Raw genomic sequence first — 82,806 nt, 5'->3', positions numbered from 1 at the left:
GTCGACGGAGCGCTAGGGGCGGAACTGCTGGTCGTCTTCAAGAAGCTGATCGAAAACCCGATGGGCATGCTGGTCTAGCCTCGATCTCCGCGCCGCTTTACCTGCTGCCCGCCCACCCGCATTTCATCCCGACTGAGCCTTACCCAAGGCCACCGCGAATGAGGATCGTGGAACGGTGGTTCCACGGTTTCCTGCTCGCGACTGTTGGCGTTGCCGCGCTTCTCGTCCGAGAAGGCGGCCCTGATTTGATCTTGATCCAAGCGTCGGCGCGCGGTGTCATCCACCAGTCATATGCGCCGTGCAGGAGGAGGCGACGGGGAACCGGCCAGGGCCGGACCGGTCGAATAAGACAGGACAGGAGGTCTCATGAAGACGCTATTCATCAAGCTGCTGGCCAGCCAGCTGACGCTCGCGGCAACTTTGTTTGCCGGCGCGGCAAGTGCCGAAACACTGACGCTCTACACATCCCAGCCGGAAGCCGACGCGGCCAAGACCGTGGACGCCTTCAAGAAGGCGCAGCCCGGCATCGACGTCACCATCTATCGCTCCGGAACCAGCGACATCCTGACCAAGATGGCGGCCGAGTTCGCCGCAGGCAGCCCGCAGCCCGACGTACTGCTGATCGCCGACGCGGTCTCAATGGAATTGTTGAAGAAGGACGACCGGCTGATGGCCTATCCCGAGGCCAAGCTCGACGGCATTGACGCGGATGCCTATGACGCCGGCAAGACCTATTTCGGCAGCAAGCTGATCACCACCGGCATCGTCTACAACACCGCCGCCGCCGAAAAGCCGCAGCATTGGGCGGACCTCGCCAAGCCTGCCTATGCCGATGGCGTGGTCATGCCGAGCCCGCTCTATTCAGGTGCCGCCGCCTACCTGCTTTCGGGCTTCGCCGGCGATACCAACTATGGCTGGGATTTCTTCCAGAAGCTGAAGACCAACAACACCGTCAGCGTGCGCGGCAATGGCGCGGTGCTGAAGTCGGTGGCATCGGGCGAGAAGCCGTATGGCATCCTGGTCGATTTCATGGCGATGAACGCCAAGAAGAAGGGCTCGCCGGTTGAGTTCGTGTTCCCCAGCGAAGGCGTGCCTGCGGTGACCGAGCCGGTCGCCATCATGAAAACTGCCAAGAACGTCGATGGCGCCAAGAAGTTCGTCGATTTCATTCTGTCCGATCAAGGCCAGAAGCTGGCGCTGTCCATGGGCTACCTGCCGGCACGCGCCTCGGTCGGCCGTCCCGACTGGCTGCCGGAAGGCGTGAAGGTCAAGGTGATGCCGTTCGATACCAAGGCGATCGTCGCCAAGACCGACGCCGACAAAGCAAAGTTCTCGGAACTGTTCGGCGGCTGAGCCGACAGTCAGGGCGAGATGCCGTCTCGACGGCATCTCGCCAGTTCCGGCGAAACGTGATCGTATCGATCGACCGATCCCAGGAAATCAATCATGTCGGCACGAATCAGGGAAAGCCGGGGCCAGGAAATGGTCCTGACGGCGGTGGTGGCCGTCGTCATCGTCCTGCTTTCGCTGCTGCCCATGCTGTGCCTCATCAAGGAGATCGTGGCACCCGGCGGCGTCTTGTCGACCGTGGCCGTGGAGGCCGGGCTGAGAAGTCCGGCCACCTGGATCGCTACCTGGCACACGCTGGTCGTCGGCATTGGCGGCACTCTACTGGCGGTGCTGTCGGGAACGCTGGTGGCCGTGCTCGTCTCGCTGACCGATATGCGTGGCCGAAGCGCCCTGGTGCTCTGCTACGTCATGCCGCTGATGATCGCGCCGCAGGTGACGGCGCTGGCCTGGCTGCAATTGTTCGGCCCGGCGAGTCCGTTCCTGAAGCTGTTCGGCGCTGCGCCGCCGCTCGGCACGAAGAACCCGCTCTATTCGACCTCGGGCATCATCCTGCTGCTTGGCGTCCAATACGGCCCGCTGGTCTTCCTGCTGGTGCGTGCGGGCCTGCGCAAGCTGCCGCGCGAACTGGTCGAGGCCGCACGTGCCGGCGGTGCGAACTGGTTCACCGTACTGGTAACCATCGTGCTGCCCTTGATGACGCCCTCGATCATGACGGCGGCCGCACTTGCCTTCGTTTCCTGCGTCGGCAATTTCGGCATTCCGGCCTTTCTCGGCATTCCCGCCAACTACCTGGTGCTGCCGACGCTCATCTATCAGAAGCTGGCCGGCGGCGGTCCGGCGGTGCTCGGCGAGACCGCGTTCCTGTCCGTGCTGATCGGCATCATCGCCATGGCCGGCATCCTCGCCCAGGAGGTGACAAGCCGCCGCCGCGACTACCGCATCTCTTCGACATCGCTGCCGGCCGAACCCTACGAACTCGGCCGTTGGCGGCAAATCGTCCAGGCCGGCATGTGGCTGCTCATCATGCTGGTGCTGGTCCTGCCGCTGTTCGGGCTGGTTCTGACCTCGCTGGTGCCGGGCTACGGCATCGCACTCACCGCCAAGACGGCGACGCTCGACAATTACCGTTTCGTGCTGTTCGAGCATGATGCCGCCAATCGCGCCTTCTTCAACAGTTTCTGGCTGTCGATCGCTGCCGCTTTCTTCGCTGTTATCGTTGCCGTGCCGGTTGGCTATCTCATCGCCTGGGGCAAGCAGCGTTGGGTGCGGCTGCTCAATTTGTCGGTCGAACTGCCCTATGCCTTGCCCGGCGTGGTGCTGGCGATCGCTTCGCTGCTGTTGTTCCTGCGGCCGATCCCGCTGACCGGCATCCAGCTCTACAACACCGTCTGGATCATCCTCTATGCCTATCTCGCCCGCTTCCTTGTGCTGGCGCTGCGGCCGACCATCAGCGGCTATCACCAGATCGACCGGGCGCTGGAAGAGGCCGCACAGGTGGCGGGCGCCGGCCTGTTCACGCGCATGCGCACCATCGTCTTTCCACTGGTCGCACCGGCGGCGATTGCAGGCGGCCTCTTGATCTTCATGACGGCGCTCAGCGAACTCACCGTCTCGGCGCTGCTGTGGTCGTCGGGCTCGGAGACCATCGGCGTTGTCATGTTCTCCTTCGAGCAGGGCGGCGATTCCAACTACGCGGCGGCGATGTCCGTCATCACCGTCGCGGTCACCTTCATGCTGATGCTGGTGACAAACCTGCTTGCCCCTCATCTTCCGAGCGGAGTTCTGCCATGGCGCGACTGACCTTGGACCATGTGACCAAGAGCTTCGCCGATTTCGACGCGGTCAAGGACGTCTCGATCGATGTCGGCGACGGCGAGTTTCTGGCGGTGCTCGGGCCTTCCGGCTGCGGCAAGACGACGTTGCTACGGCTCGTGGCGGGATTCGAGAAAGTGACCTCTGGCGAAATCCGCATCGGCGGCGATGTCGTTTCGAACAGCGGCGGCAGCGTCGCGCCGGAAAAGCGGCGCGTCGGCATCGTCTTCCAGAACTACGCGCTGTGGCCGCACATGAGCGTCGCCGAGAATATCGGCTATTCGCTGAAGGTGGCCAGGCTCGACAAGGCGGTTGCGCGTCAAAAGGTGGAAGACGCGCTTGCCCTGGTCAATTTGCAGGGCCTGGGTGAGCGCCGGCCCGCGAATCTTTCCGGCGGCCAGCGCCAGCGCGTGGCCCTGGCGCGTTGCCTTGTCGCCGCGCCGTCGCTGGTGCTGTTCGACGAGCCGCTCGCCAATCTCGACGTCCATCTGAGGGCCTCGATGGAGGACGAGTTCGCCGCCTTCCACAAGCGCACGGGCACGACGATCGTCTACATCACCCACGATCAGGCCGAGGCGATGGCGCTGGCCGACCGCATCGCTGTGATGGACCATGGGCGCCTGGCGCAGCTCGCGACGCCACGCGAGCTCTACCATGAGCCGGCAAACGAAATGGTCGCTTCCTTTATTTCGCAAGGCATCCTGCTTCCGGCGGACGTGCTGACTGGCGAGGAAGGCGGCCATTGCAAGGTCCGGGTTCTCGGGAGGGAGCTGGTGGTCCGTTGCCGGCCTGGCGAGCGGCCGCGCGCCGCCGCCAGACTCTGCTGCCGCTCCGCCGATATCGAGATTTCTGCCGATGCCTCGGGCTTCGACGGTCTCGTCAAGCGGGCGGTCTACCAGGGCGGCGCGGCGCGCATCGAATTCGTGCCGGCCGCCGGTCCCGACCTCACCTTGCATTTCGAACAGCCCGATCCAGTTGTGCTGGAGAGCGGGGCGCAGGCGCGCCTGCGCATAAAATCCGGCTGGCTGATCCCGGCGACGGGGACGGCTCGTGATGATGCTGGATAGGCTCGGCGGCTTCGGCGAGAAGGGCCGCACCAGCCGTGAGCAGCGGCAATGATCGTATCCTGCTCGATGTCGCACCAACACACCTCAGTAGCGCTGCCTCGTGCGCAATCAATGAGATCACCAAGCTGTCAGCGGCAAAATAGCCCCAATTCGGCGCCTGTGCTTGAAGCCGCCGCGATTTCATTCCACATCGGTCAGGATGAAGGACGAGACAGGAGAGCGGCGTCGGAATTTGCTGTGGGGTATCCCCGCATCGCTGATCCTGCATGCGCTTGTCGTGGCACTCCTGGTCTATGGCATACCCACGCCACCCCAACAGCCGCAGGAGGAGCAGCCGGTCAATGTCGCGCTCGTGCCGCCGCCCGAGCAGCCAAAACCGAAACCCGTGCCGCCACCAAAGGAACCCAAAGCCGAAAAGCCGCCGGAACCCAAAGCCGAAAAGCCCCCAGAACCCAAGGTTGAAAAGCCGCCGGAGGAGCCGCGTAAGCCATTGGACGCTCCGGTTCTGAAGCGCGTTTTTCAGTATGGCGACAAGGATACCGGGCCGAAGAAATCCCTCGATGGAAGCGGTGCCCAAGACAATGCGCCGTCGCCGTCCAAGGATGACACTTCGAAGCCTCCCGCCGTGCCCAAGCCCGCAGAGACCCCATCTTCGGCACCCGCGGACTCCAAGCTGGCACAGAACGAGGAAAAGCCGGCGACCCAGGACACGGACAAACAGCAGGCAGACGAACGGGAGGCGGCAGCACAAACCGCCGAAAAGCCCGCAGCCGCGGCGCCAACGCCGTTGGCGGCCGATGCCGGCGGTAAACCCGAGCCACCGACCCCGGCCGAAAAGGCAAAGCCCAAACCCGCAAAGCCGATGAAGTTCAGATCCGCCAAGACCTTGAAGCCGCGAAGCGGGAGCGGAGAGACATCAAATCCCGCGAACACTGCCGCTGGGGGATCGCCGATCTATTCCGGTCTTCCGGGTGTTCGAAAGCTCTACTCGCAGGGCGCAACCGGCGATGCGCTGGCCGCAAGCTCCATGACCGGCGTGCCTCGCGATCAGCGTGTTGCCAACCTTTGCGCCAACGTGTTGGACCAGGAATTACAGAATGCGGACTATACTCCCAAATGGTTGCCAACCATTCCGCTGAAGGTGGGCAATGTTCTTAGCCCTCCGCAGGCCGCCTTCAGCACGATGACCACATGGTACCGGCTGAGTTTCCGGTGCGAGGTCGATACCGACGCGACGAGGGTGTTGTCGTTCAACTTCCGTGTCGGAGCTCAAATCCCACGCAGCGAATGGCCGCGGCCTCTCTAGTCTCAGCCTAGGCCGGCACGCCGAGCCCCGACAATTGCCGGCTAACTTCATTCCAGTCGGCGCAGATGAAATCGGCGCCGGCCGCCGTCAACCGTGCGGCATGCTCCGCATAAGTATGTCCGCCACCGGTATAGCCGATCGCCGTCATGCCGGCGGCAACCGCGCCCTGGATGCCGAAAGGCGAATCCTCGATGACGATGCAGTTGGCCGGGTTGGCGCCCATCCTGGCGGCGGCGAGCAGGAAAATATCGGGCGCAGGCTTGCCGTTCTTGACCATCGAGGAGCTGTAGATCGCATCGCCGAAGAACCGCGCCAGCCCGGTCACCGCCAGGCTGTGGTGTATGCGCTCGACGGACGATGACGAGGCAACGCAGCGATCGCCTGCAAGCATTTCCAGAAACGAGCCTATTCCAGGCGTTGGCTTCAACTCTTCGGTAAAAAGTACTTTTGTTTCCGCCCAGATATCGCCGTCGGCCGCCGCGGGAAACTGATGGCCGGTCAATTCCTTGATCCTGACGATGATGTCGGCCTGTTTCATGCCGACGCACTGGGCGATGATGCCGCCGTGGACGCCAGGCATGCCATGCTTGTCGTAGACACGCTCATAGGCCTTCGCGGCCAAGGGCTCGCTGTCGACGAGAACGCCGTCGCAATCGAAAATAATCAGTCTTGACGGCGCCACGCGTTTCTCCCGGCCTCTGTCAGAATCCGCACATCGCTATCGATAAAAAGTCAAATGTTCAATAGCGGGGAACGCGGCATTAGTGGCCAATTCAAAGCTGGCGTAAGGCATCGCTGGCGCGGGAGGATCCGAGCGCCCGTTGCATGGCCTGCCGCGACTGTGCGCGGTCGGGCGTGATCCAATTCGGTTCCGCGCCGAGGAAGCGATCGAGGAAAGCCACGGCATAGGCCGGCATTTCGGTGACGTTCTCGCGATAGGACCACCAGGTGCGCAGGTCGTCGGCGCATTTGTCGATACTGGGCGCCGAGCCGAACTCCTGCTCGTAGATGGCCGAAATCACCGAGACGCAGTAATTGGTGTAGAGAAAGCCTTCCGGCCAGAAGCGGATGATGTCCAGCGTGCCGGCATTCTGGTCCGTTTCGATGAGCTGGGTAAGGCCGGATATCTCCCTGGCCGGTGCCTGTTTTATCAGTTCGCGCAGCACGAGACCGGCGGCAAAGACGATGAAGTCGGCGCGGTCGATCGCGGCAAAGCGCTTCTGCGCTTCCATGACCTCGACCCAGTCGAGAAAAGCCCGGGTCAGCTTCGCCTCGTCGATTTCGAAGCGTACGCCGAATGTGTCCGAAACCACCTTGGCACTGCCGCGGAAGGTGGCGCGGAACCAGCGCAACTGCCGCAGCCGGTGGCGCAGGTCGGGCATGAGGGCCAGTTCATCCCTGAAGGGCAGTTCCATTTCCTGTATCCCGTTTCCCCACAGGCTAGCACAGTCGTGCCCTCGCCGAAATCGCGCGGCGGCCCTGTGGATGACCATGGTTGAGGGCAATATCATACATATTGACATTCGCGGAAACAAATGTTCTCACTTTGCTGTTGTCGCGCGCCGGTCCAAGGTGCGCTTCAATTGAGGCTTCGGGAGGAGAAACCGAATGGCGATTTGGCAGTGGGGACTGCTTCTGCTGGTTATTGTGTGGGCGCTGCAGTCGCTCGGCGTCTGGCTGCAGATGCGGCACTATTCGGATGTCTTCCGGGGCGTCACCGATCAGTACAAGGACGGCTTCGTCGGCGCCGGCAATTTTCGCGGCCGATTTGCCAAGGGAACCATCGCGCTGGTCGTGGTGACGCCTGACCTGATCGTGCGCCGCATGATGGTGATGAGCGGCCGTTCCGTGTTCACCAAATTCAAGCGACATGAAGAATTCGAGGGTGTTCCCCTCGATCGACTCCGGTCCAACCCTGCGATCATGGGGGAGGGGGAACCCGGTGTGGCCGAGGCCGTGAAGCGGGCGATCGAACAGATCGACAAAGCACGGTCGGAGCCGGGGAAGAAGCCGGGCCTGGCCGGCTTGAACGTAGCAAGGGCATAGAGGAGGCCGTGCGCCGACCGGGATAAACCGGCGGGCCGGCATAAGGAGGAGAAATGTCTGTATTTTCGTTGTTGGCGCAGCATGCCGACATGGCCGTGCACAATTTGCATGTCGCGGGTGCCATGGTTTCGGATGCCGCATTGCATGGCAAGCTCGCCGTCGAGCATGCTTCCGATCATCTCGTGGTCCTGGCACAGGCGCAGACCGACAGCGCGCCGGTCACCGCCGATCAGCTGAAGGAACAGCTGAAAAACGTGCAGCAGGAAGAGCAGCTTGGCTGGCTCACTGCCATCGGCAAGTACTTCATCGGCATCTTCCAGAAGGGTGGCGAGGTTTTTGCCGGCTTTGTCACCGGCATCATCCCGACACTTGTCGTGCTGATGACCGCGTTCTACGCCGTCACCGAACTGGTCGGCGAAGAGCGTGTCCACGGCCTGGCGCGTGGTGCTGGCCGGATCGCGCTGACCCGCTATACGGTGCTGCCGGTGCTGGCGGTGTTCTTCCTCACCAATCCGATGGCCTACACCTTCGGCACGTTTTTGGAAGAAAAGCACAAACCCGCCTTCTACGACGCGGCCGTGTCCTACGTGCATCCGCCGCTCGGCCTCTTCCCGCACATCAACCCTGGCGAATATTTCGTCTGGGGTGGCATGCTCGTGGCCTTGCTCGATCTTGAGAAGCGGGGCGTCATCGCCCCTGGCTATCACGTCAAGGTGGCGATCTGGTACGCGATCGTCGGTCTCGTCGTCATCCTGCTCAAGGGCATGCTGACCGAGCGCATCACCGCCATCATGGCACGCCGCCAGGGCGTCGAGCTGTAAGGGCGGGGAGGACATCATGGCCAAGACATACAAAGCCGTAAAAATCTCCCGGGGCTCCGCCGGCTGGGGCGGCCCGCTCGTCATCGAGCCGACCGCGCAGCGCGACAAGGTCGTCTCCGTCACCGGTGGCGGCATCCATCCCGTGGCCCAACTCATCGCCGACATGACCGGCGCCACAGCCGTGGACGGCTTCAAGGCGCCGCCGGTGGAAGGCGAGATGGCGGTTGTCGTCGTCGATTGCGGCGGCACCGCAAGATGCGGCGTCTATCCGCGCAAGCGTATCCCGACCGTCAACCTGACGCCGGTCGGCCAGGCTGGGCCGCTCGCCCAGTTCATCACCGAGGACATCTACGTTTCGGGCGTGAAGCCGGCCAACGTCACAATGGCGGACGGATCCGAAGCGGTCACCACTGCGGGGGGAGCAGCATCGATGAGTTCAAACACCAGCACTCCAGCCGCTGCGCCAAAGCCGCTGCCGAGCGAAGGCGGGCTGATCGGCCTGATCAGCTCGATCGGCCGCGTCATGGGCCGTGTGGTCGGCATCTTCTTCAATGCCGGTCGCCGCACGATCGACCAGGTGGTGCGCAACGTGCTGCCGTTCATGGCCTTCGTGACCATGCTCATCGGCCTCATCCTGTACACCGGCATCGGCGACGTGCTGGCGCAGCCGATGGGTCCGCTGGCCAACAACATCGTCGGCCTGCTGGTCATCTCGGCGATCTGCGGCCTGCCGTTCCTGTCGCCGATCCTGGGGCCAGGCGCTGTCATCGCGCAGGTCATCGGCGTTGCCATCATCGGCCCGCAGATCGCCAACGGCACGATCTCGCCGGCAATGGCGCTGCCGGCGCTGTTTGCCTACAACACCCAGGTCGGCTGCGACTTCGTTCCGGTCGGCCTGGCGCTCGGCGAGGCCAAGCCGAAAACCATCGAAATCGGCGTGCCGGCGGTTCTCATCAGCCGCCAGATCATGGGCCCGGTCTCGGTGCTGATTGCCTGGGTCTTCTCCCTGATCGTGTTCTAAACACCGGAAATAACGAGGTTCGCCATATGTCGGTTCTTCTCAAGACACGGGTCACGGCAATAGGACCCGAAGTGGCGGACCTCGCCGAAGGGGGCGTGGTCATCCTGTTCGCGGATGGCTCGCCGCCGGAGCTTGCCGAGGTGTCCGTGCTCCACAAGACGGAGATCGGACCCAGCGACGGCGCGCCTGAAAAGGGCGCGTCGATCACCCTTGGTCCGGTTATCGCCACCATAACCGCCGTCGGTGCCAGCGCCTGGAGCAAGGTCCTCGAGATGGGCCACGTCGTCATCTCGTTCAACGGCGCCATCGAGGCCGAAAGGCCGGGCGAGATCTGCGCATCGCAGGTCGATACGCAAGCCCTCGTGGCCGCGCTGAAGACAGACGCGATCATCACCATCGCCGCCTGAAAGCATTCGCGCCCCGGCCAGTCTGGCTTTGGTGCCCAAAAAAGCAGAGTATTTGCCATGGAACGCTCGACCATCGTCAGAGTGCATGAAGGTTTGCACGCCCGTCCCGCCACGCGCTTCGTCAAGCTCGCCAAGGGTTTCGAATCCGACGTCGAACTGGTCAAGGACGGCAAGGCGGTCAGCGCCAAGAGCTCCGTCAAGCTTATGCTGCTGGCGGTCAAGGAAAACCAGGAAGTCACCGTGCGGGCGAACGGCGCCGATGCCATCGAGGCGATCGAGGCACTGATCGGCTATCTCGAGAACCCCAAGGCGGGTCTCGACGACGAAGAAGCGCACGCCCCGGCGAATGACGCAGGCAAGGAAGCGGCGCCCGCGCCCCAATCCGCGCCGGCTGCATCAGGCGACGCAAGCAGTGGTTTGCGTGGTGTCGCCGCAAGCGAGGGCGTCGCCATCGGACCCGCCTTCGCGCATTTCCCGCCTGACCTCGCCGGACAGGGCCGCATGTTGCAGCCAGAAGAAATCGCCGGCGAGATCGACAGATTCCGCGCCGCCGTCGGCGCTGTCCAGGCGCGCATGGATCGGGCGCTGGCGCAGGATAGTCTGTCGGCGGGAGACCGCGGCATCGTCGCGGCACTTCGCGATATCGCAGCCGACGACAGCCTGACCGGCGAGGCCGAGAAGGCGATCAAGGGCGGCAATGACGCGGTCTCGGCCACGATCACCGCCGCTTCCACCATCGCCGCCGATTTCAGCGCCGTCGACGATCATTATCTCAACGCACGGGCGGACGATGTCCACGCGGTCGGACGGCAGATTTGCCTGGTGCTGCTGGGCCAAGACGACGTCAGCCTCGAAAATATCCCGCAGGGTGCGATCCTGATCGCCGATGACATCGGTGCCTGGGATCTGGCGCGTGCGCCCCTGAAACGCATCGGCGGCGTGGTGTGCGGCCACGGCGGCGCCACTTCGCACATCGCCATCATCGCCCGCTCGCATGGCATTCCGGCGGTGCTGGGCCTTGGCGACCGGATCGATGCCTTGCGCACGGCGAACGAGGTGGCGCTCGACGGCAACAGCGGACAGGTGATCATCGACCCCGATGCAGCGACGCGCGCCGATTTCGCCGGCCGTGTCGAAGCGGCGGCGAAGGAGCGTGCCGGCCTGACCGCCTTCAAGACAGTGACGCCGAAGCTGGCGGACGGGAGGGTCATCGAGGTCGCTGCCAATATCGGGTCGCTGGAGGAGATCGAGGCGGCGCAGGAAGCCGGGGCCATGGGTGTCGGCCTGTTCCGCACCGAGCTCCTGTTCATGCGCCACATGCACCTTCCTTCGGAAGACATGCAGGCCGAAACCTATGCGGCGCTGGCCAAGGCGTTTGCGCCCTATCCGGTCATCGTGCGCACGCTCGACATCGGCGGCGACAAGCCGATTGCCGGCATCGAGTTTCCCGACGAGGAAAATCCATTCCTCGGCTGGCGCGGCATCCGCATGTGCCTCGACCGGCCCGATATCTTCAAGCGTCAACTCAGGGCGCTGCTGCGGGCCGCCGTGCACGGCAACATCAAGGTGATGCTGCCGATGGTCTCCGATCTTGGCGAGGTGCGGCAGACGCGCGTTCTTGTCGATGAATGCGCCGCCGAACTCAAGGCCGAGGGCGTGCCGCACGCGACGTTCGATCTCGGCGTGATGATCGAGACCCCGGCCGCCGTGCTGATCGCGCCGGCACTGGCCAAGGAGGTGGCCTTCTTCTCGATCGGCACCAACGACCTGACCCAGTACATCATGGCCGCCGACAGGCTCAACCCGACCGTTGCGAAGCTCAACGACGTCACCAATCCGGCCGTCATGTCGGCGATCGAGCTGACGGCCAGGGCCGGCGTCGCCGCCGGCATCATGGTGGGCATGTGCGGCGAGGCGGCGGGCCGGCCGGATCTCATTCCGGCCTTCCTGGAGATGGGTCTCACCGAGCTGTCGATGAGCCCGGCCTCGATCCAGCGCGCCAAGAAGACGATCACGGCGATGGCGGCCGGGAAGTAGCCCTGCGCAGCCGCACTGTCTTATGGAACGCGCTGGAGCCCTTAAGGCAAATGCGCAAGCAAGGTGGCGAAGACAGGTGTCAATTCATCGACCGGGTTCGCCTTGGCACAGGCCTGGACGATGCGCTCGCGGCGGATATCGGCGGCCAGGATCGCGATTTCCAGCATGTCGGGCTCCGGCGCGCCGTCGCGGCCGGTTGTCGCCAGGCCGCAAGCCAGGACGACCGGCGCAAGGCAGCTTACGTCGAGCACCCGGCCGCCAGGGGCAGTCGTTTCCGGCGTTGCTTCGCCAAAGCGGACCGGACGCTGGTCGAGGCACTCGACCAGCAACGCCGAACACGTCGCCGCGATCGCCTGCAGTCCAGCACCAGGCGCGGCCAGCGCGGCCAACAGTTCGCCATGGCGCTTGCGCATGGCCGCGTGGGCCGCGGCGAACCCAGCTTCATGGATGCGGGCATGGTCGATCTTCAGCCCGGCAAGCACCGCCTTGGTCAGATAGTACATGTCGCGGCGGAACAGGCGCTCGGCGCTCAATTGCCGTTCTTCGTCTCCGGCCGGAAAATAGGTGCCGAGACCTTTGACGGTCGTTCCATCGACCCTTATCGGGCGTTCATGCGGAACGAAGGATTCGGCGATCGATAGCGCTTCGTCGACGGCACTCGCGGCATGGCTGAGCAGGCCTTCGATGCCTTTGCCCGGAAACGGCGGCAGATGGCTGGTCGCTTCGTGCAGCAGGCTGGCCTCGCTGGCGCCGTCATGACGGCTCTGGCGGATGATGTCGCGGAGTTCCCGCAGCCGGTCCTTGAGGTTGACGCGGACGTCCTCGGATATTTGTCGCAGCATCGCGGTTTGCCTCGAAAGTGCCGTGCGGGGCCAGCTGCATGGGCCGGCCACCGACTCTACATTGTTCCTATCGATTGGTAGATCAATAGGCGATACTAGACCAGCATGCAGAATCGGCGACGGCGCGCGTCCGCCGCCGCGGGGGAGGGATGATTTGGCCAGGGGACGACAAACCGACGAAAGGCGGGCCGACGAAAGGAGGACAGGGGCGGAAGCGACAGAGCAGGTCGTCAGCGAGAGCCGGACAGACCGCCTCAGGATCCGCGCCGCCTGGATGTATTTCGTCGAGCAGATGACGCAGAACGAGATCGCCGATGTGCTCGGTGTCGGCCGCGTCACCATCGTGCGCATGCTGGCGGAGGCGCGGTCGCGCAACGAGGTCAAAATCACCATCGAGAGCGAGCTTTTGGAGATCGTGCGGCTGGAACGCGCGCTCGAAAAGACCTTCGGCCTGCAGCAGGCGCTGGTGGCGCCATTGACCGCGGCCAATGCCGACCCGATCCCGGCGATCGCCGCCAAGACCGGCATGTTCCTGTCCGACGCGATGAAGTCCGGCATGCAGGTCGGCGTCGGCTGGGGCAATACGCTGTTCCACACCTTGCCGTTCATCAGCGCCAAATCGCTGACCGATTTCAAGGTGATTTCGCTGCTTGGCGGCGTCGGCGTCGCGCGCCGGGTCAACCCGGCCGAGTTCGCCTGGCGCTTTGCCCAGATATTCCAGGGCGATGGTTATCTGATGCCGACGCCGGCCGTCGTCGACAGCGTCGAGACCAAGATCGCGCTGATCGAACGCTGCGGCCTGCAGGAGGTTTTTGAAATGGCCGACGCGCTCGATGCCGTTCTGTTGAGCGTCGGCGGCATCGCTTCGGCCACCACTTTCTCGCGCGGCGGCTTCCTCAGGGAAGCGGACCGGGAGGCGCTGCTGGCGCGCGGCGCCGTCGGCGACCTCCTGTTCCATTTCTACGACCGCAATGGCGATCTGGTCGACCATCCCGTCAACAACCATGTGATGTCGGTGGACGTCGACCGGCTGCGCAAGGCGCCGATCCGCATTCTGACCTCCGGCGGCGAAGAGAAGACGGAAGCGCTGCTCGGCGCCATGACGCTCGTCGCGCCGACGATCCTGATCACCGACGAGGAAAGCGCCAGGCGCATGCTCGAGGCGGTCAGCGAAAGCTGAAAGAGCCCATGGTGTAGTCCGGCCAGGCCTTGTGTTCGTCGAAAACAGCGGCAAGGTCAGGCGTGTCGGCCAATATCCCACCCAGCACCAGTGCCGTTGCGATGCCGACACCATTGCCGCCAGCAATATCGTGTTCGACACTGTCGCCGACGCAGACCACATTGCCGCGCTCCGGTTCGCCGGTCAGCGCCAAAGCCGCGTCGAAAATCGCCGGATAGGGTTTGCCGATGCGGGTGACGTTGCCGCCCAGGCTTTCATAGAGATCGGCGATCTCGCCGGCGCCGAAGCGGGGTCCGACCGCCGTCAGCATGATCTTGTCCGGATTGGTGCAAAAGCACGGTACTTGCCGCGCTGCTGCCGGGGCGAGCAGCCGGCGATAATGATCGAGGTCGTGGCGGTCGCCTTCGCTGGCCGAGATCAGCACCAGTTCGGCGTCTTCGCCGGTCTTTGTCAGCGCGAAGGGCAGGCCTTCGATTGCGCTGCGATCGCCGTCGCGGCTGATCAGCAGGCATTTCGTGCCGGACCGCAACATTCCCGCCGCCGCCATCTCGTGGAAACGTCGCCACGCCACCTCGCCGGAGGACACAAAATGGTCCCAGCTACCGGCTAAAAAGCCGAGCTTCAGCAGGCGTTCTTCGTTGGGCCTGGCACGCTTGCCGGAATTGGAAATCAGCACCACCGTCTTGCCGACGTGCTTTAGTGCGGACAAAGCCTCTACCGCCCCGGGATACGGGGCTTGGCCGTCATGCAGCACGCCGAACTGGTCGAGCAGGAAGACTTTGTAGCGTTCCGCCAGCGGTGCGATACCGTCGAGGCGTTCGATCTTTTTCGTATTCATTGAAGCCCTGCCTCGCTTGCGCCCTTCAGCGCCAGCCGTGCCGTACCTGTAGCGGCCTCGTCCGACAATGCCGGTAGGAAAGCGACGTCGAGTTTGCACTGCCGGATCGCGCTCCACGCCGGGTTGGCGGCGCCGCCGCCGACACTTCGGATGGAGGTCAGGGCCGGCGCGCCGAGTTCGGCCAGCCTGCCGTAGCCAAGCGCTTCGATCGCCGCCATGCCCTCGAACATCGCCTTGAGGTAATCGGCATCGTCGGCAGGCCGCGGGGTGAGACGCGGCGGTAGCGCCGGATCGGCGATGGGAAACCGCTCGCCGACGGTGCTGAGCGGATAGTAGTCGAGGCCGGTCTCGGTCGTAGGGTCGATCATGGCGCTGAGTTCGATGATCCGCGCCAGCGGAAAATTCTGGGCCAGCACCTTGCCGCCGGAATTCGATGCGCCGCCCGCCAGCCATACATCGCCGAGCCGATGGCTGTAGATGCCGAAGCGCGGCGCCGAGATCGGCCGGTCGGACAGGATCTTGATGGTCAGCGAGGAACCCAGCGCCGTGACACCGTCGCCGGCCGCTGTGGCGCCCGTCGCCAGGAACGAGGCGCAGCCGTCCGTGGTGCCGGCGACCACGGCCACGCCGCGCGGCAGGCCGAAAAGTTCCGCAGCGGTTGCAGTGAGTGTGCCGATGACATCGCCCGGCTCGACGATATCAGGCAGCAGGTCCATGCGCATGCCGGTGGCCGCGATCCAGTCCGGCCAGCGGCGCGCCTCGACGTCATAGCCGGTCTTGAGCGCATTGTTCTCGTCGCTGACGTCGAAGCGTCCGGACAGGTTGCCGGCGATCCAGTCGGCCTGATGCAGCACGGCTGCTATGCCTGGTAGATGCTGGTACCGGAGCGCCTTGGCGAGGCCGGAAGTCGCCCCGTGGGCGGCGCTTGCTTCCGGCGCCTCGCGGGCGACGATGGCCAGGATGTCGCCATCGTCGACCTTGTCGTTGTACATCAGCGGTTCGGCCAGAGGCCGCCCCTCGATGTCGACTGGCAGCAGCGTGCCCGACGTGCCGTCGACGGCGATGGCGCGGACCGCGGCGCGGTCGATGCCCGAAAGCAGCTCCGCCAGCGCCGCCTGGACCGCTTGCCACCATGCCGAGGGGTCGCGAGGGTTTTGACCGAACTTGTCGAGCCGGACGGCGGACTGGCCGGCAATGGAAAAATCCGGACGCATGGCGACGGCGCGGGCGCCGGAGGTGCCGATGTCGATGCCGACGACAAGTGGCGTCATGCCGTCCGTCCCCTGTCAGGCCGTGCTGGCGGCGTTGAGCTTCTGGCGATACTGCTCGGCGTCCCAGTTGACCAGCTCGTCATTCTCGGCGGCGGTGAGATAGTTCAGCCGTGCCGCAACATCGACGCGCGCGGTCACGTCGGCGAGGCAGCGCTGCATGGCATCGGAGCCGGCGCTGGCGTCGCCGCGCATCAGCACGCCTGCGCCGGGAAACAGGATCGCCACGGGTGCCGCGCCGAGCCGCGCGGTGACGCCGGCCACGTCCTCGCCCGGCCTCGCAACGATCGAGCCCTGGCCAAGGAAGATGACATGGTCCGGATAGAGGCTGCCTGCCTCGGCCATATCTAGGCTTTCCGCGTCGAGCGCGACGGCATGCGCTTCGACATCCGCCGGCAATCGGTAGTCGCCGGCCAGCACCGTCAAGGCGGCGATATCAGGTGCGGCGGTCGCGCGCGGCGGCCGCGCCAACAGCGACCGGACGCGGTGCAGCAAAGCCTCCGCCTCGGCGACGGTTTCGGCGGCGACCACCAGCCCGTGATTGCCGAGGATGAGCACGTCGACCCCAGGCCGCAATTTCTCGGCAATGCCGCGGGCAAGTGGCAGGCCCGGCCGGAAATAGGGCACCCAGGCCCATTCGATGCCGCCCAGCCGCCCGGCGACCTCGGCCTCGCCATCGGCTTGCACGGCAAGCGAAATCGTGTCGACGCAGTGGACATGCAGAACCACGCGTTGCGGCATCAAGGCATGCACCGTGGTCTCGATCGACGGGCGCAGGCCGCGCGGATTGAGCTCTTCGATGGCGAAGGCCTGTGGTTTGTCGGCGGCTGGATCGCGCCGGTCGACGGCTTGGAGCAGCGGCGCCATCGCCACTGGCACCATGATGTCGTCGCTGAGCGCATCCTTCAGCCAAGTGCCCGAGGCCTTGATCCACAGCGTATCGCCGGCCTTGAGCGAGGTGTTGCCGCCCGCCGCCTGCGTCATATGCGGGTTCAGCCCGATGCTGGCCGAAAGCGCCCGCAAGGCGGCCAGTTCCTGTGCATCAGCCTGGGTTGCCACGGCGCCCTCCTCCAACATTTGCACGAAATCCCGTCGCCGGGGCCGGTGTTTGGCGTTGATATCGCAGATATGAGCGATCTACGTCAACAGTGATCTACTACCGTCAAATCAGCTTGCAATCTGACTAATGTTGAGTAAGTTGCACCAATTGCCATGGAAAATGGCCTCAGGAAGGAAAGAGTTGAGCGACCTCGGCCGCCAGCGTCAGATCGTCGAACTGCTGCGGGACCGCCCGTTCGCTTCCGTGCGCGAGCTGCAGGAGCGGCTCGGTGTGTCGGCGGCCACGGTGCGGCGCGACATCGACCGCATCGACGAGGCCGGTGAAGCCCGCAAGGTCTATGGCGGCATCTCGGCACTCGACGGCGCTTCGCATGCGGGCGTCGCCTATGCCCGGCCCTATGACGAGAACCGTGATCTTGCCGTCGAGGCCAAACGGCAGATTGCCGCCATCGCTGCGACCATGGTGCGCGATGGCGACGCGGTCATCGTTCATGGCGGCTCGACCTGCTTCCATCTGGGCGTCAAGCTCGCCGAGCGCAACATTCGGCTCTACACCAATTCGATGCCGCTTGCGGCCTATCTGAGCGACCATGGCCATTGCAGCCTGACGGTTGCCGGCGGCGACCTGCACCGCGAGCCCGGCATCATCTATTCACCGACTCAGGCAACGCCCTTCTATGCCTCGAAATTCTTTCTCGGCACGCAAGGCCTCAATCAGGAAGGGCTGCTGGAATCGCATCCGCTGCTGGTACGCTCCATTGTCGACCTCAGTCTCTGCGCCGATCAGATCGTGGTGCTGGCCGACAGCCGCAAACTGTCGATCCACGCGCGCAATGTCGCGCTGCCGCTGTCGCGCATCGGCACGCTGGTGACCGATGACGGGCTCTCCGATGCCGATGCGCGCATGCTGGAGGATGCCGGCGTGATGGTGCGAATCGCTTCAACCTTTGGAGCCGTCCCGTGAAAATGGCGGTGCTCGACTTCGGCAAGACCAATTCGAAGCTGTTCGTCTTCGGCCAGGACGGACGCATCCTCGACGGGCGCCGCACGCAGCCGAAATGGACGGGTCAGCACGGCTTCAGCGTGCTTGACGAGGCCGAGCTCCACAATTGGGCGGTCGGCGCCTTGGCGATGCGGTCGAAAACCATGACGTCGAAGGGGTGATGATCTCGGGGCATGGTTGCACCTTCGCTCTTGTCGACGACAAGGCGCTGACCCATCCGATCCTCGACTACGAACAGGAGCCGCCGGCCGAAATCGCGGCGCGGATCGACCGCCGCATCCCGGATTTCGCCGAGACCTTCTCGCCGCGTCTGCCGCTCGGCTTCAATTATGGCCGTCACATGCTCTGGCTGCAGGAGGTCGATCCCGACGCGTTCGCGGCGGCGAAATGGATCCTCGGCTATCCCCAATACTGGAGCTGACGCCTTGGCGGCAGGCCAGTCTCGGAGGTCTCTTATCTCGGTTGCCATTCGCATTTGTGGGCGCCGCGCGAACGTGATTTCTCCTCCTTGGTCGACGCCGAAGGCTGGCGCGGCCAGATGCCGGGTTTCGAACGCGCCGGCGCCATCATCGGCGAGCAGCGCTTCGGCAATGCCGAGCGGCCGATCGCCATCCACAACGGCGTCCACGATTCCAATGCGGCGCTGCATGCCTATCGTCGGCAAGGGCGAAAACCTGTCGAAGAAGACCGCCATCTGGCGCAATCTGTGGACCGATACATGGCGCTGGCCAAGCATGCACGCGCCTTCATCGGCCTCGGGCTGGAGACGGCGCACCGCAAGGCTGAACTCGTCTCGGCGCCGCACAAGCCGTAGCACTCCAAGTCGGCGCAGGCAGCGGGCGGGTCCTTCCCTCATGCGCGGCCGCGCCAGTTTCGCATTGCACGGCATTGCTCCCGTCATGTGCATCGGTTATCCGACCTCGAACATATCAAGCAACGGAGCCCGGCATGACGAACAAGTGCATCTTCAAATTCGGCGCAGTCGAGCACGCGGAGGCCGGCGATCTGCCCGGCTGGGTCGTGGTCGAGGGCCATCCGACCATGCAGACCGCCGTCCAGCACACGACGGAAGACGGCAAGGTGATGTCGGGAACCTGGCGGGCGTCGCCCGGCACCTATCATGCCACCTACACCGACTATGAGTTCGTGCACATGATCGCCGGCCGCATCATCATCACGCCCGACGGTGGCACGCCGGTCGAGGTTGGCCCCGGCGACGCCTTCGTGGTGGAAGCCGATTTCAAGGGCACCTGGAAGATCATCGAGCCGGTGACCAAGCATTTTGTCGTCAGGGTCGGCTGAGCCGGCCTGACGGCCGTGGTTATCTCAGTCAGAAGGACCACGGCCGATCGCGCGCTGGCTTTCACCAGGTAATCAACGGGGAACGATGCACCCATGTGTCGTCGCGCAGCTGGTCCAAGACAAAGCTGGCAACGTTTGCGCGCGATATGGTTCCGCCATGGAAGCCCGAGAGATCAGTGAGCGCGCGGATCGTCTCGCGGCTGGGCTTGTCGTTGAGCACGGAGGGGCGGACGAGAACCCAGTCGAGACCGCTGTCCCTGATAATGGCTTCCTGACGGTTCTTGTCGGCGTAGACCTTGCGCAAAAGGAGCGGGAAAACCACGTTGTCGAACAGAAAGCCGCCATGGCCCGCGCTGTCCCCGGCACCGAGGCCCGTGATGGCGACAAGGCGAGAGACTTGTTCGGCCTTCATTGCATTCACGAGCGTCCGCGTTGCGGATGAGAGAAGGGCCACCTCGCGGACTGGGCTAGCGGGAGTACCAAGTGCGCTGATGACGGCGCTCCGGCCTTTGAGCGCTTGCCGTAGGACCTCCTGGTCGCGGGCGTCTCCCACGACGAGCTTTGCCCCCTTAAGGTCGCTCGCCTTTTCGGGAGAGCGCACGAGCACGGTGACATCGTACCCTCGTTCCACCGCCTGGCTAACGATCAGGCGCCCGGTGCCGCCGGTCGCTCCAAGGACCAATATCTTGGGCGGGACATTTCGGATGTTATCGGTTTCGGAATTTTGCATGATAGCTACCTCGGAAGGGGACGCCTCCCAAGAGGCAATCCCAGGTTGATGTTCATGGTAGTGGTCAGAGCCTGCCTTGCGCGAACAACTCGCTGATGTCGCGGGCCGTGAATCCCAGGCCGGACCAGGCTTGCGCATGGGTCAGCTTGCTTTCGCCTTCCGGATTCACCGGTACGGTGGCTGCGATGCGGCAAGCTCAACCGCGAAGGTGCGATAGGAGTGCAGCGGGCGGCCCAGAATCTCTGTCAGGCGCTCGACGTCGCCGGCCTCCGGAAGCATGCCGTCGGTGACATAGCGCTCGGCCATCAGGCGCATCTCGTAGGCCATCCACTTGGGCATGATGTTGGCCAGATTCTGCTCGAATCCGGCAGGATCATCGCCGCCATAGGCAACCGGGCGACCCAGGACGTCTGACCAGATCGCGGCTACATCCGAACCGGTCAGCGTATCGGGGCCGACCAGATTAATGGTTTCGATCGGCAGCTTGCCGGGGGCCTGGTCACGACGGACCAGCTCGACGGCTGCGACCTCGGCTATGTCGCGGGCGTCGACCATGGCGATGCCCTTGGCTCCGATCGGCATCGGATAGACCCCATAGTTGAAGATGACATCCTTGATCATGAGTTCATTGTCGATGAAGTAGGCCGGACGCAGGATGGTGGCGCTGAACCCCATCTGTTCGATCATCCGCTCGGCGCCGGACTTCACCGCGAAATGCGGCACGTTGACGAAGTGGTCGCTATGGATCGCCGACAGATAGACGACCCGCTCGACGCCTGACTCGCGGGCAATGTTCAGGGTGATGAGCGCCTGGGTGAATTCGTCCCCTGAGACCGCGTTGAGCAGGAACAGCGTGCCGACGCCGGCAAACGCTTTGCGCAGGGAGTCGATATCGAGCAGTTCGCCTTCCACGACCTCTACGACGGCCGGAAAGTCGGCCTTCGAGGCGTCGCGAACGAGGGCGCGCACATCGGCGCCGCGCTTGACGAGTTGCTGGACGACTTGGCGGCCGACCCTGCCAGTGGCGCCGGTAACGAGGATAGTCATGATCGTTTTCTCCGAATTGGGTTGCTTGACAACCCGAATATGAGTGGTTCACACATGGACCAATAGATGCGATATTTGGACACAACGTATCGCTGGTGGAACACTTGGATTTGCTTGCCCTGGCCGATTTCGTCGTCGTGGCGCGCCACGGTGGCTTCGGGCGTGCCGCACGCGCTGCTGCGCGCCCGAAGGCGACGCTGTCGCGTCGGGTCGCGGAGCTTGAGGCCAGCCTCGGCCTGCGCCTGTTCGAACGCGGGGCGCGAATGCTCAAGCTGACTGAGGAAGGGCGCGCACTCTACGAGCGTGCGGGCCGGTTACTTACCGAGCTCGACGAGACAGCCGCGGCGATCGCTTCGGGAGGTGAAAGGCCGAGAGGCAGGTTGCGGATCAGTGCACCGCTGGTTTTTTCGCAGACCGCGATGGGAAAGATCGCCGCCGGGTTCGCCCTGAAATATCCGGAAGTGAGGCTCGAGGTCTCGACGGAAGACCGTTCCGTCGACATGATCGAGGAGGGATTTGATCTGGTGATCAGGGTCAACCCGGATCCAGATGATAGCCTGGTCGGACGAGTCTTCCTGCGCGATCGGCTGGTGGTCGTGGCAAGCCCTGACCTTGCCCGGCCGCCCGGACACCGCCCCGCTCCCGCGGTCGTGCGCTCGGCCGGCGATCGACTGACCTGGGCCGTGAAGACGCCCTCCGGTCAGGCAACAATAACGATCGAGCCGGTCCTCGCCCTGTCCTCGCTGATCATGGCGCGGGACGCTGTGCGGGCGGGCGTCGGCGCAGGCCTCCTCCCGGTGTCGCTCGTCAGCCATGATTTAGCCGACGGCTCGCTGGCACATTGGGGTGATGCCGAGGGAGGCGACATTGCCTTATGGACGCTCTACCCGTCCAGGCGGCTGCTAAGCGCTCGGGTGTCCGCGTTTCTCGACTATCTCAAGCAGGCATTCCCTACGGGGACGCCTGACGAATTGGCCGCCTATATCGGCAAATGACGTGTCGGAAGTGGCCGCACCAACCGACGGACGACAGGAAGGATGTCCCGAAAACCCCATGCGTATCCCTCCTGGCGCCGATGGATAGATCGAGCAGGGGCCTTAACCACGCACGCATCACCAGCAAGCGATACAGCGCTCCCTGCCGTCAATCCTAGTCTATCCTCTCCGCCAGCGGCTTCATCAGCACGTCACGTGCCGGTGCCTATTCTTTTCGATCGTGGGGCTGCGAGATGAGGGATATGCGATGAGAAGGTTTAGGTCTGCATTGGCTGCCGGCGCGATTGGCGCGGCCTCGTTAGGCGCATTGTTTACGTCCAGTGCGGTCGCAGCGCCTTACAAGCATGTGCTGCTAGTGAGCGTCGACGGGCTTCATGCCTTGGACCTGGCGAACTACATGGCCGCAAATCCGGCCAGCTCGCTCGCAGCGCTTGCCCATTCCGGGATATTCTATCCCAACGCCCTGACCAGCGCTCCGTCGGATTCCTTTCCTGGCCTCGTGGCGCAAGTGACAGGCGGTACGCCGAAATCGACCGGTGTGTTCTACGACGACAGCTACGACCGCACTTATTTCGCGCCGGGTTCGGACTGCAAGGGAGCGCCGGGCGCCGAGGTGGCATTCGCCGAAAACATCGATGTGGATTCCACGCGTCTCGACGCAGGCGGCAAGCCGGGCGATTTCCGCAGCCAAATCGATCCGGCCAAACTGCCGATGACACTGATTGGAGGCAAATGTTCAGTCGTCTACCCGCACGATTTCGTGCGCGTGAACAACGTCTTCGAGATCGTCAAGGCTCACGGTGGCCGCACCGCCTGGTCCGACAAGCATCCTGCCTATGAATGGCTCAATGGACCTTCGGGCAAAGGCGTCGATGACCTCTATGCTCTCGAGCAGGACAGCCTGATACCCGGCACCAAAGTAAAGACGACCGGCAGTTTCAAGGCGGAGCGCGACTTCGACGAAGCCCGTCTCAAGGCCGTGATCAACGAAATCAAAGGCCTGGACAGCACGGGTTCGCAGCCGGCGCCCGTGCCCGCACTCTTTGGTATGAATTTCCAGGCCGTCAGCGTCGGCCAAAAATTGCCCAAGGCCGGTCCTGGCGACGAGGCCGGCCTTGTCGGCGGCTACAAGGATGCGAGCGGCATGCCCAACAGCGGCCTCGCCAAACAACTCGCTTATGTCGACGGCGCTCTCGGTGAATTGGTTACCGCGCTTAAGGACAACCACCTCGCCGATTCGACCCTGATCATTCTCGCCTCGAAGCATGGCCAGTCTCCGATCGATCCGGCGACCTTCCAGGCGCTCGATGACGATCCGTACACGAAGACGCCTGGCTACGCCTTCCACATCGCCGACGATGCCGCGCTGATCTGGCTGAAGCCCGAGGATCGGGCCAAGAACCTCGGCGCTGCGCAGGACTATCTTGAGAAGTCGAGCAAGGCGGAAGGCATCGCACAGTTACAGCCGCCGAACGTGCTGGCGCTGGCTTACCAGGATCCAGCCACTGACAGCCGTACGCCCGATTTCATCGCCACGGTCAATCCGGGTGTCGTCTACACATCCGGATCCAAGATCGCCGAGCATGGCGGCGCCAACGTGAACGATCGCAACGTCGCTCTAGTGATCAGCAGCCCTTCTATGGCGCAGAAATCTGTCCCGGCGCTGGTTGAGACATCGCAAGTTGCGCCGACCATCCTGCGTGCTCTTGGCTATGATCCGAACGAGCTCCAGGCTGTGAAGATCGAAGGCACGCAGTCGCTGCCCGCCACCCCGTTCTGAAACCTGGGTCTTCTCTTGTCGTCGGCAGCCGCCACTGGGCGGCTGCAATAGGCCAGCCAAGCCGGCTGCGATTGAGTTGGTGCGCGCCAATTGCAGGGCAATCCTGAGAGCGCCAGTCTCCGCTTCGCGGAGAGCCTTACAGCACGTCGCGGCGAATAGGATTCGCCCGACCTGCCGTAAGCTTCTGATTTTATGCATGTCGTTGTCCCGGAACCGAGGACACTTCCGGGCGACATGCTTTTAGGCCCTCTTCGCCAGCAGACATGCATGATCAGTCGCCATTGTGGGTCCCGACGATGCCGGACTGGCCAAGTTTGGTGAATGGCACGAAGGACAAGGTCCCGCCTTGATAGATGTCCGAGCGGGCGACGGTAAAGCTGCCATCGGCGGCTGGTTTCTTGGTGACCTTCAGCACATGCTGGACGCCAGGCGGCCCGACAGGGATGACCATGATGCCGTTCGGCCGCAACTGTTGCAGCAAGGGCGGCGGGATGTGGTCGATGCCGCAGGTGACAATGATCCTGTCGAACGGCGCCTCTTCCTTAAGACCGTAATAGCCGTCACCGGTGTGGGTTGAGATATGCTGGTATTCGGCGTAGCCGTCGGCGATGAGCCCGTCATAGATGCCGCGCGTGCGAGCGGCCAGTGGCTTGATGATCTCGATCGAATACACCTTGTCGGTGAGGTAGGAGAGACAAGCGGACTGGTATCCGGAGCCGGTGCCGATCTCCAGCACCTTGTCACCTGGGCGCACATCAATGGAGTTGGTCATGCGGGCAACGGTGTGCGGTCCGGTGATGGTCACACCATAGCCGATGTCGAGATAGTGCCATTCATACGCGCGCGCGATGTTCGCCTTGGTGACGAAGCGCTCGCGCGGGGTCAGCAGATAGGCGCGCTTGTTGCGGTCGTCCCAGACGTCCTTGTGGACAATCAATTGTTCGAAACGGTCCCAGCGCTGCCCCAGGAAATTGGCAGCCTCACCGCGATTCTTCTGCATCCACTGGATGTAGTCGGCCTTGCTCGTCAGCGGAGGGCCGCCGTCCAGTGCCGGCTGGATCTTGGCGACGCCGCCGGTCGGGAAGACAGCGGAGACCAGCCCTGTGGCGCCATAAAACATCAATTCGCGTCGGCTGAGTGCCATGGCGTTTGACCTTTCCGGAGCGCCGGTCCGTCGGACAATGCCGCACCCCATTCTCCAGTTGCTGCCGCAGGACTCCACCTTTGGATCCGATGCCGTGTCTAGGCCGGCGTGGACATCTCGCGACAGCTCCGACGATACAAACATACATAGGATCGTATAAGGCCACATTGCTGGCCCCATACAAAAGCGTAAGGTTTGGGGCAACGCCGTCGCGGACCATGTGCATCAACACCGCCCTGCGCTCGGCCTGGGAACGTCGTTGGCGGCTCGGTTCACGATGGGCCGACCCCTCAGCCCGGTTTTGCGTTCGATAGAGACTCACCTCTTCGCTGCTTCGGATGGAGGCTTCTTACTGGAAACCCGCCGTCGGGTTGCGGAACACCCCACGTCGGCGCCTGGACTGGTGCCACGATTTCCTGATCGGCCTTGCGGCGCCAGAACCATCTGAGATGGCTGAACCGGCTGAGATAGATATAGATCACGGGCGTCGTGTAGAGCGTCAGGAACTGCGACAGCAGCAAGCCACCGACAATGGCGATGCCGAGTGGCCGGCGAAGTTCGGAGCCGGCACCACTGCCAAGCGCCAGCGGCAGGCCGCCGAGCAGCGCCGCCATCGTCGTCATCATGATCGGGCGGAAGCGCATCATGCAGGCCTGGTATATGGCATCTTCCGCGGACAGGTTTCGTCGTCGCTCTCCTTCGAGCGCGAAGTCGATCATCATGATCGCGTTCTTCTTGACGATGCCGACGAGCAGGATGACGCCAATGAGCGCGATGAGCGAAAAATCATAGCCTAGCGCCATCAGTGCCAGGAAGGCGCCGACGCCCGCCGACGGCAGCGTCGACAGGATCGTGATCGGGTGCACGAAGCTCTCATAAAGGATACCGAGCACGATATAGACGGCGATGATCGCGGCCAGGATCAGGTACGGCTGGTTGGCCAGCGACGACTGGAAGACCTTTGCCGAGCCCTGGTAGCGCGTCGTCAGTGTCGGCGGCAGGATCATCGATTGTTCGAGCTTCTGGATCGCGGTGATCGCGTCGCCGAGCGAATGCCCGGCCGCCAGATTGAACGACAGCGTCACCGCCGGAAACTGGTCCTGGTGGTTGATCGTCAGCGGCGACACCGAAGTTTCGTAATGCGCCAGAGCCGACAGCGGCACCATCTGCCCGCTGGTGCCGGAGCGCACGAACAGACGCGCCAGCGCCGATGCATCCTCTTGGAAGCGTGGCTGCAGCTCCAGCACCACATGATGCTGGTCGAGTTGGGTGAAGATCGTCGCCACCTGACGCTGGCCGAAGGCATCATACAGCGTATCGTCGACGGCTTGCGGCGTGATGCCGAGCTGGCCGATCAGGTCGCGGTCGATCTTCAGCGTCATCCGCGGCGCGCTTGCCTGAAGGTCCCCTGTCACGTCCTGCAGCTCCGGCAAGGTCTGGAGCTTGGCCAGCATGATTGGCGCCCATTTGAACAGCTCGTTCACGTCAGGGTCCTGCAGCGTGTACTGGTACTGGGTCTTGCTGACCCGCGCGCCGATCTGCACGTCCTGCCGAGCCTGGCCGAACAGCGCGATGCCCTCGACTTTCGCCGCCGCCTTGCGCAGGCGATTGATTACCTGCGTCGCCGTCGCATGGCGCTCGCTCAGCGGCTTCAGGTCGATCATCAGCCGGCCGCTGTTGACGGTCGGATTGGCGCCAACCCAGTAATAGACCGTCTGCACGTCCGGGTCGGCGGTGACCACCTTGGCCAGTTCGTGCTGGCGCTGAACCATGGCGTCGTAGGAGATATCCTGCGCGGCTTCGGAAGATCCCGAAATGGTGCCGTTGTCCTGCTGCGGGAAAAATCCCTTGGGGATGACCTGGTAGAGGTAGCCGGTAGCGCCAAGCATGGCCGCCATGAACAGCAGCATCACCGGCTTGTGCTGCAACACCCAGCGCAGGCCGACCTCGTAGACATGGAGCATGCCGGTGAAGACGGCTTCGAGCGCCCGCGACGCGATGTTCTCGCGCGCATCGCGGTTGATCGGTTTCAGCAGCCAGCCGCACATCATCGGCGTCAGCGTCAGCGATATCAGCCCGGACATGATGATGGCGATGCTGACCGCGACCGCGAATTCCCGGAACAGCCGGCCAATCAGTCCGCCCATCAAGAGCAGCGGGATGAACACGGCGACCAGCGACAACGTCATCGAGATGATGGTGAAGCCGATCTCGCGCGCGCCCGTAAGCGCTGCTTCGAGCGGCGTGTCACCATTCTCGATATGGCGGATGATATTTTCCACCATGACGATAGCGTCGTCGATGATGAAGCCGACGGCAATCGTCAGCGCCATCAACGACACGTTGTCGATCGTGTAGCCGAGCAGATACATCGCCGCGCAGGTGCACAGTAGCGACACCGGGATGGTGATGCTTGGAATGAGCGTGGCGCGCACATGGCGCAGGAACAGGAAGATGACCAGAACGACCAGGCCGATGCTGATCGCCATGGTGAACTGCACTTCGGAAACGGAAGCTCGGATCGTCTGGGTGCGGTCGCCCAGGATCTGCATCTTGACCGAGGGCGGCAGCGTGCGCTGAAGCTCCGGCAGCACGTCCTTGATGAGCTGCACCGTCTGGTTGATGTTGAAGCCCGGCTGCTTGTGGACGTCGATGATGACGGCGCGCTGACTGCCGAGCCACGCCGCCTGCCTGATATCCTCGACGCCGTCTATCGCCGTGCCGATGTCGCTGACGCGAACCGGCGCGCCATTGCGATAGGCGATGATCACCGAGTTGAAGGCCGCGGCGTTGGACAGCTGGTCGGTGGCGGCCAGCGTCAGCGATTGCTTCGGACCGTTCAGCGTGCCCTTCGGCGCGTTGACGCTGGCGCTCGATATCGCGGCGCGGATGTCTTCGAGGCTGAGGCCGAGCGCGGCGGCCGCCGATGGGTTGATCTGAATACGGACCGCCGATTTCTGCTCCCCGTGGAAATCGACCAGTCCGACCCCGGTGACCCGTGATAGCTGCAGCGCCAGGTAGTTCTCGACATAGTCGTCGACCTTGTCGATCGGCAGATCGGTAGAGGTGACGGCGATCGACATCAGCTGCGCGTCGGCCGGGTTGGCCTTCTCGTAGGTCGGCGGGCTGGGTAGGTCCTTCGGCAGGTCGCCGCTGGCGGCGCTGATCGCGGTCTGCACGTCCTGGGCGGCGCCGTCGAGAGTGCGGTCGAGCCCGAATTCGACCTGGATCGAGGTGCGCCCGAGCGAGCTGCTCGAACTGATGGATGTCACGCCGGAAATCAGCGCGAGCTGCCTTTCCAGCGGCGCCGCGACCGTCGTCGCCATCGTCTCGGCGTTCGAACCCGGCAGACTGGCCGATATCTGCAGCGTCGGGATTTCGACCTGCGGCACGCCGGCGATCGGCAACAGGAAATAAGCGACAAGACCCACCAGTGTCACACCGATAGCCAGCAGCGTGGTGGCGATCGGACGGACGATGAAGGGCGCGGAAATGTTCATGCGCTAGTTCGCCGCTTGAGCCGGGCCGGTGACATCGACCAGATCTCCCTCCTGGATGCGATATTGGCCATCGGTGACGATGGTGTCGCCGGGCTCGATGCCTGTCCCGACAACGGCGAGTTCGGCATTTGAATACGCCACCGTCACCGGCCGTTTGACGATGTGCCGGTCCTTGCCGACGATGAAGGCATAGGTTCCGTCAGGGCCGCGCACGATGGCGGTCACCGGGACGGTGACAACGCCTCGCTGCAATTCGACCTGGACGCGGACATTGACGAACTGCCCCGGCCACAGGCGGTCGTCGGCATTGTCGAAGACGGCGCGTATCCTGATTGTCGCGGTGGCATTGTTGATCTGGTTGTCGACGACGCTCAGGCGGCCGGTGGCCAGTTGCTGGCCGCCATCGTCCTGCGCAACAACAGGCGCGTTGCCGGCCTTCATCATCTGCTGGATGCGGGGGAGATCGTCCGACGGCAGCGAGAAGTCGGCGGCGATGGGGTGGATCTGGTTGATCCTGACGATGCCAGCCGTATCGCTGGCGCGGACGATGGTACCGGCATCGACCGTGTGGATGCCGACGCGACCATCCAGCGGCGAACGTATCTGCGTAAAGCGAAGCTGGATCTGCTGTATGTCGATGGCGGCCTGGTCGACCTTGTCGGTCGCCTCTAGCTGCGCCACGGTCGCCTTCGCCGTATCCAGCACCTGGGTCGAGCCAACGCCCTTGGTGGTTAGGGTCTGGGCCCGGGCGAGGTCCAGCCTGGCATTCGCCAACGACACGTCGTCTCGCGCCTTGGTGGCCTCGGCCTGTGCCAGCGCCGCCTGCAAGGGTTGCGGATCGATTTCGGCGAGCAGATCGCCGGCATGCACGTCTTGTCCGTCAGCGAAGTCGAGCTTGATCAGTTCGCCGTCTATCCGGCTGGTCACGTTGACCGTGCGGAGCGGGGCGACGGAGCCGAGGCCAATGAGAAAAATCGGGACATCGGACCGACGCGCCACATCCGCAACCACCGGAATAGCGGCGTCGGCTGCAAAAGCCTCGACGCCAGCCGAGGTGAGGCTCAGCACGCCCAGAGCAAGAGCCTGAAGGATTAGCATTGATCCACACCGGTCGGCGATCATTCACGCAGTCTCTCGTCCGTCCCATTCTTGCGTCCACAATAGACGTGCGGCGAGTTCCTGGCGACCCACGGGTCCGTGGCGGGTATGATGCGTGGCCAACCTTACAGGCGCATCGCGGCCGGCTTACCGATCCGTAAGGTTTGCGATCGCCAGATGACGAAAAGCGTCTGGCGAGTAATTTCCTGGCCTTCGAATGTTCTTACGAAATTGTAAGCCGCAGGACAGGCTGGCGTGAGGTCACATCCCTAAGGTCAGGTTGCCGGCGCCATATCGCCGGATTTTTGAGCCAGGCCAACCGGCTCCAGCCAGGGAAACATCTCATGAAGAAATTTGCGCTCGCCATGGCAGTCGGACTTTTCGCTGTCGCCAATCCAGTTTCCTCCGTTTTCGCTGCTGCCACGCCCTGCGAGGACGCACTGAAGGCCTTGCGCGCGGCTGAAGCCACCGCCAAGCCCAGCGCGACCGACAAGGCGAAGGTCTCGGAGTTGGAGGCCAAGGGCGTCGAACGCTGCAATGCCGACGATGACAAGCGCGCCGACGACTTCTTCGCCCAGGGGATGAAGATCCTGGGCAAGTAATGCATGTCGCCTGATGCATGTCGCCCAAAAGCGCCCAGCGGTTTGGACGCCATGCATTGACAAGAACTATTCCTCTAACCGCAACGACAGGACGCCATCATGCTCGCGCCGAAAACCAACCGCATCGAGCCGGCTCTCAACAGGGTTCCCGACGTCACCCTCGATTTCTGGCTGATCAAACTGATGGCGGTGACGATGGGCGAAACGGCTGCCGACTATCTTGCCGTCAACCTCGGTCTCGGGCTGACGGTGACGTCGCTGATCATGACCGGTGTCCTGGTCGTCGCGCTTGTCCTACAGTTCGCGCAGAAGCGTTACGTGCCCTGGGCCTATTGGCTGGCGGTGGTGCTGATAAGCGTTGTCGGCACCCTGGTTACCGACAACCTCGTCGACAATTTCGGCGTCCGTCTCGAGACGACGACGATTGCTTTCAGTGTCGTGCTGGCTGCGACCTTCGCGGTCTGGTACGCCAGCGAAAGAACCTTGTCGATCCACACCATCTTCACCACCAGGCGCGAGATCTTCTATTGGCTGGCGATCCTCTTCACCTTTTCGCTTGGTACCGCCGCCGGAGATCTGGTCGCCGAACGCTTTGACCTGGGCTACCTCACCACCGGCCTGCTGTTCGGCGGTGTGATCGGGCTCATCGCGCTGGCCTACTACCTCATCAATCTTGACGGCATCCTGGCCTTCTGGCTCGCCTACATCCTGACGCGGCCGCTCGGCGCCTCATTCGGCGACCTGCTGTCGCAGCCGGTCGAATATGGCGGCCTGGGCTTCGGCACCACCTTCACCAGCCTCGCCTTCCTCGGCTGCATCGTTGCCCTAGTCCTCTACATGACGCTTAGAAAGAACGCCGATGAGTTGGACGAGATGCTGCTTGATTCGGACTAGGGCCAGGGCCGGGTTGCCCGCCCGGCGAAGAGACCGCAGATGAGAAGCTTCCGGTGCGTTTCGATCAGGGCGTGGGCGGCATCGCTGGTCGGCGTTGTCGCCTTTGCCGGCTGCGCGCTGGCGGCGACCCATCTGAACAACAATTTCCACGTGATCGTCGCGGGTGAAGCCTATCGGTCCGCACAGCCTTCGGCGGACGAGATCAGGGCTTACCGGGACGAATACCACATCGCTACGATTATCAATCTACGCGGCGAATCCCCCGGTCGCGCCTGGTACGATGCGGAAATCAAGACCGCGAAAGATCTCGGAATCCGTCATGTCGACTTCGGCCTGTCGGCTCGTATGAAACTGCTCCCGCGGCAGTCTCTGGCGCTGATCGCCTTGATGAGGCGGGTCCCCAAACCCGTCCTCATCCATTGCCAGGCCGGCTCCGACAGGACCGGCCTGGCATCCGCTCTTTATCTTGCGGCGCTGGCAAAGGCGGGCGAGGAGCGATCCGAAGCCCAGCTGTCGATCCGCTTCGGCCATATCGCGATCCCGATCCTCGGCACCTATGAAATGGATCAGTCTTTCGAGGCCATGGAACCGTTATTGGGATTCCCGGGCTCGTGATATCCCAGGAATGGGTTCGTGCTAGCCTATCGCTGTCGGCAAATGGACCAGGACAACCATGCGACTTCTCGTTGTCGAGGATGACCAAAGGACGGCCGATTACATCGTCAGAGGGCTGACCGAGGCCGGCCACGTCTGCGATCTCATAAGAGACGGCCACGACGCGCTTTTCGCGGCGACCAGCGGCAGCTATGACGTGATCGTGGCGGATCGCATGATCCCGGGCCTCGACGGCCTGTCGATGATCAAGGCGGTTCGCGCTGCCGGCGTGCTGACGCCCGCTATCTTCCTCACCTCCATCGGCGGCATCGACGATCGGGTCGAAGGGCTCGAGGCGGGTGGCGACGATTATCTGGTCAAGCCCTTCGCTTTTTCCGAGCTGCTGGCCCGGGTCAATGCCCTGGGGCGAAGGCCGGCGGCGCAGGAGCAGAAAACCACATTGCGGGTCGCCGATCTCGAAATGGACCTGATCATGCGGCGCGTTACGCGGCGGGGCCAGCCGATCGATCTGCAGCCGCGGGAGTTCAGCCTGCTGGAAGTGCTGATGCGCGGCGAAGGGCGGGTAATTACCCGGACTATGCTGCTCGAGCGTGTCTGGGATTTTCATTTCGATCCCAGGACCAGCGTGGTCGAGACCCATATCAGCCGGCTGCGGACCAAGATCGACAAGCCGTTCGAAATCCAGCTAATCCACACGATCCGCAATACTGGCTACAGCCTGCATGCGCCGCTTTCAACATGACAGAAATACGGTCTAGCCTGCTGCGCAGCACACCTTTCCGGCTGGCGCTGACCTTCGCATTCCTGTTCGTGCTGGCCTTCGTCCTGTCGGGCGCCATCGTCTACCAGCTGATGAGTGCTGACCTGGCGGAGCGGCTCGACGAGTCCATCAAGGAAACCTATTCGGTCGTGGCTGCCACCTACACCGACAGCGATCTGGAGGATCTGATTTCGACGGTCGACAGCCATTCCAGGCTCAGCCCGAAGAAGGAACAGCTTTTTTCGTTGACCGGCCCGGACGGCAACCGTCTGGCAGGGACCCTTATCGCGGCACATCTTCCGGACGGGTTCTCAATATTTGAAGCTGCGCTGCCAGACGTGCCACCGGACACCGCATACCGGGTCTATTCCGGTTCGGTTGGTGCAAACAGCCTGGCGGTCGCCTTCACGCTCTCCGAAACCGAGGAACTGGAAACGATCGTGCTGATGAGTTTCGGCTGGGCTACGCTGATCATTACCGGGCTGGCCGTGGCCGGCGGCGCGTTGCTGGCCGCGCGTGTCCAGCGCCGACTCGACGGCATCGCTGCCACGATGGTCGACGTGTCGCACGGGCGTCTTGGTGCTCGCATCCCCTTGATTGGCAACGGCGACGACATCGACGGCGTTTCAGCGCAGGTCAACGCTGCTCTCGACCGTCTTTCGGCGCTTGTCGAAGGAGTGAAGCAGGTCAGCACCAACATTGCGCATGATCTGAAGACGCCGTTGAACCGCCTGCAGATCAGCCTCGAGGCTGCATCGGAGAAAGCCGTATCCGGGCAAGGTGATGCCGAGGACCTGGCGGACGCCCTCGCCGCGGGCCACCAGATAAACGAAACCTTCGAGGCTTTGCTGCGCATCGCCCAGATCGAGGCTGGCGCGCGCAAGGCGCGATTCATCGATCTGGATATCAATGGCGTCGTCGAAACCATCGCTGAAATCTACGCGGACGTCGCCGAAGACGACGGAAAAATACTGTCGGCAAAGGTTTTCACGGGCCAGCAATGCCCAATCCACGGGGATTGGGAACTGCTGACGCAGATGTTCGCCAATCTCGTGGAGAATGCCCTGCGGCACTCTCCGCGAGGCACAGGCATCGAATTATCGGTGGCCAGGCAGGATGATAGCATCCTGGTAGAAGTCAGCGACGATGGCCCTGGAATTCCGGCACAAGAGCGCGAGAAAGTCTTCCAGCGGCTCTACAGGCTGGACCACAGCCGCTCGACGCCCGGCAACGGACTTGGATTGAGCCTCGTGCGGGCCATAGCCGATCTGCACGGTGCGTCCATCAGCCTTAAGGATAATCATCCTGGACTGGTGGTCGGCATAAGTTTCCACGCAGCGAAATCGTAGGCCGTATGGAAGCGACGGCGAGCATCAAAGCTTACCAATCCGTATGGACGAGGCGACCTGTCTGTAAGTTTGAAGCGGCATACTGAACGCAATCGCCATTTCGTTCGAAAGGCTGCATGATATGAAGAGCATATTTGAGAAAATCTGCCGAATTCTGCCGGTCCTCGCTGTCACGGCATCTCTGAGCACAGCCGGCGCGCTTGTCCCGATCGCGGGCAGCACGCCTGCGTTCGCGGAAAAGGCCGTTCAGCCGGAGAAAAACCCACCTGGCGACATTCCAGACTCCCAGGTTTTCATCGACTACGCATCGCCGCAGGGGTTCGCGATGAAGGTTCCCGAGGGCTGGGCGCGGTCGGATCGTGCCGATGGCGCGAGTTTCGTCGACAAGCTCGACGGCGTCGTTGTTTCTGTGTCGAAAGCCGACGCCGCCCCAACAGCCGAGAGCGCCAAGGCAAACTATGTGCCCGACCTCGAGAAAACCGAGCGCGCCGTGAAGGTGAGCGCGGTCAAGCCGGTAACACTTCCGGCAGGCCCGGCGATACGCATCGTCTACACCTCCAATTCGGAGCCGAACGCGGTCACCAACAAGCAGGTCCGGCTGGAGAATGAACGCTATCTCTTCTTCAAGGATGGCAAGCTCGTCACGCTGGAACTCTATGCACCGAAAGGGGCGGACAATGTCGACCAGTGGCAGCTGATGTCGAACTCGTTCCGGTGGAAATGAAATGTATGCGCTGAGCGCGCACGAGATCTATCGGTTCTTTCATATCGGAGACGACGAGACCGCCGCGCTGCGGGGAGTGAGCCTGCATCTGTCGCCTGGTGAGATCGTCGCCGTCACCGGACCGTCCGGCAGCGGCAAATCCACCTTGCTGGCCTGTCTGACCGGCCTGGACGAGCCGGACGGCGGCCATGTCGATGTGACCGGCCGCAGGCTCTCCCGGCGATCGGAGGCCGAGCGGGCACGCCTGCGCGCGGCGAATTTCGGCATCCTGCTTCAGTGGGGCAATCTTTTTCCGCATCTGACCGTTGAGCAGAACATACGCTTCCAGATGCGTCTGGCCGGAAAGCAGGACGAACAGCGAATCGGATTTCTGCTGGAGAATGTCGGCCTTTCGCATCGTGCACCGGCATTCCCGTCGACGCTGTCCGGTGGCGAGACCGCGCGCGCCGGCCTCGCTGTGGCGCTCGCTGCGAATCCGCCCGTTCTCGTTGCCGACGAACCGACCGCCGAGGTCGACCAGGAAACCGAATCCCGACTGATCGGGCATTTCGAGACCAGGCGCGAAGCGGGGCTGGCGACATTGCTGGCAACCCACAGCACGGCGCTGGCACAACGAGCCGACCGGATCATACGGCTGCAGGACGGGAGGATCGAGAGTGACTGAGACGCTGGTCGTGGCGAAAAATCTCGGTCGCGCTTTCCACGACGGAGCCGGCCGCAGCACCGTTTTGCGCGATATCAACTGCGAGATCGTGTCGGGGGCACGCATTGCCGTGGTTGGCCCGTCGGGTAGCGGCAAGACGACGCTGTTGCATATTCTTGGCGGGCTGGACAGGCCGACAAGCGGCAATATCGAATGGCCCGGACTCGGCGCATTCGACGACCTCAGGCCGCGCCGGGTCGGAATGGTATTCCAGTCCCCCAGCCTCTTTCCGGCTCTTACCGCGTCTCAGAATGTCGACCTGCCGATGATCCTGGCAGGCGAGGACGCCGGCAAGGACGCCGGCATTTCGCTTCTGGCATCGTTCGGTCTTGCCGGTCTTGCCGACAAGCTGCCGGAGGAATTGTCCGGCGGACAGGCACAGCGGGTGGCGATGGCACGTGCCCTTGTCATCGGGCCGAAGCTGATTCTGGCCGACGAACCGACGGGGCAGCTCGATAGCGTAACCGCGCAACTGTTCTTCGACGCCGTGCTGCATCACCTGGACGGCACCGACATTGCGCTGGTCCTCGCAACGCATGACAACGCCGTGGCCGCGCGGATGGCGACACGGTGGACGATGGACCATGGCCAGCTGATCCCTGGCTGGCCGAGAAACCGGGTGGCATGATGCTGCTGTTGTGGATTCGCGGCGTTCTCGCCCACCGCCTCCCTCGCGTCGCCGGCGCCACCGCGGGCGTGGCATTGACGGTGGCACTGCTCACGGCGATGACCGTGTTTCTCGTCAATGCTGGCAATTCCATGACCAGCCGCGCCATATCGGCGGTTCCGATCGACTGGCAGGTCCAGGTGATCCCTGGGGTAGACCCGGCGCTGATCAGCAAGGCCTTGGCTGATGCCGCGCAGGTCGACGTTGCCCATCAGGTTCGATATGCCGACATTGCCGGCCTGGAGGCCAAGACCGGCGGCACGACACAGACAACCGGACCGGGGCAGGTGGTTGCCTTCGACAACGGCTACCCCAAGGATTTTCCGGCGGAGACCAGATTGCTTTCCGGCAAGGTCGACGGCGTTCTCATTGCCCAGCAGACGGCGGCCAATCTCCATGTCGGCCCGGGCGACACGGTGTCGATCACACGGATAGGTCTGCCGCCGGCGGATGTGAAAGTGGCTGGCGTGATCGATCTTCCCGATGCCGATTCGCTTTTTCAGGCGGTCGGCTTGCCGCCTCAGGTCGCGCCACAGGCGCCGCCCGACAATGTGCTGATCCTGCCTTCGCAAGACTGGCTGCAACTGTTTTCCTCACAGGAAAAGGCACGGCCCGACACCACCCGGCTGCAACTGCACGTCCGGCTCGTCCACGCCGCGCTGCCGCGCGATCCGGTCTCGGCCTATACTTTCGTCACCGGTGCGAGGCGGAACCTCGAGGCGAAGGTAGCCGGCCAGGCGCTGGTTGCCGACAATCTCGGCTCCCGTCTCGGTGCCGTCCGCGAAGACGCTCTCTACGCCTCGGTCCTGTTCCTGTTCCTGGGGGTGCCCGGCATTGCGCTCGCCGTGGCGCTCACCTTTGCAGTCACCTTGTCGGGTGCCGCGCGCCGGCGCGTCGAGCAGGCGCTGCTTCGCGTTCGCGGCGCGACGACGCGAACGGTGCTTGCCTTGTCCGCGACCGAGGCCGCGATCGCGGCAATCGGTGGTACCGCTTTGGGCCTCGCAGGAGCGCTTCTGCCCGGTCTCATGGCCACAGGCCCGCGCGCAACAACGGCAGACAGTGTCCCGACACTGCTTTTTATTGCACTCGTCGGCTTGCTCGTCGGGTTCGTCGCCTTCCTGTTTCCGGCTTGGCGCGACGCTCGCTGGACCACGGTCAACTTTGCCCGCCGCACGGTCACCAGGACCGTGTCACCGCTATGGCAGAAGCTGTGGCTCGACCTGTTGCTGCTTGCCGCCGCCGGCCTCTTCTTCTGGCTATCGGCGAGCACCGGCTACCAGATCGTGCTAGCGCCCGAAGGCGTTGCCGCAACCTCGGTGGACTACAAGGCCTTCATCGCGCCCGCGCTGTTCTGGCTGGGCATGGCGCTATTGGCGATACGGCTGTCGGGCGAGATCATCTCCCGAAACGGTGCGATGCTTCGGGCGATCATCGCGCCAGTCTGCGGGCGTCTCGCGCCGGTCGTGTCGGCCGCGCTGTCGCGGCAATCCGGCCGTCTGACCATCGCGATCGCAATGACCGCGCTGGCGATCTCGTTCGCAACCTCGACCGCCATCTTCAACGCCACCTATAATGCGCAGGCGCGCATCGACGCCGAATTGACGAATGGCTCCGATGTCACCGTTCTGGGAACATCGGACAGGCCGGCTGGAGCGCATCTGACGGCGCTGGCCTCGCTCGCCAACGCCGCGGCGGCGGAACCCATGCAGCATCGCTTCGCCTATGTCGGCGCCGACCTGCAGGACCTCTATGGCATCGACCCCAGGCGCATCGAACGGGCCACCAGCCTGTCGGACGCCTATTTCAGTGGCGGCAATGCCACCGACACACTTGGCCGGCTCGCATCCACGCCGGACGGGGTGCTTGTGTCCGAGGAAACCGTGCAGGATTTCCAGCTTCAGCAGGGCGACACCCTCAATCTGCGGCTGATCGATGCCAAGGACCATCAGTATCATCCCATCGCCTTCAAATTCGTCGGGGTGGCGCGCGAATTCCCGACCGCGCCGAAGGATTCCTTCCTTGTCGCCAATGCCGCCTACGTGGCGCGCATGACGGGTTCCGACGCATCGGAATATGTGTTGATGCGAGCCAAGGGAGATCCAACGGCACTCGCACGCCAGGTGTCGTCGATGCTGACGTTCGATCCGTCGTTGAAGGTCACCGACATCGGCCAAGCTGCCCACCTCATCGGCTCGAGCTTGACGGCGGTCGACCTCGGCGGACTGACGGCGATCGAGCTTGGGTTTTCCGTCGTCATGGCCGCCGCCGCGGCCGGGCTGATGCTGGCACTCGGTTTCATCGAGCGCCGCAGAAGCTTCGCCATCCTGAGCGCTATCGGCGCCAAGCCACGACAGTTGTCGGCCTTCCTGTGGGGCGAAGGCGCCGTCATCATCGTCGGCGGTTTCGCCTTCGGTTTGCTGTCCGGCGTTGCCACGGCTTGGATGCTGGTGAAGCTGTTGACGGGGGTGTTCGACCCGCCGCCCGAAACGCTTTCGGTGCCCTGGATCTATCTGGGCACCGTGCTGTGCCTCGTAGCCGCCTCCGTCATCGCAGCCGTCTTGTTCGCAAGGCCACCGTTGGAGAAGGATGGCGAGCACTTGCGGGATCTCTGACGGCCGGCTTCAGCTTACCTATTTGTATGGTGCCGGCCATCTCGTTGAAAACTTGGCCGCCTAGGATCGACCTCACTGTCTCTCGGAGACACGACCCGGCAGCCAGGCGCTCCGGCTCGTCACCGTGCCCTGCGGCCATCGGCCCTGCGGCACCACAATGAAACCAAAGAGGAAAACGCACATGAACAAGTCAGTTGTCGCTACTGCAATGATAATCGCGCTGGCGTCCTCGAGCGGTGCCTTTGCCAAGGCTGTTACCGGGACGATCAAGAGCGTCGACAAGAAGGGTGACTCGATCACGCTGTCGGACGGAACGACATTTAAGCTGCCTGAAGGGATCGAAGCCGAAACGCTCAAGGCCGGCGAGAAGGTCGTGGTCACATATTCCACGACAGCAGCGGGCAAGCTGAAAGTTTCCGATATCCATCAGGCAAAGTAACTGGCCGCACCGGCAGGGACTGGGCGTTCATCCGATCCCTGCCGGTCGCCATTCGACTGATGCCTCTTTACAATATCCCGGTGATCAGACGATCGGCTCGCGTGTTCTGCCTGTAGGCTGCGCGCACCAGCATAGCCGCCATGATTGCCGTGACGGCCCCGCCGAGAATGTCGCTGACATAGTGCGTCCCCAAATAAACGCGTGACAGCATGACCAGCAATGCGGCCGCCAGAAATGCGAGCCCGCGGCGATGCAAGCCGTGCAACAGAAACGCCGCCGCGATGGCAAAGCTCGCTGTGGCATGGTCGGACGGGAATGAGAAATCTACGGTCCGCCCGATAATCAGATGCGTGACATGAGCGTCGTAGGGACGCACCCGCTGTATGAACAGCAACACCAGCTGGTTGATTCCGAGACCAAGCAAGAACGACAGGCCTGTTGCCACCACCACATGGCGGGTGGTCCGGTCCGACTGGGGCAGCCACCATTGCAAGGCGACTGCCAGCACCATGAGCGGAACGCCGAGCGTCGATATCCAGATCATGATGAAATCGACTGCGGGAGCGTGTCCCGCCCAATTGTTGATCCAGGCGGTCACTGCGGCATCGATTGGGTACATTTGGGGATTTCCGTCTGTTTTCGGGCTCGTTTCGGGCGATCAACGCACGCGCCAGGTGATGGCGGAGTTGGTGATATAGTTCCAAGCGGAGCCGACGGCGGCGGCGGCAAGCCCGGCCGCCCACCAGCGCGACGGACTGGTGTAAAGAAGCGTCGACACGCCGACGCCCGCCACGACACCAAAACTGCACAACGCCGCGAACATCGCGAAGCCGGTGACGAAGCGCCAGCCGTGCCGGCGCTGGTCGCGATAGGTGAATGTGTTGTTCAGCGTATAGTTGAACGCCATGGCCGTGAACATGGCGGCGGTCTGAGCCACCGTGAAAGGCAAGCCATGCGGCAGCAGCACATGCAGGACGCTGAGGTGGACCACGACACCGGCCGAGCCGACGAGGCCGAAGGCAAGAAAGCGCGTCGAGATCAGATCGCCCGACGCCTTGGCGACCAGCAATCCCAGATATTCAAGCACAATCAGGGAATCGAGCTTGCTTTGTCCATGCAGGCGCGGACCGAACACATAGGGGATTTCCCGGATGCGAAGTGGTGTCGGCGACGATGCGACAATGTCCAGCAGGATCTTGAAGCCTTGCCGCGACAGGCGCGGCGCCACCGCATCGACTATGTCACGCCGCACCATGAAGAAGCCGCTCATTGGATCGCTGAGCGGAACCTTCAGCAATAGCCGCGCGAGATGCGTCGCCAGCCGGCTGCCACCCGAACGCAGCCGGCTCAATCCGCTGTTAGCATCGCCATCGTCTCCATAACGGCTGGCCACCACCAGATCGGCGCCGCCGCCTCGCATCGTCTCGAACATCGCGGCAAGACATGTTTCGTCGTGCTGGAGATCGCCGTCCATGACTGCAACGATGGGCGCCGAGCTGGACAGGACGCCCTCGAGGCATGCGCCGGCGAGGCCGCGGCGGGCGATGCGCCTTATGCCGCGAACCTGATAATCATGGCTGGCAATGTCGCGGACAGCCGCAATCGTCCCGTCTTTTGAATCGTCATCGACAAAGACCACTTCCCAGTTGATCCCGAGCAGCGACTTGTGCAGCCGCGCAACCAGCAGATCGATGTTCGCGCGCTCGTTCAGCGTTGGGACGACGACCGTGAGTTCCGCCCCGCGGCGTTGCAGCGATGCACCGCCGCTTGTGTCCGTCGCCAGTTCGACGTCTGGCACTGGGTATGTCACCTGGTTCAAGGACGCGGCCCGCCATCGTTTGCTTGGTCGTCGCCTGGCAAGAGCGCTTGCGATGCCACAATGCGGTTGACCGGCAGGATCAGGATTTCGAAGACTGGAAACCCGGCGATGCGCTGTATGAGGCGCCGGGGCGGGCCATCGACGACGTATCGTCCGTCAAGGCCGTCGCGATACTCCTTCTCGCGAGCCGCTTCCTTGCCGAAATCCAGGGCGCCGACGAAGAAGCCAGCGCTTCGCGTCTTCAAGCGCCCGTCGTTCATGAACTGGAAATGGCGCGGGTCGCCCGGCAGCACCTCTATCGGTACGTCCGGTCCAAGAGCGTCGGCGGCCCGCGCCGCCTGCATCCAGTTCGATGCGACCACATAGGCGTTGGCGCCGCTGAGATCGCTGCCCTGCGGCTCACTGGTCAGCGCAGACCAATCGACGAGTTGCCAATTGACGTCGAATTTCGGCGCTCGTTCATAGAACGCCCGCGTGAAGGCGCCGGCCCGGACCTGCACCGCAAACCCCATCGCCAGGAGCGGAACGACGATGGCGGCTATGATAAAGGACAGCCGCAGCAATCCAGGTCGGCGTTCGGCAAGACGGCTGCACCATTGACCGAAAAGCGGAAAGGCGAACAGGAAGCCGCTCATCGACCAGTGCGGCAGGGAATGGGCGCTGAACAGGGCGACCAAGTCGAAGAACACCACCGGCAGCGCCGCGATCGTCACGAAGAACCGATCGGCCACCGAATCGCTGCGGGCTGCGTCCCACATGCACGCCATGGCCAGAAGCCAGGTCGGCGGCCACAAATAGCCAGCCTGGCCCAGCAACGTGATGGCAAGATTTCCAGGGTGGAGGGCATGGCCATCCTCGGCAAGGCCGCGGCCGGTCTGGAAGGCAAACGAGATCCAGCCATGGTCCATATTCCAGATGATGACGGGCAGCAGGCCAAGCGTTGCGATGGCGCCGGCAATCCAGGGGCCTGGCGTTCGCAGTTCGGCCCGGCCGGACTGCGTCGACACCAAGACAAGCAGGGCCGAGATGCCAAACAGCCCGGCCTGGTACTTCGACATCAGCGCCAGGCCGAAAGCGACGCCGACGATGATCCAGCGGAGCAAAGCGAAGCGTGGCCGTTCGCCCAGAACCATGGGCACGGCGGCACAGGCGCTGGCCAGAAGAAAGAAATCGAGTGGCCCGTCGGGCACGACGAAATGCCCTGCCGAAATAAGGAAGAAGGGCGCAACGGTGAACCAGGCCGCGGTCCAGAATGCGGCAACCTTGCCGTAGGCATGGCGGGTCAGTTCGAAAAGCAGCAGCGTCGAGAGCGAGCCGAGCACCACATAAGGCAGCCGGACGGCAAGCCGGCATTCACAGCCGAAAACATCCGCCATCAGACGGGCCAGCGCGAAACCCAGTGGCGGGTGGTCGAAATATGAAAGCGAATGGCTGCGCGACACCACAACCGCATAAGCCTCGTCGATCGACAGCGGAATGACCGAGGCAAGTCCAATCCGGAGCACCAGAAATGCGACGACCACGACAATCAGTTGGAAAACAGGGGAAGCAGGAGTGCCTTTTGGCCAGGCTTGCAACGCGCGGCCTGGCAGCACCGGCATCATCCCTGAACTGATCCAGCAGCATTGGGTTACCAGACCCAAAGCACGTAAGAGCGTTCGTCCGCGAGCGGCCCAAGGCCGGGCATGACGATCAGCAGGCAGACAATGGCGAGAAGCGCCACGGTCGTGGCGATCCGGATCCACTTGCCCGATAGGGTGGAGTAACCGCGGTCCAGCATCTTTGGAAGTCACCCCTCGAACTCGCCAGCTTATGGACAGGTAGCCGCTGCGGTTCGTCGGCGACTATGTCCGATCAAGCATACGGGAGCGTTGCCGGGGTATTACAAATCCGTAAGGCCCGTTTGCCTGCATGCACAAGGCTCGCACAAGCGCTGAGAGCAACAATCGCCCATCGTGTTGGGCAACGAAGTCGAGGCCGGGACGGCCGCACCACCGCGTGACGGAAGGGCTTGAGACGTTGAAAAGCGCGGCAGCCAAGGCACACGTGTCGGAAAATTCGAACCTCATCTTGGGTAAGGCCCCCATAGTCCGCGCCGTCTTTGAAGGAAGGGATATTTCCCCAATATGGGACGAGCTGTTCGCGCGCGTTTCCGCTGATCTCGACGATGCCGCCGCGTTCCTGGATGTATCGATCCTCCTCCACGCAATCGGAGAGGAAGACAAGGCTGCCATCAGCCAGAAGGCCGCGCTCGAGATCAGTCGAAAATACCGGATACGCAACGGACAAGGCACAGGACCGAACGTTCTTGTTTTCGTGACTGCCGGCGACTTCATGGCGAACACGCCGATCGAATTTCTGCTGGAGGGCTCCGACGCGAACCTGCTGCTCCATTACGTCGACGCCGACACCGCGGACCTGAACGATGTTCCCGAGCACGATGTCGCCTTCGTGGCCGTCGGAGAGTCCGCGGTAAATCTTCCAGTACTGGAAAATCTTCACCGGCTGCTGCGCGGCTGGTCCGGCCCCATAATGAACAACGCGCCACGTCTCATCATGGCCCTGTCCAGGGACGGGGTCGCGGAGGCGTTGAAGGACGAGCCTTCGATCCTTGCCCCGCCAGCCGCGCGCGCCGATCGAGCGGTGATCAAGAGGCTGGCTTCCGGGGAAATCGAGGTCGACGCAATCCTCGCGGCGGCCGCGTTTCCTGTGATTGTCCGCCCGGTCGGCACCCATGCCGGCAAGGGAATGGAGAAGATCTCCACGCGACCGGAGCTTGCCGCTTATCTGAATTCGCAGGACGAGAGCGAATTCTACATCACGCCGTTCATCGACTACAGCGGGACTGATCGCAAATTCCGCAAGCAGCGCGTCGCGTTCATCAACGGGCGGCCCTATGCCAGCCATCTCGCGGTCTCCGAGCATTGGATGGTTCACTACCTCAACGCCGGCATGACCCAGCACGAAGACAGGCGCGCCGAGGAAGCGTTGTGGATGGCAAACTTCGAAAACGACTTCGCGGTGCGTCACGCCCCTGCATTCGATGCTCTTCATCGACGTCTCGGGCTGGACTACTTCGCCATCGATTGCGCCGAACTCGCAGATGGCCGCCTGCTGGTGTTCGAGGCGGATGTCGCGATGATCGTTCATTCCATGGATTGGGAAAGCATCTTCCCCTACAAGAAAAGCGCCATGCGCAAGCTCTTCGCGGCATTCGAAGGCGCGCTGGCACGGCGCGTGGCGCGGACGACGTCCACGCCAGCGATCGAATGCGCCCATACCGGAAAACCTGCAGTCTACCAGAGAACTGATGACGACTGCCTTGTCTGTGTCCTGGCGATGCTCACGGGCCGAACCTACGAACAAGTCGAGGAAATCGCACGAAGCTGCGATCCCGCATACCCGCTCGGCGGACCGATGAGCCATTCCATCATGCGGGGCGTGGCCAACAAGTGCGGTTTCGTTCTTCTGAGCAGTATCTACATGCTCTGGGCCAAACCCGCGATCATAGGCGTGGTTTCACCGACCGTTCCAAACACCGGTCATGCCGTTCTTTGGGACGGCGAGAAGATCATCGACCCGGGTTTCTGCGAACGCGTCGATCGATCCTATGTCGACCGATGCGGATTGGAATTCACTCAGCGGGCGAGCGATCTCGAACCGTTGATCAGTCATGACGCCGAGATCTCTTATCTGGCGGGTGCCGTGGCGGCCAGTGAACCGCTTTAACCGAAACCAATTCGCTATCGCCCCGACAACGGAGAACGTCATGCCTGCAATTCAGCTTGGTATCCCGCAGGTGCCGGCGAATCCAACCTCGGAAATGGGTGGGTGGGATCGCGAGCTCCATTCGCCGGCCTCCCTTTCATTCCTGCTCGGGACAGGTGGCGACAGGCGCATCTGGCTGGATGCAATCACGCGGCGCAATCGCTATGGAACACGCACGACTTCGGCGGACGATGAGATCTCATTCTCGTCGACAACGGCCAGCAACGCCTCTCGGGAGGGGTTGATGGCGGCCGGGGTCGAGCTGCGACGCCTCATTGATATCGAGTCACCTTCGCCTGTCGCATCCGATCGATGGTTCAGCGACATTCGAGAGCGAATTGTTTCCGATCTTGGCTGTACGGGAGCGCAAGTCATTCTCGCCGCTTCCGGGACGGATGCGGAGCTTCTCGCGCTCTGCACGATTGCAGGCCTCTCCAGGCGCCCCTTGACCAATTTGCTTGTTGCACCTGACGAAACAGGAAATGGGGTTCCACGGGCGGCGGCAGGGCGGCATTACTCGGATTTGACGGCACTCGGTAGCGCGGTCGAGGCTGGTGCTCCCCTTGAAGGGCTGTCGCCAGGCCGCATCGAAGTGCGCACGATTGCCATCCGCGACGAGAAAGGCAAGCCTCGACATCAACATGAAATCGATGCCGACATCATCGCCACCGTCGAGCTGGAGCTCAAGCTAGATCGAGATGTCCTCGTCCATGTGCTCGACACATCGAAAACCGCCTTGCCGGCGGTGACCCGACAAGCCGCGCGCCACGCTGCGGCTCTTGCCCCAGGTCGGGTGCGGGTTATCGTCGATGCCTGCCAGTTCCGCGGCTCAATTTCCCAACTCAGGCAGGATCTGGAAGACGGTTTCGTGGTGGCTGTGACGGGATCCAAGTTCATCGCCGGGCCGCCTTTTTCCGGCGCACTTCTCATCCCGGCGGGATTGGCCGGAGATATTGCGGCAAGTTCCGATATTCCGGCAGGCCTGGCGGAATATACCGCGGCTCAAGATTGGCCGGCGACCCTTCGCCAACGGATGACCTTCGCGTTCAAGTCGGAATTGAATCTGGGCCTGGGTTTGCGGTGGGTCGCTGCGTTGGCTCATCTTGACCCCTATGCCGAGATCGATGAACTCCGGCAAAACCTCGTCAAGGAACAGTTTGTTCGCCTGGTTCGCTCACGAACTGGCGCAGTCAAGGGCATCTCCCTGCATCACGATGATGACGGCGACCATCTCGGCTCACGGGCAATGGTCCCGCTGACCGTCACAAACAGCGCGGGCTCTTTCGCTTCGGTCGAGGAGTGCCAAACCATTCAGGTGCTGATGCGCGGTCTCAACGAGGGCCCGATCTGCCACGTCGGGCAAGCCGTGCGTGTCGGTCCACGCACGGTGTTGCGCGTTGCGGCCTCCGCCCCCGATGTGATCAGCGTCTCGAAGAGGATGTCGGCGGGCCAGTCGTTGCATCAGGCGTTCGGTCCGATCGAATCAAGGCTCGATGTATTCTTCGAGAAACTATCTGCTGTCCTCCGACATCCGCTGGATGCTTGATGTCGCTGTCCATCGAGCAGAAACGCCCAGCAGGACAAAGTGTGGCGGAGACCTCCACCAGCCTTGATCCATCGAACTGGGATCAGTTTCGCGAGGTAGCGCACGGCTTGCTGGACGACATGATCGCCCACATCGAAACGATCAGGCAGAAGCCGGTATGGCAGCGACCGACCGATGAAACGCGTGAGAGGTTTGCCCGCCCGCTACCGAACGGTTCTCGCGAATTGGGCGATGTCCTGGACGATGTGCGCAAGCACATCATGCCATTCGCGACCGGCAACCTGCATCCGTTGTTCATGGGATGGGTTCATGGTGCTGGTACGCCGATCGGAATGTTGGCGGAAATCGTCGCGGGCGGGCTGAACATGAACTGCGGCGGCCGCGACCATGCTGGCCTGGCGGTTGAACAACAGATCGTGCGCTGGATGAGCGAAGCCCTCGGCTACCCCACCGGCGCGAGCGGATTGTTTCTCACCGGCTCTTCGATGGCAAACTTCGTCGCGGTCACGATCGCCAGGAATGAAGCGTTGGGTCAGTCCGTTCGGGAGACCGGCCTGGGGAACTGCGACCGCCAGCTCGTCGCGTATGCGTCCAGAGAGGCTCATTCCTGCATCGCGCAGGCAATGCAGCTGTCCGGTATCGGATCGGCAAATCTGAGGAACGTCGCGGTTGACGATGCCGGAAGGATGCTGCCTGACGCACTGTACGCAGGCATCAGGGAAGACCGGGCGAAGGGACTTTTGCCATTTTTGGTCGTAGGGACCGCGGGTACTGTAAACACCGGGGCTATCGACCCACTCGCGGAAATCGCCGATATCGCGTCCGCGGAAAAGCTCTGGTTTCATGTCGATGGAGCTATTGGCGCACTCGCCGTGTTGTCAGATTCCCTGCGCGGATTGTTCAAGGGCATCGAAAAGTCGGCATCGGTGGCCCTCGACTTTCACAAATGGGGCCAGGTTCCTTACGATGCCGGATTCCTGCTGGTGCGGGATGGCGACGCCCAGAAGCGTACGTTCGTGCAGCCTACCGCCTATCTACAGCGGGGCGAACGCGGGCTTGCCGCTGGCGAAACCTGGCCTTGCGATCTAGGTCCGGACTTGTCGCGCGGGTTCCGCGCATTGAAAACATGGATGACAATCGAGGCGCTTGGAACGGTTCGCATAGGAGCGTCGATAGCGCACACCTGCGTGCTCGCACATTACCTCGCGGAGCGCCTGACGAGTTGCCCTGCTTTCGAGCTGAAGGCGCCAGTGACCCTCAACATCGTCTGCTTCGGCATTCGCGGGGGCAACGCCGAGTTTGTCCGGAGTTTGGTCATGAACCTGCAAGAATCCGGATTGGCTTCGCCCTCATGGACATCCATAAACGGCGAGCTCGTGGTGCGTTGTGCTATTGTCAATCATCGAACGACTATAGCCGACATCGACGATTTCGTGGGATTTCTCGCCAAATACTGTGCCTGATTGTGCCATCGCGATCGCTTATAACACTCATCGCGCTGGCCGTCATGCATGGCACGTATGGGATTTTCATTCACCCGGGTAACAACCCCTGGCTCGGGGACACCAAAGCAGCTGCCGTCAGCAGAATTTTCTTCGAAGTCGGCGGCTCGACAGGAGAAACTCCAGACCGGCCGAAAGGGCCCGGTGACGAAGATGGGAGCGGTCGGTCTTGGCCCCCATTGCAGGACAACGGCCAGCACCCCAGCGGGCGAAATTGTGAGGCGCTGATCATTCCGCTATCAAGGACAGGTCTGAGAGCAGCCTCCAATGGGTGAGAGCTGCATCCATTTGTTGTCCGTTTCGTTACTCGGCTGCGAGGTATGACTTTGAGAGCCGTCGATGAACACCGCATCCATCAAATCTTCGAGGTCGGTGTCTGGCTCAAGGGTGCTCATGCCCTGATCGAGTGCATTGGCGGGGCACTGCTCTACGTCGTCACCACCGCCACCATTGCCTCCTGGGTCAATGCCTTTACCCAGGACGAGTTGATCGAAGACCCCAACGATTTCATAGCTGGTTATCTATCGCAGGTGGCAGGCCATTTCTCGGTCGCCAGCAAGGAGTTCTATGCCTTTTACCTGCTCAGCCACGGCCTGATAAAGCTGTTCTTGGTTGTCGGACTTCTCAGGGGCAAGCTATGGTCGTATCCAGCGTCTCTCATGGCGCTGGGCGCATTCATGATCTATCAAGTCTACCGCTACTCCTACACCCATTCGGCCGGGCTGCTCGTGCTGACCGTCTTCGACGCGGTCGTCATGGTGCTGATCTGGCACGAATGGAAGGTCGTGCGACAGCACAGGCCTGTGTGAGACGGATCATGGTTGCGCCGCTGTTTGAAAAACGTGGTGATCCCGACAGGAATCGAACCTGTGACCTACAGATTAGGAATCTGCCGCTCTATCCTACTGAGCTACGGGACCACGCGGCCCGACACATAGCCGCTTCCGATCGTTTCGCCAAGAGGCCGGCCGAACGCAATTGGGCCGGCCTCTTGGTTGGGAATGTCACGCGGCTAGCGCCGTCTCCGCCAGCTTCACCCAATAGCTCATGCCGTGCGGGATGGCTTCGTCGTTGAAGTCGTAGGCCGGGTTGTGAAGACCGGCGGTCTCGCCATTGCCGATGAAGATGAAGGCGCCGGGGCGGGCTTCCAGCATATAGGAGAAATCCTCGCCGCCCATCACCGGCTGGATCGCGCGGTGCACCTGGGCATCGCCCGCCACGTCGGCGGCCACATCGCTGGCGAACACCGTCTCATCCGCATGGTTGAACGTCACCGGGTAGTTCGCGTCGTAGTCGACCTCGATCGTCGCGCCATAGGCGGTGCCCAGCCCCGCGCAGATCGCGCGGATCCGCTCTTCCGATTTCTTGGCCACTTCCTTCTTCAGCGTGCGCACGGTGCCGGCGATCTCGGCCGATTCCGGGATGATGTTGTAAGCGTCGCCCGCGTGGAACTTGGTGACCGACACCACCACGGCCTCGACCGGATCGGTGCTGCGCGAGGCGATCGTCTGCAGGGCGCCGACCAACTGGCTGGCGATGACGATCGGGTCGATCGTGCCGTGCGGCATCGCCGCATGGCCGCCTTTGCCTCTCACGGTGATGGTGAATTCGGCCGTCGCCGCCATGATCGGACCCGAACGGATCGCGAACTGGCCGACCGGCAGGCCCGGCATGTTGTGCATGCCGAACACTTTCGCGATATCGAAGCGGTCCATCATGCCGTCCTTGACCATCTCGTTGCCGCCGCCGCCGCCTTCTTCCGCCGGTTGGAAGATCACCGCAACGGAGCCCGCGAAATTGCGCGTTTCGGCGAGATATTTCGCCGCGCCGAGCAGCATCGCGGTGTGGCCGTCATGGCCGCAGGCATGCATCTTACCCGGAACGGTCGACGCGTAGGGCTTGCCGGTGATCTCCTTGAGCGGCAGTGCATCCATGTCGGCGCGCAACCCGATTGTGGGGCCTTCCCCCTGACGGCCTCGGATGATGCCGACGACGCCTGTCTTGCCGAGGCCGGTCACCACATCGTCGCAGCCAAACTCTTCCAGCTTTTCGGTGACGAAGGCCGCCGTCTTGAAGACATCGAAGTTCAGTTCTGGCGTCTGGTGCAGATGCTGACGCCAGCCGGCGACTTCGTCCTGCATTTCGGCGGCGCGGTTCAGGATTGGCATGATGGTTCCATTCGTTGTTGGTGCAGCCGGCTTCAGCCTGGTATTTTGCAATTATGCCCGGTGCTTTGCAATTGTGCCCGGTGCTTCGCAATTGTGATTGTCAGGCGCTTTGCCATGTTGGCGTCACATAGGGTAAATAGCACCGCAATAATGCGGTCCGGTTTTGAGGGTCGGATCCTTATTTTGGCGGTCACGTAACGAAATCTTACGGAGCCAGGGGCAATCAGGGCAAGAGGCGATTTCGGATTCGATCATGCGGCATAGGCATTTCCTCAAACTATTCCCGGCTGGCGCAATCATGCTGTCGGCCCTGGCTGGGCCGGCGCTGGCCAATCCGGTGGTGGTCTTCGACCTCAAGAGCGGCCAGATCCTGCAGCATCAGGATGCGTTCAAGCGCTGGTACCCGGCCTCGCTCAGCAAGCTGATGACCGCCTATGTGACCTTCCGGGCGATCGCGGCCGGAGAAGTCCAGCTCGATTCGCCGATCAAGGTGACAAAACACTCCGCCGGCGAACCGCCGAGCAAGATGGGCTTCAAGCCGGGCTCGGTGATGCGGCTCGACAATGCGCTGAAGATGATGCTGGTCAAATCGGCCAACGACATCGCCATGGCGGTCGGCGAGAATGTCGGCGGATCGCAGGCAGCCTTCGCCGAAAGGATGAATGCCGAGGCGGCCCGACTCGGCATGAACGGCACCCATTTCGTCAACCCGAACGGCCTTTACTCGCCCGACCAGTACACGACGGCGCGCGACCTTTCGATCCTGGTGATGGCGATCCGCCGCGAGTTCCCGCAATATGCGCCGTGGTTCTCGATCGAGGGGCTTGCGGTCGGCAAGAAGGCCATTCCGAACTACAATCTGTTGATCGGCCGCTATCCCGGCGCCGACGGCATGAAGACCGGCTTTGTCTGCCCGTCCGGCTTCAACATGATCGGTTCGGCGACACGCAATGGGCGCACGCTGGTGGCGGTCGTGCTCGGCGAGAAGTCGGCGGTCAGCCGTGCCGAAGCCACGGCTAAACTGCTCGATGAGGGCTTTGACGCGCCCGCCGCCGGGTCGACCACCGTCACCACGCTCGCTCCCTACGGCGATCTGGTCTCGCCCAACGACATGCATGACGAGGTCTGCAAGAAGAAGACGAAGGCGGAGCAGTCCGAGGCGCCGCCGGCCGCCGCCGCCAAGGACGCGCCGAAATCCCCTTATCGGGAGAAGCTCGACCATGTGCCGACGCTGGTTGCCGTCGGCCTCGGCGGGGCCACTGGTCCGGCGCCGAAAGCGATCCTCGAGGAGGGCGCGCAGGAATATGCCGACGTGCCGATCCCGACCTGGCGGCCCGACAAGCCCGTACCCGCCGGCACAGGCCCGAAAGTCGCGGGTGCGGCCGCACAAGGCGACCAGCCGGCCAAGGTCGCGAACTAATCCAATGAATGGTTTCCCGATTCCTGTCTCGGTGCTGACCGGCTTCCTCGGGGCCGGCAAGACGACATTGCTCAACCGACTCCTGAAGGATCCGGCGCTGGCCGACACGGCGGTCATCATCAACGAGTTTGGCGAGGTGGCGATCGATCATCTGCTGGTCGAACAGGCCTCCGACGGCATCATCCAGCTTTCCGACGGTTGCCTGTGCTGCACGGTGCGCGGCGAACTTGTCGACACGCTGGCGGACCTGGTCGACCGACTGCAGACCGGCCGTATCGCGCGGCTTGCCCGCGTCATCCTCGAGACCACGGGACTGGCCGACCCGGCGCCTGTGCTGCAGTCGATCATGGCCCATCCGGCGCTGGTCCAGGCTTTTCGGCTCGACGGCGTCATCACCCTGGTCGATGCCGTCAACGGCGATGCCACACTCGATGCCCATGTCGAGGCGGTCAAGCAGGTCGCGGTCGCCGACCGCATCGTGCTCTCCAAGGCCGACCTGGTCACCGATCGCGACGACCTCGAAACGCTGCGGGCGCGCTTGCGGCAGATCAATCCCGGAGCTCAGTTGCTCGATGTCGGGGAGACGAAAACCGGGGTGGCGGCACTGTTCGACTGCGGCCTCTACAATCCGGCGACCAAGTCCGCCGACGTGCAGCGCTGGCTCGGCGAGGAGGCTGCGCATGACCACGACCATCATGACCATGAGGGGCACGGGCATGACCACGGGGGGCACGAGCATGGCCATGCCCATCGCCACGATCAGCGCGTTAAAACCCATTCGCTGGTGCATGACGGGCCGGTCCCGTTTTCAGCCATCGAGATGTTCCTCGATCTCCTGCGTTCCACACATGGCGAGCGCCTGCTGCGGATGAAGGGGGTCATCGAACTGCAGGAGGATCCGTCGCGGCCGCTGGTCGTGCATGGCGTGCAGAAAATCCTGCATCCGCCGGTGCGGTTGCCGTCCTGGCCGGACGGCCAGCGCGGCACGCGGCTGGTGCTGATCACGCTCGACATGCCGGAAGACTATGTGCGCCGGCTTTTCGCCGCCTTCACCAACCGGCCGTCGGTCGACATGCCCGACCGCGCGGCTCTGGAAAACAATCCGTTGGCGATCGCAGGGCTGTAAATTTTTCGATTATTGCTCGCCGCGCTCGACCAGAAAGCGATGGCCGCCTGAAACCGACGCTGTTTCAATCAGCTGGTGGCCGGCATCCGAGCAGAAGGCGGGGATGTCGATGACGGCCAGCGGGTCGGTGGTTTCCAGCCAGAGGCGGCTGCCTGGCTGCATGCCTGCCAGCCGCTTCTTCGCCTTCAGCACGGGCAAAGGGCAGTTCAGCCCCTTCAGATCATAGACGGTGTCGCTGGCCACGGCGATCAGCCGCCGAACATGCCGAGCAACTTGTTCTTCAGCTTCGTCACCCGGCTTTCGTCCGCGCTGGCGGCCTGCGTTTCGGCCGGCTGCGCTTCCGTCGGAGCAGCGATGGTCGCGGTGGCGACGGGAGCTTCCTTGGCGGCCTTGGCCGCAATCTTGGCTTGCTTGGCCGCTTCCTTTTCAGCAAGAGCCTGCGCCTTGGCGGCTTCCTTGGCCTGTTTGGCGGCTTCGATGGCAGCCAGCCTCTGCTCCTCGGCCTTCTTCTTGGCGGCCTTTTCGGCGTCGAGCGCGGCCATCTTGCGGCCGGCGGGCGAATCGATGCGGCCCATGCGCGCCGTCTCGGTCACCGAACCGTCGGTGTTGAGCGACGGCGGATCGATCGGCACGCGCTCGCCACGGGCCCGGCGCTTGGACCAGTCGGAGACGATGCTGGCTTCCTTGATGCCGGCAATCGTCGGCTTGGGTGGCGGCACACTGGCCTTGAGCGCGCTGTTGAAGGCCGCATCATACGTGCCTTGATAGGCGTTGTAGGCGCTCTTCAGCGAATCCGGCTGCGTCGTCGCCGGGCAGGGGCCGGTCGGATCGAACGCCTGGCCGTCGGCCGCGACCTGGTTGAAGACGTAGCGCTTCTCGCAGACGTCGACCTTCGGCGGCACCTTGGTGACCTCGAAATTATCGTAGCCGACCTTGAGCATCTTCCAGAATTCGTAATTCGGGTCGTTGCGGTAGCGCGCCATGTTGGCGGCGGTCATTCGGAACGGAAAGGCCTCGACCTGGAACTCGGTCTGGCCGCCCTGGAAAGCGTCACGGCCGAAGGCGTAGATCTGCTCGATCTGTGCGTCGGTCATCGAATAGCAGCCCGATGACGAGCAGGCACCATGGACCATCAGATTCTGGCCGGTGCGGCCATTGGCACGGTCATAGGCGTTGGGAAAGCCGATGTTGAAGGACAGATGGTAGTTCGAGCGCGGATTCATCTGCGCCGGGCGCACGGTGTAGAAACCTTCCGGCGCCTGGCGGTCGCCTTCGGTGTATTTCGGGCCGAGCTTGCCCGACCATTTGCAGATGTCGTAGCTCGCCACCATGTCATAGCGGCCGTTGGTCTTGGCCTTCCAGATCTCGAGCTTGCCTTCTTCCTTGAAGATGCGCGCCATCACCGAGGAGGTGCGGACCATACCCTTGGCTCTCATGTCGGCAAGGATCTTGTCGGGCAGCGGCTTGTTGGCTTCCGGGGCAAAGTCCTTCATCGACGAATCATTGCAGCCCGCGACGGCTATCGAGGCGGCAAGGACTCCAGTACGGGCAAGCTTGGCAAACATGGATAAGGCTATGTCTTTTCTTTCGGGCCAATGGCTTCGAAACGGCCAGACCCGCATGCTGAACACCGATGACCGTAAGCCCGTTAACCTTGAAAATTCCTTACCGCAAGGCTCGGCCAATCCCTCACGGTGATTTCATTGAACCGAATGGGGCGGCATTTTTGTGGCGAAATTGCTCATCGCCGCCACATTGCTGCGGGCAGAGCGCTTCCGACAGCCTTGTTCCGCCGCCCAAAAGGGGGCGTCAGAGGCTGCGGCCCATCGCCAGGTATTTCTCGCGGCGTTGTTCGCGGAAATCGGTGTTGGCGCCGGCGAACTCCTTCATCGTCTTGGCGATGAGGTCGCCGGTCGCGGCAATCACCGTTTCGGGCGCGCGCTGGGCGCCGCCCATCGGCTCGGGGATGATGGCATCGATGATCTTCAGTTCCAGCAGATCCTGGGCGGTGATCTTCATGTTGGTCGCCGCGTCCTTGGAGCGGGTCGTGTCGCGCCACAGGATGGAGGCGGCACCTTCGGGCGAAATCACCGAATAGATGGCGTGTTCGAGCATGTAGACGCGGTTGGCGGTGGCGATCGCGATGGCGCCGCCCGAACCGCCTTCGCCGATGACCACCGAGATTGACGGCACTTTCAGGCCAAGGCAGGCCGAGGTCGAGCGGGCAATGGCTTCGGCCTGGCCGCGCTCCTCGGCGCCGACGCCGGGATAGGCGCCGGCCGTGTCGACCAGCGTCAGCAGCGGGATCTTGAAGCGATCGGCAAGCTCCATCAGCCGCACCGCCTTGCGATAGCCTTCGGGGCGCACCGAGCCGAAATTGTGCTTCAGGCGGCTCGCCGTGTCCGAGCCCTTTTCCTGGCCGAGGATCGCGACAGGTTCGCCGCGGAAACGTGCAAAACCGCCGACGATCGCCTGGTCCTCGCCGAAATTGCGGTCGCCGGCGAGCGGCGTGAAGTCGCTGAAAAGGCTCTTGATGTAGTCGACGCAGTGCGGCCGGTCGGAATGGCGCGCCACCTGCACCTTCTGCCACGGCGTCAGTGCCTTGTAGAGTTCGCGCAGCGCATCGCGCGAGCGCTTCTCCAGCCTGGTGATCTCATCGGCGACATCGACCGCCTCGCCGTTCTCTGCAAGCTTCTTGAGCTCGAGGATCTTGAGCTCAAGATCCTGCACCGGCTTTTCGAAATCGAGGTAATTGTACATGCTTGGGCGGACCGATGCGTCGGAAGGCAATGACTGCGGAACCGTTGAAACCAAGGCTCCGGGCGGTGAAATGTCGTCCTCACATAGCGATATGAGGCCTAGTCGGCAAGCGGATGATGATCGTTGACCAGCCGCACCAGCCGCTCCTCCAGCACGTGGGTGTAAATCTGCGTCGTCGATATGTCGGCATGACCGAGCAGTTGCTGCACGGCCCTGAGATCGGCGCCGTTCTGCAGGAGGTGGCTGGCGAAAGCATGACGCAGCACGTGCGGCGATATTTTCGTCGAGGCAATGCCGGCGCGCGCCGCCAAGCCTTTCAGGTCACGCGCAAAGACCTGGCGCGAGAGATAGCCGCTGTCGGATGCCGCCGGAAACAGGAACGGGCTGTCGGCGAAGGCAGGCACCTTGGCTCGGGCGTCAAGCCAGCTGCGCATCGCCGTGCGCGCCTTGGCCGATAGCGGCACCATACGTTCCTTGTCGCCCTTGCCGCGCACCATGAAGAAACGGTCGTCGCGCTGCGCCACCGTTACCGGCAGGCCGACCAGCTCGGAAACGCGCAGACCCGTGGCGTAGAGCACTTCGACCAGCGCATGCAGGCGCAGCGCCGCCAGCCTGTCGGCGTGGCCGAGCCCGGCATCGCCGGCTTCGTGCGCGGCGCGGTCGATCAGCCGGCCGGTTTCGGCCTCGCTCATCGTCTTGGGCAGCGGCCGGCCTTTTTTTGGGCTGTCAAGCGTGCCGGTCGGGTCGTCGCCGCGCAGGCCCTCGGCATAGAGGAACTTGAAGAACTGGCGGATCGCCGACAGTTTGCGCGCTTGCGAGGTCGGCGCGAAGCCGCGCGCGGCGATGTCGTCGAGATAAGCCCTGATGTCGGCTGCGCCGGCGCGGGCAAGTCCGCCATCGATCCCGTCGGAAGCATCCTCCAGATCACGGCGATAGGAGGAAAGCGTGTTCTCGGCCGCTCCCCGCTCGGCGCTCATCATTTCCAGGAAGGCCTCGATGCGGGCGGCGCTGTTCATTTCCTTGAGGCGGTTGCGAGTCAGGTTTTGTTGTGGTTCAGTTTTTCTTGGGATTGAGCTTTTCCGGCGGAATACGAACGCTCATTTCCGCTTTCTTCGGCTCGACGAACATCACCAGCGCGAACATCGTACCATAGGCAATGCCGGCCAGAATCGCGAGGGTCACGACAAAGCGAAACAGTGTCGGCATTCAGTTCTCGCCCGTCTTCTTGTTCTGCGTTTCCAAACCCTGTGCCCTTATGGGACGCCAATCCGGCCAATTCAAGGAAGAAGCGGGGGGCTGTTAGCAACTTCCGATGCAAGCCTCCCTCAGTCCATATCGAGCCCAAGGCACTCGGCACGCTTGACGCAAACCGGCTTTTCATGTCGATACGCCGGCAAAGAGGGCCCAAGAAACAGCTGATGAACGCGCTACAGGCAAATCCTCCAGGCGAGACCCATGCCGCGCTGCTTGGCGCGCTGGGCGGCCGGTCCATTGTCTTCGTCGGGCTGATGGGTGCCGGCAAGACCGCGATCGGTCGCAAGGTGGCGACGATGCTTTCGCTGCCCTTCATCGACAGCGACCAGGAGATCGAGAGCGTGTCGCGGATGACCGTTCCAGAGCTGTTCGAGCGCTATGGCGAGACCGAGTTCCGGGCCCTGGAGCAGCGTGTCATCCTGCGCGTGCTTGAAAACGGCCCGCAGGTTCTGTCGACCGGCGGCGGTGCCTTCATGAACGCGCAGACGCGCGAGGCCATCGCCGCGCACGGCGTCTCGGTGTGGCTGAAGGCCGAGCTCGACCTTCTGATGGACCGCGTTTCCAAGAAGCAGAACCGGCCGCTTTTGAAAAGCGCCGACCCGCGCGCCGTGCTGGAGCGGCTGATGGGGGAGCGCTATCCGGTCTATGCCACATCAGATATCACCGTGCCGACCCGCGACGATCGCAAGGAAGTCATTGCCGCCGAGGTGCTCGAGGCGCTGTGCCGGCATTTCGGCATCGATGCGATAGCCGCGACGGGCGGGGTCGAATCATGAGCACGGATCAACCTGTCACCGTCGAAGTCGGTTTGGGCGACCGGGCCTATGACATATTGATCGGTTCCGGCCTTTTGTCGCGCGCCGGCACGGAAATTTCGCGCCGGCTGCCCGGCACGCGCGCCGCTGTCGTGACCGACGAAAATGTCGCCGCCGCGCATCTCGATACGCTGAAGGCCGGGCTCGAGAAGGGTGGCATCCAGCACACCGTGATCACAATGCCGCCCGGCGAGAAGACCAAGAACTTTGCCCATCTCGAAGCGGTGGTCGATGGGGTTCTGGCAGCCAGGCTGGAGCGGGGCGACGTCGTCATCGCGCTTGGCGGCGGCGTCATCGGCGATCTCACCGGCTTTGCCGCCGGTATCGTGCGGCGTGGCATGAATTTCGTGCAGGTTCCGACCTCGCTGCTGGCACAGGTCGATTCCTCGGTCGGCGGCAAGACCGGCATCAACAGTCCGCGCGGCAAGAACCTTGTCGGTGTCTTCCTCCAGCCCAAGCTGGTGCTGGCCGATGCCGAAGTGCTCGACACGCTGCCGATCCGCGAATTCCGCGCCGGCTATGCCGAACTTGCCAAATACGGGCTGATCGACCGGCCGGAATTCTTCGCCTGGCTGGAAGCGAACTGGGAGAAGGTGTTCGCCGGCGGGCCGGAGCGGGTCGAGGCCATTGCCGAGGCCTGCCGCGCCAAGGCCGATGTGGTTGCCCGCGACGAGTTCGAGACCGGTGACCGCGCCTTGCTCAATCTCGGGCACACATTCGGCCATGCACTGGAAGCCGCTACGCAGTATGACGGCGCTCGCCTCGTCCATGGCGAAGGGGTCGCCATCGGCATGGCGCTGGCGCACCGGTTCTCGTCGCGGCTCAATCTCGCCAGCCCAGACGACGCAGCCCGCGTCGAGGCGCATCTGCGTGCCGTCGGCCTGCCGTGGCGGATGGCCGATATTCCGGGCGAACTGCCGGATGCCGAAGCCCTGCTTTCATTCATCACGCAAGACAAGAAGGTCTCGCGCGGCGCGCTGACCTTCATCCTGACGCGCGGCATCGGCCAGGCCTTCATCGCCAAGGATGTACCGGCCTCGGAAGTGCTGTCGTTCCTCAGGGAAAACCATCCAGCCAGCCGGAAAGCCGGCTGAGATGGACACCGGCTGGATCGTCGTCTCCGTCCTTGCCATCATCGTCGTGCTGGTCGTTGCCGTGCGGACACGCCTGCTTGCCATGTTCGGCTATGAACTGTCGCGCATCGAACCGCAGCGATCGAGCCAGGACGAATTGCGCGGCGCGGTCGACGATTTCCGCCGCGATGGCCAGGTGGTGCGCGAAGACCGCGACCGCATCGGCGGCCTGTTCGACCTCGAAGAACTCGAAGTCTCCGACGTCATGGTCCACCGCACCAACATGCGCTCGGTCAACGCCGACAATGCGCCGGAAGCGGTGGTGCGCGAAATCCTGCAGAGCCCGCACACCCGCATGCCGCTCTGGAAAGGCTCGCTCGACAATATCGTCGGCGTGCTGCACGCCAAGGATCTGCTGCGCGCGCTGAACGAAGTCGGCAACGATTTTTCGCAAATCGACGTGATGAAGATCGCGTCGAAACCCTGGTTCGTGCCCGACACCACGACCTTGCAGGAACAGCTCAATGCCTTCCTGCGCCGCAAGGCGCATTTCGCCGTCGTCGTCGACGAATATGGCGAGGTCGAGGGGCTGGTGACGCTGGAGGACATCATCGAGGAGATCGTCGGCGAGATCGCCGACGAGCACGATGTCGACATCCAGGGTGTCAAGCAGGAGGCGGATGGTTCCGTCGTGGTCGAAGGCACGGTGCCGATCCGCGACCTCAACCGGGCACTCGACTGGAACCTGCCGGACGAAGAGGCGACCACCATCGCCGGCCTCGTCATCCACGAGGCGCAATCGATCCCCGAGGAGAAGCAGGCTTTTACGTTCCATGGCAAGCGCTTCGTCGTCATGAAACGCGACAAGAACCGGATTGCCAGGGTCAGGATCCGGCCGGCCGGTGGCAGCTAAAGTCGTCGCCTTACCAATCCTTCACTGGAACTCTCGTCCGCCGGGATGCATTCTCCGCCGATGACGATCGATCGGCGAACCTTGCTCCTGGCCTCGATGGCTGCCTTGTTGCCTGCCGGCACGCTGGCGGCGCGAGACAAGCCGTCGCCCGAAACCTTCGACTATGGGCCGGCCAAGCTCGACATCTACGCGCCCGATGGCGCGAGAAACCTCCCGGTCGGGTTCTTCGTCCATGGCGGCGCCTGGCGGTTCGGCAAACGCAGCCAGGTCAACGCCAAGCCGGCCTTCCTGCTGGCCAACGGCTTCTGCTTCGTTTCCATCGATTACCGCATGCTGCCGCAGGCTGATGTCGCCACACAGGCGGGCGACGTCGAAAAGGCCTATGCCTATATCAGGGCCAACATCGCCCGACATGGTGGCGACCCCAACCGTATCGTCGGCATGGGCCATTCGGCCGGCTGCCATCTGATTGCGTTGACGGGCATGCGCGGCGGATTACCCGGCGTCGCCGGGCTGCTTCTCGACGATACCCGAGCCTATGATCTCGCCGCGCTCGCCAAAAATGGCGGCATGGTGCGGGCTTATGCGCGCGTGTTTTCCGATCCTTCGCAATGGGCGGCACTTTCGCCGGCGAGCTATGTGGACGGCCGCAAGCATCCGCCGACCTTCATCGCCTATTCGCGCGCCGAGGGTCGCGGCGAGCAGTCCACGGCCTTTGCCGAGCGCCTGCGCGCCAGCGGCACTGATGTGACGCTGTTCGACGGCAGCGCCTATACGCACCTGTCGATCAACCGCGATTTCGGCGAGGAGGGCGACGCGCTGACCATCGCGGCGCTGGCGTTCCTGAGATCGACGGTCGGCTGAGCGCACCAGCATGTCCGCGGAGCGTGTTCCACTCGTTCCGCGCGATCGCCTCCGGTGCGGCCCAAGGCCGAAACTCAACAGTCATTGCTCGAGCGCTCGTTGAGCGTCGTACCGGTTTCGGCGTCGACCGCGGCCAGGCTGACCTCATAACCCCAGAGGCTTCGGATATGGCGCAGGGTCGCGTCGCGGCTGCCACTGTCGAGCAGTACGCCCTCCTTCACCTTGTGCTGTAGCCGCAAATGCCGGTTACCGAGCAGGTCGACATCCACCACCTGGATATCCGGCAGGCTCGCCCCCACATCGTAGCTGTGGGCCAGCGCGGCACGTATCTTTTGGTAGCCGCGCTCATTATGGATCGAGGCAACCTCGTAATGCGCGTCTTCGGCCTGATCGGCCAGGACAAACATCCGCCACTTCCGTATCAGGGCTGGGCTGAGGTGCTGGCGGACGAAGGATTCGTCGCGGTGATTGGCCCATGCGTCCAGGAGCACATCGCGCCAGTCACCGCGGCCCGCAATGTCGGGAAACCAGTCGCGGTCCTCCGCCGTCGGCTCGGTCGAAATGCGCTGTATGTCCTGCATCATGTCGAGACCGAGCGCGTATGGATTGATACCGGAGAACCGGGGGTCGTCGAAGGCCGGCTGGAAGATCACATTGGAGTGGTTGCGCAGGACCTCGAGCATGGCGCCCTCGCTGATCTGGCCGCGGTCGAACAACGCGTTCATGAGGGTGTAGTGCACGAAGGTGGCGCAGCCTTCATTCATCACCTGCGTTTGCCGCTGCGGATAGAAATACTGCGCAACGACACGCACGATGCGGATGATCTCGCGCTGCCAGGGCTCCAGGACAAGGCTGTTCTTCTCAAGAAAATAGAGCAGATTCTCCTCGGGCAGGTTGAGCGATTTCTTCCGCTCCGCCAAGCCCTCATCCTTGTTCTCGGTCTTGCTGGTGTCCTGTGAAGGAGGCAGCGTGCGCCACAAGTCGTTGTAGGAGCGTTCTTCGTATTCTAGGCGTTCGCGCAGCCCTTCACGCTGCCGCTCCGACGACAGCTTTGGCGGCCTGTGGTATCTGAATACGCCTTGCTCCATCAGCGCGTGAGCGCAGTCGAGAATGCCTTCCACGGCTGACAGTCCGTGCCGCTCCTCGCACCGGGCGATATAGCTCTTGGCGAACTCCATGTAGCTCAGGATCCCTCCGGCATCGGTCCATTGCCGGAAAAGATGATTGTTCTTGAAGAAATGATTGTGTCCGAGCGCCGCATGCGCCGTCACCAGGGCCTGCAGGGCCATGGTGTTTTCCTCCATCAGGTAGACGATGCAGGGATTGGAATTGATGACGAGTTCATAAGCCAGCCCCCGTCCGCCCTTGCGGTAGAGAAAGTCCTGGTACAGGAAATGCTTGCCGAACGACCAATGACGGTACATCAGCGGCATGCCGACCGATGAATAGGCGTCGAGCATCTGCTGCGAGGAAATGATTTCCATCTGCACCGGATAGGTGTCCAGCTTAAGCTCCTCGATGCCGAGTGCCGCGATCGCCTCGTAGGCCTGCGACAATTTCTGGAAATCCCAGTCGGATCCGGAAAAGAGCAAACCCGGTTTGCTGGCTGTCCTGGCCATGGTTCCCCTCAGGCGTTCTTGCGGAGCGCGGGCTGTTTGGCGAAGAGCCGACGAAAGACAGGATAGATATCGGCGGCCGTGGCTATGCGGCTCATCTGGAAGTTCGGCCAGTTTGACTCAATGGCGCTGTAGGCTCGCCAGAGCGACGTCCCGTTTTCGGTCGCTCCGAAGATGTGGCTCTCGCGTTCGTCGATGATCTCGACATAGGCGAAATACTGGCACAAGCGCATGAGCTTGCCGTTCAGCAGGGCGATGCAGCGCTCGGAATCGGAGAGGGAATTGTCTCCGTCCGAGGCCTGGGCGGCATAGATGTTCCATTCGCTGGCCGGATATCGCTGCCTGATGATGCGATGCATTTCCTCGAGCGCAGTGGAAACGACGGTACCGCCGCTTTGCGTGCAATTGAAGAACGTCTCCTCGTCAACCTCCTGCGCCTCGTGGGTATGGCGGATGAAGACGATTTCGGTGCGCTCATAACGTCGCTTCAGGAACAGGTGCAGCAGCACGAAGAAGCGCTTGGCCAGGTCCTTCTCACGCTCGCCCATCGAGCCCGACACGTCCATCAGGCAGAACATGACCGCTTTCGCGTTCGGCACCGGGCACGGGTCGAAGCGGTTGAACCGGATGTCGACCGGGTCGACGAAGGCAATCCGCCGGCGCCGGCGCTCCAGCCGCTCGATCTCCTCCTTAAGGGCCGCGACGCGCTCGCGCGTCTGAGCATTGGGCCGTGCGGTCTCCAGCGAGGCGAGGTCCTGCATGATCGCGTCGACCGCCGCTTGCTTGGGGCGCCTGAGCGCAATGCGGCGACCGTGGCTGTTACGCATCGTGCGCCCAACGTTGATGTTGGTGGGTGAGCCGGTAGCGGCGAAGCCAGCCCGGCGCGGCTTGAAGGCAAGGATTTCCTTGAGGTTGAGCTTGACCATATCCGGGAGTTCGAGATCCTCGAAAAAAAGATCGAGCACCTCTTCGCGTGACAGCACAAAACGAAAGTCGTCTTCAGACACGGTGTTTCCAGGGGACGACGCCCCGGCGCCGCCGCCTTGGCCGGGCTTGGGGATCAGATCTCCAGGGGAGAAATGCCTGTTGCCCGGCAGGATGTGCTGTCGGCTGCCGCTGTTCCTGGCGTTGTTGAAGGTCGGTTCGCCCGTGCCTCTGTCGGGCATGGGCACTGCGTGCTCGCCATCCACGTCGGCGATCCTGCCGGTGCGGATCCGATCGCGTATGCTCCGCTTGAGTTCCTCCCGAGCGCGCCTGAGGAATCGCTGGCGATTGCCCAGGCTCTTGTCCTTCGGATTCAGGCGGCGGTCGATGAAAATAGGCATGGAACCATTCGGGCTTTTCTTAACCCGCCTTGTTCACCCGCATGTACCAGTCGACAAGCCGGCGCACCTGCCGCTCGGTGTAGCCGCGTTCCACCATTCGCTGCACGAATTCATTGTGCCGCTTTTCCGTGACGTTGTCCTGCTTGGAGCCGAAACTGATCACCGGCAAGAGGTCTTCGACTTGGCCGAACATCCGCTTCTCGATCACCTCGCGAAGTTTCTCATAACCTGTCCAGGACGGGTTGCGGCCGTGGTTTCGCGCCCGGGCACGCAGCGTGAATTTGACCACTTCATTGCGGAAGTCCTTGGGATTGGCGATGCCGGCCGGTTTCTCGACCTGCGACAATTCCTTGTCCAATACCTCGCGGTTGAGGATCTGGCCGGTGTCTGGATCCTTGTAGTCCTGGTCCTCAATCCAGGCATCGGCATAGGCGATGTAGCGGTCGAAGAGGTTCTGGCCATATTCGCTGTATGATTCCAGATAGGCCTTCTGAATCTCGTGGCCGATGAACTCGGCATAGCGCGTTGCCAATTCCGACTTGATGAAGTCGAGATAGGCGGCTTCCGTCTCCTTCGGAAACTGCTCGCGCTTGATCGCCTCTTCCAGGATGTACATCAGGTGCACGGGATCGGCAGCCACCTCCTTGGTGTCGTAGTTGAATGTCTGGGACAAGATCTTGAAGGCGAAGCGTGTGCTTACGCCGGTCATGCCTTCGTCGACGCCGGCGGCATCGCGATATTCCTGAACCGACTTCGCCTTGGGATCGACCTCCTTGAGGTTCTCGCCATCATAGGCGCGCATCTTGGTGTAGAGCGGCGAATTGTCGTGCTCGGCAAGGCGGGTCGAGACCGTGAATCGGCTGAGAATGTCCATCACTTCAGGCGCACAGGGGCTGGCAGCCAGGTCGCTCTCGCGCAGCAGCTTTTCATAGATCTGCCGCTCTTCGGTGATCCGCAGGCAATACGGCACCTTGACCACGAGGATGCGGTCGAGAAAGGCCTCGTTGTTCTTGTTGTTCTTGAACTGTTGCCATTCCGATTCGTTGGAATGGGCAACGATGATGCCCTGGTAGGGAAAGGCGCCGAAATTCTCGGTACCGTTGTAACTGCCTTCCTGGGTCGCCGTCAGCAACGGATGCAGGACCTTGATGGGTGCCTTGAACATCTCGACGAATTCGAGCAGGCCTTGCGTGGTCCGATTCAGTCCGCCGCTGTAGGAATAGGCGTCCGGATCGGACTGGCTGAAATTTTCCAATTGCCTGATGTCGACCTTGCCGACCAGGGCCGAGACGTCCTGATTGTTTTCGTCGCCGGGCTCTGTCTTGGCAATGCCGATCTGGCGCAGCCGGGAAGGCATCAACTTGACCACGCTGAATTTGGAGATGTCGCCAGACAGTTCGTCGAGCCGCTTGGCCGCCCATGGTGAGATGAGCCCATTCAGCCGGCGTCGGGCTATGCCGTATTTATCCTCCAGGAGGTCGCCCATGCGATCGGGGTGGAAAAGGCCAAGTGGCGATTCGAAAACCGGGCTGATCTGGTTGCCGACCTTCAGCGTGTAGATCGGGCGCTGTTCCATCAATTTCTTCAGCCGTTCGGCCAGTGAGGATTTGCCGCCGCCGACAGGGCCAAGGAGGTAGAGGATTTGCTTGCGCTCCTCGAGTCCCTGGGAGGCATAGCGAAAATACCCGGCGATACGCTCGATCGTTTCCTCCATTCCGTAGAAATCGGAGAAGGAGGGATAGATCTTCACGGTGCGGTTCGAAAAAATGCGACCGAGCCGTTCGTCCTTGCTGGTGTCGACCAGATCGGGTTCGCCGATTGCCTCGACCATCCGTTCAGGCGCCGAGGCATACATTGACTTGTCCTCTCGGCAAGCAAGGAGATACTGCTGGAGGCTGGTTTCTTCCTGGGCGGCGTTGGCATAAATCTCCGAAAAAAGATCGAAGACGTCGGACTGATTGTCGCGCATAATGCTTTGCCCTCAAAGCCGTGCTGGCTGCCTAATGTCTCATCACGTATTCAACTGCCGGAACGCATGGTGGTTCCCTTTATAAGGAGAGCGCGTGCATTTGGCATTGAAACCCGAGACGCCAGCCATCTGGCCGAAATGCTTACCTAATATTTAGGTGGTGATGGCCAGATGAGGTCGTCAAGGGGCAGATATTGATTTCGTGAACTGCACGGCATTGAAGCGCGTTGATGCGGGCCTGTGCGGCGAGAGTTGCGACCCGGTTCGAGTTCGACGAAGCCTGGTGGTCGGGCCTCCACTCCAGTCGATGGTCCCGAAAGACTCGATCGCCATTCGAGGTTCGGATCGATGGCTGATCGTCCGGCAAGGCCTCTGGGTACTATCAATCGCTAACTGGACGCGAGTGGCGCCTGCGAGCACTGTTGGCCCGCACAGCGGGAGACCACGATGATCGATCGACGAAACCTTATCCTGACCTCCGTGGCGGCGATGCTGCCCTTGGCAGCATGGGCCGCGCCGCGCCAGACGGTCGACTGACACTGCAGACTGTCGCTCGCCACATTCTGTGGCTGGATCATGCCAAAAGCGGCGGCGGGATATTGCCGTGCGGACATCCGCGGGTGCAATTGCTCTTCGTGAATGGGAGAAAATTCGCATGAATGGCGCCGATGTCCTGTGCGACGTGCTGCTGGCCAATGATGTGACGGTGTGCTTCGCCAATCCCGGCACATCCGAAATGCATTTCGTCGCCGCACTCGACCGCAAGCCGCAGATGCGTTGCGTGCTTGGCCTGTTCGAGGGCGTGGTGACGGGTGCGGCCGACGGCTATGCGCGCATGACCGACCGTCCCGCGGCGACGCTGCTACACACCGGGCCGGGGCTGGCCAACGGTCTTGCCAACATGCACAACGCCCGGCGCGCCAGGAGCCCGATGATCAACATCGTCGGCGACCATGCCTCATACCATCTGCCGCTCGATGCGCCGCTGACCAGCGATATCGAAGGCCTCGCGGCGCCAATGTCCAACTGGATTCGCCGCATCGAGGGACCAGCCGATGTCCAGCCGGCCACGGAGGCGGCCTTTCGCGCCTCGCTGACGCCGCCTGGTGTCACGACGCTGATCCTGCCGGCGGACGCGGCCTGGGGCGACGCCGACGCGGTTTCGCCCAGCGAGGTGGAACTCGCGCCGCCGCCGGTCGTCGACATGGAAGCCGTGCGAACGATCGCCGCGGCGGTCCGCGCGGCTCCGGGCCGCGTCGGCATGATCGTTCGCGGGCGGGCGGCACTGGCCGATGCTCTTGAAATCGCCGGCCAGATTTCGACGGCCTGCGATGTCAGGCTGTTCAGCGAGGTTCTGATCGCTCGAATGCAGCGCGGGCGCGGACGCGTCGCGCCGACACGCATCCCCTATCCTGTCGACGCAGCAACGGCGACGCTCAGGGATATCGATGTCCTTGTGCTGGTCGGCGCAAAGGAGCCGGTCGCCTTCTTCGCCTATCCAGGAAAGCCCGGGCGGCTTGTCCGCGATGATTGCAAGGTACTGACGTTAGCCGCCCATGGGCAGGACCTGCATGCGGCGCTGCAAGCGCTTCGCGACAAACTAGGCGTCAAGCCGTCACAGCTGACAGTGACTGCCAGCGCCTTTCCTGACGAGGCAACGCCGAACGGCCGGCTGACGGAAGATGCCATTGCACTGTCCGTCGCGAGAAAGCTGCCGGCCGACGCGATCGTCTGCGACGAGGCCGTCACCTCGGCGCGGCGTTTCTTCGCGCTGTCGGCCTTTGCCGCGCCGCACGACTACATGATGGGCACGGGCGGGTCGATCGGCGGCGGTATCCCGCTGGCGACAGGGGCGGCGATCGCCTGTCCCGGCCGCAAGGTGATCAATCTCGAGGCCGATGGCAGCGGCATGTATACGGTGCAGGGGCTGTGGACGCAGGCGCGGGAAAATCTTGACGTGGTGACGATCGTCTTTTCCAATCGCACCTACGCCATCCTGCATGGCGAGATGCGCAATGTCGGCGTGAACGCGATCGGCGAGAATGCCAGGCGCATGCTTGATCTCGACCATCCGGCGCTGGACTGGGTTTCGCTGGCCAAGGGTATGGGCGTGGAGGCGGCACGTGCGGATACTTGCGAGCGGTTCGACGCGCTGCTCGATGCTGCCTTGTCTCGCCCGGGGCCGTTTCTGATCGAAGCGGTGATCTGATCGCAGCGCGAGAGGGGCGCTACAGGCTGACTCGCAGACTTCGCCTACCAGCGCGTCTGTTCGCCGGGCGCCGCGGGTTCGATTGCCAGTGCGTGCACGCCCGCCCTCAACTCGTCGGCCAGCAGCTCGTTGACGGCGCGGTGACGGTCGATGCGGCTCATTCCGGCAAAGCTGGCAGCGACAACGCGAACGCGAAAATGTGTCTCTCCGGTGCCGTCATAGGTGCCGTGATGGTCTGAGCCGTGATGGTGATGGCCTGCATGGAGATGGCTTTCGTTGATGATGACCAGCCGGTCCGGCGAAAGCGCCTTGTTGAGCTTGTCTTCGATGGTTGCCTGTATGGACATCGTCGTCTCCGTTCACCACATATGCCTGGCGCGCCAGCGTAAAAACCGGAAATCGGTTTCACAAGGGGCTGCTGCCGCGCAACAAAATCGCTCATTCGCCTGCTTTAAGCCGCGATTCAGCGGTTAGGGCGATCATCGCGAAAATGTCAATTCTTGTTTCGCATCTGCGAACGCCCCATAAATGGGTTAGATGAAGCCGTATCCCAAATATTTCGAGAAGATTCGCGTTCGCCCCGACAAGGACGCGGAGGTGAAGTCGCACGCGCCGATCTGCCAGTGGGATGGCTGCAAGGAGGCGGGCACGCATCGCGCGCCGGTCGGGCGCATGAAGGAGGGCGAGTATTTCCGCTTCTGCTTCGACCATGTGCGCGAGTACAACAAGGGCTTCAACTACTTCTCCGGCGTGCCGGACACCGAGGTCGCGCGCTTCCAGAAGGAAGCCATGACCGGCCACCGGCCGACCTGGAAAATGGGCGTCAACGGCGCCTCGACGCGCTCCTCGCCCGATATGGCGCAGATGCGCTCCGGCCGCGCCGGCTATTACAACCGCATGCGCGACCCGTTCGACCTGTTCAAGGGGCCGAAGGATCCGCGCGAGGCGAGAGAGCGCAAGGCCAAGCCGCTTGAGGCCAAGGCGCTGGAAACGCTTGGCCTTGATACAAAGGCGACTGGCAAGGACATCAAGGCGCGCTATAAGGAACTGGTGAAGCGTCACCATCCGGATGCGAATGGCGGCGACAGAGGTTCGGAAGACCGGTTCCGCGATGTGCTTCAGGCTTATCGCGTGCTCAAACAGGCTGGCCTGTGCTGAGCGACCCTACGGTTTGTGTCGTTTTCCAACTTTCATAAGGTTGGAAAAGGCTCTAAGACCGCCCCCGAACAAAATGGATTGCCGGCGAAACGCGACGGTTCGCCCGTGGAGACGTTGAGAGATATGAACAAGGTCGATCGCGATATCGCCAACCTGCCCGACACGACGGTGTCGGTGAAGGAGAAATTCGGCTTCGAATCCAAGATGGTGGTGCCGGCCTATTCGGTGACATCAGAGCATGTGCCCGATGTCGATCCCGACTATCTGTTCGACAAGGCGACGACCTTGGCGATCCTCGCCGGCTTCGCCTACAACCGCCGCGTCATGGTGTCGGGCTATCACGGCACCGGCAAGTCGACCCACATCGAGCAGGTCGCCGCCCGCCTCAACTGGCCCTGCGTGCGCGTGAACCTCGACAGCCATGTCAGCCGTATCGACCTCGTCGGCAAGGACGCCATCGTGGTCAAGGACGGCTTGCAGATCACCGAATTCCGCGACGGCATCCTGCCCTGGGCCTACCAGCACAATGTCGCACTGTGCTTCGACGAGTATGACGCCGGCCGTCCGGACGTGATGTTCGTCATCCAGCGCGTGCTGGAATCGTCCGGCCGGCTAACGCTGCTCGACCAGAGCCGGGTCATCCGTCCGCATCCGGCGTTCCGGCTGTTCTCGACCGCCAACACGGTCGGCCTGGGCGACACGACGGGCCTTTATCACGGCACCCAGCAGATCAACCAGGCGCAGATGGACCGCTGGTCGATCGTCACCACGCTGAACTATCTGCCGCACGACAATGAAGTGAATATCGTGCTGGCCAAGGCCAAGCATTATCGCGACACCAAGGGCAAGGACATCGTCAACAAGATGGTGCGCGTCGCCGATATGACGCGCTCGGCCTTCATCAACGGCGATCTGTCGACGGTGATGAGCCCGCGTACCGTCATCACCTGGGCCGAGAATGCCGAGATCTTCGGCGATGTCGGCATGGCGTTCCGGCTGACCTTCCTCAACAAGTGCGATGAGCTCGAGCGTTCGGTGGTTGCCGAGTTCTACCAGCGCGCCTTCGGACAGGATCTGCCGGAGAGCGCGGCGAATGTGGTGCTGGGCTAAGCAGAGCCTCGATGGCGGGTCCGGGCGACAATACGCGCAACAAGTCGAAGACGGGGTCTGAAGCCGACAGCTTCAAGCGCGCCGTCACCGTCTGCATGCGCGCCATCGCCGGCGACAAGGAGATGGAAGTCGGCTTCGCCAAGGACCGGCCGGCGCTGGCCGGCAGCCGCGCGCGGCTGCCCGAACTGCCCAAGAAGGCATCGAAGAGCGATATCGCGATCACCCGCGGGCTCGGTGATTCCATGGCGTTGAAGCGCGCCTGCCATGACGTGCGCATCCACAGCAAGCTAGCCCCCGAAGGCAAGGCTGCCCGCGCCATCTACGACGCGGTCGAGCAGGCCCGGGTCGAGGCGATCGGCAGCCGAGCCATGCAAGGCGTCGCCGACAATATCGGCTCGATGCTGGAGGACAAATACGCCAAGGCCAACCTCGTCGACGTCAAGGACAAGGCCGACGCGCCGATCGAGGAGGCGCTCGCGCTCATGGTGCGCGAGAAGCTGACCGGCCGGCCGGTGCCGAAGAGCGGCGAGCGGCTGGTCGAACTCTGGCGGCCGTGGGTCGAGGAGAAGGCCAAGGCCGACCTCGACGGCCTGTCGGAAAAGCTCGAGGACCAGCAGGCCTTTGCCCGCGTCGTGCGCGAGATGCTCGCCTCCATGGAAATGGCTGAGGAGCTCGGCGACGACCAGGAGACCGAAGACTCCGAGGACAATGACGACAACCAGCCGCAAGGCGAGGAACAGAGCGAGGAGGGCGGCGAAGACGATTCCGGCTCCGAGCAGTCGCAGTCCGAGGACGCCGAGGCATCGGCCGACGACGAGCAATCGGCGGAGACCGAAGCCTCCGACGCGACGGCCGACGATCTGTCCGATGACGACGATGCCGATGCCGAGACGCCCGGCGAGGCGCGCCGCAACGACAATCCCTTCACCAATCTGCCGAAGGAAATCGACTACAAGGTCTACACCACTGCTTTCGACGAGACAGTCGGCGCGGAGGAGCTTTGCGAAGAGGAAGAGCTCGACCGGCTGCGCGCCTTCCTCGACAAGCAGCTTGCTAATCTCTCCGGCGTCGTCGGCCGGCTCGCCAACCGGCTGCAGCGCCGCCTGATGGCGCAGCAGAACCGGTCCTGGGATTTCGACCTGGAAGAGGGCTACCTCGATCCGGCCCGTCTGGTGCGCGTCGTCATCGATCCGATGCAGCCGCTGTCGTTCAAGCAGGAACGCGACACCAAATTCCGCGACACCGTGGTGACGCTGGTGCTCGACAATTCCGGCTCGATGCGCGGCCGGCCGATCACGGTCGCCGCCACTTGCGCCGACATTCTGGCGCGCACGCTGGAGCGCTGCGGTGTCTCGGTCGAGATCCTCGGCTTCACCACGCGGGCGTGGAAGGGCGGGCAGGCGCGCGAGAAGTGGCTGAAGGACGGCAAGCCGCCGAACCCCGGCCGGCTCAACGATCTGCGCCACATCATCTACAAGTCGGCCGACCATCCATGGCGGCGGGCACGGCGCAATCTCGGCCTGATGATGCGCGAAGGCCTGCTCAAGGAAAACATCGACGGCGAGGCGCTGCTGTGGGCGCACAACCGGCTGATCGCCCGGCCCGAGCAACGCAAAATCCTGATGATGATCTCGGACGGTGCGCCCGTCGACGATTCCACGCTGTCGGTCAATCCGGGCAATTATCTCGAGCGCCATCTGCGCGCCGTCATCGAGCTGATCGAGACGCGTTCGCCGGTGGAACTGCTGGCCATCGGCATCGGCCATGACGTGACGCGCTATTACAGGCGCGCCGTCACCATCGTCGATGCCGAGGAACTGGCTGGCGCAATGACCGAGCAACTGGCTTCGCTGTTTGCCGAGGAAAGCGCGAAGGATACGCGCCGCGGCGGCATGCGGCGCGCCGGATGATCTTTTCGCGAGACGGGTTTCGGCAAACGCTTTTCGCCGCCGTCGCATTGCTCGCCGGCATGGCTTCGGCGCCAGCCGGTTCTGCTGGTTTGGCCTCGGTTGAACCCGTCACAGTCTCGGCACGCCCCATCACCGAATTCCATATTGGCCGTGCCAACAAGCAGTTTGGCCAGCTTGAATTCGTCGGCGGGCTGAAAATGACCTCGCCGTCACGTGATTTCGGCGCGCTGTCGGCATTCCGGTTTCTGAAAGCCGGCAGCGATTTCATCGGTGTGGCCGACACCGGTTACTGGTTCTTCGGCTCGGTGGCCCGCGACCCCGACAGGCGACCCGTTGGTATCCAGAATTTTCGCATGCAGCAAATGGTCGACCCGAGCGGCCAGCCGATCGACGAAAAATGGCAAGTCGACGCCGAAGGCCTCGCGGTCAAGGACGGCATCGCCACCGTTGGGTTCGAGCGCAACCATCGCGTCGCCCAGTTCAGGATCGGCCCGGACAACATGACGGCGCCGTTCGGGCAGCTGGATTTCCTGGTGCCGGCGCGGGGGCTGCGGCAGAACCGCGGCTTCGAGACAGTCACCCATTCAAATGCCAACGGTCAGCATTGGGGCGGCCTGGTCGTAGTCTCGGAGAAGAGCCTCGACAAGGCCGGCAACATCTACGCCGCCATCATCGAAGGGCCGCGCAAGGGCGCCTTCACCGTCAAGCGCAACGACGATTTCGACATCACCGATGGCGCCTTTCTGCCGGATGGCGACCTGTTGCTGCTGGAGCGCAGTTTCACCATGGCGGGCGGCCTCAAGATGCGGCTGCGGCGCATCCATGGCGAAAGCGTCGAGAAGGGCGCGGTCGCCGACGGGCCCGTGCTGCTGCAAGCCGACATGGGCTACCAGATCGACAATATGGAAGGTCTCGACGTCTGGACCCGCGATGACGGCGCGCTGATGGTGTCGCTGATCTCCGACGACAATCACTCGATCCTGCAGCGCAATCTCTACCTGGAATTCATTCTGCACCAGGATTGAGTGCCATCATTAGGTGAACGCGTTCCAACGATTTCCCAATGCACGGCCGATCCAGGACATTGTTCCCGACTGCCGGTGATGGGTCGGTCAGTATTGTGAGCCGTTGGTGGCTATCCAGATGACATGGCGCGCGCCGCGCTTGCCGTTGGCGCGCGTGTTGACTTCCTCGACCGCGAAGCCTGCCTGTTTCAGCCGCCACGTGAAGCCGGCATCCGGCCCTTGCGACCACACCGCCAGCACACCGCCCGGCTTGAGAGCGGTACGCGCGGCGGCGAGGCCAGCCACGCTGTAGAGGGCGTCATTGCCCTTGTGGACGATGCCTTCGGGGCCGTTGTCGACGTCGAGCAGGATCGCGTCCCAGGCTGCGGGCTCGGACCGTATCAACTGGCCGACGTCCGTTTCGCGGATGGTGACGCGGGAATCATCGAGCGAGTCGGCGAAAATCTCGGCCATCGGGCCGCGCGCCCAGGCGACCACGGCCGGCACCAGTTCGGCGACAACGATTTCGGCATTGTCGCCCAGCTCGGCGAGAGCAGCGCGCAACGTAAAACCCATGCCAAGCCCACCGATCAGGATTCTCGGCAGAATCTGGCCCGCAATCCTCTGGCAGGACAGTTTCGCCAGCGCTTCCTCGGAGCCGCTCAGCCGGCTGTTCATCAGCTCGTTGGTGCCGAGCATGATCGAGAATTCAAAACCGCGCCGTTTCAGCCGCAGTTCCTGCTGGCCATCAGGTGTTTTCGCGGAGTCCAGCTGGATCCAGGGAATCACCGTTTAGACCGTCGCAACGGCCGGCTGGCTCCAGTGCGCGGCGAGCAGCCGGTAGGGGATCAGTGCCACGACAGCGATGATCAGCTTCACGCTGAGGTCGCCGAGCGCCCAGGATACCCAGCGCATGGCGTCGAAATGGAATACGCCCATCAATGGGGCGCTTTCCAGCGCAAAACTGTCGCTTGGGCCGGCGAAGGCAAAGGGGGCCGAAAAGGCCACACTGAAGAACACGACGGTGTCGAACACCGAGCCGACCAGCGTGCCGACGATCGGCGCCCGCCACCAGCTCTGCCGGCGCAAACGGTTGAACACGGTCACGTCGAGCAATTGTGCGGTGAGGAACGCCGCGCCCGAAGCGGCCGCGATGCGCACCAGCCGGTCGGCTGATGTCTCGAATTCGATGAAGCCATGGCGGAACAGGAATGGCGGGATCAGGATCGAGCAGACCACCGCCGTCATGAAGCCGACAAAGACGATCCGGCGCGCCACGGCAGGCCCGTAGCGGCGGTTGGCGAGGTCGGTGACCAGGAAGGAGAAGGGGTAGGTGAAGGCGCCCCAGGTCAAAACGTCAGCCAGCGACAGGCCGCCGATCTGGCCCTGCATGGGGAACTGTACGAGGATGTTCGATGCCACGACGACAAGCGCCATGGCGGCCACAAAGGGCAAGTATCGCGAAAAGGAAGACATTTTTTTATCCTGGGTAATGGAACCAGCGGAGCTTTTGCCGAAACCGGATCACGCTCGCTTTGTTCGAGCATCGAATCCATGACCGCTTCGTGATCCCGATCCGATGCTCAGCGGCCAAAAAGAGGTTGGCCAGGGCGGTCGTCCCCCGCCTGAAAGACGAATTAAGCGGCGGCCTGTTCGGCGGTCTTCTTGGCAATCTGCTTCTTCAAGAGACGCGCACGCTGCGACAATTCCTTGACGTCGGCCTTGGCCAGGAAGGCGTCGAGGCCGCCGCGATGTTCCACCGAACGCAGCGCGTTGGCCGAGATGCGCAGGCGCACGTTCTGGTTCAACGCTTCCGAAATCAGCGTCACATTGACGAGGTTCGGCAGGAAGCGACGCTTGGTCTTGTTGTTGGCGTGGCTCACATTGTTGCCGGTCTGGACTGCCTTGGCAGTGAGTTCGCAGGTGCGGGACATGGTTCTAACCTTCAGTTCTCTCGTGACCTGCCAAACCTTTGTGCCCACGCCGGGTGGCGCGCGGTTCTGGTGAGGCGGCCTTATGGAAAAAGTTGGCGTTCCATAGTTGCATTTCACCGGGGCGTCAAGCTCCGGCTTCCCTAAGGAAGCGCCCGGCATTTCATATTAAGGCCGGATTTCCTCCTATAAGCGGTCTCATAGGGACATGCCAGACCGGAGTCGCCCGCCTCCGGTCGAAAATCAAGGATCCGATCCAGCCATGCCTCGTTCGTCTCATGCGCTTGTTGCCGCGCTTGCCATCGCCTTGCCGTCCGTCGCGTCAGCCGCCTCGCCGCAGTCGTTCAAGGGCGAATACACGGTGTCGTTCCTTGGTCTCTCGATCGCGAGGTCGACTTTCTCCAGCAGCTACCAGAACGGGGTTTATGCGATCAATGGCACCGTCTCCGCAGCGGGCCTGGCCAAGCTGTTCGACGACACGCGCGGCACGATCTCGTCCAAGGGTACGATTTCAGGCAAGAAGATGGTGCCGCAGGCGTTTCGTGCCGATTACACTTCCGGCAAGAAGGCATCCGTGGTCGATATCCGCTTCACCAATGGTGCCGTGACGTCGACGCAGGTCATCCCCGCTCCGGGCAAGCGCGATCCCAACAACTGGGTACCGATCCGCGCCGGCGACCTGGCATCGGTGCTCGATCCGATGGCCGCCACCGTCATCCATGCCGATAGTCTCGACCAGGTCTGCGGCCGCAAGGTCAAGTTCTATGATGGCGAGATGCGCGCCGACCTGACACTGACCTACGCCTCGAAGGGCACGATCTCGGTGCCGGGCTACAAGGGCGACACCGTCACCTGCCGGATGGGTTTCGAGCCGGTGGCTGGCTATCGCAAGGGCCGCAAGGCGCTCAACTATCTCAAGAACAAAAGCCGCATGATGGTCACGTTTGCACCGCTCGGCCAAACCGGCGTATATGCGCCGATCCACGCCACGGTCGGAACGCAGATCGGCACCTTGACCATCAGCGCCGGACGTTTCGAAGCGGTACAATAGGCCGGGCTCGCCACTGGAAGACAGGGGAGGGCGCGCCACTGGAGAGGGAATGGCGCGCGCAACACTGATCGGGGTTTCGGCGGTGGCCATGTGGCTGTTGCTGGCGGCAAAGTGGCTGTTCCCGCGCAAGCCCATTGCGGCCGAAAGCGGAGCCCTGGCATCCGAAGGCGGAGCCCTGGCATCCGAAGGCGGAGCCCTGGCATCCGAAGGCGGAGCCCTGGCATGACGATGCCGTTTGCCGGCGGCATCGACGCCAACGCCAATGCAACGCTGATCTTTTCGCTGGTGGCGGCGGTGATCTATGCCTTCACGCTTGGCATGCCGCCGACGCTGGCCCGCTCGGCGGCAAAGACGCTCGCCGTGGCCATGCTCGCCGTGCTGGCAGGCATGCAGGGCGGCCCGCTGCTGCTGGTCGCCGCCCTTGCGCTGAGCGCCATCGGCGACGCCTTCCTGTCGCGCGACGGGGAAAAGGCATTTCTCGGCGGGTTGGCGAGCTTTCTCGTCGCCCACATCGTCTATGTCGTGCTGTTCCTGCACAGCGGTGGCGGATTGGAGTTGCTTGCCGCCGAATCCTGGCGGGGCGCGATTGCACTGGCCATGGCGGTGTTCGCGATCGTGATGCTGGCGGCGCTCTGGCGCCGTGTGGGGCCGGGCCTGCGTATTCCGATCGCCGTCTACGTCGCGGCCATCCTCGCCATGGGCATGTCGGCGTTGATGACTAGCAGCACCTGGGTGATCAGCGGCAGCGTGCTGTTCATGGGATCGGACGGGCTGCTCGCCACGGAGAAATTTTTGGTGGCCGCCATCTCGCCGCATCGAGCCTGGATGCGCCTCGCCGTCTGGGTGCTGTACTACGCCGCCCAGCTCGCCATTACCCTGGGTTTCCTGCTGGGTTAGGGCTGCCAGCCCGGCTCGGCCAGTTCGAAGGCGGCGAAATCGAAACCCGGCGCGACGGTACAGCCGACCAGCGTCCACTCGCCCAGGCTGCGCGCCGATTGCCACCAGCCTGCCGGTACGACGATTTGCGGCCGTTCGCCGGCCGCGAGGTCGATACCGAGAACCTGCCCGATAACGGCGCCGCTTTTTTCTTCCCACATCGACAATGCCAACGGCGCGCCGGCATGGAAATGCCAAACCTCGGCGGCATCCCTGACCCGATGCCAAGCCGAAAGCTGGTGCCGTTCCAGCAGGAAATAGATGGCGGTCGAGTGGCCCCGCTTACCGCCGGCTTGGTCGCGAAAGGTTTCCGCGTACCAGCCGCCTTCCGGATGCGGCTTCAGTGCAAGCGTTGCTATGATTTCCGCGGAACTGGTCATCGGCAGAAAGCTCGCATGGTGCTCAGAAATTGTCCTTGCGCTTGCGGATCTCGGCGAAGACCTCGGCATCTCCAGCCTTTTCCATGCCCAGATGCTTGCGGATCGCCGGATCGTGCCAGCGTAGGAAAGGATTGGTCGACAGTTCCTCGCCGATCGTCGTCGGCAGCGTCGGCTTGTTGTCGAGCCGTAGCGCCTCGATCCGCGCGGCACGCTCCTTCAATGCCGAATTGGTGGGGTCGACGCTCAGCGCGAAACGGGCATTGGCGAGCGTGTATTCGTGGCCGCAATAGATTGTCGTCTCGGCCGGAAGTGCCGCGAGCTTCTGCAGCGATTCGTACATCACCGGGGGCTTGCATTCGAACAGACGCCCGCAACCAAGCGCGAACAGCGTATCTGCGGTGAACGCCACTTTCGATGCTGGCAGATGGTAGGACACATGGCCGGCGGTATGCCCGGGCGTGGCGATCACCTCGATGCGCTCATTGCCGAGATGAAGGACGGAGCCTTCTTCGACGGTTTCGTCGATGCCGGGAATCTTGGCCTTCTCCGCCTCTGGGCCGACGATGCGCAGCTTGAAGCGCTCCTTGAGCGCCAGATTGGCCTCGACGTGGTCGGCATGGTGATGCGTGGTCAGGATCATCGTCGGCGTCCAGCCGGTGCGCTTGATCGCGGCCAGGATCGGCGCTTCCTCGGGCGCGTCGATGATCGCGGTCTGGCCGCTTTTGGGGTCATGCACCAGCACGCCGAAATTGTCGGTGCGGCACATGAACTGTTCGATTTCGACCGGCATCGCGTCTCTCCATTTATCGCCGCAGACATAGGGCGCGACAGCGCGAATGTCATCCCGGATGTCAAAGCGAATGACATCCCGGGATAATGAAATGACATCCGCCATCCCAGCCGCTTGGGCCTTTTGTTGAATCCGGTCGATATCACGGCTACATCCCTGACATGCATTCCGACATCGTCGACCTTCGCTCCTTCTATTCGACAACGCTCGGCCGGTTCGCCGAGCACTCGATCACCATGGCGCTGTCGTCGATATGGGCCGCGGTGCCCAATGAGCGGCTGGTCGGCCTCGGCTACACCTTGCCCTGGCTGGAGCGCTTCGGCTCCGATGCCGAGCGGGTCTTTGCCTTCATGCCGGCGACCCAGGGTGCCGTGGTCTGGCCGGCGACGGGGCCGACGGCAACGGCACTGGTCTTCGACGAGGAACTGCCGCTTGTCGATTCCTGCATCGACCGCATGCTGCTCGTCCACTCGCTCGAACATGTCGAGAACCCGCGCGAGACGCTGAACGAGATCTGGCGGGTGCTGTCGCCGGCGGGGCGCGTCGTCATCGTCGTGCCCAACCGGCGCGGTGTCTGGGCACGCTTCGAACATACACCGTTCGGCAACGGGCGGCCTTTCTCGCGCGGGCAGCTCACCGAATTGCTGCGCGAGGCGAATTTCACGCCCGCCGCCTGGTCCGATGCCCTGTTTTTCCCGCCATCGCGGCGGCGCTTCATGATGCGCTTCCACAATGTGCTGGAGCGCGCCGGCCGGCGGTTGTGGCCGATCTTCTCCGGCGTCATTGTCGTGGAGGCGCAGAAGCGGCTTTACCAAGGCGTGCCGGTAGCCCAGCGCGCATCTCGCCGCGTCTTCGTGCCGGTGCTGTCGCCGCATGGCGCGACGCGGCTCGGCCGGCGGGCCGAGGGAAGGAGCGCGACATCATCGGCTCGGCAAGTGACACCTTCGTGATCGCGATGGAAACTTGCATCGCGCGGCATCTTTCCGACCTATCTGTCGTGCTGGGCTCGCACGGTGCTTGAGGGCTGCCGCCGTCGGCTCTCCTCATCCGGTTTCAGCTTCGCACCTGAACGCAAGGACCTCTGATATGGCTGATCAACTGGACACTCAGGCCACCGTTCAGCCGGTCGCCGTGGCCAGCAGCCTGCGCGATCAGGTGGCGACGATCAAGCGGGCGCTGATAGAATCGCCTGTTCGCAAATGGTTGCTGTGGACGTCGGCCGGCATCATGGCCGTGATCGTCGCGACGTCGATCGGCCAGGTTCTGCTCAATCGCTGGAACCAACCCTTTTACGACGCGCTCGCGCGCCGCGACATGGCCGCCTTCCTGCATCAGCTTGTCGTCTTTGCCATGATCGCCGGCGGGCTGCTGGTGCTCAACATCGGCCAGACCTGGCTCAACCAGATGACCCGGCTGAAGTTACGCGAGGCGCTGACGCTGGATTTGATCGACCAGTGGATGCGGCCGGCGCGTGCTTTCCGGCTGGCCAATGCCGGCGCCATCGGCGTCAATCCCGACCAGCGCATGCAGCAGGACGCCGCGCATCTGTCTGATCTGTCGACCGATCTTGGCGTCGGCCTGCTGCAGTCGTTCATCCTGCTCGTGTCTTTCGTCGGCGTGCTGTGGGAGCTGTCTTCGGGCTTCGTCTTTCACATTGGCGGCTGGTCGCTGGCGATACCGGGCTACATGGTCTGGGCGGCGTTCCTCTATGCCGGCACCGCCTCCTGGCTGAGCTGGCTGGTCGGCCGGCCGCTCATCCGTCTCAACAGCGACCGCTATACGCGCGAAGCGGAGCTGCGTTCCTCAATGGTGCGCGTCAACGAGAACGTCGATGCCATCGCGCTGTACCGCGGCGAGAATGATGCCAAGAGACGGCTCGAGCTCGACCTCGGCACCGTGCTGGGTGCGATGCGGCGCATCTACACCGCCCAGATCAACCTGTCCTGGGTAACCGACACCTATGGCTGGATCACCGTCGTGGCGCCGATCCTGGTCGCCTCGCCGGTCTATTTCTCGGGCGATATCAGCTTTGGCGGGCTGATGATGGCGGTCGGCGCGTTCAACCAGGTGCATTCGTCGTTGCGCTGGTTCATCAACAACATCGGCAGCATCGCCGACTGGCGTGCCACGCTGATGCGTGTCGCCGACTTCCGCATCGCGCTCGATGAAACCGATGTGCTGCACGACAAGGAGAAGCGTATCTCCTTCGATGAAAACGCCAATGGCAGCCTGACGTTCGAGAAACTCCAAGTGGCCTCGCCAGAGGGCTGCACGAAGCTCTCCGACCAGCATGTCGAAATCCATGCCGGCGAGCGCGTGATGATCACCGGCGAGCCCGGCGCCGGCAAGACGCTGTTCTTCCGTGCCATTGCCGGCCTTTGGCCATGGGGGAGCGGAAAGATCGGCATGCCGGCGGGAGAAGCCCCCATCTTCGTGCCTCGTGTCCCGTATTTCCCGGCCGGCACGCTGCGCGAGGTCCTTGACCATCCCTATGGCGTCGCTCCGGCAAGTGATGCCGATATTTCGGCGGTGCTTGCCGAAGTCGGCCTCGGCCGGCTGTCATCCTCGCTCGACCGGTCGGCCCGCTGGGAGCGTGAGTTGGGCGATGACGAACAGCGATCGCTCGCCTTCGCAAGGCTTGCCTTGCGGAAGCCGAAATGGGTGATCATCGATGAAGCGATGGATGCGTTCGACGGCCCCTCGCTGAGGCGTGTGCTGTCGCTGCTGGATAAGCATCTGAAGGATGCCGCGATCATCAATATCGGGCGCGGCCTGCACAACAATCAGTTCTTCCCGCGTTCCCTGACGATCGTGAAGGATACCGGCGCGCCCGCGCTGAAACCCGCCCGTGTCAGGGCAGGTGCCATCGAGCCGCCGCCAGTCGCCGCCCGGCACAAGACATAGGCTGTTTTCTGCGGTGGCGAGCGCAAAACCCTATTTTGCCGTGGTCACGATGGAAGATCTCCAGGAGAAGCAACCCTGGCGCCGGCCTGTTTTGTTGCCCTCCTGATAGCCCCTCTGGCGGTCGACATCTCGCTGTCGGCGAACGAGCGCCCTGCGACGCGCAGTACCCGATCGCTGAGCTGTCGACAGATCAGGCCGGTGGAATTCCAAACTTCCCGCGAACTTCGTCGTAGAGGTCGCGCCGCCAGCGGCGGCCGTAGAGATAACCGGTGATCAATTCCGACACTGAATAACCAAGCGCGTCAGACGAGCGGTTGGCCATGTATCCCGCAAATGCCTGTGGTATCCGCCCCCGGAGGATATCGGCGATGATCTGCCGCGTGATCATAAAGGGTGGGACATGGGGGTAAGAGCGAGCGATGTGCGGGTGCTTACTCATCAGGATCGCATAGGCTTCGACATAGCCGTCCCTGCGGCCCGAAATCGAATTCTGCGAATTGTGCTTCGTCCAGTCGATATCTTCCGATAATTGCGCGCCGAAGCGCTGTGCGAAGCGCAGCAGAAGCTCCCGGTCCTGCATCCGGGGAATGTCGCTGTCATAGCCGCCGATAGCCAGCAAAGCCTCCCGCCTGGCCGTTATCGCCGACCCGGCGATGAAGGCCGTCTGCGCAACCACCGCCCGCTCCAGCATTGGCGGACTGAGGAAAGCACCGCGGTTGACGCAGGCGGTGCCACGGCCGCCCTTCACCGAGACATATGAGGAGAGCAGGACTTCGAGCGCCGGATTGTCATCGAACCATGCCAGCGTCCGTTCGAGCCGGTGCGGCAGGAAGAGATCGTCCGAATCAAGAAAAGTCACCACGGGCGCCCTCGCCAGCTCGATGCCGGCATTCCTGGCGGCATTGGCGCCGCGCCATTTCGCGCCGACATAGATCAGCCGAGGGTCGCGAATGCGCGCAAGCGCGGCTTCCGTCCCGTCGGTCGAGCCATCGTCGACGACGATGTGCTCAAACCGCGTCATGTTCTGAGAAAGCACGCTTTCCACGGCGCGCAGCACCGTTTCGCGGCGGTTATGGGTCGGTGTGATGACCGTGATGAGGGGCAAATGCTCCATCGCGTCAGCCGTTTCCAGCGCGAAAATGCACTTTCCGATAGCTTTTTTCGGTCTTCAGGATGGTTGAATGGATCGGACTTCCCCCTGGGTGGCCCTCATCGGATTCGGTGCGACGCTACAAAAAACAACCTGTTATGTCACCCATTGAGCCGTGGTTTGGCCGACAAGGCGTGATGAATTCCGGGTCCTGGCGCTTTAACTGCAACACCTTTGCCATCGCTAAAGACGCGCAAGTCACCTCGCAAGGATTGGCGGAGGCTCTGGCGGATGCGTCCACTCCATTACCTCGAGCGTAATCGCTTCCTGGCGAGCGCTTGGGCAAAAAGACCATTCACGAGGCCCGCCGGTCTCGAAATCAAAGAGAGTACCGTCATGACCGCCTACGCCGTTGCCCATATGCGCCAGGCTACAATGGGCCCGCAGATCGTCGAGTATCTGCATAAAATCGATGCCACGCTGGAACCTTTCGGCGGTCGTTTCCTGGTCCACGGCGGCAATTTGGAGGTGATAGAGAACGACTGGGGGCCACCTGATCATCATCGAATTCCCTGACAGGGAGCATCTGCGCGACTGGTATGATTCGCCGGCTTATCGGGCGATCCTGCCACTGCGGACCGCCAATTCGCGATCGGATGTGGTGTTCGCCGATGGCGTCGAACATCGGCACAAGGCTACCGACGTTCTGAAATAGCGGCGTGCCCGAGCGGAAGCCTACCGCTTCAGCAGGAACACAGCCTGCTGACCGAAGAAATTCCAGAACCACCAAGGCATCGACAGGCCGATCTTCTGGCCGTTGGCGTCGAGCGCCGTCGCCTTTTCCACCGTCGCACCAAGCTCTTCGCACAGATTGACGAAGTCGCGGATGGTGCAGAAGTGGATGTTGGGCGTGTCGTACCAGGAATAGGGCAGGTCCTTGGTCACCGGCATGCGGCCCTTGACGAACAGCGACAGGCGCACTCGCCAATGGCCGAAATTGGGGAAGGACACGATCGCCCGGTTGCCTATCCTGAGCAGTTCGTCGAGCACCAGTTTCGGGTTGCGGGTGGCCTGCAGGGTCTGCGACAGGACGACGAAGTCAAAACCCTTGTCGGGATAGAATTCGAGATCCTTGTCGGCATCGCCCTGGATAACCGAGAGCCCGCGCGCCACGCATTCGTTGACGCCGCGCTGCGATAACTCCAGCCCGCGGCCGTCGACCTGCTTGGTGTCCTGCAACAATTCGAGCAGCGAGCCGTCGCCGGAGCCGACGTCGAGCACGCGCGATTGCGGCGGGATGAGGTTGGCGACCACCTCGAGGTCGACACGCTGGCTGCCATTGACGCTCATCAGGCAACCTCACGATTGCGTTGAATC

76 protein-coding genes, 1 tRNA gene and 3 pseudogenes are annotated in these 82,806 nt (G+C 62.8%); 46 read left to right on the top strand and 34 right to left on the bottom strand.

Translation table 11 applies throughout. The annotated features are described in order from the left end of the window. Nucleotides 1-366: 366 nt before the first annotated feature. The 4 genes from C7I87_RS29400 (at nucleotide 367) to C7I87_RS29385 (ending at nucleotide 5,535) form a co-directional block, all read left to right on the top strand. A complete protein-coding gene (locus tag C7I87_RS29400; protein ID WP_149907513.1) occupies nucleotides 367-1,353 on the top strand; it encodes an ABC transporter substrate-binding protein in 987 nt (328 codons plus the stop codon). Nucleotides 1,354-1,446: 93 nt separating this feature from the next. Then, the gene (locus tag C7I87_RS29395; RefSeq protein ID WP_149907512.1) at nucleotides 1,447-3,150 is read left to right on the top strand and encodes an ABC transporter permease; all 1,704 of its coding nucleotides are present in this window, start codon (nucleotides 1,447-1,449) and stop codon (nucleotides 3,148-3,150) included. Continuing rightward, nucleotides 3,138-4,229 carry an ABC transporter ATP-binding protein gene (locus C7I87_RS29390; protein WP_149907511.1) on the top strand — a complete coding sequence of 364 codons (1,092 nt, stop codon included), beginning with the start codon at nucleotides 3,138-3,140 and terminating at the stop codon, nucleotides 4,227-4,229. The genes C7I87_RS29395 and C7I87_RS29390 overlap by 13 nt, the downstream gene beginning before the upstream one ends. 199 nt (nucleotides 4,230-4,428) lie before the next feature. Further along, on the top strand, nucleotides 4,429-5,535 hold the full coding sequence (locus tag C7I87_RS29385; protein ID WP_149907518.1) for a DUF930 domain-containing protein: 1,107 nt from the start codon (nucleotides 4,429-4,431) through the stop codon (nucleotides 5,533-5,535). A gap of 7 nt (nucleotides 5,536-5,542) precedes the next feature. On the opposite strand, the gene C7I87_RS29380 is transcribed toward C7I87_RS29385, so the two are convergent. Together C7I87_RS29380 and C7I87_RS29375 are read right to left on the bottom strand one after the other, a co-directional pair. Then, the gene (locus C7I87_RS29380) at nucleotides 5,543-6,217 is read right to left on the bottom strand and encodes an HAD family hydrolase (RefSeq protein WP_149907510.1); all 675 of its coding nucleotides are present in this window, start codon (nucleotides 6,215-6,217) and stop codon (nucleotides 5,543-5,545) included. Between the two features lie 91 nt (nucleotides 6,218-6,308). Then, nucleotides 6,309-6,950 carry a hypothetical protein gene (locus C7I87_RS29375; RefSeq protein ID WP_149907509.1) on the bottom strand — a complete coding sequence of 214 codons (642 nt, stop codon included), beginning with the start codon at nucleotides 6,948-6,950 and terminating at the stop codon, nucleotides 6,309-6,311. 193 nt (nucleotides 6,951-7,143) lie between these two features. Here C7I87_RS29375 and C7I87_RS29370 point away from each other — a divergent pair, with 193 nt between their 5' ends. The 5 genes from C7I87_RS29370 to ptsP are packed head-to-tail and all read left to right on the top strand — an operon-like array spanning nucleotide 7,144 to nucleotide 11,867. After that, nucleotides 7,144-7,581 carry a transcriptional regulator GutM gene (locus tag C7I87_RS29370; RefSeq protein ID WP_015315467.1) on the top strand — a complete coding sequence of 146 codons (438 nt, stop codon included), beginning with the start codon at nucleotides 7,144-7,146 and terminating at the stop codon, nucleotides 7,579-7,581. Between the two features lie 53 nt (nucleotides 7,582-7,634). After that, complete coding sequence (locus tag C7I87_RS29365; RefSeq protein WP_149907508.1) at nucleotides 7,635-8,402, top strand: PTS glucitol/sorbitol transporter subunit IIC; 768 nt, start codon at nucleotides 7,635-7,637, stop codon at nucleotides 8,400-8,402. Nucleotides 8,403-8,418: 16 nt separating this feature from the next. Next, entirely contained in the window at nucleotides 8,419-9,423 is a 1,005-nt protein-coding gene (locus tag C7I87_RS29360; protein WP_149907507.1) for a PTS glucitol/sorbitol transporter subunit IIB, read from the top strand. 26 nt (nucleotides 9,424-9,449) lie between these two features. Further along, entirely contained in the window at nucleotides 9,450-9,830 is a 381-nt protein-coding gene (locus C7I87_RS29355; RefSeq protein ID WP_149907506.1) for a PTS glucitol/sorbitol transporter subunit IIA, read from the top strand. 57 nt (nucleotides 9,831-9,887) lie between these two features. Next, nucleotides 9,888-11,867, top strand: a complete 1,980-nt coding sequence (ptsP, locus tag C7I87_RS29350) for a phosphoenolpyruvate--protein phosphotransferase (RefSeq protein ID WP_149907505.1) — start codon at nucleotides 9,888-9,890, stop codon at nucleotides 11,865-11,867. A 41-nt stretch (nucleotides 11,868-11,908) separates the two neighbouring features. Here the strand turns inward: ptsP and C7I87_RS29345 are convergent, their stop codons facing one another. Beyond that, nucleotides 11,909-12,709 carry a hypothetical protein gene (locus C7I87_RS29345; RefSeq protein WP_149907504.1) on the bottom strand — a complete coding sequence of 267 codons (801 nt, stop codon included), beginning with the start codon at nucleotides 12,707-12,709 and terminating at the stop codon, nucleotides 11,909-11,911. Between the two features lie 154 nt (nucleotides 12,710-12,863). Between C7I87_RS29345 and C7I87_RS29340 the strand changes: the two genes are divergently transcribed. Then, a complete protein-coding gene (locus tag C7I87_RS29340) occupies nucleotides 12,864-13,889 on the top strand; it encodes a sugar-binding transcriptional regulator (protein WP_149907503.1) in 1,026 nt (341 codons plus the stop codon). Here the strand turns inward: C7I87_RS29340 and C7I87_RS29335 are convergent. From C7I87_RS29335 to C7I87_RS29325, 3 genes are read right to left on the bottom strand one after another with little or no spacing between them, the layout of a single operon-like run. Further along, a complete protein-coding gene (locus C7I87_RS29335; RefSeq protein WP_149907502.1) occupies nucleotides 13,876-14,727 on the bottom strand; it encodes a TIGR01459 family HAD-type hydrolase in 852 nt (283 codons plus the stop codon). The two genes, C7I87_RS29340 and C7I87_RS29335, sit on opposite strands and share 14 nt — an antisense overlap. Further along, complete coding sequence (locus C7I87_RS29330) at nucleotides 14,724-15,998, bottom strand: FGGY-family carbohydrate kinase (RefSeq protein ID WP_149907501.1); 1,275 nt, start codon at nucleotides 15,996-15,998, stop codon at nucleotides 14,724-14,726. Before C7I87_RS29330 ends, C7I87_RS29335 begins: the two co-directional genes overlap by 4 nt. Nucleotides 15,999-16,013: 15 nt before the next feature. Next, nucleotides 16,014-17,054: a class II aldolase/adducin family protein gene (locus C7I87_RS29325; RefSeq protein ID WP_149907500.1), complete on the bottom strand. Its 1,041-nt coding sequence runs from the start codon at nucleotides 17,052-17,054 to the stop codon at nucleotides 16,014-16,016. Nucleotides 17,055-17,235: 181 nt separating this feature from the next. Between C7I87_RS29325 and C7I87_RS29320 the strand changes: the two genes are divergently transcribed. The 3 genes and pseudogenes from C7I87_RS29320 (at nucleotide 17,236) to C7I87_RS29305 (ending at nucleotide 19,359) form a co-directional block, all read left to right on the top strand. Next, a complete protein-coding gene (locus C7I87_RS29320) occupies nucleotides 17,236-18,018 on the top strand; it encodes a DeoR/GlpR family DNA-binding transcription regulator (RefSeq protein ID WP_149907499.1) in 783 nt (260 codons plus the stop codon). Then, nucleotides 18,015-18,736 (top strand): annotated as a pseudogene (locus C7I87_RS29315) (carbohydrate kinase); the annotation flags it as partial. The gene C7I87_RS29320 and the pseudogene C7I87_RS29315, both read left to right, overlap by 4 nt. A 269-nt stretch (nucleotides 18,737-19,005) precedes the next feature. Continuing rightward, nucleotides 19,006-19,359, top strand: coding sequence for a cupin domain-containing protein (locus C7I87_RS29305; RefSeq protein WP_149907498.1), 354 nt, complete (start codon nucleotides 19,006-19,008; stop codon nucleotides 19,357-19,359). Nucleotides 19,360-19,420: 61 nt separating this feature from the next. Here C7I87_RS29305 and C7I87_RS29300 read toward each other — a convergent pair whose 3' ends face one another. From C7I87_RS29300 to C7I87_RS29290, 3 genes and pseudogenes are all read right to left on the bottom strand, one after another. Beyond that, the gene (locus tag C7I87_RS29300; protein WP_149907497.1) at nucleotides 19,421-20,089 is read right to left on the bottom strand and encodes an NAD(P)-dependent oxidoreductase; all 669 of its coding nucleotides are present in this window, start codon (nucleotides 20,087-20,089) and stop codon (nucleotides 19,421-19,423) included. Between the two features lie 97 nt (nucleotides 20,090-20,186). Beyond that, nucleotides 20,187-20,276: pseudogene (locus C7I87_RS36860) on the bottom strand (DUF1857 domain-containing protein); the annotation flags it as partial. Next, nucleotides 20,255-21,136, bottom strand: coding sequence for an SDR family oxidoreductase (locus C7I87_RS29290; RefSeq protein ID WP_149907496.1), 882 nt, complete (start codon nucleotides 21,134-21,136; stop codon nucleotides 20,255-20,257). The gene C7I87_RS29290 and the pseudogene C7I87_RS36860, both read right to left, overlap by 22 nt. Nucleotides 21,137-21,240: 104 nt before the next feature. On the opposite strand from C7I87_RS29290, the gene C7I87_RS29285 reads away from it, so the two are divergent. Both C7I87_RS29285 and C7I87_RS29280 read left to right on the top strand, forming a co-directional pair. After that, nucleotides 21,241-22,131, top strand: a complete 891-nt coding sequence (locus tag C7I87_RS29285; RefSeq protein WP_149907495.1) for a LysR family transcriptional regulator — start codon at nucleotides 21,241-21,243, stop codon at nucleotides 22,129-22,131. Between the two features lie 247 nt (nucleotides 22,132-22,378). Next, nucleotides 22,379-23,911, top strand: coding sequence for an alkaline phosphatase family protein (locus tag C7I87_RS29280; protein WP_149907494.1), 1,533 nt, complete (start codon nucleotides 22,379-22,381; stop codon nucleotides 23,909-23,911). 271 nt (nucleotides 23,912-24,182) lie between these two features. On the opposite strand, the gene C7I87_RS29275 is transcribed toward C7I87_RS29280, so the two are convergent. From C7I87_RS29275 to C7I87_RS29265, 3 genes are all read right to left on the bottom strand, one after another. Beyond that, a complete protein-coding gene (locus C7I87_RS29275; RefSeq protein WP_210250669.1) occupies nucleotides 24,183-25,055 on the bottom strand; it encodes a protein-L-isoaspartate O-methyltransferase family protein in 873 nt (290 codons plus the stop codon). A gap of 290 nt (nucleotides 25,056-25,345) precedes the next feature. Next, nucleotides 25,346-28,555 carry an efflux RND transporter permease subunit gene (locus C7I87_RS29270; protein ID WP_149907493.1) on the bottom strand — a complete coding sequence of 1,070 codons (3,210 nt, stop codon included), beginning with the start codon at nucleotides 28,553-28,555 and terminating at the stop codon, nucleotides 25,346-25,348. Nucleotides 28,556-28,558: 3 nt separating this feature from the next. Next, nucleotides 28,559-29,653, bottom strand: a complete 1,095-nt coding sequence (locus C7I87_RS29265; RefSeq protein WP_188394048.1) for an efflux RND transporter periplasmic adaptor subunit — start codon at nucleotides 29,651-29,653, stop codon at nucleotides 28,559-28,561. A gap of 344 nt (nucleotides 29,654-29,997) precedes the next feature. Here C7I87_RS29265 and C7I87_RS29260 point away from each other — a divergent pair, with 344 nt between their 5' ends. From C7I87_RS29260 to C7I87_RS29215, 10 genes are all read left to right on the top strand, one after another. Next, on the top strand, nucleotides 29,998-30,255 hold the full coding sequence (locus C7I87_RS29260; RefSeq protein WP_149907491.1) for a hypothetical protein: 258 nt from the start codon (nucleotides 29,998-30,000) through the stop codon (nucleotides 30,253-30,255). 99 nt (nucleotides 30,256-30,354) lie between these two features. Further along, a complete protein-coding gene (locus C7I87_RS29255; protein ID WP_149907490.1) occupies nucleotides 30,355-31,149 on the top strand; it encodes a COG4705 family protein in 795 nt (264 codons plus the stop codon). Between the two features lie 39 nt (nucleotides 31,150-31,188). Then, on the top strand, nucleotides 31,189-31,764 hold the full coding sequence (locus C7I87_RS29250; RefSeq protein ID WP_149907489.1) for a tyrosine-protein phosphatase: 576 nt from the start codon (nucleotides 31,189-31,191) through the stop codon (nucleotides 31,762-31,764). Between the two features lie 58 nt (nucleotides 31,765-31,822). Then, nucleotides 31,823-32,506 carry a winged helix-turn-helix domain-containing protein gene (locus C7I87_RS29245; RefSeq protein ID WP_149907488.1) on the top strand — a complete coding sequence of 228 codons (684 nt, stop codon included), beginning with the start codon at nucleotides 31,823-31,825 and terminating at the stop codon, nucleotides 32,504-32,506. Next, a complete protein-coding gene (locus C7I87_RS29240) occupies nucleotides 32,503-33,873 on the top strand; it encodes a sensor histidine kinase (RefSeq protein ID WP_149907487.1) in 1,371 nt (456 codons plus the stop codon). The genes C7I87_RS29245 and C7I87_RS29240 overlap by 4 nt, the downstream gene beginning before the upstream one ends. A gap of 121 nt (nucleotides 33,874-33,994) precedes the next feature. Continuing rightward, entirely contained in the window at nucleotides 33,995-34,597 is a 603-nt protein-coding gene (locus C7I87_RS29235; RefSeq protein ID WP_149907486.1) for a hypothetical protein, read from the top strand. A 1-nt stretch (nucleotide 34,598) separates the two neighbouring features. Beyond that, the gene (locus tag C7I87_RS29230) at nucleotides 34,599-35,261 is read left to right on the top strand and encodes an ABC transporter ATP-binding protein (RefSeq protein WP_149907485.1); all 663 of its coding nucleotides are present in this window, start codon (nucleotides 34,599-34,601) and stop codon (nucleotides 35,259-35,261) included. Beyond that, nucleotides 35,254-35,928: an ABC transporter ATP-binding protein gene (locus C7I87_RS29225; protein WP_149907484.1), complete on the top strand. Its 675-nt coding sequence runs from the start codon at nucleotides 35,254-35,256 to the stop codon at nucleotides 35,926-35,928. The genes C7I87_RS29230 and C7I87_RS29225 overlap by 8 nt, the downstream gene beginning before the upstream one ends. Then, a complete protein-coding gene (locus C7I87_RS29220) occupies nucleotides 35,871-38,579 on the top strand; it encodes an ABC transporter permease (RefSeq protein WP_246696446.1) in 2,709 nt (902 codons plus the stop codon). The genes C7I87_RS29225 and C7I87_RS29220 overlap by 58 nt, the downstream gene beginning before the upstream one ends. A gap of 181 nt (nucleotides 38,580-38,760) precedes the next feature. Next, the gene (locus C7I87_RS29215) at nucleotides 38,761-39,018 is read left to right on the top strand and encodes a DUF1344 domain-containing protein (RefSeq protein ID WP_246696445.1); all 258 of its coding nucleotides are present in this window, start codon (nucleotides 38,761-38,763) and stop codon (nucleotides 39,016-39,018) included. A gap of 67 nt (nucleotides 39,019-39,085) precedes the next feature. Here C7I87_RS29215 and C7I87_RS29210 read toward each other — a convergent pair whose 3' ends face one another. From C7I87_RS29210 to C7I87_RS35415, 4 genes are all read right to left on the bottom strand, one after another. Then, complete coding sequence (locus C7I87_RS29210; RefSeq protein WP_149907482.1) at nucleotides 39,086-39,637, bottom strand: phosphatase PAP2 family protein; 552 nt, start codon at nucleotides 39,635-39,637, stop codon at nucleotides 39,086-39,088. A 39-nt stretch (nucleotides 39,638-39,676) separates the two neighbouring features. Further along, a complete protein-coding gene (locus tag C7I87_RS29205; RefSeq protein WP_188394047.1) occupies nucleotides 39,677-40,816 on the bottom strand; it encodes a glycosyltransferase family 2 protein in 1,140 nt (379 codons plus the stop codon). A gap of 17 nt (nucleotides 40,817-40,833) precedes the next feature. After that, nucleotides 40,834-42,360, bottom strand: coding sequence for an ArnT family glycosyltransferase (locus C7I87_RS29200; RefSeq protein ID WP_188394046.1), 1,527 nt, complete (start codon nucleotides 42,358-42,360; stop codon nucleotides 40,834-40,836). A gap of 107 nt (nucleotides 42,361-42,467) precedes the next feature. Beyond that, on the bottom strand, nucleotides 42,468-42,617 hold the full coding sequence (locus C7I87_RS35415) for a hypothetical protein (RefSeq protein WP_188394045.1): 150 nt from the start codon (nucleotides 42,615-42,617) through the stop codon (nucleotides 42,468-42,470). A gap of 218 nt (nucleotides 42,618-42,835) precedes the next feature. Between C7I87_RS35415 and C7I87_RS29195 the strand changes: the two genes are divergently transcribed. The 4 genes from C7I87_RS29195 to C7I87_RS29180 all read left to right on the top strand — a co-directional run bounded on the left by C7I87_RS29195 (nucleotide 42,836) and on the right by C7I87_RS29180 (nucleotide 48,462). Further along, nucleotides 42,836-44,566: an ATP-grasp domain-containing protein gene (locus tag C7I87_RS29195; protein ID WP_210250668.1), complete on the top strand. Its 1,731-nt coding sequence runs from the start codon at nucleotides 42,836-42,838 to the stop codon at nucleotides 44,564-44,566. A gap of 40 nt (nucleotides 44,567-44,606) precedes the next feature. Beyond that, nucleotides 44,607-46,151 carry a hypothetical protein gene (locus tag C7I87_RS29190; protein ID WP_149907479.1) on the top strand — a complete coding sequence of 515 codons (1,545 nt, stop codon included), beginning with the start codon at nucleotides 44,607-44,609 and terminating at the stop codon, nucleotides 46,149-46,151. Next, a complete protein-coding gene (locus C7I87_RS29185) occupies nucleotides 46,151-47,614 on the top strand; it encodes a pyridoxal phosphate-dependent decarboxylase family protein (RefSeq protein ID WP_149907478.1) in 1,464 nt (487 codons plus the stop codon). The genes C7I87_RS29190 and C7I87_RS29185 overlap by 1 nt, the downstream gene beginning before the upstream one ends. A gap of 359 nt (nucleotides 47,615-47,973) precedes the next feature. Continuing rightward, on the top strand, nucleotides 47,974-48,462 hold the full coding sequence (locus C7I87_RS29180; protein WP_188394044.1) for a DUF2127 domain-containing protein: 489 nt from the start codon (nucleotides 47,974-47,976) through the stop codon (nucleotides 48,460-48,462). Between the two features lie 34 nt (nucleotides 48,463-48,496). On the opposite strand, the gene C7I87_RS29175 is transcribed toward C7I87_RS29180, so the two are convergent. Together C7I87_RS29175 and C7I87_RS29170 are read right to left on the bottom strand one after the other, a co-directional pair. After that, a tRNA-Arg gene (locus C7I87_RS29175) sits at nucleotides 48,497-48,573 on the bottom strand. An 84-nt stretch (nucleotides 48,574-48,657) separates the two neighbouring features. After that, nucleotides 48,658-49,821, bottom strand: coding sequence for a M20 aminoacylase family protein (locus tag C7I87_RS29170; RefSeq protein WP_149907477.1), 1,164 nt, complete (start codon nucleotides 49,819-49,821; stop codon nucleotides 48,658-48,660). Nucleotides 49,822-50,074: 253 nt separating this feature from the next. Between C7I87_RS29170 and C7I87_RS29165 the strand changes: the two genes are divergently transcribed. After that, nucleotides 50,075-51,241 carry a D-alanyl-D-alanine carboxypeptidase family protein gene (locus C7I87_RS29165; protein WP_149907476.1) on the top strand — a complete coding sequence of 389 codons (1,167 nt, stop codon included), beginning with the start codon at nucleotides 50,075-50,077 and terminating at the stop codon, nucleotides 51,239-51,241. A 4-nt stretch (nucleotides 51,242-51,245) separates the two neighbouring features. Beyond that, nucleotides 51,246-52,367, top strand: a complete 1,122-nt coding sequence (locus C7I87_RS29160) for a CobW family GTP-binding protein (RefSeq protein ID WP_149907475.1) — start codon at nucleotides 51,246-51,248, stop codon at nucleotides 52,365-52,367. A gap of 9 nt (nucleotides 52,368-52,376) precedes the next feature. On the opposite strand, the gene C7I87_RS29155 is transcribed toward C7I87_RS29160, so the two are convergent. The 5 genes from C7I87_RS29155 to C7I87_RS29135 form a co-directional block, all read right to left on the bottom strand. Next, entirely contained in the window at nucleotides 52,377-52,610 is a 234-nt protein-coding gene (locus C7I87_RS29155) for a sulfurtransferase TusA family protein (protein ID WP_167531493.1), read from the bottom strand. Nucleotides 52,611-52,615: 5 nt separating this feature from the next. After that, nucleotides 52,616-53,932, bottom strand: coding sequence for a L,D-transpeptidase family protein (locus tag C7I87_RS29150; RefSeq protein ID WP_149907474.1), 1,317 nt, complete (start codon nucleotides 53,930-53,932; stop codon nucleotides 52,616-52,618). A gap of 244 nt (nucleotides 53,933-54,176) precedes the next feature. Then, nucleotides 54,177-55,127 (bottom strand): acetyl-CoA carboxylase carboxyltransferase subunit alpha, encoded by a 951-nt coding sequence (locus tag C7I87_RS29145; RefSeq protein WP_149907473.1) that lies wholly within the window; start codon nucleotides 55,125-55,127, stop codon nucleotides 54,177-54,179. A gap of 98 nt (nucleotides 55,128-55,225) precedes the next feature. Further along, complete coding sequence (locus C7I87_RS29140) at nucleotides 55,226-56,143, bottom strand: site-specific tyrosine recombinase XerD (RefSeq protein ID WP_149907472.1); 918 nt, start codon at nucleotides 56,141-56,143, stop codon at nucleotides 55,226-55,228. A 37-nt stretch (nucleotides 56,144-56,180) separates the two neighbouring features. Then, the gene (locus tag C7I87_RS29135) at nucleotides 56,181-56,333 is read right to left on the bottom strand and encodes a hypothetical protein (RefSeq protein WP_015315495.1); all 153 of its coding nucleotides are present in this window, start codon (nucleotides 56,331-56,333) and stop codon (nucleotides 56,181-56,183) included. Between the two features lie 212 nt (nucleotides 56,334-56,545). Here C7I87_RS29135 and C7I87_RS29130 point away from each other — a divergent pair, with 212 nt between their 5' ends. From C7I87_RS29130 to C7I87_RS29115, 4 genes are read left to right on the top strand one after another with little or no spacing between them, the layout of a single operon-like run. After that, nucleotides 56,546-57,157: a shikimate kinase gene (locus C7I87_RS29130; protein ID WP_149907471.1), complete on the top strand. Its 612-nt coding sequence runs from the start codon at nucleotides 56,546-56,548 to the stop codon at nucleotides 57,155-57,157. Continuing rightward, entirely contained in the window at nucleotides 57,154-58,290 is a 1,137-nt protein-coding gene (gene aroB / locus C7I87_RS29125; protein WP_149907470.1) for a 3-dehydroquinate synthase, read from the top strand. The genes C7I87_RS29130 and aroB overlap by 4 nt, the downstream gene beginning before the upstream one ends. A gap of 1 nt (nucleotide 58,291) precedes the next feature. Continuing rightward, nucleotides 58,292-59,182 (top strand): HlyC/CorC family transporter, encoded by an 891-nt coding sequence (locus C7I87_RS29120; RefSeq protein WP_149907469.1) that lies wholly within the window; start codon nucleotides 58,292-58,294, stop codon nucleotides 59,180-59,182. Nucleotides 59,183-59,242: 60 nt separating this feature from the next. Beyond that, the gene (locus C7I87_RS29115; RefSeq protein WP_149907468.1) at nucleotides 59,243-60,046 is read left to right on the top strand and encodes an alpha/beta hydrolase; all 804 of its coding nucleotides are present in this window, start codon (nucleotides 59,243-59,245) and stop codon (nucleotides 60,044-60,046) included. Nucleotides 60,047-60,120: 74 nt separating this feature from the next. Here the strand turns inward: C7I87_RS29115 and C7I87_RS29110 are convergent, their stop codons facing one another. Genes C7I87_RS29110 through C7I87_RS29100 form a run of 3 tightly spaced genes read right to left on the bottom strand, consistent with a single transcriptional unit; the run spans nucleotide 60,121 to nucleotide 64,956 of the window. Beyond that, complete coding sequence (locus C7I87_RS29110) at nucleotides 60,121-61,665, bottom strand: SpoVR family protein (protein ID WP_149907467.1); 1,545 nt, start codon at nucleotides 61,663-61,665, stop codon at nucleotides 60,121-60,123. 8 nt (nucleotides 61,666-61,673) lie between these two features. Next, complete coding sequence (locus C7I87_RS29105) at nucleotides 61,674-62,987, bottom strand: YeaH/YhbH family protein (protein WP_149907466.1); 1,314 nt, start codon at nucleotides 62,985-62,987, stop codon at nucleotides 61,674-61,676. A gap of 19 nt (nucleotides 62,988-63,006) precedes the next feature. Next, a complete protein-coding gene (locus C7I87_RS29100) occupies nucleotides 63,007-64,956 on the bottom strand; it encodes a PrkA family serine protein kinase (RefSeq protein WP_149907465.1) in 1,950 nt (649 codons plus the stop codon). Between the two features lie 655 nt (nucleotides 64,957-65,611). On the opposite strand from C7I87_RS29100, the gene C7I87_RS29095 reads away from it, so the two are divergent. Next, a complete protein-coding gene (locus C7I87_RS29095; RefSeq protein ID WP_149907464.1) occupies nucleotides 65,612-67,165 on the top strand; it encodes an acetolactate synthase large subunit in 1,554 nt (517 codons plus the stop codon). A gap of 44 nt (nucleotides 67,166-67,209) precedes the next feature. Here C7I87_RS29095 and C7I87_RS29090 read toward each other — a convergent pair whose 3' ends face one another. Beyond that, nucleotides 67,210-67,512 (bottom strand): BolA family protein, encoded by a 303-nt coding sequence (locus C7I87_RS29090; RefSeq protein WP_149907463.1) that lies wholly within the window; start codon nucleotides 67,510-67,512, stop codon nucleotides 67,210-67,212. 190 nt (nucleotides 67,513-67,702) lie between these two features. On the opposite strand from C7I87_RS29090, the gene C7I87_RS29085 reads away from it, so the two are divergent. From C7I87_RS29085 to C7I87_RS29070, 4 genes are all read left to right on the top strand, one after another. Continuing rightward, nucleotides 67,703-68,323, top strand: a complete 621-nt coding sequence (locus tag C7I87_RS29085; RefSeq protein WP_149907462.1) for a J domain-containing protein — start codon at nucleotides 67,703-67,705, stop codon at nucleotides 68,321-68,323. Between the two features lie 123 nt (nucleotides 68,324-68,446). Beyond that, the gene (gene cobS, locus C7I87_RS29080; RefSeq protein ID WP_015315506.1) at nucleotides 68,447-69,433 is read left to right on the top strand and encodes a cobaltochelatase subunit CobS; all 987 of its coding nucleotides are present in this window, start codon (nucleotides 68,447-68,449) and stop codon (nucleotides 69,431-69,433) included. A gap of 11 nt (nucleotides 69,434-69,444) precedes the next feature. After that, the gene (gene cobT / locus C7I87_RS29075; protein WP_149907461.1) at nucleotides 69,445-71,343 is read left to right on the top strand and encodes a cobaltochelatase subunit CobT; all 1,899 of its coding nucleotides are present in this window, start codon (nucleotides 69,445-69,447) and stop codon (nucleotides 71,341-71,343) included. Further along, complete coding sequence (locus C7I87_RS29070) at nucleotides 71,340-72,368, top strand: esterase-like activity of phytase family protein (RefSeq protein WP_149907460.1); 1,029 nt, start codon at nucleotides 71,340-71,342, stop codon at nucleotides 72,366-72,368. Before cobT ends, C7I87_RS29070 begins: the two co-directional genes overlap by 4 nt. 87 nt (nucleotides 72,369-72,455) lie before the next feature. On the opposite strand, the gene C7I87_RS29065 is transcribed toward C7I87_RS29070, so the two are convergent. The 3 genes from C7I87_RS29065 to rpmB all read right to left on the bottom strand — a co-directional run bounded on the left by C7I87_RS29065 (nucleotide 72,456) and on the right by rpmB (nucleotide 74,281). Further along, entirely contained in the window at nucleotides 72,456-73,136 is a 681-nt protein-coding gene (locus C7I87_RS29065; RefSeq protein WP_149907459.1) for a spermidine synthase, read from the bottom strand. 3 nt (nucleotides 73,137-73,139) lie between these two features. Then, entirely contained in the window at nucleotides 73,140-73,823 is a 684-nt protein-coding gene (locus C7I87_RS29060) for a queuosine precursor transporter (protein ID WP_149907458.1), read from the bottom strand. Nucleotides 73,824-73,984: 161 nt separating this feature from the next. Continuing rightward, entirely contained in the window at nucleotides 73,985-74,281 is a 297-nt protein-coding gene (gene rpmB / locus C7I87_RS29055) for a 50S ribosomal protein L28 (RefSeq protein WP_027143515.1), read from the bottom strand. Between the two features lie 259 nt (nucleotides 74,282-74,540). On the opposite strand from rpmB, the gene C7I87_RS29050 reads away from it, so the two are divergent. From C7I87_RS29050 to C7I87_RS29045, 3 genes are read left to right on the top strand one after another with little or no spacing between them, the layout of a single operon-like run. After that, nucleotides 74,541-75,329, top strand: coding sequence for a DUF3108 domain-containing protein (locus tag C7I87_RS29050; protein ID WP_149907457.1), 789 nt, complete (start codon nucleotides 74,541-74,543; stop codon nucleotides 75,327-75,329). Between the two features lie 49 nt (nucleotides 75,330-75,378). Continuing rightward, nucleotides 75,379-75,555, top strand: a complete 177-nt coding sequence (locus C7I87_RS35410) for a hypothetical protein (RefSeq protein WP_188394043.1) — start codon at nucleotides 75,379-75,381, stop codon at nucleotides 75,553-75,555. Next, nucleotides 75,552-76,226, top strand: a complete 675-nt coding sequence (locus C7I87_RS29045; RefSeq protein WP_149907456.1) for a lysoplasmalogenase family protein — start codon at nucleotides 75,552-75,554, stop codon at nucleotides 76,224-76,226. The genes C7I87_RS35410 and C7I87_RS29045 overlap by 4 nt, the downstream gene beginning before the upstream one ends. On the opposite strand, the gene C7I87_RS29040 is transcribed toward C7I87_RS29045, so the two are convergent. Next, nucleotides 76,223-76,645 carry a cupin domain-containing protein gene (locus C7I87_RS29040; RefSeq protein WP_149907455.1) on the bottom strand — a complete coding sequence of 141 codons (423 nt, stop codon included), beginning with the start codon at nucleotides 76,643-76,645 and terminating at the stop codon, nucleotides 76,223-76,225. The two genes, C7I87_RS29045 and C7I87_RS29040, sit on opposite strands and share 4 nt — an antisense overlap. A gap of 22 nt (nucleotides 76,646-76,667) precedes the next feature. Beyond that, entirely contained in the window at nucleotides 76,668-77,435 is a 768-nt protein-coding gene (gene gloB, locus C7I87_RS29035) for a hydroxyacylglutathione hydrolase (protein WP_149907454.1), read from the bottom strand. A gap of 161 nt (nucleotides 77,436-77,596) precedes the next feature. Between gloB and C7I87_RS29030 the strand changes: the two genes are divergently transcribed. Both C7I87_RS29030 and C7I87_RS29025 read left to right on the top strand, forming a co-directional pair. Beyond that, nucleotides 77,597-78,385 (top strand): class I SAM-dependent methyltransferase, encoded by a 789-nt coding sequence (locus C7I87_RS29030; protein ID WP_149907453.1) that lies wholly within the window; start codon nucleotides 77,597-77,599, stop codon nucleotides 78,383-78,385. A gap of 136 nt (nucleotides 78,386-78,521) precedes the next feature. Next, on the top strand, nucleotides 78,522-80,339 hold the full coding sequence (locus C7I87_RS29025; RefSeq protein ID WP_149907452.1) for an ABC transporter ATP-binding protein/permease: 1,818 nt from the start codon (nucleotides 78,522-78,524) through the stop codon (nucleotides 80,337-80,339). 190 nt (nucleotides 80,340-80,529) lie between these two features. On the opposite strand, the gene C7I87_RS29020 is transcribed toward C7I87_RS29025, so the two are convergent. After that, on the bottom strand, nucleotides 80,530-81,453 hold the full coding sequence (locus C7I87_RS29020) for a glycosyltransferase family 2 protein (RefSeq protein ID WP_149907451.1): 924 nt from the start codon (nucleotides 81,451-81,453) through the stop codon (nucleotides 80,530-80,532). 372 nt (nucleotides 81,454-81,825) lie between these two features. Here C7I87_RS29020 and C7I87_RS29015 point away from each other — a divergent pair. Further along, nucleotides 81,826-82,144, top strand: a pseudogene (locus tag C7I87_RS29015) (DUF1330 domain-containing protein). Nucleotides 82,145-82,164: 20 nt separating this feature from the next. On the opposite strand, the gene metW reads toward C7I87_RS29015, so the two are convergent. Continuing rightward, nucleotides 82,165-82,779, bottom strand: a complete 615-nt coding sequence (gene metW / locus C7I87_RS29010) for a methionine biosynthesis protein MetW (RefSeq protein WP_149907450.1) — start codon at nucleotides 82,777-82,779, stop codon at nucleotides 82,165-82,167. Nucleotides 82,780-82,806: the final 27 nt, after the last annotated feature.

The sequence above is a fragment of the Mesorhizobium sp. SARCC-RB16n genome (genome assembly GCF_008520305.1).
GTDB lineage: Bacteria > Pseudomonadota > Alphaproteobacteria > Rhizobiales > Rhizobiaceae > Mesorhizobium.
This window is presented reverse-complemented; position numbering and strand designations above follow the sequence as displayed.

Excerpts from the sequence above, each read along its gene's own strand:
- C7I87_RS29400 (WP_149907513.1), top strand. The coding sequence starts at position 367 with ATGAAGACGCTATTCATCAAGCTGCTGGCCAGCCAGCTGACGCTCGCG.
- C7I87_RS29395 (WP_149907512.1), top strand. The coding sequence starts at position 1,447 with ATGTCGGCACGAATCAGGGAAAGCCGGGGCCAGGAAATGGTCCTGACG.
- C7I87_RS29390 (WP_149907511.1), top strand. The coding sequence starts at position 3,138 with ATGGCGCGACTGACCTTGGACCATGTGACCAAGAGCTTCGCCGATTTC.
- C7I87_RS29385 (WP_149907518.1), top strand. The coding sequence starts at position 4,429 with ATGAAGGACGAGACAGGAGAGCGGCGTCGGAATTTGCTGTGGGGTATC.
- C7I87_RS29375 (WP_149907509.1), bottom strand. The coding sequence starts at position 6,950 with ATGGAACTGCCCTTCAGGGATGAACTGGCCCTCATGCCCGACCTGCGC.
- C7I87_RS29370 (WP_015315467.1), top strand. The coding sequence starts at position 7,144 with ATGGCGATTTGGCAGTGGGGACTGCTTCTGCTGGTTATTGTGTGGGCG.
- C7I87_RS29365 (WP_149907508.1), top strand. The coding sequence starts at position 7,635 with ATGTCTGTATTTTCGTTGTTGGCGCAGCATGCCGACATGGCCGTGCAC.
- C7I87_RS29360 (WP_149907507.1), top strand. The coding sequence starts at position 8,419 with ATGGCCAAGACATACAAAGCCGTAAAAATCTCCCGGGGCTCCGCCGGC.
- C7I87_RS29355 (WP_149907506.1), top strand. The coding sequence starts at position 9,450 with ATGTCGGTTCTTCTCAAGACACGGGTCACGGCAATAGGACCCGAAGTG.
- ptsP (WP_149907505.1), top strand. The coding sequence starts at position 9,888 with ATGGAACGCTCGACCATCGTCAGAGTGCATGAAGGTTTGCACGCCCGT.
- C7I87_RS29345 (WP_149907504.1), bottom strand. The coding sequence starts at position 12,709 with ATGCTGCGACAAATATCCGAGGACGTCCGCGTCAACCTCAAGGACCGG.
- C7I87_RS29335 (WP_149907502.1), bottom strand. The coding sequence starts at position 14,727 with ATGAATACGAAAAAGATCGAACGCCTCGACGGTATCGCACCGCTGGCG.
- C7I87_RS29330 (WP_149907501.1), bottom strand. The coding sequence starts at position 15,998 with ATGACGCCACTTGTCGTCGGCATCGACATCGGCACCTCCGGCGCCCGC.
- C7I87_RS29305 (WP_149907498.1), top strand. The coding sequence starts at position 19,006 with ATGACGAACAAGTGCATCTTCAAATTCGGCGCAGTCGAGCACGCGGAG.
- C7I87_RS29300 (WP_149907497.1), bottom strand. The coding sequence starts at position 20,089 with ATGCAAAATTCCGAAACCGATAACATCCGAAATGTCCCGCCCAAGATA.
- C7I87_RS29290 (WP_149907496.1), bottom strand. The coding sequence starts at position 21,136 with ATGACTATCCTCGTTACCGGCGCCACTGGCAGGGTCGGCCGCCAAGTC.
- C7I87_RS29280 (WP_149907494.1), top strand. The coding sequence starts at position 22,379 with ATGAGAAGGTTTAGGTCTGCATTGGCTGCCGGCGCGATTGGCGCGGCC.
- C7I87_RS29275 (WP_210250669.1), bottom strand. The coding sequence starts at position 25,055 with ATGGCACTCAGCCGACGCGAATTGATGTTTTATGGCGCCACAGGGCTG.
- C7I87_RS29270 (WP_149907493.1), bottom strand. The coding sequence starts at position 28,555 with ATGAACATTTCCGCGCCCTTCATCGTCCGTCCGATCGCCACCACGCTG.
- C7I87_RS29265 (WP_188394048.1), bottom strand. The coding sequence starts at position 29,653 with ATGCTAATCCTTCAGGCTCTTGCTCTGGGCGTGCTGAGCCTCACCTCG.
- C7I87_RS29260 (WP_149907491.1), top strand. The coding sequence starts at position 29,998 with ATGAAGAAATTTGCGCTCGCCATGGCAGTCGGACTTTTCGCTGTCGCC.
- C7I87_RS29255 (WP_149907490.1), top strand. The coding sequence starts at position 30,355 with ATGCTCGCGCCGAAAACCAACCGCATCGAGCCGGCTCTCAACAGGGTT.
- C7I87_RS29250 (WP_149907489.1), top strand. The coding sequence starts at position 31,189 with ATGAGAAGCTTCCGGTGCGTTTCGATCAGGGCGTGGGCGGCATCGCTG.
- C7I87_RS29245 (WP_149907488.1), top strand. The coding sequence starts at position 31,823 with ATGCGACTTCTCGTTGTCGAGGATGACCAAAGGACGGCCGATTACATC.
- C7I87_RS29240 (WP_149907487.1), top strand. The coding sequence starts at position 32,503 with ATGACAGAAATACGGTCTAGCCTGCTGCGCAGCACACCTTTCCGGCTG.
- C7I87_RS29235 (WP_149907486.1), top strand. The coding sequence starts at position 33,995 with ATGAAGAGCATATTTGAGAAAATCTGCCGAATTCTGCCGGTCCTCGCT.
- C7I87_RS29230 (WP_149907485.1), top strand. The coding sequence starts at position 34,599 with ATGTATGCGCTGAGCGCGCACGAGATCTATCGGTTCTTTCATATCGGA.
- C7I87_RS29215 (WP_246696445.1), top strand. The coding sequence starts at position 38,761 with ATGAACAAGTCAGTTGTCGCTACTGCAATGATAATCGCGCTGGCGTCC.
- C7I87_RS29210 (WP_149907482.1), bottom strand. The coding sequence starts at position 39,637 with ATGTACCCAATCGATGCCGCAGTGACCGCCTGGATCAACAATTGGGCG.
- C7I87_RS35415 (WP_188394045.1), bottom strand. The coding sequence starts at position 42,617 with ATGCTGGACCGCGGTTACTCCACCCTATCGGGCAAGTGGATCCGGATC.
- C7I87_RS29190 (WP_149907479.1), top strand. The coding sequence starts at position 44,607 with ATGCCTGCAATTCAGCTTGGTATCCCGCAGGTGCCGGCGAATCCAACC.
- C7I87_RS29185 (WP_149907478.1), top strand. The coding sequence starts at position 46,151 with ATGTCGCTGTCCATCGAGCAGAAACGCCCAGCAGGACAAAGTGTGGCG.
- C7I87_RS29180 (WP_188394044.1), top strand. The coding sequence starts at position 47,974 with ATGACTTTGAGAGCCGTCGATGAACACCGCATCCATCAAATCTTCGAG.
- C7I87_RS29170 (WP_149907477.1), bottom strand. The coding sequence starts at position 49,821 with ATGCCAATCCTGAACCGCGCCGCCGAAATGCAGGACGAAGTCGCCGGC.
- C7I87_RS29165 (WP_149907476.1), top strand. The coding sequence starts at position 50,075 with ATGCGGCATAGGCATTTCCTCAAACTATTCCCGGCTGGCGCAATCATG.
- C7I87_RS29160 (WP_149907475.1), top strand. The coding sequence starts at position 51,246 with ATGAATGGTTTCCCGATTCCTGTCTCGGTGCTGACCGGCTTCCTCGGG.
- C7I87_RS29150 (WP_149907474.1), bottom strand. The coding sequence starts at position 53,932 with ATGTTTGCCAAGCTTGCCCGTACTGGAGTCCTTGCCGCCTCGATAGCC.
- C7I87_RS29145 (WP_149907473.1), bottom strand. The coding sequence starts at position 55,127 with ATGTACAATTACCTCGATTTCGAAAAGCCGGTGCAGGATCTTGAGCTC.
- C7I87_RS29140 (WP_149907472.1), bottom strand. The coding sequence starts at position 56,143 with ATGAACAGCGCCGCCCGCATCGAGGCCTTCCTGGAAATGATGAGCGCC.
- C7I87_RS29135 (WP_015315495.1), bottom strand. The coding sequence starts at position 56,333 with ATGCCGACACTGTTTCGCTTTGTCGTGACCCTCGCGATTCTGGCCGGC.
- C7I87_RS29130 (WP_149907471.1), top strand. The coding sequence starts at position 56,546 with ATGAACGCGCTACAGGCAAATCCTCCAGGCGAGACCCATGCCGCGCTG.
- aroB (WP_149907470.1), top strand. The coding sequence starts at position 57,154 with ATGAGCACGGATCAACCTGTCACCGTCGAAGTCGGTTTGGGCGACCGG.
- C7I87_RS29120 (WP_149907469.1), top strand. The coding sequence starts at position 58,292 with ATGGACACCGGCTGGATCGTCGTCTCCGTCCTTGCCATCATCGTCGTG.
- C7I87_RS29115 (WP_149907468.1), top strand. The coding sequence starts at position 59,243 with ATGACGATCGATCGGCGAACCTTGCTCCTGGCCTCGATGGCTGCCTTG.
- C7I87_RS29110 (WP_149907467.1), bottom strand. The coding sequence starts at position 61,665 with ATGGCCAGGACAGCCAGCAAACCGGGTTTGCTCTTTTCCGGATCCGAC.
- C7I87_RS29105 (WP_149907466.1), bottom strand. The coding sequence starts at position 62,987 with ATGCCTATTTTCATCGACCGCCGCCTGAATCCGAAGGACAAGAGCCTG.
- C7I87_RS29100 (WP_149907465.1), bottom strand. The coding sequence starts at position 64,956 with ATGCGCGACAATCAGTCCGACGTCTTCGATCTTTTTTCGGAGATTTAT.
- C7I87_RS29095 (WP_149907464.1), top strand. The coding sequence starts at position 65,612 with ATGAATGGCGCCGATGTCCTGTGCGACGTGCTGCTGGCCAATGATGTG.
- C7I87_RS29090 (WP_149907463.1), bottom strand. The coding sequence starts at position 67,512 with ATGTCCATACAGGCAACCATCGAAGACAAGCTCAACAAGGCGCTTTCG.
- C7I87_RS29085 (WP_149907462.1), top strand. The coding sequence starts at position 67,703 with ATGAAGCCGTATCCCAAATATTTCGAGAAGATTCGCGTTCGCCCCGAC.
- cobS (WP_015315506.1), top strand. The coding sequence starts at position 68,447 with ATGAACAAGGTCGATCGCGATATCGCCAACCTGCCCGACACGACGGTG.
- cobT (WP_149907461.1), top strand. The coding sequence starts at position 69,445 with ATGGCGGGTCCGGGCGACAATACGCGCAACAAGTCGAAGACGGGGTCT.
- C7I87_RS29070 (WP_149907460.1), top strand. The coding sequence starts at position 71,340 with ATGATCTTTTCGCGAGACGGGTTTCGGCAAACGCTTTTCGCCGCCGTC.
- C7I87_RS29060 (WP_149907458.1), bottom strand. The coding sequence starts at position 73,823 with ATGTCTTCCTTTTCGCGATACTTGCCCTTTGTGGCCGCCATGGCGCTT.
- rpmB (WP_027143515.1), bottom strand. The coding sequence starts at position 74,281 with ATGTCCCGCACCTGCGAACTCACTGCCAAGGCAGTCCAGACCGGCAAC.
- C7I87_RS29050 (WP_149907457.1), top strand. The coding sequence starts at position 74,541 with ATGCCTCGTTCGTCTCATGCGCTTGTTGCCGCGCTTGCCATCGCCTTG.
- C7I87_RS35410 (WP_188394043.1), top strand. The coding sequence starts at position 75,379 with ATGGCGCGCGCAACACTGATCGGGGTTTCGGCGGTGGCCATGTGGCTG.
- C7I87_RS29045 (WP_149907456.1), top strand. The coding sequence starts at position 75,552 with ATGACGATGCCGTTTGCCGGCGGCATCGACGCCAACGCCAATGCAACG.
- C7I87_RS29040 (WP_149907455.1), bottom strand. The coding sequence starts at position 76,645 with ATGACCAGTTCCGCGGAAATCATAGCAACGCTTGCACTGAAGCCGCAT.
- gloB (WP_149907454.1), bottom strand. The coding sequence starts at position 77,435 with ATGCCGGTCGAAATCGAACAGTTCATGTGCCGCACCGACAATTTCGGC.
- C7I87_RS29030 (WP_149907453.1), top strand. The coding sequence starts at position 77,597 with ATGCATTCCGACATCGTCGACCTTCGCTCCTTCTATTCGACAACGCTC.
- C7I87_RS29025 (WP_149907452.1), top strand. The coding sequence starts at position 78,522 with ATGGCTGATCAACTGGACACTCAGGCCACCGTTCAGCCGGTCGCCGTG.
- C7I87_RS29020 (WP_149907451.1), bottom strand. The coding sequence starts at position 81,453 with ATGGAGCATTTGCCCCTCATCACGGTCATCACACCGACCCATAACCGC.
- metW (WP_149907450.1), bottom strand. The coding sequence starts at position 82,779 with ATGAGCGTCAATGGCAGCCAGCGTGTCGACCTCGAGGTGGTCGCCAAC.